113 protein-coding genes, 2 tRNA genes and 1 pseudogene (1 of these 116 only partly in view) are annotated in these 113,507 nt (G+C 70.8%); 61 read left to right on the top strand and 55 right to left on the bottom strand.

Annotated features, from left to right (window positions below):
* The first annotated feature begins 807 nt into the window (after positions 1-807).
* Together EV385_RS14775 and EV385_RS14770 are read left to right on the top strand one after the other, a co-directional pair.
* On the top strand, positions 808-2,376 hold the full coding sequence (locus tag EV385_RS14775; RefSeq protein WP_242624885.1) for a TrkH family potassium uptake protein: 1,569 nt from the start codon (positions 808-810) through the stop codon (positions 2,374-2,376).
* Positions 2,369-3,037: a potassium channel family protein gene (locus EV385_RS14770; protein ID WP_207229832.1), complete on the top strand. Its 669-nt coding sequence runs from the start codon at positions 2,369-2,371 to the stop codon at positions 3,035-3,037. The genes EV385_RS14775 and EV385_RS14770 overlap by 8 nt, the downstream gene beginning before the upstream one ends.
* A gap of 451 nt (positions 3,038-3,488) precedes the next feature.
* Here EV385_RS14770 and EV385_RS14765 read toward each other — a convergent pair whose 3' ends face one another.
* Complete coding sequence (locus EV385_RS14765; RefSeq protein ID WP_130513311.1) at positions 3,489-4,034, bottom strand: GerMN domain-containing protein; 546 nt, start codon at positions 4,032-4,034, stop codon at positions 3,489-3,491.
* 39 nt (positions 4,035-4,073) lie between these two features.
* Positions 4,074-4,274 (bottom strand): annotated as a pseudogene (locus EV385_RS14760) (ATP-binding protein); the annotation flags it as partial.
* A gap of 600 nt (positions 4,275-4,874) precedes the next feature.
* Here EV385_RS14760 and EV385_RS33915 point away from each other — a divergent pair.
* From EV385_RS33915 to EV385_RS33905, 4 genes are all read left to right on the top strand, one after another.
* Entirely contained in the window at positions 4,875-5,051 is a 177-nt protein-coding gene (locus tag EV385_RS33915; protein WP_165449482.1) for a hypothetical protein, read from the top strand.
* Between the two features lie 100 nt (positions 5,052-5,151).
* Entirely contained in the window at positions 5,152-5,571 is a 420-nt protein-coding gene (locus EV385_RS14755) for a MarR family winged helix-turn-helix transcriptional regulator (RefSeq protein WP_165449481.1), read from the top strand.
* Positions 5,572-5,634: 63 nt separating this feature from the next.
* Entirely contained in the window at positions 5,635-6,072 is a 438-nt protein-coding gene (locus tag EV385_RS33910) for a DUF6069 family protein (RefSeq protein WP_165449480.1), read from the top strand.
* Complete coding sequence (locus EV385_RS33905) at positions 6,069-6,947, top strand: SDR family NAD(P)-dependent oxidoreductase (protein ID WP_165449479.1); 879 nt, start codon at positions 6,069-6,071, stop codon at positions 6,945-6,947. Before EV385_RS33910 ends, EV385_RS33905 begins: the two co-directional genes overlap by 4 nt.
* Positions 6,948-7,052: 105 nt before the next feature.
* On the opposite strand, the gene EV385_RS14745 is transcribed toward EV385_RS33905, so the two are convergent.
* The gene (locus tag EV385_RS14745; protein WP_242624884.1) at positions 7,053-8,750 is read right to left on the bottom strand and encodes an NAD-dependent succinate-semialdehyde dehydrogenase; all 1,698 of its coding nucleotides are present in this window, start codon (positions 8,748-8,750) and stop codon (positions 7,053-7,055) included.
* Here EV385_RS14745 and EV385_RS14740 point away from each other — a divergent pair.
* From EV385_RS14740 to EV385_RS14710, 7 genes are all read left to right on the top strand, one after another.
* Positions 8,682-9,764 (top strand): PIN domain-containing protein, encoded by a 1,083-nt coding sequence (locus EV385_RS14740; protein ID WP_130509995.1) that lies wholly within the window; start codon positions 8,682-8,684, stop codon positions 9,762-9,764. The genes EV385_RS14745 and EV385_RS14740 overlap by 69 nt on opposite strands.
* Positions 9,765-9,973: 209 nt before the next feature.
* Positions 9,974-10,927, top strand: a complete 954-nt coding sequence (locus tag EV385_RS14735) for an ABC transporter ATP-binding protein (protein ID WP_207229831.1) — start codon at positions 9,974-9,976, stop codon at positions 10,925-10,927.
* Entirely contained in the window at positions 10,927-11,736 is an 810-nt protein-coding gene (locus tag EV385_RS14730) for a hypothetical protein (protein WP_130509994.1), read from the top strand. The genes EV385_RS14735 and EV385_RS14730 overlap by 1 nt, the downstream gene beginning before the upstream one ends.
* A 42-nt stretch (positions 11,737-11,778) precedes the next feature.
* Positions 11,779-12,411 (top strand): TetR/AcrR family transcriptional regulator, encoded by a 633-nt coding sequence (locus EV385_RS14725; protein WP_130509993.1) that lies wholly within the window; start codon positions 11,779-11,781, stop codon positions 12,409-12,411.
* Between the two features lie 130 nt (positions 12,412-12,541).
* The gene (locus EV385_RS14720; protein WP_130509992.1) at positions 12,542-12,967 is read left to right on the top strand and encodes an ATP-binding protein; all 426 of its coding nucleotides are present in this window, start codon (positions 12,542-12,544) and stop codon (positions 12,965-12,967) included.
* Positions 12,964-13,293: an STAS domain-containing protein gene (locus tag EV385_RS14715; protein ID WP_165449478.1), complete on the top strand. Its 330-nt coding sequence runs from the start codon at positions 12,964-12,966 to the stop codon at positions 13,291-13,293. Before EV385_RS14720 ends, EV385_RS14715 begins: the two co-directional genes overlap by 4 nt.
* A gap of 51 nt (positions 13,294-13,344) precedes the next feature.
* The gene (locus EV385_RS14710) at positions 13,345-14,283 is read left to right on the top strand and encodes a YhjD/YihY/BrkB family envelope integrity protein (protein WP_130509990.1); all 939 of its coding nucleotides are present in this window, start codon (positions 13,345-13,347) and stop codon (positions 14,281-14,283) included.
* A 282-nt stretch (positions 14,284-14,565) separates the two neighbouring features.
* Here the strand turns inward: EV385_RS14710 and EV385_RS14705 are convergent, their stop codons facing one another.
* Positions 14,566-16,167 carry a GGDEF domain-containing protein gene (locus EV385_RS14705; RefSeq protein WP_130509989.1) on the bottom strand — a complete coding sequence of 534 codons (1,602 nt, stop codon included), beginning with the start codon at positions 16,165-16,167 and terminating at the stop codon, positions 14,566-14,568.
* A gap of 262 nt (positions 16,168-16,429) precedes the next feature.
* A complete protein-coding gene (locus EV385_RS33900; RefSeq protein WP_165449477.1) occupies positions 16,430-16,597 on the bottom strand; it encodes a hypothetical protein in 168 nt (55 codons plus the stop codon).
* A 159-nt stretch (positions 16,598-16,756) separates the two neighbouring features.
* On the opposite strand from EV385_RS33900, the gene EV385_RS14700 reads away from it, so the two are divergent.
* Positions 16,757-17,815 (top strand): AI-2E family transporter, encoded by a 1,059-nt coding sequence (locus tag EV385_RS14700; protein ID WP_242624883.1) that lies wholly within the window; start codon positions 16,757-16,759, stop codon positions 17,813-17,815.
* A 121-nt stretch (positions 17,816-17,936) separates the two neighbouring features.
* Here EV385_RS14700 and EV385_RS14695 read toward each other — a convergent pair whose 3' ends face one another.
* Together EV385_RS14695 and EV385_RS14690 are read right to left on the bottom strand one after the other, a co-directional pair.
* Positions 17,937-18,407, bottom strand: coding sequence for a DUF1003 domain-containing protein (locus tag EV385_RS14695; protein WP_130509988.1), 471 nt, complete (start codon positions 18,405-18,407; stop codon positions 17,937-17,939).
* A complete protein-coding gene (locus EV385_RS14690; RefSeq protein WP_130509987.1) occupies positions 18,404-19,399 on the bottom strand; it encodes a diacylglycerol/lipid kinase family protein in 996 nt (331 codons plus the stop codon). The genes EV385_RS14695 and EV385_RS14690 overlap by 4 nt, the downstream gene beginning before the upstream one ends.
* Before the next feature lie 557 nt (positions 19,400-19,956).
* Between EV385_RS14690 and EV385_RS14685 the strand changes: the two genes are divergently transcribed.
* Together EV385_RS14685 and EV385_RS14680 are read left to right on the top strand one after the other, a co-directional pair.
* Positions 19,957-20,388, top strand: a complete 432-nt coding sequence (locus EV385_RS14685; RefSeq protein ID WP_130509986.1) for a hypothetical protein — start codon at positions 19,957-19,959, stop codon at positions 20,386-20,388.
* Positions 20,389-20,542: 154 nt separating this feature from the next.
* The gene (locus EV385_RS14680; RefSeq protein ID WP_242624882.1) at positions 20,543-21,121 is read left to right on the top strand and encodes an HdeD family acid-resistance protein; all 579 of its coding nucleotides are present in this window, start codon (positions 20,543-20,545) and stop codon (positions 21,119-21,121) included.
* A 72-nt stretch (positions 21,122-21,193) separates the two neighbouring features.
* On the opposite strand, the gene EV385_RS14675 is transcribed toward EV385_RS14680, so the two are convergent.
* From EV385_RS14675 to EV385_RS14610, 14 genes are all read right to left on the bottom strand, one after another.
* Entirely contained in the window at positions 21,194-21,757 is a 564-nt protein-coding gene (locus EV385_RS14675; protein WP_130509985.1) for a type 1 glutamine amidotransferase domain-containing protein, read from the bottom strand.
* Position 21,758: 1 nt separating this feature from the next.
* Positions 21,759-22,919: a glutathione-independent formaldehyde dehydrogenase gene (locus tag EV385_RS14670; RefSeq protein WP_130509984.1), complete on the bottom strand. Its 1,161-nt coding sequence runs from the start codon at positions 22,917-22,919 to the stop codon at positions 21,759-21,761.
* A 197-nt stretch (positions 22,920-23,116) separates the two neighbouring features.
* Positions 23,117-24,229, bottom strand: coding sequence for a hypothetical protein (locus tag EV385_RS14665; protein ID WP_130509983.1), 1,113 nt, complete (start codon positions 24,227-24,229; stop codon positions 23,117-23,119).
* Positions 24,226-24,660 (bottom strand): thioredoxin, encoded by a 435-nt coding sequence (gene trxA / locus EV385_RS14660; protein ID WP_130509982.1) that lies wholly within the window; start codon positions 24,658-24,660, stop codon positions 24,226-24,228. Before trxA ends, EV385_RS14665 begins: the two co-directional genes overlap by 4 nt.
* A gap of 1 nt (position 24,661) precedes the next feature.
* Positions 24,662-27,283, bottom strand: coding sequence for an ATP-dependent chaperone ClpB (clpB, locus tag EV385_RS14655; RefSeq protein WP_130509981.1), 2,622 nt, complete (start codon positions 27,281-27,283; stop codon positions 24,662-24,664).
* A complete protein-coding gene (locus EV385_RS14650; RefSeq protein WP_130509980.1) occupies positions 27,274-27,603 on the bottom strand; it encodes a chaperone modulator CbpM in 330 nt (109 codons plus the stop codon). The genes clpB and EV385_RS14650 overlap by 10 nt, the downstream gene beginning before the upstream one ends.
* Complete coding sequence (locus EV385_RS14645) at positions 27,600-28,574, bottom strand: DnaJ C-terminal domain-containing protein (protein WP_130509979.1); 975 nt, start codon at positions 28,572-28,574, stop codon at positions 27,600-27,602. Before EV385_RS14645 ends, EV385_RS14650 begins: the two co-directional genes overlap by 4 nt.
* A complete protein-coding gene (locus tag EV385_RS14640) occupies positions 28,574-29,167 on the bottom strand; it encodes a nucleotide exchange factor GrpE (RefSeq protein ID WP_130509978.1) in 594 nt (197 codons plus the stop codon). Before EV385_RS14640 ends, EV385_RS14645 begins: the two co-directional genes overlap by 1 nt.
* 7 nt (positions 29,168-29,174) lie before the next feature.
* The gene (gene dnaK, locus EV385_RS14635; RefSeq protein WP_130509977.1) at positions 29,175-31,073 is read right to left on the bottom strand and encodes a molecular chaperone DnaK; all 1,899 of its coding nucleotides are present in this window, start codon (positions 31,071-31,073) and stop codon (positions 29,175-29,177) included.
* A gap of 120 nt (positions 31,074-31,193) precedes the next feature.
* A complete protein-coding gene (locus tag EV385_RS14630; RefSeq protein ID WP_130509976.1) occupies positions 31,194-32,369 on the bottom strand; it encodes a zinc-dependent alcohol dehydrogenase in 1,176 nt (391 codons plus the stop codon).
* Positions 32,366-32,908: an SRPBCC family protein gene (locus EV385_RS14625; RefSeq protein WP_130509975.1), complete on the bottom strand. Its 543-nt coding sequence runs from the start codon at positions 32,906-32,908 to the stop codon at positions 32,366-32,368. Before EV385_RS14625 ends, EV385_RS14630 begins: the two co-directional genes overlap by 4 nt.
* 96 nt (positions 32,909-33,004) lie before the next feature.
* A complete protein-coding gene (locus EV385_RS14620) occupies positions 33,005-33,268 on the bottom strand; it encodes a UBP-type zinc finger domain-containing protein (protein ID WP_130509974.1) in 264 nt (87 codons plus the stop codon).
* Between the two features lie 11 nt (positions 33,269-33,279).
* Entirely contained in the window at positions 33,280-33,870 is a 591-nt protein-coding gene (locus tag EV385_RS14615; RefSeq protein ID WP_130509973.1) for an HdeD family acid-resistance protein, read from the bottom strand.
* 214 nt (positions 33,871-34,084) lie between these two features.
* Complete coding sequence (locus EV385_RS14610; protein ID WP_130509972.1) at positions 34,085-35,125, bottom strand: LuxR C-terminal-related transcriptional regulator; 1,041 nt, start codon at positions 35,123-35,125, stop codon at positions 34,085-34,087.
* 167 nt (positions 35,126-35,292) lie between these two features.
* Between EV385_RS14610 and EV385_RS14605 the strand changes: the two genes are divergently transcribed.
* Complete coding sequence (locus EV385_RS14605; RefSeq protein WP_130509971.1) at positions 35,293-36,966, top strand: FAD-dependent oxidoreductase; 1,674 nt, start codon at positions 35,293-35,295, stop codon at positions 36,964-36,966.
* Between the two features lie 30 nt (positions 36,967-36,996).
* Here EV385_RS14605 and EV385_RS14600 read toward each other — a convergent pair.
* Positions 36,997-37,087: transfer RNA gene (locus EV385_RS14600), tRNA-Ser, on the bottom strand.
* A 153-nt stretch (positions 37,088-37,240) separates the two neighbouring features.
* Here EV385_RS14600 and EV385_RS14595 point away from each other — a divergent pair.
* Positions 37,241-38,629: a hypothetical protein gene (locus tag EV385_RS14595; RefSeq protein WP_130509970.1), complete on the top strand. Its 1,389-nt coding sequence runs from the start codon at positions 37,241-37,243 to the stop codon at positions 38,627-38,629.
* A 49-nt stretch (positions 38,630-38,678) separates the two neighbouring features.
* Here EV385_RS14595 and EV385_RS14590 read toward each other — a convergent pair whose 3' ends face one another.
* Positions 38,679-39,434, bottom strand: coding sequence for a CPBP family intramembrane glutamic endopeptidase (locus tag EV385_RS14590; protein WP_130509969.1), 756 nt, complete (start codon positions 39,432-39,434; stop codon positions 38,679-38,681).
* A 131-nt stretch (positions 39,435-39,565) separates the two neighbouring features.
* Between EV385_RS14590 and EV385_RS14585 the strand changes: the two genes are divergently transcribed.
* Complete coding sequence (locus tag EV385_RS14585; RefSeq protein WP_130509968.1) at positions 39,566-40,681, top strand: globin domain-containing protein; 1,116 nt, start codon at positions 39,566-39,568, stop codon at positions 40,679-40,681.
* Here EV385_RS14585 and EV385_RS35070 read toward each other — a convergent pair.
* Positions 40,678-42,366, bottom strand: a complete 1,689-nt coding sequence (locus tag EV385_RS35070; RefSeq protein ID WP_242625294.1) for a peptide deformylase — start codon at positions 42,364-42,366, stop codon at positions 40,678-40,680. The two genes, EV385_RS14585 and EV385_RS35070, sit on opposite strands and share 4 nt — an antisense overlap.
* A 394-nt stretch (positions 42,367-42,760) precedes the next feature.
* Between EV385_RS35070 and EV385_RS14570 the strand changes: the two genes are divergently transcribed.
* Positions 42,761-43,477, top strand: a complete 717-nt coding sequence (locus tag EV385_RS14570; RefSeq protein WP_130513305.1) for an RNA-binding protein — start codon at positions 42,761-42,763, stop codon at positions 43,475-43,477.
* 10 nt (positions 43,478-43,487) lie between these two features.
* On the opposite strand, the gene EV385_RS14565 is transcribed toward EV385_RS14570, so the two are convergent.
* Positions 43,488-45,473, bottom strand: coding sequence for a DUF6311 domain-containing protein (locus EV385_RS14565; protein ID WP_130509967.1), 1,986 nt, complete (start codon positions 45,471-45,473; stop codon positions 43,488-43,490).
* Positions 45,474-45,728: 255 nt separating this feature from the next.
* On the opposite strand from EV385_RS14565, the gene EV385_RS14560 reads away from it, so the two are divergent.
* Positions 45,729-46,439, top strand: coding sequence for a class I SAM-dependent methyltransferase (locus tag EV385_RS14560; protein ID WP_130509966.1), 711 nt, complete (start codon positions 45,729-45,731; stop codon positions 46,437-46,439).
* A gap of 28 nt (positions 46,440-46,467) precedes the next feature.
* Here the strand turns inward: EV385_RS14560 and EV385_RS14555 are convergent, their stop codons facing one another.
* From EV385_RS14555 to EV385_RS14535, 5 genes are all read right to left on the bottom strand, one after another.
* Positions 46,468-46,998, bottom strand: coding sequence for a YbhB/YbcL family Raf kinase inhibitor-like protein (locus tag EV385_RS14555; RefSeq protein ID WP_130509965.1), 531 nt, complete (start codon positions 46,996-46,998; stop codon positions 46,468-46,470).
* A gap of 319 nt (positions 46,999-47,317) precedes the next feature.
* Positions 47,318-47,977 (bottom strand): GNAT family N-acetyltransferase, encoded by a 660-nt coding sequence (locus tag EV385_RS14550; protein ID WP_130509964.1) that lies wholly within the window; start codon positions 47,975-47,977, stop codon positions 47,318-47,320.
* Positions 47,978-48,037: 60 nt separating this feature from the next.
* The gene (locus EV385_RS35065) at positions 48,038-48,940 is read right to left on the bottom strand and encodes a C40 family peptidase (protein WP_242624880.1); all 903 of its coding nucleotides are present in this window, start codon (positions 48,938-48,940) and stop codon (positions 48,038-48,040) included.
* 307 nt (positions 48,941-49,247) lie between these two features.
* Complete coding sequence (locus EV385_RS14540) at positions 49,248-50,126, bottom strand: transketolase family protein (protein WP_130509963.1); 879 nt, start codon at positions 50,124-50,126, stop codon at positions 49,248-49,250.
* A gap of 2 nt (positions 50,127-50,128) precedes the next feature.
* Positions 50,129-50,815: a thiamine pyrophosphate-dependent enzyme gene (locus EV385_RS14535; protein WP_130509962.1), complete on the bottom strand. Its 687-nt coding sequence runs from the start codon at positions 50,813-50,815 to the stop codon at positions 50,129-50,131.
* 50 nt (positions 50,816-50,865) lie between these two features.
* Between EV385_RS14535 and soxR the strand changes: the two genes are divergently transcribed.
* Positions 50,866-51,303, top strand: coding sequence for a redox-sensitive transcriptional activator SoxR (soxR, locus tag EV385_RS14530; RefSeq protein ID WP_278044982.1), 438 nt, complete (start codon positions 50,866-50,868; stop codon positions 51,301-51,303).
* A 4-nt stretch (positions 51,304-51,307) separates the two neighbouring features.
* Here soxR and EV385_RS14525 read toward each other — a convergent pair whose 3' ends face one another.
* From EV385_RS14525 to EV385_RS14515, 3 genes are all read right to left on the bottom strand, one after another.
* Entirely contained in the window at positions 51,308-52,282 is a 975-nt protein-coding gene (locus EV385_RS14525; RefSeq protein WP_130509960.1) for an NAD(P)H-quinone oxidoreductase, read from the bottom strand.
* 66 nt (positions 52,283-52,348) lie between these two features.
* A complete protein-coding gene (locus EV385_RS34310) occupies positions 52,349-52,585 on the bottom strand; it encodes a hypothetical protein (protein WP_242624879.1) in 237 nt (78 codons plus the stop codon).
* Positions 52,582-54,423 (bottom strand): ricin-type beta-trefoil lectin domain protein, encoded by a 1,842-nt coding sequence (locus tag EV385_RS14515; protein WP_130509959.1) that lies wholly within the window; start codon positions 54,421-54,423, stop codon positions 52,582-52,584. The genes EV385_RS34310 and EV385_RS14515 overlap by 4 nt, the downstream gene beginning before the upstream one ends.
* A 243-nt stretch (positions 54,424-54,666) precedes the next feature.
* Here EV385_RS14515 and EV385_RS14510 point away from each other — a divergent pair.
* Positions 54,667-54,751: transfer RNA gene (locus EV385_RS14510), tRNA-Ser, on the top strand.
* A gap of 91 nt (positions 54,752-54,842) precedes the next feature.
* Here the strand turns inward: EV385_RS14510 and EV385_RS14505 are convergent.
* The 8 genes from EV385_RS14505 to EV385_RS14470 form a co-directional block, all read right to left on the bottom strand.
* Positions 54,843-56,096: a hypothetical protein gene (locus tag EV385_RS14505; RefSeq protein ID WP_130509958.1), complete on the bottom strand. Its 1,254-nt coding sequence runs from the start codon at positions 56,094-56,096 to the stop codon at positions 54,843-54,845.
* Positions 56,097-56,250: 154 nt separating this feature from the next.
* Positions 56,251-58,440: a PAS domain-containing sensor histidine kinase gene (locus EV385_RS14500; protein WP_130509957.1), complete on the bottom strand. Its 2,190-nt coding sequence runs from the start codon at positions 58,438-58,440 to the stop codon at positions 56,251-56,253.
* Between the two features lie 214 nt (positions 58,441-58,654).
* The gene (locus tag EV385_RS14495) at positions 58,655-59,665 is read right to left on the bottom strand and encodes a hypothetical protein (RefSeq protein ID WP_130509956.1); all 1,011 of its coding nucleotides are present in this window, start codon (positions 59,663-59,665) and stop codon (positions 58,655-58,657) included.
* Positions 59,662-60,153 (bottom strand): SigE family RNA polymerase sigma factor, encoded by a 492-nt coding sequence (locus EV385_RS14490; protein WP_130509955.1) that lies wholly within the window; start codon positions 60,151-60,153, stop codon positions 59,662-59,664. Before EV385_RS14490 ends, EV385_RS14495 begins: the two co-directional genes overlap by 4 nt.
* A gap of 158 nt (positions 60,154-60,311) precedes the next feature.
* Entirely contained in the window at positions 60,312-61,061 is a 750-nt protein-coding gene (locus EV385_RS14485) for a hypothetical protein (protein WP_130509954.1), read from the bottom strand.
* A gap of 212 nt (positions 61,062-61,273) precedes the next feature.
* Positions 61,274-63,022 (bottom strand): S8 family serine peptidase, encoded by a 1,749-nt coding sequence (locus EV385_RS14480; RefSeq protein ID WP_130509953.1) that lies wholly within the window; start codon positions 63,020-63,022, stop codon positions 61,274-61,276.
* 178 nt (positions 63,023-63,200) lie between these two features.
* Positions 63,201-63,671 (bottom strand): hypothetical protein, encoded by a 471-nt coding sequence (locus tag EV385_RS14475; RefSeq protein ID WP_130509952.1) that lies wholly within the window; start codon positions 63,669-63,671, stop codon positions 63,201-63,203.
* A 58-nt stretch (positions 63,672-63,729) separates the two neighbouring features.
* Positions 63,730-64,860 carry an acetyl-CoA C-acyltransferase gene (locus tag EV385_RS14470; RefSeq protein WP_130509951.1) on the bottom strand — a complete coding sequence of 377 codons (1,131 nt, stop codon included), beginning with the start codon at positions 64,858-64,860 and terminating at the stop codon, positions 63,730-63,732.
* A 36-nt stretch (positions 64,861-64,896) separates the two neighbouring features.
* Between EV385_RS14470 and EV385_RS14465 the strand changes: the two genes are divergently transcribed.
* Positions 64,897-65,337: a PH domain-containing protein gene (locus EV385_RS14465; protein ID WP_130509950.1), complete on the top strand. Its 441-nt coding sequence runs from the start codon at positions 64,897-64,899 to the stop codon at positions 65,335-65,337.
* On the opposite strand, the gene EV385_RS14460 is transcribed toward EV385_RS14465, so the two are convergent.
* Both EV385_RS14460 and EV385_RS14455 read right to left on the bottom strand, forming a co-directional pair.
* The gene (locus EV385_RS14460; RefSeq protein WP_130509949.1) at positions 65,313-66,224 is read right to left on the bottom strand and encodes a rhomboid family intramembrane serine protease; all 912 of its coding nucleotides are present in this window, start codon (positions 66,222-66,224) and stop codon (positions 65,313-65,315) included. The two genes, EV385_RS14465 and EV385_RS14460, sit on opposite strands and share 25 nt — an antisense overlap.
* 27 nt (positions 66,225-66,251) lie before the next feature.
* Complete coding sequence (locus EV385_RS14455) at positions 66,252-66,782, bottom strand: peptidylprolyl isomerase (protein WP_130509948.1); 531 nt, start codon at positions 66,780-66,782, stop codon at positions 66,252-66,254.
* Positions 66,783-66,909: 127 nt separating this feature from the next.
* Between EV385_RS14455 and EV385_RS14450 the strand changes: the two genes are divergently transcribed.
* Positions 66,910-67,557: a hypothetical protein gene (locus tag EV385_RS14450; RefSeq protein ID WP_207229829.1), complete on the top strand. Its 648-nt coding sequence runs from the start codon at positions 66,910-66,912 to the stop codon at positions 67,555-67,557.
* A 15-nt stretch (positions 67,558-67,572) separates the two neighbouring features.
* Here EV385_RS14450 and eccB read toward each other — a convergent pair whose 3' ends face one another.
* The 3 genes from eccB to EV385_RS14435 form a co-directional block, all read right to left on the bottom strand.
* A complete protein-coding gene (gene eccB, locus EV385_RS14445) occupies positions 67,573-68,991 on the bottom strand; it encodes a type VII secretion protein EccB (RefSeq protein WP_130509947.1) in 1,419 nt (472 codons plus the stop codon).
* Positions 68,992-69,089: 98 nt separating this feature from the next.
* A complete protein-coding gene (locus EV385_RS14440) occupies positions 69,090-70,235 on the bottom strand; it encodes a magnesium and cobalt transport protein CorA (protein ID WP_130509946.1) in 1,146 nt (381 codons plus the stop codon).
* 172 nt (positions 70,236-70,407) lie between these two features.
* The gene (locus tag EV385_RS14435) at positions 70,408-71,502 is read right to left on the bottom strand and encodes an aminotransferase-like domain-containing protein (RefSeq protein WP_130509945.1); all 1,095 of its coding nucleotides are present in this window, start codon (positions 71,500-71,502) and stop codon (positions 70,408-70,410) included.
* A gap of 38 nt (positions 71,503-71,540) precedes the next feature.
* Between EV385_RS14435 and EV385_RS14430 the strand changes: the two genes are divergently transcribed.
* Genes EV385_RS14430 through EV385_RS14415 form a run of 4 tightly spaced genes read left to right on the top strand, consistent with a single transcriptional unit; the run spans position 71,541 to position 74,309 of the window.
* Complete coding sequence (locus EV385_RS14430) at positions 71,541-71,759, top strand: hypothetical protein (protein WP_242624877.1); 219 nt, start codon at positions 71,541-71,543, stop codon at positions 71,757-71,759.
* 48 nt (positions 71,760-71,807) lie between these two features.
* Complete coding sequence (locus EV385_RS14425) at positions 71,808-72,539, top strand: phosphocholine cytidylyltransferase family protein (RefSeq protein ID WP_130509944.1); 732 nt, start codon at positions 71,808-71,810, stop codon at positions 72,537-72,539.
* Positions 72,527-73,588, top strand: coding sequence for an iron-containing alcohol dehydrogenase family protein (locus EV385_RS14420; RefSeq protein ID WP_130509943.1), 1,062 nt, complete (start codon positions 72,527-72,529; stop codon positions 73,586-73,588). The genes EV385_RS14425 and EV385_RS14420 overlap by 13 nt, the downstream gene beginning before the upstream one ends.
* Positions 73,563-74,309: a CDP-alcohol phosphatidyltransferase family protein gene (locus EV385_RS14415; protein ID WP_130509942.1), complete on the top strand. Its 747-nt coding sequence runs from the start codon at positions 73,563-73,565 to the stop codon at positions 74,307-74,309. Before EV385_RS14420 ends, EV385_RS14415 begins: the two co-directional genes overlap by 26 nt.
* 6 nt (positions 74,310-74,315) lie before the next feature.
* On the opposite strand, the gene EV385_RS14410 is transcribed toward EV385_RS14415, so the two are convergent.
* On the bottom strand, positions 74,316-75,506 hold the full coding sequence (locus EV385_RS14410; protein WP_130509941.1) for a glycosyltransferase family 4 protein: 1,191 nt from the start codon (positions 75,504-75,506) through the stop codon (positions 74,316-74,318).
* A gap of 25 nt (positions 75,507-75,531) precedes the next feature.
* On the opposite strand from EV385_RS14410, the gene EV385_RS14405 reads away from it, so the two are divergent.
* The 10 genes from EV385_RS14405 (at position 75,532) to EV385_RS35060 (ending at position 87,371) form a co-directional block, all read left to right on the top strand.
* Entirely contained in the window at positions 75,532-76,392 is an 861-nt protein-coding gene (locus EV385_RS14405; RefSeq protein WP_130509940.1) for an Fpg/Nei family DNA glycosylase, read from the top strand.
* Positions 76,393-76,749: 357 nt separating this feature from the next.
* Entirely contained in the window at positions 76,750-78,258 is a 1,509-nt protein-coding gene (locus tag EV385_RS14400; RefSeq protein WP_207230097.1) for a sugar transferase, read from the top strand.
* 173 nt (positions 78,259-78,431) lie between these two features.
* A complete protein-coding gene (locus tag EV385_RS14395; protein WP_130513303.1) occupies positions 78,432-79,652 on the top strand; it encodes a sensor histidine kinase in 1,221 nt (406 codons plus the stop codon).
* The gene (locus EV385_RS14390) at positions 79,649-80,395 is read left to right on the top strand and encodes a LytR/AlgR family response regulator transcription factor (RefSeq protein ID WP_130509938.1); all 747 of its coding nucleotides are present in this window, start codon (positions 79,649-79,651) and stop codon (positions 80,393-80,395) included. The genes EV385_RS14395 and EV385_RS14390 overlap by 4 nt, the downstream gene beginning before the upstream one ends.
* 264 nt (positions 80,396-80,659) lie before the next feature.
* Positions 80,660-81,349 (top strand): response regulator transcription factor, encoded by a 690-nt coding sequence (locus tag EV385_RS14385; RefSeq protein WP_242624876.1) that lies wholly within the window; start codon positions 80,660-80,662, stop codon positions 81,347-81,349.
* On the top strand, positions 81,346-82,386 hold the full coding sequence (locus tag EV385_RS14380) for a HAMP domain-containing sensor histidine kinase (RefSeq protein ID WP_130509937.1): 1,041 nt from the start codon (positions 81,346-81,348) through the stop codon (positions 82,384-82,386). The genes EV385_RS14385 and EV385_RS14380 overlap by 4 nt, the downstream gene beginning before the upstream one ends.
* 205 nt (positions 82,387-82,591) lie before the next feature.
* The gene (locus EV385_RS14375; RefSeq protein ID WP_130509936.1) at positions 82,592-84,139 is read left to right on the top strand and encodes a DUF4153 domain-containing protein; all 1,548 of its coding nucleotides are present in this window, start codon (positions 82,592-82,594) and stop codon (positions 84,137-84,139) included.
* 79 nt (positions 84,140-84,218) lie between these two features.
* On the top strand, positions 84,219-84,632 hold the full coding sequence (locus tag EV385_RS14370) for a DUF485 domain-containing protein (RefSeq protein WP_130509935.1): 414 nt from the start codon (positions 84,219-84,221) through the stop codon (positions 84,630-84,632).
* Positions 84,629-86,263: a sodium/solute symporter gene (locus EV385_RS14365; protein WP_130509934.1), complete on the top strand. Its 1,635-nt coding sequence runs from the start codon at positions 84,629-84,631 to the stop codon at positions 86,261-86,263. Before EV385_RS14370 ends, EV385_RS14365 begins: the two co-directional genes overlap by 4 nt.
* A 136-nt stretch (positions 86,264-86,399) precedes the next feature.
* A complete protein-coding gene (locus EV385_RS35060; protein WP_242624875.1) occupies positions 86,400-87,371 on the top strand; it encodes a septal ring lytic transglycosylase RlpA family protein in 972 nt (323 codons plus the stop codon).
* A 69-nt stretch (positions 87,372-87,440) separates the two neighbouring features.
* Here the strand turns inward: EV385_RS35060 and EV385_RS14355 are convergent, their stop codons facing one another.
* The 3 genes from EV385_RS14355 to EV385_RS14345 form a co-directional block, all read right to left on the bottom strand.
* Positions 87,441-88,949 carry a glycosyltransferase family 2 protein gene (locus EV385_RS14355; RefSeq protein ID WP_130509933.1) on the bottom strand — a complete coding sequence of 503 codons (1,509 nt, stop codon included), beginning with the start codon at positions 88,947-88,949 and terminating at the stop codon, positions 87,441-87,443.
* Positions 88,950-89,045: 96 nt separating this feature from the next.
* Positions 89,046-89,252, bottom strand: coding sequence for a hypothetical protein (locus tag EV385_RS14350; RefSeq protein WP_130509932.1), 207 nt, complete (start codon positions 89,250-89,252; stop codon positions 89,046-89,048).
* A 48-nt stretch (positions 89,253-89,300) separates the two neighbouring features.
* A complete protein-coding gene (locus EV385_RS14345) occupies positions 89,301-89,486 on the bottom strand; it encodes a hypothetical protein (RefSeq protein ID WP_130509931.1) in 186 nt (61 codons plus the stop codon).
* A gap of 242 nt (positions 89,487-89,728) precedes the next feature.
* Between EV385_RS14345 and EV385_RS14340 the strand changes: the two genes are divergently transcribed.
* The 11 genes from EV385_RS14340 (at position 89,729) to EV385_RS14290 (ending at position 100,125) form a co-directional block, all read left to right on the top strand.
* A complete protein-coding gene (locus tag EV385_RS14340; RefSeq protein ID WP_130509930.1) occupies positions 89,729-90,274 on the top strand; it encodes a UTRA domain-containing protein in 546 nt (181 codons plus the stop codon).
* The gene (locus tag EV385_RS14335) at positions 90,262-90,828 is read left to right on the top strand and encodes a flavin reductase family protein (protein ID WP_341273993.1); all 567 of its coding nucleotides are present in this window, start codon (positions 90,262-90,264) and stop codon (positions 90,826-90,828) included. Before EV385_RS14340 ends, EV385_RS14335 begins: the two co-directional genes overlap by 13 nt.
* A gap of 129 nt (positions 90,829-90,957) precedes the next feature.
* The gene (locus EV385_RS14330) at positions 90,958-91,311 is read left to right on the top strand and encodes a DUF485 domain-containing protein (protein WP_130513301.1); all 354 of its coding nucleotides are present in this window, start codon (positions 90,958-90,960) and stop codon (positions 91,309-91,311) included.
* Positions 91,311-92,984 (top strand): solute symporter family protein, encoded by a 1,674-nt coding sequence (locus EV385_RS14325; protein WP_130509928.1) that lies wholly within the window; start codon positions 91,311-91,313, stop codon positions 92,982-92,984. Before EV385_RS14330 ends, EV385_RS14325 begins: the two co-directional genes overlap by 1 nt.
* A 61-nt stretch (positions 92,985-93,045) precedes the next feature.
* Complete coding sequence (locus EV385_RS14320) at positions 93,046-94,011, top strand: NAD-dependent epimerase/dehydratase family protein (protein ID WP_130509927.1); 966 nt, start codon at positions 93,046-93,048, stop codon at positions 94,009-94,011.
* A gap of 110 nt (positions 94,012-94,121) precedes the next feature.
* Positions 94,122-95,363 carry an LCP family protein gene (locus EV385_RS14315; protein WP_130509926.1) on the top strand — a complete coding sequence of 414 codons (1,242 nt, stop codon included), beginning with the start codon at positions 94,122-94,124 and terminating at the stop codon, positions 95,361-95,363.
* A 185-nt stretch (positions 95,364-95,548) separates the two neighbouring features.
* Positions 95,549-96,724 carry an LCP family protein gene (locus EV385_RS14310; protein ID WP_130509925.1) on the top strand — a complete coding sequence of 392 codons (1,176 nt, stop codon included), beginning with the start codon at positions 95,549-95,551 and terminating at the stop codon, positions 96,722-96,724.
* Positions 96,725-96,740: 16 nt separating this feature from the next.
* Positions 96,741-97,076, top strand: a complete 336-nt coding sequence (locus EV385_RS14305) for a rhodanese-like domain-containing protein (protein WP_130509924.1) — start codon at positions 96,741-96,743, stop codon at positions 97,074-97,076.
* Complete coding sequence (locus tag EV385_RS14300) at positions 97,073-97,873, top strand: glycerophosphodiester phosphodiesterase (protein ID WP_130509923.1); 801 nt, start codon at positions 97,073-97,075, stop codon at positions 97,871-97,873. The genes EV385_RS14305 and EV385_RS14300 overlap by 4 nt, the downstream gene beginning before the upstream one ends.
* Before the next feature lie 89 nt (positions 97,874-97,962).
* A complete protein-coding gene (locus EV385_RS14295; protein ID WP_130509922.1) occupies positions 97,963-99,162 on the top strand; it encodes a sensor histidine kinase in 1,200 nt (399 codons plus the stop codon).
* 87 nt (positions 99,163-99,249) lie between these two features.
* On the top strand, positions 99,250-100,125 hold the full coding sequence (locus tag EV385_RS14290) for a DUF5926 family protein (protein WP_130509921.1): 876 nt from the start codon (positions 99,250-99,252) through the stop codon (positions 100,123-100,125).
* Positions 100,126-100,153: 28 nt separating this feature from the next.
* Here the strand turns inward: EV385_RS14290 and EV385_RS14285 are convergent, their stop codons facing one another.
* Positions 100,154-101,368 (bottom strand): arginine deiminase, encoded by a 1,215-nt coding sequence (locus EV385_RS14285; protein WP_130509920.1) that lies wholly within the window; start codon positions 101,366-101,368, stop codon positions 100,154-100,156.
* Between the two features lie 312 nt (positions 101,369-101,680).
* Between EV385_RS14285 and EV385_RS14280 the strand changes: the two genes are divergently transcribed.
* From EV385_RS14280 to pheA, 6 genes are all read left to right on the top strand, one after another.
* Positions 101,681-102,424, top strand: coding sequence for a hypothetical protein (locus EV385_RS14280; protein ID WP_130509919.1), 744 nt, complete (start codon positions 101,681-101,683; stop codon positions 102,422-102,424).
* Positions 102,425-102,474: 50 nt separating this feature from the next.
* Entirely contained in the window at positions 102,475-102,939 is a 465-nt protein-coding gene (locus EV385_RS14275) for a hypothetical protein (RefSeq protein ID WP_130509918.1), read from the top strand.
* A gap of 85 nt (positions 102,940-103,024) precedes the next feature.
* A complete protein-coding gene (locus EV385_RS14270) occupies positions 103,025-103,414 on the top strand; it encodes an ACT domain-containing protein (protein WP_130509917.1) in 390 nt (129 codons plus the stop codon).
* A gap of 32 nt (positions 103,415-103,446) precedes the next feature.
* Positions 103,447-104,031 carry a hypothetical protein gene (locus EV385_RS14265; protein WP_130509916.1) on the top strand — a complete coding sequence of 195 codons (585 nt, stop codon included), beginning with the start codon at positions 103,447-103,449 and terminating at the stop codon, positions 104,029-104,031.
* A gap of 188 nt (positions 104,032-104,219) precedes the next feature.
* Positions 104,220-106,052, top strand: coding sequence for a PAS domain S-box protein (locus tag EV385_RS14260; RefSeq protein WP_165449476.1), 1,833 nt, complete (start codon positions 104,220-104,222; stop codon positions 106,050-106,052).
* Positions 106,053-106,102: 50 nt separating this feature from the next.
* Complete coding sequence (gene pheA / locus EV385_RS14255; protein WP_130509914.1) at positions 106,103-107,059, top strand: prephenate dehydratase; 957 nt, start codon at positions 106,103-106,105, stop codon at positions 107,057-107,059.
* A gap of 94 nt (positions 107,060-107,153) precedes the next feature.
* Here pheA and EV385_RS14250 read toward each other — a convergent pair whose 3' ends face one another.
* The 3 genes from EV385_RS14250 to EV385_RS14240 form a co-directional block, all read right to left on the bottom strand.
* Positions 107,154-107,888: an AIM24 family protein gene (locus EV385_RS14250; RefSeq protein ID WP_130509913.1), complete on the bottom strand. Its 735-nt coding sequence runs from the start codon at positions 107,886-107,888 to the stop codon at positions 107,154-107,156.
* 67 nt (positions 107,889-107,955) lie between these two features.
* On the bottom strand, positions 107,956-108,318 hold the full coding sequence (locus EV385_RS14245; protein ID WP_130509912.1) for a metallopeptidase family protein: 363 nt from the start codon (positions 108,316-108,318) through the stop codon (positions 107,956-107,958).
* Between the two features lie 91 nt (positions 108,319-108,409).
* Entirely contained in the window at positions 108,410-108,838 is a 429-nt protein-coding gene (locus tag EV385_RS14240) for an OsmC family protein (protein ID WP_130509911.1), read from the bottom strand.
* Positions 108,839-108,892: 54 nt separating this feature from the next.
* Between EV385_RS14240 and EV385_RS14235 the strand changes: the two genes are divergently transcribed.
* The 4 genes from EV385_RS14235 to EV385_RS14220 all read left to right on the top strand — a co-directional run bounded on the left by EV385_RS14235 (position 108,893) and on the right by EV385_RS14220 (position 112,719).
* Positions 108,893-109,657: a hypothetical protein gene (locus EV385_RS14235; RefSeq protein WP_130509910.1), complete on the top strand. Its 765-nt coding sequence runs from the start codon at positions 108,893-108,895 to the stop codon at positions 109,655-109,657.
* A 61-nt stretch (positions 109,658-109,718) separates the two neighbouring features.
* The gene (serS, locus tag EV385_RS14230; RefSeq protein ID WP_130509909.1) at positions 109,719-110,978 is read left to right on the top strand and encodes a serine--tRNA ligase; all 1,260 of its coding nucleotides are present in this window, start codon (positions 109,719-109,721) and stop codon (positions 110,976-110,978) included.
* Positions 110,979-111,085: 107 nt separating this feature from the next.
* On the top strand, positions 111,086-111,907 hold the full coding sequence (locus EV385_RS14225; RefSeq protein ID WP_130509908.1) for an HAD family hydrolase: 822 nt from the start codon (positions 111,086-111,088) through the stop codon (positions 111,905-111,907).
* On the top strand, positions 111,907-112,719 hold the full coding sequence (locus EV385_RS14220; RefSeq protein ID WP_130509907.1) for a Cof-type HAD-IIB family hydrolase: 813 nt from the start codon (positions 111,907-111,909) through the stop codon (positions 112,717-112,719). The genes EV385_RS14225 and EV385_RS14220 overlap by 1 nt, the downstream gene beginning before the upstream one ends.
* A gap of 12 nt (positions 112,720-112,731) precedes the next feature.
* Here EV385_RS14220 and EV385_RS14215 read toward each other — a convergent pair whose 3' ends face one another.
* On the bottom strand, positions 112,732-113,307 hold the full coding sequence (locus EV385_RS14215) for a bacterial proteasome activator family protein (protein ID WP_130509906.1): 576 nt from the start codon (positions 113,305-113,307) through the stop codon (positions 112,732-112,734).
* Between the two features lie 101 nt (positions 113,308-113,408).
* On the opposite strand from EV385_RS14215, the gene EV385_RS14210 reads away from it, so the two are divergent.
* On the top strand, positions 113,409-113,507 hold the start of the coding sequence (locus EV385_RS14210) for a type II toxin-antitoxin system HicB family antitoxin (RefSeq protein ID WP_130509905.1). It continues 114 nt past the right edge of the window; 99 of the gene's 213 nt are visible here — the first part of the coding sequence; its start codon is at positions 113,409-113,411; its stop codon lies off the right edge, out of view.

Genomic DNA, 113,507 nt, shown 5'->3' with positions numbered 1-113,507 from the left:
GTGCCGGAGTTACGTCGCACACTGGACGACGCCGTGGCGCTTCGGCCCTGTGTCGTCGTGGACCTCAGCGCGGTGAGCTGCATCTCGCGCCCGCAGCGCTGGGAGTGCTGGTTCGTGCCCGCGCCGCCGCCCGACGGCAGGACGGTGAGTTGTTGCTCGCCGCACCGTCACGGTTCGTGCGGACGGTGCTGTGGACGATGCGCCTGCACACCGCCTTCCGCACGTTCGATACCGTGCCGCAGGCGATCACCGCAGCGTTGGCCGCGGATCGGACGGCGTCCGGCCGCGCCGGTCCATGACGGCGGTACGGCGTCGGTGCGGTGCGGTCCCGGGCGGCGTGCATGGCATGCGTGGCGGCTGTTCTCCGGCGCCCCGAAGGACACCCGGCCCGCGCGTCGGCCGCGGCGGCGACGTCGCTGACCGTGCGACCTTGATCCTGGGCCGACGTCTTACGACCTTGTGCGCAGTGGTTGACGTTGGGGGTCGGGTATTTACCAGTTAAGGCCGGCGAATCTATCTGAGACGCGGCCGGCGACCGCGTTGATGGTCTCGGGAAGCGACTCACGGCGGCCGGTGAAGGGCCGGCATGGACCAGGATTTGACTACGTGGCAAGCAGCCCGAATTGGGCCCCGGCAGGAGGCGCACCTGGTGGCGTTGCACGCAGGTGGCGAGCACACCAGCGCGGACTGGCGGAGCTATTCGGGGTGGCGCGCTCGACGGCGTACCGGGCGGTTCGGCGAGCGGCGCAGGTGTGAGCTCGCGGGCGCCGGTCGCGGCGGCTGCCACCTGCCGTGGATCATGAGCTGATGGAGTCGACTTGGGCGCAGCTGCTGGTGGGGCTGCTGGCGGTCGCGGGTGTCTTCGCCGCGGTGGTGCTGGGAGTGCTGCTGCTGGCGTGGGCTCCGCTGCGTGGCCGTGATCCGGCCCGGGCGCGGCGCTGGTGGAGCCCGCTTGCGCCTGCGCTGCGCGTCCTGGCCGAGACGCCGGTCGCGGTGTGGGCCCGCGTGCGGCGGTGGCGGCTGCCGCGGGCAGTGACGGCATGGCTGTCCGGGTCGCTGCGGCATCCGGCTCGGCTGGTGATGCTGGGCTTCGCCGCGGCGGTGCTAGTCGGCACGGGGCTGTTGTCGCTGCCATTCGCCACCGAGACCGGCCGCAGCGCCGGGCTGGTGACGGCGCTGTTCACCGCCACGTCGGCGGTGTGCGTGACGGGCCTGGTCGTCGTTGACACTGGCACATTCTTCTCCAGCTTCGGGGAGGCGGTGATCCTCGGGCTGATCCAGATCGGCGGATTCGGGATCATGACCCTTGCCTCCCTGCTCGGTCTGCTGGTCGCGCGGCGGCTACGGATGCGCCTGCAGCTCAGCGCGCAGACCGAAACCAAGGCGATCGGCGTGGGCGAGGTCCGCCGGGTCGTGCTAGGCGTCATGCGGATCAGCGTGATCGTTGAGGTGCTGGTCGCGGCCGTGCTGGCGTGGCGGTTCGCCGACGGCTACGGCTACAGCACCGGCCGGGCGGTGTACCTGGGTGTGTTCCACGCAGTTTCGGCGTTCAACAACGCCGGCTTCGGACTGTACGCCGACAGCCTCATGCAGTTCGTCGACGATCCTCTGGTCTGCCTGCCCATCACGGCCGCGGTGATCATCGGCGGGCTCGGCTTTCCGGTGCTGTTCGAGCTGCGCCGTGAGCTGCGCAGCCCTCGCACCTGGTCGGTCCACACCAAGATTACGGTGGGGATGACGGTGGTGCTGCTGGCCGGCGGCTGGCTGGCGATCAGCGTCGTCGAGTGGTCCAACCCCGGCACGCTCGGCGGCCTCGGTCCGGGCGGCAAGCTCCTCGCCGGGTTCACCACGGCGGTGATGACCCGTACCGCCGGCTTCAACAGCCTGAACGTGGCCGAGTTCAACGACGTCACCCTGCTGGTGCATGACGTGCTGATGTTCATCGGCGGGGGCAGCGCCGGCACCGCTGGCGGGATCAAGGTCACCACGTTCGCCCTGCTCGGTTTCGTCATCCTCGCCGAGATCCGCGGCGAGCCCAGCGTCCACGCCCTGGGCCGGCGTCTGCCCGCCGGCGTGCAACGTCAGGCGCTGACCATCGTGCTGCTCAGCGTCGCCGCGGTCGCCGCCGCCACCGTGGCGCTGCTGGCGCTGACGCCGTTCCGGCTCGACCAGGTGCTGTTTGAGGTGACCTCGGCGTTCGCCACCGTCGGACTGTCGACCGGGATCACCGCGCAGGTGGGCACCGCCGGACATGTCATCCTGATCCTGCTGATGTTCATCGGCCGGCTCGGGCCCATCACCGCAGCCGTCGCGCTGGCGCTGCGTGAGCGGACCCGCCGCTACGAACTACCCGAGGAGCGACCCATCGTTGGCTAGAAGACCCGCCACCGCCAACCGCATCGCCGTGCTCGGCCTGGGCCGTTTCGGCAGCTCACTGGCGTTGGAACTGATGCGCCAGGACTGGGAAGTCGTCGGCATCGACGCCGACGGCAGGGTGGTGCAGGAGTTCGCCGACCAGCTCAGCCACGCCGCGGTGGCGAACACCGCCGACGAGCTCGCGCTGCGCCAACTCGGTGTGCACGACATGCAGCACGCCGTCGTCGGCATCGGCACCAACCTGGAAGCCGGCATCCTCACCACCGGGCTGCTCGCCGACCTCGGCGTGCCGAACATCTGGGCGAAAGCCATCAACCGGCAGCACGCCCGCATCCTCGAACGCGTCGGCGCGCACCACGTGGTGCTGCCCGAGCACGAGATGGGCGAACGCGTCGCCCACCTCGTCACCGGTCACATCCTCAACTTCATCGAGTTCGAGGACGACTACGCCATCGTCAAGACCCGCGCTCCCGAGGAGTCGTGGGACAAGACCCTGGCCGATGCCTCGCTGCGCTCGAAGTACGGCGTCACCGTCGTGTCGATCAAACGTCCCGGGGAGGAATTCACCTACGCCACCTCCGAGACCACCGTCTACGCCGGCGACATCCTCATCGTCGCCGGCAAGACCCGCCAGGTCGAAACCTTCGCCAACCTCAGCTGACCGGCCCCGCAGCCCCGCAGCCCCGCAGCCCCGCGGCGCCGCCGGCGTGTCACCGCGGCATATCGGGCTGGGCGGAAATCTGGACGAGGGCGAGCCGCACGTCATCGCGGGCACCTATCTGAACTCGTACTATGAGCAGCGGCCGCTGCCGTACCCCGAGGGCGGTTACGGCTACCGCACGTTCAGCGTCATCTTTGCGCAGCAGGCAGGCGCACGCACCGCGCTGCAGGACGTTGACGACATGCCACAGTCCGCCGATGCCCAGCGTGGCGCTCCCCTACCAGCGTTACTGCCAGTGCCCGACCGGGTCCATGCGGTCGCTGATCCGGGCTGGCCGACTCATCACGACAGGCAGCGGTCGCCGCGCCCGGCGCACGCGAGTGTGCGACCAGGATCTGGCGGGCAGCGAGCCACCTCGTCATTGGGGGCGTCGCTGACCGGGTGGGCGTGGTTACGCGGGTGCGATGAGTTTGGCGAAATCTGCGGCTGTCAGGGCCGAATGGGTGAGCGACCCGTCGGCCCGGGGAACACCCACCGGTTGACCGGCGTGCGTGAAGGACACCGACGCGATGTCGGCGCGGGCGGTCAGGGTGCACACCACCTGTCCCAAGGCCAGGACCTCGTCGCGGGGCGAACCACCCTGGGGTGGGTCGCCGAGCTCGACAATCGCTCGGGTGCCCTCGACGCGAACGCCGGCGATGACCGCGTTGCCGGCAAGTGCGTTGAGCAGGCCGGTGCCAGCCTCCGCTGCGGTGGGGCCGCCTAGGAGTTGCTGGAGGTGGCCGTCGACGGTGGGTGGGTTCTTGACCCGCCGCACCACCGCGACCAGGGCGCCGCCCCGGACGAAGTAGAGCACCTGGGCGACCGTCCCGGCCTGCGGTGGCGCCGCCGGCGTGGTCGCCGCGGTGCCGGCGAAGGGCCCGCGTGGCGGCTCCACGGTGCGGGGCTGCCGCTCCACGGGTATGCCGCAGCCGGCCACCAGCCCGGCGACTGCCATCGCCAGCGCGCCGGCACAGACCCGCCGGCTCACGACAGGCCCGGAGAACTCGACTCGCAGTCGGGCGCCGCCGCCGGGCCGCGGCAGCGCCACGGCCCGGCCGCCGTGGGCTGCCGCGTGTTCGGCCACCAGCGCCAGCCCCAATCCGGTGCCTTATCCGGTGCCGCGTGCGTGGGCGCTGCGGCCCCGCACGAAGCGGTCGAAGATGATCTCGCGGTCCTCGACGGCCACTCCGGGTCCGCCCGCCGCGGCGTCGGGCCGGCAGCGCTGCGCGCGACCGGCGTCATGCAACTGTCATGCACCCGGGGGACGGACGCCATGCGGCCCGGCGACACTGGTGATGTCGGTTCGCGGTCGGTGCTCGCGCCGACGGCGGGCCCCAAGGTTGAGGGAGGGCGTCATGGGGCGGCCGGCCAGCGTCGGCGTGGGACTGGTGTCGGTCACCGTTCTGTTGCTGCTCAGCGCCCTGGTCGCGCGGACGCACGGCGTGTGGGGTGTAACCGCTCTGCTGCTGCTCAGCGGTGCGCTGGTCGCGGCCTATGCCGCGCGGCGGCGAGCACGGGAACAGCTCGCTTGGCTCGCCGCCGTCGTCACCGCACACCGCCTGCTTCTCACCATCCGGCGCTCACCCCGGACCCTGTCCGGCGACGGTCCCCCGTCGAAATCACGAACCGCCCGTGGTGGACCACCACACGACCGGCACCGTCGCAGGTGCGCCCCGCATATCCGGGGAGCCGCAGAACCGCGTGGCTAGACCGTGCGCCGAACAGGACGTGAGGAGGAAAGTTCGCCGCCAACGACCACCGTCATCTCTGGTACGACGCCAGAGGAGGTCCCGCCGTGATTGTCGACATTCTGCTCAGCACGCTGCTCATCATCAGCATGGTGATCACCCTCGCCGCCCTTTCTCCACCGCGTGGGCAAGGCCCAGCCCGCCGCCGGCGGACGACGTACCCGAACACCTGCGCACCCGACAACGCCAGCACCGACTCTGTCCGGTCGGATCTGCACCGATGATCTTCGAGTCGCCGCCCGCTCCCGGGTTGATCATGGCCTGATCCGGCCCCGTAGCGTGCCGTACTTGACAAGACGTATGTTCAGCACTGAACATTGCTTCATGACCATGCGACGGGAGAACGAGGCGATGCGGGTGTTCGCCGCTCTCGTCCGCGCCGTGCATGCGATCTCCCAAGACGGCGCACGGGAGCTACGTACCCACGGCTTCACGCCGGCGCAGTATCAGCTACTCGTCCTGGTTGGCGCGGATCCGGGCTGCCGGCAGCACCAACTCGGCGAGGCCCTCGGGGTGACGAAGAGCAACGTGTCGATGCTCATCACCAAGCTTGAGGCCGCCGGGCTGCTCGCAAGAGTGCCGGAAGGAGCCGCCTACGCGCTGCACCTGACACCCGAGGGGGCCGCGACAGTGGCCCGATTGAGGCCGGAGCACAGCCGCTTCATCGCCCGCCGTTTCGCCGACCTGGACGATGACGAGCTGGCATGCCTGAAACGCCTCGTGGACAAGCTCAGCGACGACTGATCAGCACTGTCATCTCAGGCCAACCACACCCCAATGTTCAGCACTTAACTCACGGAGGTCATCGTGGCATCCTCGACCCACGGCGTGACGCCGCACCCGACCCGACGCGTGCTGTTGCGCGCCACCGGCATGGCCGCCCTCGGCTCAGGCGCCGCAGTAGCCGTCGTCCACCTCACCGCCACGGCAGCAGGCGACTCGCTGGCGGTCACCGCGCCTGGTACGACCACTCCAGCGGGGGTGCCGCTCGCCGTCGCGGTGATCGCCGCGTTAATAGGAGCCGTCGCCGGCGGGGTCCTGGCGGCCCTGCTCGCGCGGACGCCACGGCCGCGGCCGCTTTTCGTCGCGCTCACCGCCATCGGCCTCGTGCTCTCGTTCGGCTCGCCGTTCGGCGCCGCGTCGACCACCGCGACAGCCCTCTGGCTGTGCGTCATGCACGGCGCTGTGGCCGCCGTGACCATCCCGGTGCTGGCCCGGGCGCTGCCGCTGGAGCGTGCGCGATGAGCGATCTCACCGGCGCGACGGCCGTCGTGACCGGCGGGACGGACGGGATCGGCGCCGCCACGGTGCGCCTGCTGCGAGACCGCGGCGCCGACGTCATCGCCATCGGCCGCTCCGCCGCGAAGGCCGAGGCGCTGCGCGCCCAGGAGGCCGCCGCCGGACGAGACCGGGGACGGCTCGACGTGCGGCTCGCCGACCTGGGGTCGATGGCCGCCGTCGTGCGGGCGGTCGCCGCCCTCGACATCGAACGCGTCGACGTCGTGGTGCAGGCGGTGGGCGTGCTCCTGACGCGGGCGGAGTACACCGAGGAAGGCCTGGAGAAGGACTTCGCCATCAGCTACCTCGGCCGATACCTGTTCCTGGAGGAAGCACATCGCACCGGCCTGATCGGTACCCAAACCCGACTGGTCAACCTTGCCGCCAGCGCACCGCGTATCCCGCGGATCGCCCAGGTCGAATTCCCCTCCGCGGACGAGGTCGCCGCCCGGACCGGCATGCGGGCCCACGGCCAGGCCCAACTCGCGAACGACCTCCTGACCGCCCTGGCACCGAGGCGGTACGGGATCTCCGCCGTCGGCTACGGGCCGGGAGCAGTGGACACGAACATCCGACGCGAGGTACCCGCCATCGCACGCGCGTTGTTGCGCCCCTTCTACGCTCTGGCCACCCGCCGCCCCGAGGAGGCCGCGGCCGACGTCGTCGCGGCCGCCACCGACCAACGGGTGGAGCCCGGCACGGCGTCCTTCCGCAATCGGCGCGGGGCCTTTCCCGCCCCTGCCTACGTGACGGACGAACGACGCCAGCATGAGCTGCTCGGTGTCAGCGCCGAACTCGTGCGCCGGGCACTGGACCGACCCACGGCACCGTCACCGAGATAGACCACCGGGATAGGCCGAGCGCCAGTACGCGCCCCGACGTGGGAGCGGGGATGTGACCGGCACCGCCAGCAGCGCGGTCTCGGCCATGCCGGTCGACCTCCCTGTTCAGCCGCCGGCGAAGCCGACCGCGACGGTTGTCGGGTAGGTCCGGATCAGCTTTCGGTTGACGAGTTCCCGGATTCCGAGGTCGGACAGTTCACGGCCGTATCCGGAGCGTTTGATGCCGCCGAAGGGAAGTTCGGGACGGCTGGAGGTGGGATGGTTTATCCACACCATGCCGACATCGAGCCGTTCGGCGAGCCGGCCGGCCCGGTCGAGGTCCCGGCAAAAGATCGCCGCGCCCAGGCCGTACGGGTTGTCGTTGGCCAATGCGACCGCCTCGTCCTCGTTCGTCACCCGGTACACCACGGCCACCGGGCCGAACAGTTCCTCGTAGTAGGCGCGCATGCCGGGCCGTACGTCGGTGAGCACGGTGGCCTGGACAAACGCGCCCGGTCGGTCGAGGCGCCCGCCGCCCGAGACGAGCCGGGCGCCCTGCGCCACGGTGTCCCGAACCTGGCTGACGAGGGTCTCGGCAGCTTGCTCCGAGGAGAGCGGCGAGAGCGTCGTGGCCGGGTCCATCGGGTCTCCGGGAATGAGCGCGGCGAATCGCTGCCGCACCCCCTCCACGAACCGGTCGAAGAACCCCGTCATGACAATGAACCGCTTCGGGCTCACGCAGCTTTGGCCCATGTTCGACAGCCGGGCGGTGACCGCGGCGTCAATGGTGCGGTCGAGGTCTTCGGCGTCGAGCACGATGAACGGATCGCTCCCGCCGAGTTCGAGCACGGCCTTGACGATGTTGCGCCCGGCCTGCTCCGCCACGCTGGCGCCGGCGCGGTCGCTGCCCGTGAGCGAGACGCCGCGCACCAACGAGTTTTCGATGATCCGCCGGACGTTCCCGCCTGAGACGAACACGTTGATGTATCCGTCGGGCGGCACGCCCGCGTCGCGGAACAACCGTTCCAGCGCGAGCGCCGACTGGGGGCAGTTGCTGGCGTGTTTGAGCAGGATGGTGTTGCCGGCCGCCAGGTTCGGCGCGGCGAACCTGGCCACCTGATAGCACGGGTAGTTCCACGGCATGATCCCGAGGAGCGCGCCGAGTGGCCGACTGGCCACCACCGCCTGCCCCTCGTCCGCGGGCAGCGGCCGGTCGGCCAGGAAGTCGGGGCCCCGCTCGCCGTAGTACCGCATGATGTCGGCGGCGAGCCGCACCTCGTCCCGGCTTTCCGTGATGCGTTTGCCCATCTCCAGCGTCACGAGTTGGGCGAACTCGTCGAGGCGTTGCAGCATCAGCTCACCGGCCCGCCCCACGATCGCGGCGCGATCGGCGGGCGTCATCCGGCGCCAGCCGAGGAACGCCGCATGCGCCGCCCCGACAGCGAAGTCGACCGCCTCGTCCGACATCGCCGCGAACTCGCCCAGCACCTGGTTGTTGTAAGGGTTGACGCTGACAACCGACGATCGGGTTGCGGTCATCGCGCGGCTCCGTCCCACTGCGAACCGTCGGCCCGCTCGCGTTCGGCGAACCGTTGACCCAGTTGGCCGGAGCGAACCATGTGCACCGTTGATCCGACCACGTATGGCGCGTCGTGGTCTATTGGCAGTACTACCGATCCGGGCGGGGGCCGCGGCGGAGCGCTGGCGGATGGCCGACCACCGGGACGGGTAAGTTGCGGGATTACGCTGACCTGTGTGGATCAAGAAGAGCGGATCGCCCTGTTCCTCGACTACGAGAATCTGGCTCTGGGCGCGCGCGACCACCTCGGCGGCATGACGTTCGAGCTGCGGCCCATCGCGGACGCGCTCGCCGAGCGGGGACGGGTGGTCGTGCGCCGGGCGTACGCCGACTGGTCGTACTTCGACGAGGACCGGCGGATGCTGACCCGGTCGCACGTCGAGCTCATCGACATCCCGCAGCGCATGGGGGCTTCGCGCAAGAACGCCGCCGACATCAAGATGGCCGTGGACGCGCTGGAACTGGCCTTCGAGCGCGACTACATCTCCACGTTCGTGTTCGGCACCGGCGACAGCGACTTCACCCCGTTGGTCCACAAGCTTCGTGAGCTCAACAAGCGCGTCATCGGCGTGGGGGTCGAAAAGACAACGTCGGCGCTGCTGCCGCCCGCCTGCGACGAGTTCCTCTATTACGACCGCTTGGAGGGCGTCGAGATCCCACCCACCCGCACCCGACGCGGTCGTCCGGCCAGATCCCCGGAGGCGGAACCGCAGCCGAGGGAGCAGGAGCCAGAACCGCAGCCGGGGGCGGACGCGTCCACACGCGATGTGGACACCCTCGCCGTCCTCGTCGCCCAGACCGTGGCCGGTCTGCAACGCAACGCCAGTGGCGCGGTCACCGCCTCGACGATCAAGCGCACCCTGCTCCGGAAGGACCCGACCTTCAACGAGGCCGATTACGGGTTCCGTGCCTTCGGCGAACTCCTTCGCCACCTCGCCGACAAGAACGTGGTCGAACTGACCGACGGCCCCGCGAAGGGTGACCCCGACGTGACACTCCCGGAGCACGGCGACCGGGAAGCGGCCTTCGGTCTACTGCGCTCGGTGGTTCACGACCTGGCGGGCAACGACAGAGCGGTGGCGCTGTCCGGTCTCAAGAACCAGCTGCGCAAGGTACGGCCCGACTTCAGCGAGAAGAAGTTGGGCTACCGCAGCTTCCTGCAGTTCTGCCGGGCCGCGGCGACCAGTGGAGCCGTCGACCTGAAATGGAGCCCCGACACCGACGACTACCTGCTCACCGACACGCCCGTAACCGCATGACGATCGTCTCCCTGTAGGCGCCATCGGTGCCCCTGGCAGCGCGTTCTTCCAGCACATTGCCGGGCGGTAACCGTACTGATCACCACATCTGTGGCGTAATGCACCGTTGCCGCTCCGCGACGACCAGCGCGGTTGCAGCCTGGGAAATTTCAGCAGGTGATTGGCCGTCCATGCTAATGTGAGTGAGCGCTCACCCGATTGGAGTTGGCATGGAGATGGTGACGACGGCGGGGCTGACCCGCCGATTCGGCAAGCTGACGGCGGTCAAGCCCCTCACCGTGGACCTGCCGGCCGGCAAGGTGATCGGCTTGGTCGGGCCGAATGGGTCGGGCAAGTCGACGCTGATCCGGATGCTGTTGGGCCTGATGAGGCCCAGCGCGGGTGACGCGACTGTGCTGGGCGCACCGATCAGTGCTCCCCAGCGGTATCTCGGCCGGGTCGGGGCGCTGGTCGAGAACCCCGCCTTCGTCCCGGGTCTCTCGGCGCGGGCGAACCTGATGTCGCTGGCCCGCCTGCGGGGGCTTCCGAATACGCGGGTCGACGCGGTGCTTCACACCGTCGGCCTGACCGGCCGTGATCGTGAGCCGGTCAAGCGCTACTCGCTGGGCATGAAACAGCGGTTGGGCATCGCCGCGGCGCTGCTGCCCGATCCGGCACTGCTGATCCTCGACGAGCCCACCAACGGGCTGGACCCCTCCGGCATCGTCGAGATCCGCTCCCTGCTGGCGCAGCTCGGCACGGCCGGCCGTACAGTGCTGGTTTCCTCGCATCTGCTCAGCGAGATTGAAGCGATCTGCGAGCATCTCGTCGTGATCAGGTTCGGGGAACTGCTGTACAGCGGCCCGATCACCGGCCTGCTGACCTCCGCCGGCCAGCACGTCGACCTCCGCGCGGAACACGACGCCGACACCCTCAGACTCGTGCAGACCTTGCAGGCGCAGGGCTGGCAGGTGGCCAGCAACACCGACGGCGAGGTACGGGTCTCGGCCGGCGCGCAGGACGCCGCCCCGATCAACCGGGCCGCCCACGCCGCCGGCATCACTCTGCGCAGCCTGAGCGTCGCGCGGGATTCCCTGGAGGACGTGTTCCTCGCCATGACCGGCGACACCGACCAGCAGCTCATGGCCGGCCGCGCCACCGAAGCCCGACAAGGAGCCCTGTGATGGTGACCGACCTCGTCAACGCCGTCCGCAGCGAACTGGTCCGGACCCGCCGCAAGGGCCTCATCCTCGGCTGGCTCGGTCTCACCGTCCTCGCCGCCATCCTGATCAATATCGTGATGTTCCAAGTGGTCAAGTCGGGAGGCGCCGTACCCGCCAACGGGCCCGGCGTGAACTTCCCGTCGGCTGCGGACCTGGCCCGGCCCGAGGGCCTGGTCGCCGGGCTCGGGGCCGCGGCCAGCATGTTCGGGGTCATCACCCTGTCGTTCTGGGCGCTGGTCACGGCCACCGACTACCAGACCGGGCTCATTCGGCTGCTCGTCTCCGCGCAGCCGCGCCGGTGGCTGCTGCTGACCAGCAAGATCCTCGCGCTGGCGCTGTGGACAGCCGTGGTAACGACCGTTGCCGTCCTCACCAATCTGGTCGTCGCTCCCGCGGTCGCCGGCGGTTCCGGCATCGACGTCTCCGCCTGGCGCGAGAATGTGCCGGCGACCCTGGCCGAAGGCTGGCTCAATCTGTTCTGCGCCCTGGTGGTGTGGGGAGTATTCGGACTTGCCGTGGCGGTCGTGGCCCGCTCGAGCGCCGTCGCCATCTCCGTCGGGGTGGGCTACGTCCTGGTCGTGGAGTCGGTCATCCGCGCCGCGGCGGAGAGCGTTGGCGACCGGCTGCCGGGAAGCACCCTGTCCGCCCTGGCGCAGGGCGGCGACATGACCCTCGGCTACGGCAGCGCTCTGGCCCTGGGCGCCGCCTACACTCTCGTCAGCATCGGCATCGCCCAGGCCGTCTTCCACCGGCGCGACATCACCGATTGACAGCCGGCACCCAGAAAGATCGATGAGAAGGAGAGTCGGGACGTGGCCTCTCGTGGCGACGCGACGCGTGACAGGCTGCTCGACGCAACCATCCAGCTCGTCCGGGACGTCGGCTACGCCCAGACGACCACCCGTGCCATCGCCCAAGCCGCGGGGGTCGCGGAAGGCACGCTCTACCGGCACTACCCCGACAAGGCCGGTCTGTTCGCCGCCGCGGTCGGCCGGCAGAGCGCCCCGGTCACCGCATGGGCCCGCGACCTGCCCGCCCGGGCCGGAGCCGGCACCGTCGCCGGCAACCTGACCGACTGCCTGACCCGGCTGGCCACGCTCCGAACCGACATTGTGCCGTTCGAGCTGGCCATGCTCACCGATCCGGATCTCGGCCGCGCGGCCGCCGCGGCGCGCACGGCCGAGCCCGGCCCGCCCGAGTTCCTCACGCAGTATCTACAGGCCGAGCAACACCTGGGCCGGATCCGCGCCGACCTCGACCCAGCCAAGATCGCCGTGGTGCTGCTCGCCACGCTCTTCGGCCTCGCCGTGCCGTCGCAGCGAACCACCGATGCGCTCGGCGGCAGCTGGCCCGACATCACCGACGCCGTCCACATCCTCATCGACGGCATCGGCACCCCCGCGCGCCCAGACGACACAGCCCGGCCAGCCGCCGATCATCGGTGACGGTCTCATCACCGGAGGAGATCTCCGCGCCGCCGGGTTTCGTCGCAGCCCTGTGATGGGTAACGTCGAGTGCCGCTCGGCCGATGAGGTCGAGCGGTGGATTGATTCGTACCCGAAGGACTGCCTGGCCATGAGTGAGCTGACCGCGCAGCTTGACCTGCCCCTCGGCGTGGACGCGCCGGCGGCCGCGCGACGTGTGGTCACCGCCGTGCTGACCAGCTGGGGCTTCCGGGAGGAACACTGGCTGGAGGCGACGCAGGTCGTGGTCAGCGAGCTGGTTACCAACGCGGTGCGGCACGGCGGCGGAGCGGTCGCGGTCAGCATCGAGACGCACCAAGAGCAGGTGACACTGGCCGTGGCCGACGGCTCGTCGGTGGTACCCCGCCGCCGCGACCCCGATGAGGCCGGCGGGCGCGGCGTGGCCGTGATCGAGGCGCTGTCCAGCGCCTGGGGCGTACGCGATCATCAAGGCGGAAAACAGGTATGGGTGCAGTTGAGAACGTATCCCGGGCCGTTGCCTGCCCACCCCGGAACCGATCGGACCGATGCCGCATGAACGTCAGCAGGCACGACGACGGCGCCGGCGCAGTCCGGTTGGCGCTGGCGGGCGAACTGGAGCTGAGCACCGTCGACCAGCTTCGCGAGCACGTCACGCGCGAGTTCGGCACCGTCCAGCGACCCCAACAGCTGGTGATCGACATGGCCGCGGTGACGTTCTGCGACTCCACCGGCCTGGCCGCCCTGATCGATGCCCGGGCTACCGCCGCGGACCACCACGCCGACTTCTCGGTGATCAACCCGAGCCGGATGACCCGGACGATCATGCAGGTGACGGGCCTGTTGGAGCTCTTGACGGGCGCCGACGAGCCCTGCCCGCTGTAGCTCAACGAGCGTGGCGGCATCGCGACAGCGGCGACGGGGTACAGAGGCGGTATGCGCAGGTGGGCGAGGGGCGTACGCCAGTTCGTGGCGGGCCCACTGCACGGCCGGGACCTGGCCCTGCACGCCGGCGCGGTGACGTTCTACGGCGGCATCGCGGTCGTGCCGGTCGCGTTGTTGGCGATCTGGCTCACCGGCCTCGCGGCCGGTGCCGGCCAGGTCCGGCGGCTCACCGGGCACACGATCGCCGCCCTGCCCGACGAGATCGGCGCGCCGCGGGCGCTGTCCGCGCTCGTCGACGCGGGCCTGCACCTGACCCCGCCGCTGGCCCTGGCCAGCCTGCTGCCCGCCACCCTGTACGGCGAGGGGCTGCGCCGCGCGTTCGTCTCGTTGCGCGCGCCCGGGGAGCCGCTGGTCGGCTGGCGTGGCCGTCTGCTCTGGCTGCCGCTGCTGGCCGCGACCCCGGCCCTGCTGCTGGCCATGTTGCTGGCCCTGCCAGTGACCAGTGGGCTGTGGCTGCGCGGCGGCTGGTACGCAGTCGTCGGGGTGGTGCTGTCCTTCCTCGCCGCCTGGCTCGTGCTGACCCCCGTGGTGATCTGGGTGTACCGCGGCATCGCGCCCGGACGGCCGCGGTGGCTCGCGACCGTACTGGTGGGCTCGTTTACGGCCGCGAACCTGTCCGGATTCCTGCACGGCTTCGTGCTCTTCTGTTCGCTGCCGCTGGACCTCGGCGTCCCGTTCGGCGGGTTCACCGGGATCGGTGCCGGGGTGGCCGTCGCCCTGTGGCTGTACCTCTTCCACGTCATCGTGCTGGCGGGTTACGCGGCGACGCAGAGCGCGAGCGCGTACCAGGGCTCTCGACACCAACGAAGGTCCGCCGCCGCGGGCGTCCGGTCCCGGACGCCCGGCCGGTGCCGTACCGGCGGCAGCGGCCGCATCGCAGGCCCCGAGCCCAGCAGTTCCCGCGGCCACGCAGCCGGAGAGGGCAGCTAGCCTCGGGGCCCTTCGGCGGCTACTGGGATCCCATTCAGGTGGTAACGGTCTTGCTCAGCCTGCGGCCCGATTGCTCGCAGACCTCTGCGGGCCCGGGAGATCGCGTGCAAGATGACGTGGATGGGGTTCCGCCGTGTCCAGCACACCCGGATCAAGGTGGAAACCGCGGGCAACCGCGTGAGCCTGCATCCGCCGCGCGACCTCCCCGGCCCGCGGGAATTCAGCAGAGAGAATTCTCGTGGCCGCGCAGCCGCCGGTGGCAGGCCCATCAAGGTGACGCGGTCAGGCCACATCGCGGTCGCGGTACGCGCGGGGAAGCCGCTCGCGCGGGGCGCCCGCGACGACGCGGTTGCGTCCTGCGCGCTTGGCCGCGTACAGATTGCGGTCGGCGACACCGAGCGTGGCGGACTGCGTAGGGGGCGAGACCTCGCCGGTTGCGGCCACGCCGATGCTGACGGTCACCGGCAGTGCGCCGGTGATGTCGTGCCAGTCGTGGGTCTCGATGGCCTGCCGGATGCCGTCGAGAGTGGTGGTCGCGGAAGGGACCGGAGTGGCGGGCAGCACGAGCAGGAACTCCTCCCCGCCGAGGCGGGCGACGAACCCGCCTGGCGCGGCGGCGGCCAGGCCGTCTTCCAGCAGCTTCGCGACCTGCACGAGCACCTGGTCTCCGGTGTCGTGCGACAGGGTGTCATTGATCCGTTTGAAGTAGTCGATGTCGGCGATCGCCAAGCTCAGACCGGAGTCACCGGCGATCAGGGCAGGTAGCTCCTCGTCGACGTAGCGCCGGTTGCGCAGCCCGGTCAGCGGGTCGCGGCGGGCCTGCTCGCGGAACCGTTCGGCCTCTTCGCGGGCTTCGCTGGTCTCGAACATCGCCTGCCGGGCCTGGGCCTGGGCCTCGCGTTCCCGCGACTGCAGGCTCTTCTGAGCGGCGACAAAGGTCTTGTGTATCGCAAACGCCTCGGCGAATTCGCCGCGGGCGGCGTGCAGGTCGGCCTGCTCCTCGTGCACCTGGACCAGGATGGCGTGCAGTCCGAGTTCGACGCACACCTCACGGCAGGCGTCCAGGCTCTGCTGGGCCCCGACGACATCACCAAGTCCGCGCCGGGCACGCGCCAGGGTCAGCCGGTAACTGGCCACGTCGGCGACGTGCTCGACGAAACCGGCCTCGTACCGGGCGATGCACGTCAGCATCGCCTGCTCGGCCGCAGCGTATTCACCGTTGGCCGCCTGGACTTCACCCACGGTGTGCAGCGTCGGCGGATCGAGCTCCAAGCCATGGACGTCGGCGTGCTGGAGCATCCGGCCGATGACCTCGCCGGCTCCGGCGAGGTCACCGCAATCGTGCTCGTAGTAGGCCCAGTTGTTCAGCAGGATCCGCAACAGCTCCCATTGCTGCGTCTTGCGGGCCAGGTCCTCGGCCTGCCGGTAGCGCAGCCGCGCCGCGTCGATGGCGCCGGTTTCGGCCAGGGCGTCGGCCAGCCTCACGCGATGCCAGATCTGCGTGAATACGGTGGCGGTTTCGTCCAGCAGTTCGACCGCGCTGAGCGAGTGTTCCAGGCGCTTGGCCGCGTCACCGGAGTACTGGTGAACCGACGCGCACGCCGCATGGGCGCGGGCCTCCAACAGGCGGTCGCCGCGCTCGGCGGCCCATCGCTGGACGTCGTACATCTCCCGGGCGACACCGGTGAGCTCGCCGGTCCGCAGGCCCATCCGCGCCCGGCACAGACGGGCACGCATGACCAGACTCTCGTCGCCCAACGCCGTGGCCTGCCGTTGAAGCTCCACCGCGTCAGCGAGGCCGGCCACGGCCTCCGAGACGAACTGCTCCTCCATCGCCAGCAGGGCAGCCGACAACGCCTCGGCAACCAGCGCGTCACCGTCCATCGGTCCCACCCCCTGTCTCCTACGCCTCGGCCCGGCACGGGCCGTTTCGTCTTCCTGTCCATCGGCCCCGGCCCGGGCAGCGCTGAGCCGCTGAACGGCTCCACCGGCGTCTTCTCAGGCAACATTCAGGCTTCGAGGCCCGGCCTCAGACCGCAGGCCCGGTGACCTTCGGCCACAGTCGTGGTGTGCACGCCCGGATCTTCGGCCACGCTCCAAGGGTCAGCACCAGGGCGTCCAGGCCAACGACCTGTCCCCCGGCCAGTCACATCAGCCTGACGTTTCCATGCCGACAACGGTGGCCGAGCATGCGTAGGGTGGCTTCGGCGAGCTGATCGACGGCTGTCTGGTCGATCGCTTCGGGATCGTCCTGGCGGACGCGGAGCAGTAGCAGGCCGCCGATCACGGCGCTGAGCGCGATGACATCGAACACTCGACCTCTGACGGCGAGGGCCCGCAGCTTCCTCGCGCAGACGCTTGTTTGCTGGCATGGTGATTCACCATGGCAGGCGTTGAGCCGTCCAGCGGTGAGCCGGCTGACCGCGGCGACCGGGCCGGGACGCCGGGGTTGATGGCTGAGCGGGTTCCACCTGTGCTGGTCTTTCGGTGGGCGATGGCCGGCGCGGCGGGTGTGCTCGTGGTGTTGGCGGCGGCGTACGGGCTGTATTCGGTCCGCGGCATCCTGATGTTGGTTGTCGTCGGCCTCTTCGTGGCGGTCAGTTTGGACCCGGCGGTGCGGTGGCTGGTGGCTCGCGGGCTTCGCCGCTCGTTCGCGGTGTCGATCGTGGTTCTCGGGCTGGTGGCGTTGTTTGGCCTGTTCGTCTGGTCGTTCGTGCCCCCGCTGGTGGAGCAGACCGGGCGCCTGTCGGCGGATCTGCCCGGCTATCTGACCCGGCTGTCGGAGCAGTCGCGCACGGTCCGGGAGGTGACCGATCGATTTCACCTGACCGACCGCTTAGCGGGCCTGATGGGCAATCTGCCGGCTCGGCTGGCCGGCGGCGCGGTCGGCTACGTGCAGAAGTCTCTCGGTGTACTGGCCTCGTCGTTGACGGTGCTGGTGCTGTCGGTGTACTTCATGGCCGACATGCCGCGTCTCCAGCAGGGCGTCGTGGGACTGTTCGCGGCCCGGCACCGTCCGGTGGTCGCCAGGATCGTCGATGTGGTCGTCGACAAGGTGGGCGGCTACATGACCGGAAACATCGCCATCTCGATGCTCGCCGGTGCGTCGGCGTTCGTCTGCTTGGAACTGGTCGGGGTGCCGTTCGCGTTGCCGTTGGCCGTGGCGGTGGCCATCGCCGATCTGATTCCGATGATCGGAGCCACGCTGGGCGCCGTGATCTGCCTGCTCGTCTCGGTGCTGACCGTGGGGATCTGGCCCCGCAGTGTGATCGTGCTGGCCTTCTTCGTCGTCTACCAGCAGGTGGAGAACTACCTGATCGCTCCTCGGGTGATGCGCAGCACGGTGAACATGTCGTCGGTCGCGGTGCTGCTGGCCGCGCTGACCGGCGGGGCGGTGCTCGGCGTGGTCGGCGCGATCATGGCAGTCCCGGTCGCGGCGACCATCAAGCTCGTCATGACGCCCCGGCTCGCCGCGATGCACGGGGAACAGCCGCGCGAAGCCGTGCAGCGACCGGACGCCGCCACGCCGTAGTGATCCGGCCCAGGCTTGCCGACGCGCTCCCGGCCCCGGATCCGCCCCCGCACGGCGGCGAGGGACCGACCTGGTCCAGCGGTGCAGGCCGTGCGACCCCGGCTCGGTCCGTGATGTTGAGTCACTGCGTAGCCGGATCGCTCACCTCGTGCTGTGCCTGGTCGGGGGTGCTGTGGTGTGAAGCGCTGCCTGACTGGGCCAAATTCATTGCATGGATCTCTGTGGTCAGCCGCAGGATCTGGTTCGAGAGGCGCAGCAGGTCCTCGTTCTGCTGCTCTTCCTGCCGTACGGTCTGCCACTGGGCGTCGGCCAGCACCTGCCGCTTCTCGTCGGCCCGGTTCTGGCTGATCATCACGAACGTGGAGAGGAAGATCGCCTCCAGGGACACGATCATGGTGAGCAGGCCGTACGGATATCCCTCGATCCGCAGGCCGATCCAGGCGGCGAACCAGATGACGTGCAGGTACACGAACTTCATCGAGCCGGCGAAGGCCGTGATGCGGTCCGCGACCCTGTTCTCCGCGCTCTGCCTGCGCTCCTGAGCGTGTAACAACAGAGCCGGGTGGGCCGGTAGCGCTGGTGGCCGTTTCACGGCTCTTCCGTTCGCGGGGCCTTGCCGCACGTACGCCCTGGGATGGGGGAGGTCTGAGACGCTCCTTCGGGTGCACCGGCTCCCGGCGGCAACAAGACCTGCCGTGCGTGCGGCCGGATCTCGCACACGATGGGCAGATCGAGCAGGACGGACTCGCCGTCGATGCCGGCGGGCAGCCGGTCGGCCGTTCCGTGCAGCGTGATGCGGGTGGCCGTCCAGGCGATCACGCCTTCCCCGGGCGGCCCGGCATGGCCTTGCCGGGCCAGTTCGCGCCGCAGGCGTGGCAACAGATCCGGCGGCGGTGCCCCGGCCGGTCGCTTGACCACGATGCCGCCGAGCTCACCGCCGTCCAGGGCGAAGCGGTACCCGAAATCGCGCAGGGCCGACACCTGGTACGGATTGTTGGAAACCAGAACGACCTGGGGGCACTCGACGGCGCCCTGCGGGGTGTCGACCGTGGCACTGACGTGCTGCTGCCCGGCCAGGTATCCGGGGACGACCTCGGCGAAGGTACGCGCCTTCGCCTGCCGGTAGTCGGGTGTCAGCAGGGCCTGCGCATACGGGCCGAACGAGACGTTGTTGACGAACACTCGGGAGCCGACCTGTCCCAGATCGACGCGGGCCAGATTCTGTGCCCGCAAGGCGCTCAGCGCCGATGCCGGGTTGCTGATGTCCAGGCCGAGATCCCGGGCGAAGTGGTTGCGGGTGCCGGCGGGGATCACCACCAGCGGCACCTGTGCCTGGCTGGCCACGGCGGCGACCGCCGAGACCGTGCCGTCGCCGCCGGCGACCCCCAGAACGGCGGCCCCGTCGGCGACGGCGGCCTCGGCCAGCGCCGCCGGGTCCTCGTCCGGGCTGGTCAGCCTCACCTGCGCGCCTGCCGCCGTGGCGCCTTCCACGAGCCGGAACCGTGCCACCTTTCCACCGCCCGAACGGGGATTCATCACCAGCACCGCCCGGCCGTCGGCCGGGGGCCTATCGGCGTCCGGCATGACGATCACCTCCGTCTGCGGAACTCGCGGCCGAACCATCGCGAGGTCGGCCGGTTCACCGGATCTGGGAACGCGTGCGATTGCGCGGTCACCTGACCGCCCCGCGTTTCAGATTCGGCACGCCGGGCGCACAAACAACAGGGACCTTGGACCCGGGAACGCACGTCCTTCGTACCGATCAGCGGTGCGCTGCCCGGCCCCCACCCGGACGGTTTGCGCGGGGGTCGGGTCGGTCGGCCGGGCCCGGCTTGCCGGGCCGCTCTGCAGCAGCACGTGGAAGACGGCGGTAGTGGACGATGCGCTCGCCTCCTCGACCGGTGACCTACGGCGGGGACCTCCGACAGCGAACGTCAGGCCGAAAGCCTCTGCCCGCGTACCACGCCGGAGTGCTGATTCTAAATAGGAGAGTCACCGGGTGAAAGGCGACCACTTGGCACGGGCTTCCGGGTGCAACGCCGACCCGGCAACGCGGTCGAACAATCCGGTCCAGCTTCAGGAGCACCCGGCGCCGGTCGGTCCTGTTCCGGTCGGCGGTCGGGGTCGACCAGGGAGGAATGATGGAGTTCTCGGAACGACTCGACGCGCTCCAGCAGCGCGTCGCGGCGGCGAAGGCCGACGTGCAGGCCGCTGCCACCGAGTCCCGTGCACAGATCGGGAAGCGAATCGACCAGGCTCAGGGGGATCTCGACCGGGCCGTGAAGGACGCACAGCAGCAGGCCGAACAGGCCGCGGACCAGGCACGGTCCAAGTGGGCACAGTTCCGAGCCGACGCTGCGACCAAGATGGAGGACACCAAGGCGAAGATCGACAAGCGGAACCGGCAGATGGACGCCAAGATGGCCGCCCGCGAGGCCGAGTGGGCCGGCGCGGACGCGGCCGACGCGATCGACTTCGCCGAATGGGCGGTGGACAACGCCGAGCTGGCAATCCTGGACGCGATCGACGCCCGGGCGTACGCCGACGAGCGCGCCAAGGCAGCCGGCAGCTGACCCTGCCTCCCGACCCGGGTGGGCCTGGGCGGATTACCCCACACCACAGACGAGGACGGACTTGAGCGGCCGCACGGCGGGCCCGCACGCAACGGACCGGGCCCCCGCGCGGCGGCAGGAGGTTGTGATGACAAGCGATGTGAAGACAGGCGACGTGGCCGCGCACGCCGCACGCACCGGCATCCGGGAGGTGACAGCCGCCTGGTGGTGGTTCCTGATCCTGGGGGTTCTGTGGACCGGCGTGGGCATGGTCGTGCTGTCCTACCGGCCGGGCAGCCTGACCGTCGTCGCGGTGCTGGTAGGCGCGGCCTTGCTGTTCGGTGGCGTTGCGCAACTGGTCGTCGCCAGCCGGGTCCGCAGTTGGCGCTGGCTGTACCTGGTGATGGGCACCATGGGCGTGCTCGCCGGCATCCTGACGCTGGCCTGGCCGGACATCACGCTGTACATCGTGTCGATCCTGGTGGCCTGGTACCTGGTCTTCTACGGTGTCTTCCATGTGATCAGCGCCCTGGCCGGCCCGAAGCTGCCATGGTGGTGGACCGGGCTGCTGCTGGGCATCGCCGAACTCGTGCTCGGCGTGTGGTCGGTCCACTCCTGGCAACGATCGCTGTTCACGCTGGTGACCCTGGTGGGAGCGTGGGCCATCGTTCATGGCGTCAACGAGATCTTCGCCGCGTTCACCCTGCGCCAGGCTGGCCACGACGCGCAGCGCGCCCTCGAGGGAGGACGCTGACGGCACGTATGCGGTCGGGGTGCCGGTCTTGGCGCCATAGCTGCCAAGACCGGCCTGCCTCACCCGATCCGCCTACGCCCCGGCGGGCTGTGGGGCTTTGGCGAACTCGTGCACGATGCGCTCGCAGAACGCTGGCAGGTCGTCGGGTGACCGGCTCGTGGTGATGTTGCCGTCGGTGACGACCGGCTCGTCGACCACCTCGGCCCCGGCGTTGCGCAGGTCGGTGCGCACGCTCGGCCACGAGGTCAGCCGGCGGCCGCGCGCGACATCGGCCTCGACGAAGTTCCATGGGCCGTGGCAGATCGAGGCGACCGGCTTGCCCGACTGGACGAAGTCCCGGACGAACCGCACCGCGGCCGGTTCCATCCGCAACTTGTCGGGATTCACCGTCCCGCCCGGCAGCAGCAGCGCCTCGTAATCGTCGACCGACACCGCGCCGACCAGCTGGTCGACCGGGAAGGTGCCCGCGTCCTCGAGGTCATGGTCGCGGGCCTGGATCTCACCGCTTCCGATGGAGACGACGACGGTGCGGGCACCGGCCTCCTCCAGCGCCTGCCGCGGCCGCTCCAGTTCGACTCGCTCCACCCCGTCGGCGGCGAGGATGGCGATCCGGCGCCCGTTCAGCTCTCCAGCCATGTCAGGCACCCGCCCCCGCCATCGCCGGGTGCAGGACGACCTTCGTCCAGCCGTCGTCGCGCTTGTCGAAGTGCTCGTAGGCCTCCGGCGCACGGTCGAGGGGCAGCTCGTGGCTGACGATGAACGACGGCTCGGCCTTGCCCGCGGCGATCAGGTCGCGCAGTTGCCGGTTGTACCTCTTGACCGGGGCCTGGCCGGTGCCGATGTGCTGGCCCTTGAACCAGAGCATGCCGTAGTCCAAGGCGAGCTTGCCCTGCTTGGCCAGCTCGTCGCTGGCCCCGGGGTCCTGGGGCACGAAGACGCCGACAACGCCGATCTGCCCGGTGAAGCGCACCGAGGCGACCAGCCGGTTCATCGTCAGGTTGGCCTGCTCATGGCCGTCGGGATCGTGCGCCTGGTAGCCGACGCACTCGCAGCCGTTGTCCGCGCCCAGCCCCATGGTCTCGTCCAGAACGGCCTGCACCGGATCCACCTTCGAGTCGTCGATGGCGAGCGCGCCGATCGACTCGGCCAGCCGCAGCCGGTCGGGGTGCCGGTCGACGACCATCACCTTGCTCGCCCCTCGGATGGTCGCCGAGAGGGCGGCCATCAGACCGACCGGGCCCGCGCCGTAGATGACCGTCTGGTCGCCGGGCTTGACGCCCGCCATTTCGGTGGCGTGGTAACCGGTCGGGAAGATGTCGGCCAGCATCACGTAGTCGGTCTGGCGCTGCTCGGCGTCCTCACCCAGCCGCAGGCAGTTGAAGTCGCCCCAGGGCACCCGCAGCAGCTCGGCCTGTCCGCCGCCGTACGGGCCCATGTCGGCAAAGCCGTACGCGGCACCGGCCATCTTCGGCTCCGGCTGGGCGGTCAGGCAGTAGTTCGTCAGCTGACGCTCGCAGTTCTTGCAGTGCCCGCACGAGATGTTGAACGGCAGGACGACCCAATCACCCACCTGCACCTTGTCGACCCCGTCGCCGATCTCGACCACCTGACCCATGTTCTCGTGACCGAACCAGCGGCCGGGCTCGAAGTCGGTCCGGCCCTCGTACATGTGCAGGTCCGAGCCGCAGATGTTCGCCGACGTGATCCGCACCAGGACGTCGGTCGGCCGCTCGATCCGCGCGTCCGGCACATCCTTGACACTGACCTGCCGCGGCCCCTCATAAACCACTGCCTTCACGGTTACCTCCTAGTCGCCGATACCTCCGTACCGGATCGCGCTTTCCGGACGCCGCCCGCTGGTCCCGGTACGCGGCCCCTCCAGGGCCGAATACCCGTGGGAAGACACCTGAACCCATAGCCGGCCGGTCCGCCCGCGACCGGTGTCCGTTCGGTCGCGCGTCGGCGCCCGCGACGCATACACCGCACGCGGTGGGGCTACCCGTCCCTCTCGTCCTTCCAGCCACCGGGTTCGGGGTGGTAGCCGTAGGCGGCGGCCCGCACGGTCTCCTCGTCCTCCAGCCCGGAGCCGATCGCTCCGCCGACGGTGGCCAGTGAGCTGATGATCCAGGCGAGGGTCAGGTAGTCGGTGAAATCGACCGGCCGCCGCAGTTCCTGTTCCAGCACGGATGTGTCGATCAGCAGCGCCTCGGCGAGCACCGTCCCGATAAACAGCACCACGTAGGACACCGCCGTGGCCAGGGAGAGGGTGAGGATCGTCCCCAGGTTGAACATCCGGGCCAGCTCAGCCGGTGTCTCCCGGTCCGGCTTCTCCCACAGGTCGTGCGCGACGATCAGCCAGGCCACCAACGCGGTCAGCCCGAGCACCATGATTACGGTGAGCCGGAGTCCACCGAGCGCATCGCCCACACTCCAGATGGTGGAGTTCGTGAGCGCGAACGCGGCCGTGCCGAATGCGCCGACCAGCAGCTTGGACAGCCCTAGCAGGGCGCGCCCTGGGCGGTTGGCCTTGACCATGCCGGTCAACAGCCGCACCCGGCCGATCAGCCGCGAGGCGACGTAGCGCAGTTCCCCGGCGTCGCCCTTACCGACCGTCCGGCGGATGGCGGCAACCCGCCTTGCCAGCTCGGCCGGTGCCCGGCCGGCCGGTGGCAGCCGCTCGTCGGAGGCGTCAGCGAGCAGCCGGCCCACGAGATCCGGGACGACCGCGCGCACCGCGCGTAGCTGGCGCAGTCCCAGCGCGGGCAGGGACACCATCGCGACTCGGCGCCGGGCGGAGGTCTGCGCGACCAACGGCACCCGCTCGGTGTGCAGCGGCAGGTCGGTCAGGCAGATCGCGACGTCCCACCGTTCGTCGGTGCGCCGTCGGGCGAGATCGTCGAGTAGCGCCTCAGCGCCGCCGTCGCGGCGCGGCGCCACCTCACCCCAGCCGTTTCGGACGGTCCACCGCACGTCCGCGTGCACCCGCTCCGCGAGCCGGCCCGCCAACTCGGCCGTGAGTCGCACGGCCACCAGCGCCGGGTAGTCCGGCGGGGTTGCCACCAGTCCGACGACGATCTCCGGGGTCTCGGTGGGCCGCTCGTCACTCATGGGTCGTTCCGGAGCGCCTGGTCCACCCATTGACGCAGCACCCGTGCCGGCGCCGCCCCGCTCTGCCGGGCCTTGATCTGACCGTCTCTCATCAGCAGCAGCGTGGGCACGGCCTGCACGGAGAACCGCTCGGACAGCTTCGGCGCCTTGTCCACGTCGACCTTGACCAGCTTGACCTTCCCGGCCAGCTCTCGCGCCACCTGCTCCAGCGCCGGGCTCACCTGGCGGCACGGGCCGCACCACGTCGCCCACAGGTCCACCAGGACCATCACCTGCGCCCGCTCGGCCACATCACCGAAGTCGTCGTCGCCGGCGTCGACCACCCAGGGCAACGGCTGGTGGCAGTTGCCGCAGCGCGGCGTCCCGTCGGCCACGGCCGGGACACGGTTCCTGCGGTGGCAGTTGGGGCACTCGACGACACGGTTCTGCACGTCACTCCTCCGGCCGGTCCTGGTATGTGACGACCAGCTCGTCGTCGACGGCGTCCACCCGGATGACAGCGCCGTCGCCGGCATCGCCTGACAGCAGTGCCCGGGCGATGCGGGTCTCCACCTCACGGGCGATGAAGCGGCGCAGTGGCCGCGCCCCGTACACCGGGTCGAAGCCCTGCCGCGCGATGAACCGCCGTGCCTCTTCGCTGACGTCCAGCGTCATCCGCCGCTCGGCCAGCCGCTCGCGCAACTCGCTGAACATGAGGTCGACGATGCGTTCGATCTGGGGCTGGGTCAGTGGCATGAACAGCACGATGTCGTCGACCCGGTTGAGGAACTCGGGGCGGAAGTGCCGTCGCAACTCCCCCATCACCAGCTCGCGGCCCTCGGGCTTGATCTCGCCGGAGTCGGTGACGCCCTCCAGCAGATAGGCGGAGCCGATGTTCGACGTCATGATGATCACGGTGTTGCGGAAGTCGACGGTGCGGCCCTGCGCGTCGGTGAGCCGGCCGTCGTCCAGCACCTGCAGCAGCGTGTTGAACACATCAGTGTGTGCCTTCTCGATCTCGTCGAAGAGCACCACGGAGTACGGCTTGCGCCGGACCGCCTCGGTCAGCTGGCCACCCTCCTCGTACCCGACGTATCCGGGCGGCGCGCCGACCAGCCGGCTCACCGTGTGCCGCTCCTGGTACTCGCTCATGTCGATGCGGACCATGTTCTCGTCGGTGTCGAACAGAGCGGAGGCCAGCGACCGCGCCAGTTCGGTCTTCCCCACCCCGGTGGGGCCGAGGAAGATGAACGACCCGATCGGCCGCCGCGGACTCTTGATGCCCGAGCGGGCTCGGATGATCGCGTCGGTGACCAGCTGGACCGCCTCGTCCTGCCCGATCACCCGCTCGTGCAGGATCTGGTCCAGGCGCAGCAGCTTCTCTCGTTCGCCCTCGGTCAGCCGGCTGACCGGGATACCGGTCCAGCGCGACACGATGGACGCGATCTCCGCCTCGGTAACGACCTCCCGGAGCAACCGCTTGCCGCCCTGCTTCGCGGCGAGCCGCTGCTCCTCGGCCTGCAGTCGGCGCTCCAGCTCGGGCAACCTGCCGTGGCGCAGCTCGGCGGCGCGGTTGAGTTCATAGTTTCGCTCCGCCTGTTCCGCCTCCAGTCGGATCTGCTCCAGCTCACGACGCAGCTCCTGCACCCGTTTCAGCGCCTGCCGTTCGGCGTCCCACTGGGCGCGCAGCGCGTCCACCTCGGCCCGCCGGTCGGCGAGTTCCTTGCGGAGCTGCTCGAGGCGGGCCACGCCGGCCGGGTCGTCCTCCTTCGACAGCGCCGCCTCCTCGATCTCGAGACGGGTCAGTTTCCGGGTCAGTTCGTCCAGCTCGGCCGGCATCGAGTCGATCTCCGTCCGGAGCATCGCGCACGCCTCGTCGACCAGGTCGATGGCCTTGTCGGGCAGGAACCGGTCGGAGATGTACCGGTGGCTGAGGACCACCGCGGCGACCAGCGCCGCGTCCTGGATCTTCACGCCGTGGAAGACCTCCAGCCGTTCCCGCAGCCCGCGCAGGATCGAGATGGCGTCCTCCTCGGAGGGTTCCTCGACGAGCACCGGCTGGAAGCGGCGTTCCAGCGCCGCGTCCTTCTCGATGTGCTTGCGGTACTCGTCCAGCGTCGTCGCGCCGATCAGGTGCAGCTCACCGCGGGCGAGCATCGGCTTGAGCATGTTGCCGGCGTCCATCGCACCCTCGGCTCCGCCGGCGCCGACGACGGTGTGCAACTCGTCGATGAACAGCAGGATCCGGCCCTCCGCCGCCTTCACCTCGGACAGCACGGCCTTGAGACGTTCCTCGAACTCGCCGCGGTACTTCGCGCCGGCGACCAGAGAGCCCATGTCGAGGGCGAAGACCTGCTTGTCGCGAAGTCCCTCCGGGACGTCGCCGTTGGTGATCCGCTGAGCGAGTCCCTCCACGATGGCCGTCTTGCCCACCCCCGGATCGCCGATCAGCACCGGGTTGTTCTTCGTCTTGCGGGACAGGATCTGGATGACGCGGCGGATCTCGCCGTCCCTGCCGATGACCGGGTCCAGCTTGCCGGCAGCCGCGTCCGCAACCAGGTCCCGGCCGTACTTGGCCAGCGCCTCGTATGCGACCTCCGGCATCGCCGACGTCACGCGCTGGTTGCCGCGGATGCTCGTCAGAGCCTGCAGGAAACTGTCACGGGTGAGTCCCGCCTCGCCCAGCAACCGGCCGGCGGCGGTCGCCGAACCCTCGTCGAGCAGCGCGATCACCAGATGCTCGACCGAGACGTACTCGTCCTTGAGCCGTTTGGCCTCACGTTCCGCTGCGTCGAAGAGCCGGGACAGTCGCTGGGTCACGTGGACCTGGCCGGGCGCGGCGCCTGGACCGCTGGCGCGGGGTCGCCGGTTCAGCTCCGCCTCCACCTTTGCCCGCACCGTGTCCGGGTCGGCCTCGGCCGCGTCGAGCAGCCGGGGCACCAGACCGTCGGGCTGATCCAGCAGAGCCAGTAGCAGGTGCTCGCCGTCGACCTCCGTATGGCCGTACCGGAGCGCCTTGGTCTGTGCGTCGTGCAGGGCCTCCTGCGATTTCTGGGTCAGGCGGTTCAGATCCACGGTGTTCCTCCGATACGTCGAGAGGACGCCACGCGCAGCTGGCGCTCGAGTCCGGCAACCCGGTCGAGCAGGTCGACGACGAGCCCGAGCGAGGAGTAGTTGAGGCCCAGACTCATGCGCAGGCGCCGGATCCGGGCCACGGCGAGCAACTGGTCGCGGCCGAACCACAGCTCGCCGGCGGAGTCGCGGACCGGTTCGAGAAGTCCCAGAGCGACGAGCCGATGGACCATCTCCGGATGGATCCCGGCGAGACGGCTGAACGTGGCCAGATCCAGCCGTACGGTGGACGGTCCTGGCCTTCGAACAAGGGGGTAGGTCACGGCTGCCGCCTAGGGTTGAAGGTGGATGTCGCGGCGAGCTGCTCGAAGAGCCGCCGTTCCTCGTCGCCGAGCTCGGGCGGCACCACGATCTGGGCCACGGCGTACAGGTCACCGTTGCGGCCACGCGGGTTGGGTAGCCCGCGGCCGGCCAGCCGGAGCCGCCGGCCGCTGGAGGTGCCGGCCGGCACCTTGACCTTCGCCTCGCCACCGGGCGTGTCGACCGCGACCGAGGTGCCGAGCGCGGCCTCCCAGGGAGCGAGCGGCAGGTTCACGCTGATGTCCCGGCCGTCCACCCGGTAGCGCGGGTGCGGTGCCAGCCGGATCCGCAGGTACAGGTCGCCCGGCGCCGCGCCGTCGCTGCCCCGACCGCCCTGACCGGCCAGGCGGATCCGCTGCCCGTCGGTCACCCCGGCCGGGATGGTGACCTCCAGGGTCCGGGTGCCGCCCGGACCGGACAGCGTCACACCGCGACGCACGCCGGAATAGGCCTCCTCCACCGACAACTCGAGTTCGGCCTCCTGGTCGGCGCCGGCCACCGGTCCCCAGCCGTCCCCTCGTCGGCCACCGAACAGGCCGCCGAGCAGGTCCTCGAGATCGATGTCCTGGGCGCCCCCGGACTGGAACCAGACATCCTCCGCGGCGGCGCCGCCGCCCCGGCGTGGCCCTCCTCGACCGCGGCGGGCACCGCTCGAGCCCGCGGCAGCTCTGGCGCGGGCCCAAGCCTGCGGATCCGTGTCCGGCGGCACCTGCCGGAAGTCCGGTCCGAAGGCGTCGTAACGCCGCCGCTGGTCCGGATCCGAGAGCACGTCGTACGCCTCGGAGACATCCTTGAACCGCTCTTCGGCACCCGGATCCTTGTTGATGTCCGGGTGATAGGTGCGAGCGAGTTTGCGGTACGCCCGCTGCAGCTCCTCCGCGCTGACGTCCCTCGGCACGCCGAGCGTCTCGTAGAAGTCGCGGGACGGCGCCATCAGGTGCCCTTCGCCACGATCACCGCGGCCGGCCGGAGCGGTCGTTCGTCACTGCCGTACCCGGGCCGGACGACGTGCAGCACCGTGCCCGGTTCCGCCCCGGCGCCCGGCGCCGTCGCCACCGCCTCGTGCCGGCTCGGGTCGAAGGGCTCGTTCACGTCCGAGCGGCGAGGGAATCCCAGGTCGGCGAGGACGTTGAGGGCCTGTTCGTGGACGGCCTGGACCCCGGAGACGATCGACGCCGGATCGGCAGCGGCATGTTGCAGGGCCAACTCCAGATTGTCGAGTACGGGCAGCCACCGCGCGGCCACCGCGGCCCGCTCGTCGTCCCGCTGCTGAGCGGACTCCCGAGCCACCCGCTTGCGCAGGTTGTCGAAGTCGGCCAACGCGCGCCGCCAGCGGTCCTCCATCTGGGCGAGCTCGGCACGCAGTTCCTCGGTCTCGTCGGCGCCACCGGGGGTCACGTCGTTGTCGGTCGCCGCCGCATCGGTCTGGCCGGTCGCGTCGAGAGGGCCTGGGTCGCCGGATGGCGGCCTCGCAGCGGGTCGCGAGGTGTCATCGACCGCCGTCCGGCTCTGCTCCTGCTCACTCATCGCCAGGTCACCCGGCCGTGAACTCGGCATCGATGACGTCGTCGTCCTGGCTGCTCCGGCTGCCCTGATCGTTCGGACCGCGCTGCGACGGAGCTGGGCCGGCACCGTCGCTACCGCCGCCCACGCCGAGGCTCTGGTAGACCTGCTGAAGCTCGGCGGTCAGGGTCCGCAGCCGATCCAGCGGCGCCTCGTCCTTGATCGCCTGCCGCGCGTCACTGATCAGCATCTCGGCGCGGCCCTTCTCGTGGACCGGCACCGCGTCGCCCAGCTCGGCCAGCCGCCGCTCCACCTGATGTGCGGCCGAGTCCAGCGAGTTGCGGGCGTCGATGATCTCCCGGATCCGGGCGTCCTCGTCGCGGTGGCGCTCGGCGTCCTGGACCATCCGTTCGATCTCGGAAGTGTCCAGGTTCGAGCTTTGGCTGATCGTGATGCGCTGTTCGGCGCCGGTGTCCTTGTCTCTCGCCGAGACGTTGAGAATGCCGTTCGCGTCGATGTCGAAGGTGACCTCGATCTGCGGCTCGCCGCGCGGAGCGGGCCGGATGTTCTCCAGCCGGAACCGCCCGAGCACCCGGTTGTCCGCAGCGCGTTCCCGCTCCCCCTGCAACACCACGACATCGACGGCGGGCTGGTCGTCGGCCGCGGTGCTGAAGGTTTCGGTACGGCGGGCCGGGATGGTGGTGTTCCGCTCGATGATCTTGGTCATCAGGCCGCCCATGGTCTCGATGCCGAGCGACAGCGGAGTGACGTCGAGCAGCAGGACGTCCTTGACCTCACCCTTGATGATCGCCGCCTGCAGCGCGGCACCGAGCGCGACGACCTCGTCGGGGTTGACCGTCATGTTCGGGTCCTTGCCCCCGGTGAGCCGCTGGACCAGCTTCTGCACGGCCGGGATGCGGGTCGACCCGCCGACGAGAATGACCTCGTCGATGTCGTTTGCGGTGACCTTCGCGTCGGCCATGGCCCGCTCGACCGGGCCGAGGCAGCGGTCGACGAGATCCGCCGTGAGCTGCTCGAAGGTCGCCCGGGTGAGAGTCACGTTGAGGTGCTTGGGGCCGTTGGCGTCCGCAGTGACGAACGGCAGGTTGATCGTGGTCTGGGTGACCGAGGACAGCTCGACCTTGGCACGCTCGGCGGCCTCGAAGAGCCGCTGGAGGGCCTGCGGATCCCGGCGCAGATCGATGCCGTCACTGCGCTGGAACTCATCGGCCAGGTGGTCCACGATGCGCCGGTCGAAGTCGTCGCCGCCGAGGTGAGTGTCGCCCGCGGTGGAGCGCACCTCCACCACGCCGTCGCCGACGTCGAGCAGGCTGACGTCGAAGGTGCCGCCACCCAGGTCGAAGACCAGCACCGTCTCGTGCTCGCGCTTGTCCAGTCCGTAGGCCAGCGCCGCCGCCGTGGGCTCGTTGATGATCCGCAGCACCTCTAGGCCGGCGATGCGCCCGGCGTCCTTGGTCGCCTGCCGCTGGGCGTCGTTGAAGTAGGCCGGCACGGTGATGACCGCCTCCGTGACCCGCTCGCCCAGGAACTTCGAGGCGTCCTCGACCAGCTTGCGCAGGACCAGCGCGGAGACCTCCTCGGGGGCGTACAGCTTGTCGCGCACCTTGAACCGCACCGCGTTGTCCGGGCCCGCCACGACGTCGAACGTCACCGCGGTCAGCTCGCTGGACACCTCGTCGAAGCGGCGTCCGATGAAGCGTTTCGCCGAGTAGATGGTGCCCTTCGGGTTGAGGATGGCTTGGCGGCGGGCGAGCTGACCGACCAGTCGCTCGCCCTGTTCGGTGAAGGCCACCACCGAAGGCGTGGTGCGTGCTCCCTCCGCGTTCGGGATCACCGTGGGGTGACCGCCCTCCACCGCCGCGATCACCGAGTTGGTGGTGCCGAGGTCAATTCCCACTGCCCGTGCCATAGCGTCGTCCTCCACACTTGTGTCGGCGGCAGTACCGTCGCTTGCGCCCAGTTCGATCGCAACAGCGCCGATACCCGATGTCCATTGGCAGGACTGCCAATCAGGAGCCGGCCGTGGCCGTCAGGGTTTGAGCACGACCTTCTCGCAGTTGTCCTGCTTGTTCTTGAAGATCTCGAAGCCGCGTTCCGCCTCGTCGAGCGCCAGGGTGTGGGTGATGATCCGGGTGGGGTCGATCTCTCCGCGTTCGATGCGTTGCAGTAGCGGCTTCATGTAGCGCTGCACGTGGCATTGCCCGGTCCGCAGAGTCAGCGCCCGGTTCATCCACGCGCCGGCGGGGAACTTGTCCAGCAGGCCGCCGTACACGCCGACGACGGAGACGACGCCGCCGCTGCGGCACGACAGGATGGCCTGGCGCAGCGCGTGCGGCCGTTCGGTCTCCGACCGGACGGCCTGCTTGATCCGGTCGTACGCGGCGATGTGCGCGCTGCCGTGGGTGGCCTCCATGCCGACCGCGTCGATGCACTTGTCCGGTCCCCGCCCGCCGGTCAGTTCCAGCAGCCGCGACCGCACGTCGACCTCGTCGAAGTTCACCGGCGTGTGGCCCGCCCGTTCCGCCATCTGCAGCCGGTACGGCTCCTTGTCGATGGCGATGACCCGCGCGGCACCCAGCAGCCGGGCGCTGTCCATGGCGAACTGGCCGACCGGGCCGGCGCCCCACACCGCCACCACGTCGGACGGCTGGATGTCGCACATCTCGGCACCCATGTAGCCGGTGGGCAAGATGTCGGACAGGAACAACACCTGCTCGTCGCTCAGCTCAGACTCGATCTTCAATGGACCGACGTCGGCGAACGGCACCCGCGCGTACTGGGCCTGACCGCCCGCGAAACCGCCGGTCAGATGTGAATAGCCGAAGATCCCGGCGACCGGGTGACCGAACATCTTCTCCGCGATCCCGGCGTTGGGGTTGGAGTTCTCGCAGCAGGAGTACAGCTCGGCGGCGCAGGCGGCGCACCCGCCGCAGGCGATCGGGAACGGCACGACGACCCGGTCCCCGACGCGCAGACGACCGGGGTCGACGCCCGGGCCGACCTCGATCACCTCGCCCATGAACTCGTGGCCCATGACGTCGCCGTCCTGCATCGTGGGCACGTACCCGTCGACCAGGTGCAGGTCCGAGCCGCAGATCGCGGTGGAGGTGATCCGTACGATGGCATCGCGCTTGTTCAGGATCCTCGGATCCGGCACGTCACGGACCTCGACCTTGTTGCGCCCCGCCCAGGTGTTGGCCCTCATGCGTCCGTCCCCTTCGCGAGTTCGGCGTCGGACAGCGGCTGCGCCGGACGCTGCGGGAACTCCTTACGGGCTCGCTTGCCCCAGGGGGCGCCGTCGGAGCGGACCACTTCGCCGGTCTCCAGCACCTGCTTGAGCCGGCGCAGATCGTCGTCGAGCTGCTGATGTGGTTCCTCGCCGAAGTACTTGGCGACCGCCTTGCCGATCGTGCCGCCCGGAATGTCGTACACCAGCACGACGTGCACCTCAGTGCTCACACCGTCGGGGGCGGGCAGGAACCGGACCGTGCCGGCGTTCGGCACGTCGGCGTTGCCGGTCGAACGCCACGCGATCTTCTCACCGGGCTGCTCCTCGGTGATCTCCGCGTCCCACCCGACGTCCTTGCCGAACGGGGCGTCGGCGGTCCAACGACTGGTCCGGTCACCGGTGGTGCGGACCTGCTCGAGATGCGCCATGAACGTCGGGAGGTTTTCCAGGTCGCGCCAGAACCCGTACACCTCCAGTGCGGGTTTGCGAATGGTTGTCGCTGCCTTCAACTCCATGCATCCTCCTTCGCGTACGCCCCGCACCGCCGGCACGGAGCCGATGTCCTTCGCACACCTGAACCCGCCAATCGACCGCGCGCCTGCCCTGCCCGGTCAGACGAACGCCGCGTCCACGTAGCACCATCGCCAGTCCTCGCCGGGCTCGAACGTTTGGACGATCGGATGGGCTTGGGTGTGGGCGTGCTGCCGCGCGTGCTTCATCGGTGACGAGTCGCAGCAGCCGACGTGCCCGCAGGTGAGGCACAACCGCAGGTGGACCCACGGCGTGCCCAGGCGCAGGCACTCTCCGCAGCCCCGGGGGGTCTGCGGCACCACCGGTCTGATCATGACTACGTGCGGGTCGATGACTGTGGTCATGGATTCTCACCTCACGCCGTGGCCGGCCGGTTCCGGGTACCGGTCACGGCCCGCGCATCGGGGCGGTTCCGGTGCAGCCGCACACCAAACACCGCCAGGGCGGTACCGAACAGGATCGCGTACGCACCGATCAGAGTCAGGACGGCCAGCGCCCCGGCCGCCGGCCAGACGATGAGCAGGATGCCGAACGCAACCGACAGCACGCCACTGAGCGCGAGCAGCCACTCGTGCCGCATCTCGCGACGCAACCGTACCGCCGCGACGACCTGTAGCACGCCGGTGATCAGCGCCCAGGCCGCGATCAGCCACAGCAGCACAAGCGTGGTAGCACCCGGCCACACGAATGTCAGGATGCCTATGAGGACAGCGGCGATGCCCTGCACGATCAGCCAGCCACGGCTGCCGGTTCGCACACCGTCGCGGTTGCGCCCGAGCACCGAGGCCAGCGTGAATACGCCGTCGACAAGCACATACGCCCCGAACAACAACACCAGTGCGAACACCGTCGGCCCCGGCCACACCAGCGCCACCACTCCGAACAGGATGGCGGCGATGCCGCGCAATACGACCGCCCACCAGTACCGGGACAGCATCTCCACCATGGTCGGTTCCTTCCGGGCGTCGTCAGACTGCCTTTCGGCAGTTTCTCGTCATGGACGGAGAGCCAATTGGACGAGCATGCGACTGTCCTCCCTGAGCGCCGCACGCCTGGGCGTCTCCTCTCAGAACTACCCCCGTGGTCGGCCGCCGTCGATTGGCAGAGTTGCCAATGCCGGGCGTGCCCGGCGCAGTCGAGGTGGGGAACCGGATCACGATTCACGGCCGTCCGGTCCGGCCGTCGATGAGCCGGTACGGGATGTACAGGCCGTGGCGGGTCGCCAGCACCGCGGCGGCGGTACGGGTCGGGGCGTGGAGCTTCGCGCGGATGTGTTCGAGGTGTGCCGCGGCGGTCCGCGTGGTGATGTACAGCCGGGCGGCGATGTCTCGGTTGGCGTGTCCCTCGATGACCAGGCCGAGAACGACCAGTTCCCGGTGGGTGAGCGCGTAAAGGTTCCCGGGGGGTGAGATCAGGACGATCCCGATGAGGTCCTCGGGTGTGCTGGGTGGGCAGGCGAGGCCGGTGACCTGGACGTAGCGCTGCGGGGCGTCGTCCGCGTGGAGCGGGCAGAGGAACGTGGTGTGCCGGATCCGGTCGGTCAGCGCGTTGATCGCTGTGGGCGCGACGGTGGGGAATCTGGTGAGCACGGAATCGGTGGCCATCCCGGGCAGTGGGGTGAGGGTGCCTCGGCGGTCGACGACGACGGCGGCGGTGGCGCCCTGGACCAGCTGCGCCAGCCCGGCGAACAGGTTCATCGGATCCAGGACGGCGGTGATGGCGGGCGCGATCGCGCCGATCATGTCGCGGGCCTCGGTGGTCGGTTGGGTGGCCGTGTTGGTGTGGAGTGCGAGTACGCCCAGGTGGCGGCCGTCGGGCGTGATGAGCGGGACGTCGAGGACTGCGCGGAATCCGGCCGGCCACCAGTGTCTGGACCAGCACGGCAGCTCGGCGGTGTGTGGTGGTGCGTGCCGTCGGCGCATGGGCCGGTGTCGCTGTAGCAGGCCGCCGGTCTTCCTCAGCTCGGTGAGTTCTTCGGATTCCATGTACGCGAGGCTGTCCCGATCATGGCCGATGGAGGTGACCGTGGTGTAGCGGCGCTGGTCTTCGTCGAGTGTGCCGATCCATCCCGCGGTGAACGGAACGATCCGCTTCATCGGGTCCCACATGAACGCCAGGTCCTCTGCCAGGTCGTCGCTGGCCGGTGACACCCGGTTGATCTCTGCTGTCAGCTCCAGCGCTACCGCTAGGGACTCGGTCACGGCCTGCACCTCCTCACGATCGGACAGGTGCACTTGAAGCGCCTACCCCCAGCCAGCAGCGGCAAACTTCGCAAGTCGAAGCGATTGGTAAATCTGCCAATCGACACCCCGCCGCAGTGGCTGTTGCGATGGAGGGGTGCTGACGACGACGGGCTGCGGGGCGACACGTGACTGCTGAGCACCTCGAGGAAACACCGGACATCGGGGGCGCGTATCCGCGACTGCCCAGCCGGTACCTGACCCTGCTGCGCCGGCACGGCGAGACCCGCACCGTTCAACCCGACGACGTGCTCGTTGCCGAAGGACAGCGGGACCGCGACTTCTTCGTTGTCCTGTCGGGCCGCGTCGCCGTCATCGAGGGACACGGCACTCCGCACGCCCGGATCGTCCGGGTGCACGGGCCGCACCGCTTCCTCGACGAACTGAGCCTGCTCACCGGCCAGCCGTCGTTCGTCTCGATGGTGGCGGCCACCCCGGGAGAGGTGCTCGCGGTCGCGCTGCCGGTCTTGTACGGCCTGGTCCGGCAGGAACCGGAACTCGGTGACCTCATCCTGCGCTGTTATCTGACGCGCCGCGAACTGCTGGTGGGAAGCATCGCCGGCATCAAGATCATCGGCTCCCGGTTCGATCCGGACACCAGGCGGCTACGCGAACTCGCCGCCCGCAATCGGGTGCCACACCTCTGGATCGATCTGGAGAACGACCCGGCGGCCGAGGATCTTCTCCGCCGACTGTCCGTCCCGCCGCAGGAAACCCCGGTGGTGATCTGGCGGGATACCGTGCTGCGCAACCCCACCAATGCCGAGCTGGCTCGATTGGCCGGACTGAAGGCGCCGGATTCCGGCGAGGCGACGTGCGACCTCGTCGTCGTGGGCGCCGGACCGGCCGGCCTTGCCGCCGCCGTCTACGGCGCCTCCGAAGGGCTGTCCACCATCGTCGTTGACGCCGTGGCGGCCGGCGGGCAGGCCGGAACGTCGTCGCGCATCGAGAACTACCTCGGTTTCCCGGCCGGCATCTCCGGTGCCGACCTCGCGGACCGCGCCGTCATCCAGGCGAAGAAGTTCGGCGCGACCTTGACCGTCCCGGCCGAAGCGACCCGACTCGAGGCGTGCGACGGCCACCACGTCGTGGCCATCGACGACGGTACGCGGCTGCGGACCCGAACGGTCGTGATCGCCACCGGCGCGCGGTACCGCAAGCTCAATGTCCCTCGCCTCGCAGAGTTCGAGGGCACCAGCATCTACTACGCCGCAACCTTCATGGAGGCGACATTCTGCACGCGCCAGCCGGTGTGCGTAGTCGGCGGCGGAAACTCCGCCGGGCAAGCGACCATCTTCCTCGCCCGGTACGCGAGCACGGTGCGGCTGCTGATCCGGCACGACGACCTGGGCCGGGACATGTCCCGATACCTCGTCGACCAGATCGAGCGACTGCCGAACGTAGAGGTCCTGCGGCACACCGAGGTGAGCGAACTGCACGGCGAGGAGGGGCGACTACGCACGGTCGTGGTCACCGACAAGGCGACCGGCGACCGGCGCGAGATCCCCACCAGCGTGCTGTTCGTCTTCATCGGTGCGCAACCGTGCACCGGCTGGCTAGCCCAATGTGTCGCCATGGACGATCGCGGCTACGTACTCACCGGCGGAGCCGCCGCGGCGCCCACCCCGGCCAGCCTGCTCGAAACCAGCCGTCCCGGCGTCCTCGCCGTGGGAGACGTCCGCAGCGGATCGATCAAGCGGGTCGCGTCCGCCGTCGGCGAGGGCGCCATGGCGGTACGCCTCATCCATGAGCATCTCGCCCGGCTGAGTGAGGCAACCGCACGGCCGCCGCACCCCGCCTGAACGGCGGGCCGAGCTGGCCTGGGGGAAGTGCGGAGACTCCGGGATTCGAACCCGGGAGGGGCTTTAAAACCCCAACCGCATTAGCAGTGCGGCGCCATAGACCAGACTAGGCGAAGTCTCCTCCGGCAGCCCACGGGCCACCGACCGTCGAGGATACCGGACCGCCTCGGCACCGGGCAAAGAGGCTGCCATTTGGCCACGCCGATCACGAATCGACGGACCACCGGGTTTTTCACCGGGAGAATCCGCTGCGCCGGGGCTAGGCTGCGACGGCATGGAGGAGAACCAGCCCACGCAGCGCCGGGAGCCGTCGCGCGCGCGTAGCCCCCGGGCCGCGTTCAGCACCCCGGATGAGAACGCGCCGCAGGACCAGCCGGCCGAGCGCGCCGCGAAGCCCGCCCCTCCGGTGACGTTCCAGCCGCCGTCCGGAGAGCCGGACGCCCGGCCACCGTCGCGTGCGGGGTCCGAGCGCGAGCGGCCAGGCCGTCGTTCCGCTGCCCCCGGTACGCCGACCCCGGCGCCGTCACCAGGCACGCCCGACCAGGCACAGGCCGGCACCGCATCCGGGGATCCCGCGAACGCCGGTCCCAAGGACGGCGTGACCGACGAGCAGGCCCAGGGACCCGAGCAGGCCCAGGGACCCGAGCAGGCCCAGGGACCCGAGCAGGCCCAGGGACCCGAGCAGGCCCGGGGGCCCGAGTCGGCTGCCCGGCCGGCCGGGAAGACCCGCACTCCGGCCGGCGGCGGCGCATCAACCCGGCGTGCCCGCGAGGCCAAGCGGGCCGCAAGCGCCCCGGCGGAACCCACCCCGGATGCCACTGGGCCGGGCGCCCGGCCCGCCAAGAAGGCAGCCCCGGCGAAGAAGCCAGCAGCTCGCAAGTCCACGGCTGCCCGGCGAACACCGCCACCTGCGGCCACACCCACGACACCTGCCGCGCCGCCGAAGGCACCCGCCTCCCCCACGAAACCTGCCCCGGGATCCCCTCCCACGGGCGTCCGCACGACGACGGCCGCGGCGTCCATCGAAGCCTGGACCAAGATCCTCGCCGACCCCGGCTACGCCCCCGAACTGCTGGCGGTCGCCGCCGTGCAGGCCATCGGCCCGCGCGCCCGGGACTGGGCGCAGCGGATCCGGGCGGCCTATCCGAGCGCCGGCCCGGACGCGGTGGCCCGCCTGGCGGCGGCACAGTTCACCCGCGTGGGCAGCGTGACCGGTGTCGTCGGTGCGGTGGCCGGCTCCCGTTCGCCGGCCGCTCTGCTGGCCACGAACGCGCTGACGCATGCCGAGCTGACCTTGCACATCGCCGCCGCGTACGGACTGGATCCGACCGATCCGGCGCGCGCGGCCGACCTGCTCGTGCTCACGCAGGTGCACGCGAACCGGGAGGCGGCCGAGCTGGCGCTGGTCGCGGCGCGGCAGCCGGCCCATGAGCGCGACGCGGTGGCCGGGGCCTTCGGCGGGGCGGAGGGCGACCGGCCGCGCGGGTGGTGGCGGGCCGGCCGGATGGCGGGCCTGCAGGCGGGCGCGTGGGCGCTGCTGCGCACCGCGAACCGCTACTTCCCGGGTACGAGCCTGCTGGCCGCCGCGCTGACGGGCCAGTCGTCGGCGCGCAACATGGCGGCCAAGGCGACGCTGTTCTACCGTGGGGCGGCCCGGCGCTGAGGCCCACCGCACCATGACGGACCCGGTTGGACGCGGGGCAGCCGATCACTCAGAGCCAGCGAAGCCAGGACGCCGGTAGCAGGGAGTAGCCGACGAAGGCGGCGATGTCGAGGATGCTGTGCGCCACGATCAGCGGCATCACCCGCCGGGTTCGCACGAAGAACAGCGCGAAGACGACTCCCATGATCGCGTTGCCGAGGAACGCGCCGAAGCCCTGGTACAGGTGGTAGGAGCCGCGCAGCACCGCGGACGCCGCCACGACGAGTGGAAGCTGCCAGCCGATCTCGCGTAGCCGGGTCATCAGGTACCCGACGACGATGACCTCCTCCAGCACCGCGTTCTTGATGGCGGCCAGGATGAGCACGGGCGTCGCCCACCAGACGGGTTGCAGCGCGGCGGGCACGATCTGCGCGTTGACGCCGAGCTGCGCCGCGGCGTACACGAGTAGCAGGCCGGGGATGCCGATGGCCGCGGCCAACCCGAAGCCCCAGCCCACGTCGAACCGGGGGCGGTTGAGGGTGAGGCCCAACGTCTCGGTCGGCCGGTTCAACAGATAGAGGACCAACAGTACGGGCGCCAGCGCGAAGGAGATCTCCAGCAGCTGGTACGTCAGGTCCAGGTATGGCCGCGGCGACTGTGACGCGTTCAGCGTGGCGGCCTGCTGGGAGAGCGGCTTGCCCGCGGTGAGCTTCGCGACGATGGACACCACGGAGTAGACAGCGGACTGGCCGAGCGACAGCAGCAGGACGATGGCCACTTCCTGGCCGAGCCGGGTGCGGCTGGCGGGCCGTGAGTCGGAGGTCACCGGATCACTCTATGGGGCGCATGATCAGTTCAATCGCTAAGCACAAACAGGCCGAAAAGGTGCTGGCGACTCGCCGACGTCGCACTTTGGGTGCGTCGGGTACCCGACTCTCGTATCCCACCCTGAAGGGCATGGGAGACCTCGCACGCTTGCTCAAGGAGAGCTGGAGCCTGGTCGAGGAGAACCGGGACAAGGTCGCCGGTTATTTCTACGCACGCATCTTCCTGGCCCACCCGAACGTGCGTGACCTATTTCCGGTGCACATGGACGTGCAGCGCGCCCGCCTGCTCGGCGCGATCGTCACGGCCGTGCAGACCCTCGAGGATCCCGAGCGGTTCGACCAGTACCTGCGCGGGCTGGGCCGCGATCACCGGAAGTTCCATGTGGAACCGGGGCACTACGAGGTGGTGGGTGGAGCGTTGATCGAGGCGTTGCGGCATTTCGCGGGCGACCAGTGGGCCATCGAGTACGAGCAGGCGTGGGCGGACGCGTACGCGGTCATCGCCGCGAAGATGCTGGCGGGGGCGGAGGCGGACACCAATCCCCCGTACTGGCATGCGGAGGTGGTCGCGCACGAGCGCCGCTCCAGCGACATCGCGGTCTTCACCGTGCTGCCGCTGCAGCCGCTGGAGTTCCGCGCGGGGCAGTACCTGAGCATGGAATGCCCGCGCTATCAGCCACGGCTGTGGCGCACGTACTCACCGGCGAACGCGCCGCGGCGCGACAACACGCTGGAGTTCCACGCTCGCGCGGTGGGTGCGGGCTGGGTGTCCAGCGCCCTGGTGCGCCGCCTGAAGGTGGGTGACATGGTCCGGCTGGCCGCGCCCATGGGCACGATGACCCTGGACCGCCGTTCCACCCGGGACACGGTGTTCGTGGCGGGCGGCACGGGCCTGGCCCCGATCAAATCGTTACTGGAGGAGCTCACCCGGTACAACCGGACCCGGTGGGTGCACGTCTTCTTCGGCGCCCGCAACCGCGACGACCTGTACGACCTGGCCGAGCTGAACCGGCTGGCCGCCCGCTATCCGTGGCTGTCGGTGGTGACGGCGTGCAGTGACGACCCGACCTTCGGCGGCGAACAGGGCAACATCTGCGACGTCGTCGCCCGGTTCGGCCCGTGGAACGAGCACGACTTCTTCGTCTCCGGCTCCGGCCCGATGGTCAAGGCCACGCTGAAGACCCTGGCCGAGTTACAGGTCCCGCCGATACGCATCAAGTACGACAGCTTCTCCGAGATGAGCTAGTACGCCCACGGCCGCCCGGTCTGCTGGTACTCCTCCACGGGCAGCAGGCTGTCGTCGGGCATGCGGTCCACGTACAGGCGGCCTTCCAGGTGGTCTATCTCGTGGCTGACCAGCCGCGCCATCGCCTGCTCGAAGGAGGTGATCACGCGGGTGCCGTCGAAGCGGGCGTGTTCCACCTCCACCCGTAACGGGCGGCGGACCAGGCCGCGGTAGTCGAAGAAGGACAGGCATCCCTCGTACCGGTCGTCGGTGTCGGGGGATTCCCCGACCAGCCGGGGGTTGAGCAGCACGACCGGGTTGCTGCCGCGCTCGGGTGGCCGGATGACCGCGGCGGCGACGGCGCGACCGATCTGCGGGGCGGCCAGCCCGACGCCTTTGCGGAAGTCGTGTGCCCGTTCGAGGCGGTCCAGTGTGGCCAGCAGCCCGGTCACGGCGTCGCGGGCGGCGGCCTCCTCGCGGGGCAGCTGGAAGTGCCGGGCGCGCTGGCGCAGCAGGTCGGAACCGCGCTGCACGATGCCGATGTCGCGCATCCGCTGGCTGGCCCGTTCCTCGTCGCACGGCTGTCCGGTACCGGGGCGTCCCGAAACCGCCGCGCGCGGCGGCGGGACCCGCTTCCCGGCGGACTCGACGGGTTCACCCGCGCCCGGGGGCGCGGGCGGATCATTCCCCGTGCCCGAGGGCACGGCTCGATCACCTCCCGCACCTGGGGAGCGGTTCGGCTCCGGGTCCGAGGGCTCCTCCACGGTCGGGGCGCCCGGGGCGCGGAACCGCCATTCCAGCCGGTAACGGGCGTTGAGCAGGGGGGCGTCGGTCGACCATTCGAAGATCGCCCGGTCGCCGTCGTTGTGCCGCCCCAGCGGCGTCCGTACGGGCACCTCGGCCGCCAGCGACGTCTCCACACCCCACACCTGCGGGTCGAACTCCACCGGGAAGTCGAGGCGCACGGTGAGGCTGCGGGTGGGCAGCCGGACCGCCCGCTGGAACCACTGTCCCCACTTCTGTTCGCCGACCGTGTACGCGTACTCGATCGTGGTGCGCTCGCCGGGGTAGAGGGGGAACCGCCCGTGCTCGTTGGCGAACAGCAGCCAGATCTCCTTGGCGGCGTCCCGGTCGAGCTTGACGTACCAGTCCATGGGCTCCACGGCGGCGCCCTCGCCGGCGTGCGCGGCCAGGCTCATCTCCTCGACGGTCAGCGGATGCGCGCGGTGGTGCCGGTTGGACCCGGCGGGGTCGTGCGGGAACCGGTCGACGGCGATCTTCACCAGGTACCGGGTCACCGGCTCGCCGCCGGGGTTGTACAGGTCCCGCCGGACCCGGCACCGGTACGCGCCGCCGGTGTAGCGGAGCTCGGCGATCTCCCGTTCCACGATCAGCCCGGTGCCGGGCGGCATCCACTGGACGGGCACCGGTGGATCCCGGTGCAGCGCGGCGCCCCGGGCGTGCCGCAGTTCGTCGTACTCCCGGAACCGCTGCCAGATCGCACCACCCGCGGCGAGCACCGCCTCGGCCCGGCGGGCGAAGTCCTCCGTGGGTTTGTGCCGGCGGCTCTCGACATGGCTGACGTACGAGGGATCGAAGCCCATGCGCGCGGCGAGCTGCTTCTTGGTCATGCCCCGCTCGTTACGCCACTGGGCCAGCGCCGCGACGAACTTGTCCGCGGCTCGCTCGACGGGTGAGGTGGTCAACACGGTGTCCCCTTCGCCACGAGAGCTTCAGTGTCACGGCCACGCCTGTCCGTAAGGGGCTAGTAGCACGTTGCCGACAGATGCCTTGACGGGCGCGGCGAGCGGGCGGGGACGCTTGATCAGGAACACAAAGCCGTCTGACCAGAGGTTTCAACCAGCCTGGTTAGGTTAGCCTTAACAAGGTATGGTGGGCGTCGCCGCGGAGGTGGACTCCCGGTCGACTCGTACGCGTGTGTGAGGTGACATCGGTGGTCCGGCCGTCGAAGCGCTCCGGGGGGCTTTCCCGCCCCCGGATCGGCGTGGTTCGGTGACCACCGCCATCGACCGGGCCGCGCTCACCGGAGCCCCGTTCGCCGAGCAGCCGCTGGCGCCGGTGACCGCGACGTTGCGCGCCATGTTCGGCACCAGCACCGAGCTGCCCGGGCTCGCCCCCGACCTGCTGGTCGACAACCCGTCGGGCTGGCAGCCCACCACCCTGTTGACCAATGACCGGCTGGACACCCTGCTCGACGGGGCCGCCCGCCGCTGGCACGCCGAGCCGCACGCCGCCGCCGCGCTGGCCTGGAAGGCGTACACCTACTGGCTGGCCCTGCCCGCGGTGCTGGGCTGGGCCTCCGCCCGCCGGGTGCCGCTGCTGCGCGCCAGCGACGTACTCATGCACTTCGACGACCCGCGGCCGCTGGTCACGCTGGGCATGCGGGCCGACATCGAGGTCGCGGTGCTGCCGTCGGATCCGCTGGCCGTCGGCGGGCTGCCCCAGATCCGCGTCGTCGCCGACGAGGCGGCCTTGCTGGCGGCGCTGCGCACCACGCTGCTCGACGAGCATCTGACGCCGCTGCTGGACGCCATTCACCGCCGGGTGCGGCTGGGCAAGCGCACCCTCATGGGTTCGCTGTCGTCCGGCATCGCGTACGCGGTGCTGCGCTCCGCCGACGTCCTGCCCGGCTCGTCCGCCGAGACGATCGACACCCTGCTCACCACGCTGGGTGTCGCGGACCTCATCGAGCTGGTGCCCGGGCCCGCCGGCAAGCTGGACGTGCAGCGCAAGACCTGCTGCCTCGCGTTCACGCTGCCCGAGGCCAAGGTCTGCCAGGGCTGCTGCATCAAGTAGCGCGCGGCGGTCAGCGGGCGTTCGCGGCCGTCAGCGCGGCGCTCGGGTCGTCCACCAGGCTGCGGACGTTCCACACCCACGCGCCGCCGGTCCACGTCGGCTGGAAGCCGAGCAGGTCGGTCATCACCAGCAGCATCTCGTCGTCGCGATCCTGCGGGGCCAACACAACCACCCCGGCCTTCCAGAAGCGCAGGTCGGCGAGGGCCATCTCGCGCCGCGTGTCGGTGATCTCCGGGATCGGGTTGCCCTGCTTGATCGAGGCCATCAGCCCGCTGGTCGGCCGCCAGGGCGGCGAGAACAGCGCCGTACGGTCGGTCGGGTCGAGCGGGTTCTGGCTGGGCAGCAGCGCGTACGCACCCGCGATCCGCATGTCCTGCTGGGTGTACGCGCTCCAGCGCAGCGGGTCCGGGTAGCTGGAGTCCGGCAGCGGCAGGGCGACCACGGTGTGGTTGTCGTCGACGTACTCCCGCCAGGCGCCGGAGGTGACGAAGTCGGGGACCGGCTCCATGGGCTTGGTGGTCAGCGGCGTCGGGACGAGCGGCACGAGCGCCATCACCACCGCGGTGATCATCGCGACGCGTACCGGGCCGCGGGTGGTCGGCTGGGTCCGAACCAGGTCGATCCCGCGCTGGACGCCCAGCGCCAGCACGATGCCGATCACCGGGGCGATGGCCATCGCCCACCGGGTGGGCACGGCCGAGTTGAGCACCGGGACGTTGTGCAGCACGGACCAGACGCCGGGTATGCCGGTGTTGATCCCGCGCAGGTAGATCCGCGGCCCGAGCGACATGGCGGCGAACAGCACCGCGATGCCGCCGAGGGCGACCACGGCGGCGGTACGGCGCATCCAGAAGAGCAGCCCGAAGAACAGGATCACCAGGCCCCAGCCGAAGAAGGCGTTCTCCTCGGAGGGGTTCTGCGCGAGCCCGGGCGTGGCCTGCCCCTGTGCGGCGATCGAGCGCTGGGCGTAGGCGGTGAAGGACGCCAGGTCCGCGCCGAAGTGCCGGACGAACGGGGCGAGCCCCTCGTAGCTCTGCGGCCCGAAGAACTGCACGGAGAGCGGGTACGCCAGGACGGCGAGGGTGACCGAGCCCGCCACGCCGAGCCCGCGCAGGAAGGTGCGGATCTCGCCCGGATGGGCGCGGCGCCGCGCGACCGCCATGATCGCGCAGAACACGCCGAGGCCCACGGCGGCCATGAAGAGGACCTCGAGGTTGATGAACGCCTGCCAGACGAGCAGGCCCGCGAGGATGAGGCCGCCGCGAACGGCGCGGCCGGGCGTCCGCAGTGCCAGGGTGCGCCAGATGATCAGCGGGACGAGGAACTGCGAGACGATGTTCGGGTGTCCGCCCGCGTGCGAGACCATGCTCGGCGCGAACGTGCAGAACAGCGCGCCGACCCAGGCGGCCAGTCGCGAGGCGACGAACTGGCGGGACAGCACCAAATACCATGACGCGCCGGTGCATGCCAACGCCATCGTGAGAAATACGTTGAAGGCCACATGTGGACCGAACATCAGAGTGATCGGTGTCATCGGCAGAGAAACGGCCAGCACCGAGGTGTTGGCCATCATGTTCACCCCATCGGGGTAATTCATGCGATCGGAGAAGAACGGATAGGCGCCATCCGTGAGCACTCGTGCACCGTGCGCCAGCATCCACTCAAAGAAAGCTTGATCTTGCGGATCGTCGCGCAAGTCATGATCAAGGTTGAGCCACAACGGCGCGGTGAGGAACAGCGCGATGGCGACGAAACTCAGAATCACTAGTGCGTCTCGCCATTTGAGAGCCCGCCACCAGCGCGTGGGACCGCGCTCCTCGGCCGCCCGGTCGGGTACGGCGCGAGCAGCGGGTTTAACGGCGACCGGCGTCGCCGCGACCTCGCTTTCCAGGGCGATAAGCTCTGCGTCCAGGTCCTCTGCGCCGGCCTCACGGTTTGGCAGGGCCGCATGCCCACCAGCCGACTGGCCTGTCGAGTCAATACCCGTAATCGTCATAGCGTCGGCGAGCCTAACCGAGGTTGGTAACGTTGCAGTGACGAGTGACCGATGCGTGATCGAGACGATATGTAGGGGCGTTTTAGGTCACGCGTCGGACGCGATGCACCACCCCGGGCCACCCCGGGCCACCCCGGGGCAATGTCTCAATCAGGAAAACAATGGGCGGTCACCCCCCGCTCAACTTTCGGTCGCAGGCAGCGTCTGGTTAACTCTTCCGGTCCCGCTGTCCAGCAAGACGAGGGAACCCGACTTATGGCAGACATCACTGGAGACCAGCGGATCCAGTCCGAGGTACTCGAAGGCCTGGCGACGGCCGTGAACCACCGTCGCTGGTTCGTCGAGCTCGCGCTTCCGTACCTGGGGGACAACCCCATCGAGATCGGCAGCGGCCTCGGGGACTACGCGCTCGAGTGGTCGGCACACCTGCCCCGCTTCACCGCCACCGAGGCGGACCCCGACCGGCTGGTGCAGCTCAAGGAGCGCCTGGCCGATCACCCCAGCATCGACGTGCGCCAGATGCTGCTGCCCAGCACCGAGGGCGGTGACTACAGCGCCGCGGTGTCGTACAACGTGCTGGAGCACATCGAGGACCACGTGGGCGCGCTGCGCAGCATGGCCGACCTCGTCCGCCCAGGCGGCCGGGTCATCATCATCGTCCCGGCGTTCATGTTCGCCATGAGCCAGGTCGACATCGCGACCGGTCACGTGCGCCGCTACACCAAGAAGACGATGCGGGCCGCCATGACCGAGGCCGGTCTGACCATCGAGAAGATGCACTACGCGAACGCGCTCGGCCTGATCGGCTACTACGGCGCGACCAGCATCTTCAAGATGGCCCCCAAGGAGGGCCCGATGGTGAAGGTGTACGACTCACTGGTGCTGCCCGTCACCAAGGCCGCGGAGCGCCTGGTCAAGCCCCCGTTCGGCCAGTCCGTCTTCGCGGTGGCGCGCACCCCGCTCTGACCCGCGCGGGCGCCAGGTCCGGGGCCCGTCAGCCGCGGACCTGAAAGGTCGGGCGGATCGCGGCCCGGGCCAGGGTGTGAAACGCCAGATTGAACCCGACCGTCGCGGGCGTCGCATCGGCACCCACGTCGAGTGAGTCCACGTCGATGGCGTGCACGGCGAAGACGTACCGGTGCGGTCGGTCCCCGGGCGGCGGGGCCGCCCCTCCGTACCCGGTGTCGCCGTAGTCGTTGCGGACGCAGAACGCGCCGTCAGGCAGCGGGTCGGCCCCGCGCTCCAGCTCGGTCACCGAGGCCGGCAGGTTGACCAGGACCCAGTGCCAGAATCCGCTGCCCGTGGGCGCGTCCGGGTCGAAGCAGGTCACCACGAAGCCGCGGGTCTCCGACGGGAAACCGGACCAGGCGAGCTGCGGGGACAGGTTCTTGCCACCCACGCCGGGATGCGCGTACAGCTCGTCGAGCGGCTGGCCGTCGGTCAGGTCCGTGCTGGTGACCGCGAAGGACGGCACCGGCGGGAGCAGGTCGTACGGGTCCGGGGCGGTGGGGCGGTCGAGACTCATGGCGGTGTCCTTCCTCAAGGCGGCGCGAGAGACCGGGCGGCCGCGGGGACCACGGTGGGGATTCCCCACGACCGGCCGAGCGTAACCAGAGCACGTGTCGGCCGTCTTTCTGACCGGTTGCCGGTCCCCCGTCACCCGTGCGGGGTTTTGCCAGGAAACGCACAGCCGGTGCGCTTGACTTCGGGCGTCCGCGGCAATACTTCAGTCGGACATCCGACCGGGTGCGAGTGGCTGAGATCCCCGCGCTCGGTGGCGATAGGTCGCCTGCGGCGGCCAGCAAGTCGGCACCCGCCCACCGGGGACGGGTGCCGACTGCTGCCTACGGCTCGTCCCCGGGTGGGAGGCCGAACATCGGCAGGCACGGCGCGAGCCCCTCGATGCTGACCGGAACCGTACGGGCGGCCGCCCATCCCGCCCGGTCCAGGCGCAGCCGCCGGCTCACCACCACCGCGCCCCGCACCAGATGCCGGTCGACGCCGTCGTCGGCGTATCCGAGTTTGCGCGACACCCCGTACGAGGCGTCGTTGTCGGCGAACGCCGCCGAGGTCGCGTACTCGGCGCCCAGCCCCTCGAACGCGAGGTGCAGCACGGCCGCGCGCATCTCGGTGCCGTACCCCCGGCCGTGGTGGGCCCGGCCGAGCCACGATCCGGTGCCGACCTCGCGCAGCGCGGCGAAGGTGCGGGCGCGGACGTCCTGGGTGCCGACCACGACACCATCAGCGACCGCCACCAGGTTCAACGACCAGTCGTCCGGTTGCCACCGGCCCAACATCGACCAGTGCCATTGCATCGTGGCGCGCGCCCGCTGGTCGGGCTCCGCATCGGTCCACGCGGTCGTGAACGGCTGGGTGTCCGGGTCGTGCACTCCCTCGGCGGCACGGTCGGCCAGGGCCGCCAGGTCGTCGGGGCCGGGGAGCCGCAGTTCCAGCCGGGGCGTGCGCAGGCGCAGGCCGTACAGCGGCCAATGGTCGTTGATCACGTCAGCGATTGTTCACCGGAACGCGGCGCACGGATTGTGCGCCGCAGCGGACCGTCCATGTCAGAGCCGTTTGATGTAGAGCCCGGCGTAGAGCTTGCGGTACACCACCCCGGTGCGGGGGTTGCCCGCGTCGATCATCATTCCGCCACCCATGTACACGCCGACGTGGCCGCGCCCGACGACGAGATCACCGGGGCGTGCCGCGGCGCGGGACACGGTCCGCGCCAGCGCCGCCTGGGCACCCGAGGAGTGCGGCAGCGAGATGCCGATCCGCGCGTACGCCTGCTTGGTGAACCCGGAGCAGTCGAACGTGTACGGCCCTTCCCCGCCGAGGCGGTACCGCTTGCCGAGCTGGGCCCTCGCGAACGCCAGCACCGGCCCCATGCCGCGCGCCGGTGGCAGCGAGACGTACTCGGCCCGGACGAAATGCTGCACGGCGCGGCCGAGACGGTACGTGCCGTTGCCGACGCCGCGGGCGTGCGCGGCGTGCGAGGGCACCCGGTGCGCCCGGCGGGCGTCGGCCGCCCGCCGAAGCACCATGATGCGGGTGCTGACCCGGACGACCGCCCGCCCGGCCGCACCGCGCACGATGGTGACGACCGGCCGCACCGTCGCCGAGCGCACCGCGGAGCGGGACACCCGGTCGGCGCGCCGGGCCGGGGCCCCCGCGACGGAGTCCAACTCGGCGGCCTGGGCCCGCTTGGCGGGCGAGACCTGCGGCGGGGTCACAGCCTCGGCGGGCCGTTCCATGGGGTCCACGGCCGGGGCGAGCACCGCGAGCGCCAGCGCGCTCGCGGTGAGCACCCGCCGGGTGTACGGATGCGGCGGCGCCGGCCTGCGGTGCCGGCCCGGGGCACTCACGCGAATCCCGGCGGTGAGCAGCACCTGGCGGGTGTACAGCTGAGGCAGGGACTGCCTGCGGTGTCGGCCGGGTGCACTGGTGGGAGCGCCGGCGACCAGCATCCGGCGGCTGTACGGATGGGACAGAGTCTGCCTCCGGTGCCGGCCCGGGGCACTCATGCGAATCCCGGCGGGCGCGGCCGTCGGCCGCGCGGTTGTCGCGCCGTCGAGCGGCGACAATGGGAACCCGGACTGATCTAACATTTCGTCCACCAGCCGAACACACAATGTGGTTTGTGATGGGCGGAATTCCGCGAATTACTCTCTCCGGGCGGTACCCAATTCGCGTGACAGACACACAAAACCGCAGGTCAGAACGCTTTCGTCGGGTGCGGACAGTGCCGCGCGATCCGCGCCCCGACGACCGGCCTCAGCCCAGGAACGCCGTGATCGAGGCGCGCAGTCCGGCCGGATCCAGCCCGTGGGAGCGGGCCTGATCGGCCACGCTGCCGTAGTGCCGGGTCTCGGCGCGTCGCACGCCCAGGTGAAGTTCCCGATGCGGCAGGTCGGCCAGCGCCGCGGCCGCCATCCGGCTCGTTGTACCAGCCAGATAGGGCTCCACCACGACGATCTCCGCCGTGGCCAGCGCCCGCAGCCCCGCCGTGTCCAGCGGCCGGGGAGTCGACGTGTACGCCACGGTCACGCCGAGGTCCGCGGTCGCGGCCAGCACGGGATCCAGCATCGGACCCACCGCCAGCACCAGCGGCGCACCGGCCGGCCCCCGCCGCACGACCTGCAGGCGCGGCGAAACCGGCCGTGGGGCACGGTTCTCCTGGGTGGACAGTCGCACGTAGACCCGGTCGTCGACGCGGGCGGCGGCGCGCAGCAGCGCCGGCACCTCGTCGCGGTGTCCCGGCACGTGGACCGTCCATCCCTCCAGGGTGTCCAGCAGTGCCACGTCGCCCGGCGAATGGTGGGTGTAGCCGACGTCCGACGCGTCGTACGAGGCGCCGATGCTGACCAGCACCGCTCCGACGTCCTGGTGACCCAGATCCAGCTTGATCTGCTCGTACGCCCGGTCGACGAGGAACGGCGCGTACGAGTGCACGTACGGACGCAGCCCCGTGAGCGCGAGCCCACCGGCGACCCCGGCCATGAGCTGTTCCCGGATGCCGACGTTGAGCACCCGGTCGGGGTGGCGGCGCAGCGCGGGCGCGAACGCGTCCACGGAGATGTCGGCGAGTACCAGCGCGGTGCGCGGATCCTCGTCCAGCAGCGCCGTCGTGGTGGCGACAAAGGTTTCCCGCATGGTCAGCGTCCCTTCGGGGCGACGGTGGCGACCACGACGTGCGGCCGCGACCCGTCGTGGCTGGTGAGCGCGTGGGCGATGGCGTCGTGGTCGTAGCCGTCCACTACGGAGGCCGACCAGCCGACGAACCGGCCCGCGATGCCGCCGGGCCAGCCGTGCGTGGCGGACTGGTTGTCGATGACGATCGCGGTGAGCCCGCCCAGGCGCGCCGCGTACGCGTACGCGATGGCCTCGTGGTTGGCGCCCTCGTCCAGCTCGGCGTCGCCCAGCAGCACGTACGTGTGGCTGTCGAGGAAGCCCTGGGCGCGCAGGCCGAGCGCGGTGCCGACGGCCAGCCCGAGGCCGTGCCCGAGAGAGCCGGAGCCGATCTCCACGCCCGGGATCAGCGTCCGGTCCGGGTGCAGACCCAACCGGCTGTTCCGGCCACCCAGGTCGTCGAGCCAGCTCTCCGGGATGAATCCGGTGGCTGCCAGGACCGCGTAGTACGCGGCCGGGCCGTGCCCCTTGGAGAGCAGGAACCGGTCCCGGTCCGGCTCGTCGACCGTGGCCGGGGTCACCCGCAGGACCCGGTCGTAGAGCACCCAGAGGACCTCGAGGGTGGAGTAGGCGCTGGGCGCGTGTTTCTCGTCCCCCGCGAGGCGGGTCACGAGCTGTCGTGCGGGGTTGCCCCGCTCCGCGATGACGGTCATGCCGGTAGCCTGCAAGTTGAAGTTCACTTCAACTCAAGGGGATGCCCGGCGTGGAGTTGCTCACCATCGGCGACATGGCGGCCCGCAGCGGCCTGGCTCCCTCCGCGCTGCGCTTCTACGAGCGCGAGGGACTGATCCGGTCCACCCGCACCGGCGGCAACCAGCGCCGGTACGACCGCGCCGAGCTGCGGCGGGTGGCGTTCATCCGGATCGCCCAGCAGGTCGGCGTCTCCCTGGACGAGATCCGGACGGCGCTGGCGTCGTTGCCGCAGAACCGCACCCCCACCAAGACCGACTGGGCACGGCTGTCCGCCCGCTGGCGCCGGGGCCTCGACGACCGCATCGCGCTCATGGAGCGGCTGCGCGACGAACTGTCCGGGTGCATCGGCTGCGGCTGCCTGTCGCTGCAGCGCTGCAAGCTGGTCAACCCCGGCGACCTGCTGAGCGCCCAGGGCACCGGACCGCGCAAGCTGCTGGCCGCCGACTAGCCGCTCAGGGCAGCAGCAGGATCTTGCCCAGATGCTCACTGGCCTCCATCAGCCGGTGCGCCTCGGCGGCGTCGCTCATCGGCAGCGTCCGGTCGATGACCGGGCGGATCGCCCCCGCGTCGACCAGCGGCCACACCTGTTCGCGCACCCCACGGACGATCCGGGCCTTGTCCGCGACCGTACGGGCCCGCAGGGTCGTGGCGGCGACCGTGCCCCGCTTCGCCATGAGCGCGCCGAGATCCAGCTCGCCGGTGCGGCCGCCCTGCAGCCCGATCACCGCGATCCGCCCGCCCGGCGCCAGCACGTCGATGTTTCGGCCCAGATACGCGCCGCCGACGATGTCCAGCACCACGTCCGCGCCCCGGCCGTCGGTGACCTCGCGGACGGCCGCGACGAAGTCCGTGCCGGTGTAGTCGATCGCGAGGTCCGCCCCGAGAGCGCGGAGCCGGTCGTGCTTGGCGGCCCGGGCGGTGACCATGACCCGGGCTCCGAGGGCCACGCCGAGCTGAACCGCGAACGTCCCGATGCCGCCGCCACCACCGTGCACGAGCAGCGTGTCACCCTTGCGGAGCCGGGCGACGTCCACGACGTTCGACCACACCGTGCACGCCACCTCGGGCAGCGCCGCCGACTCCTGCACGGACAGGCCCGCCGGCACCGGCAGGAGCTGACCCTCGGGCACGGCGACCCGCTGCGCGTAGCCGCCGCCGGCCAGCAGGGCGCAGACCCGCTCACCTACCCGGTGGTCAGCCACCCCGGGGCCGGTCGCGGTGATCACGCCGGAGCATTCCAGCCCCGGGTACGGCGAAGCGCCCGGCGGCGGTGGATAGTGGCCGCGCCGCTGCAGGACGTCGGCCCGGTTGACCGCCGCGGCGGTGACCTCCACGACGACCTCGCCCGGCCCCGGCTCGGGATCGGGGACCTCGGTCCATTGGAGTGCCTCGGGGCCACCCGGCGTCTGGATCACGATGGCGTGCATGGCTCTACTCTGCCCGATCGGATCGGCGCGGGCTCGACGGATGCCGACGGCCCGCGCCGGTCGCGCTCAGATCATGCAGAGCCTGTTGGGCATGCGCTCGCGGCCCTCGCTGCGCCCGGTGCACTCGCTCATGCAGAGCCTGCCGGGCATGCGCTCGCGGCCCTCGCTGCGCTCGGTGCACTCGCTCATGCAGAGCCTGCCGGGCATGCGCTCGCGGCCCTCGCTGCGCTCGGTGCACTCGCTCATGCAGAGCCTGCCGGGCATGCGCTCGCGGCCCTCGCTGCGCTCGGTGCACTCGCTCATGCCGGGAGCTGCCAGTGCTGGTTCGGGGCGCCGGTGCAGGCCCAGATCTGCAGCCGTGTCCCGTTGGCTGAGCTGACGTCCGTGGCGTCGAGGCAGGTCCCCGACCCGGTGTTGACCAGGGCACCGTTCGAGGCGGTCCACTTCTGGGCGTTCGTGCCGTTGCAGTCGTACAGCTGGATCTTCGTGCCGTTGGTCGTGGCGCCGCCGGTGACGTCCAGGCACTTGCCGAGCGCCTGGACCGTGTCGCCCGCGGCCAGGGTCCAGCTCTGCGCGGGCGTGCCGTTGCAGTCGTACAACTGCACCGGCGTGCCGTTCGCCGGGTTCGCGCCGGCCACGTCGACGCACTTGCCGCCGAGGCCGACGACCTGCCCGGTCCGGCCGGAGCCACCGCCGGACTGCGCGCCGGTCCAGGTGAAGGTCGCCGACGTACGGGCGGGCAGCGCGTACGTGAAGCTTTGCCCGCCCCAGTTGACCTTGACGGTCTGCGCGCCACCGGTGGTGTTGTACGCGATCAGCGCCTTGGACCCGTCCGGGTTCCGGAAGGCGACGTTGGGCACGGCGCCGTTCGCGGTGGAGTCGATCCGGACCGCGCCGGGCCGGACGAACTTGGTCAGGTGCCCCATCGTGTAGTACTCGATGGTGTAGTCGACCTGGCCGCGCCGGGCGTCGTTGCGGTGCACCGTGACCAGGCCCGTACAGGTGCCGCAGCCGCCATTGTGCGGTCCCATGGCCTCGTCCACGGCGAGGCTCCACTTCGTCCAGCTACGGCCCCAGTGGCGGAAGTAGTCGACCAGATCACCCATGTCCTCGGCATGCTGGTCGCTCACCCAAGTGCCACCGGAGTGCTCGGTGTTGTACTGATTCACGCCGGGAAACAGTCCGTGCACTGTGGACGCGGTCGCCGGGTTGCCGCCGTAGTCGTGCCAGGCGATGCCGCCGAAGTTCGGGTGGGTGCGGATCGCGCTGTCGTTGATCAGGGGCGCCACCCACGCGTCGTACGTGTCGAAGTTCCAGTCTCCGATGAGCAGTTTCGTGTCCAGGCCCGCGTTCTGCAGCGCCGGGAGCAGGTTCGTTTTCGCGAAGTAGCCGAGCCCTGAGGTGTTCCACTGCATCGACGGATAGCCGGGGCAGCAGCCGGGTTCGTTCTGCTCGGTCACGTACCGGATCGGGATGCCCTGGCCCTGGTAGCCCTGGATGTACTTGACGAAGTACTGCGCATAGATGCCGTAGTACTCGGCACGGAGCCAGCCCTGGCTGTACGCGTTGTTGTCCTTCATCCAGGGCGGTGCCGACCACGGCGAAGCCATCACGAACAGCGCCGGATTCAGGGCCCGCGCCTGCTTGGTCAACGCCATGATGTCGGCGTCGCGGCTCAGCGAGAAGTCGTTGAGGTCGCAGCATGTCGTGTCGTACGAATAGCTGTTCTGGGCCAGGTCGGACGAGCCGATGACGTTGCGCAGGGCGCTGACGCCGATGCCCGCGGCCGGGTCGAACAGCTTGGTCATGACCTCGTTCTGGGTGGCCGGGGAGAGGGCGCCGCTGCCGCGGATGTCGAAGGCCGCGGTGTCGGTGATGGAGGCGCCCGCGCCCTCGAACTGCTGGTACGTCGCGTTCTCGTTGACCGTGATGGTCTGGTTGGCGGCGCCGCCGCCGCTGGTGAAGGTGATGGACGGCTGGGGTTGCAGACCGCGGGTGACCGTACGGCCGGCGCTGTCGCTCGTGGTCGTGAGGTAGACGTGGACCTGCTCGTTCGCGGCCAGCGCTGGCGGTGTGCTCAGGATGGTGGCCGAGGCGGCCAGGACGGTGGCGACGAGGAGCCGCCTGCTTCTGGGGGACATGGTTGGGACTCCCTTGCCGGAGGTTGGGGGACCTGACCGGATAGGTACGCAGCGAGAATTAACATCGTTATCAATGTCATGTCAACCGCTGCATCGCGCCCTGGGATGGCATTTGCGCTGTTCAAGCATCTTTTCAGGGGCTTAAAATAAGTTTCGGCGAATGCGCGGACGGGGCGGGGTGGCAGGGCAGGAGGCCGTGCGGGTCGACGGTGGCCGTCTGGCAAACTGGGGAAGCGTCGCTCGGGAGGGCTCGCCTAGTGGCCGATGGCGCCGGTCTTGAAAACCGGTATGGGGAAACTCATCGTGGGTTCGAATCCCACGCCCTCCGCACTATGTCATCACGGCATAGGCCGCGCTGACCACAGGAAGACGAACCGCCGCCGACCAATCGGTCGGCGGCGGTTCGGAACGAACGCTCGTCAGGCCTCGAAGCGGGTACGGCGACGACGCACAAGGAGCAGACCGCCGACAAGCGCCGCCAGTCCGACGGCGGCCAGGATCCCGGTCGCGGGACCGGTGAGCGGCAGGGTCGGCTCGTCATCCGCGTCGCCAGCGCCCGCGCCGCCAGCGGGGGCGGCAGGACTACCCGGCACGCCGCCAACTGCGGTCGCAGGACCACTGGGCGCACCGCCGGCGGAGGGCGCCGGGCTCGCCGTGCCGGACGGCTGCGGAGTTCCGGTCGACGGGCGCCCGCTGATGTCCAGCGGCAGGGAAAGGGAGTGCCAATTCCCGGTGATTCGCTGCTCGGCGCCCGGCTTCGCGGCCGGCGCCGCCGACGAACCAGCGAGCTCGCGAATCAGAAGCGGACCCTCCGTTCCCGGTGTGCCGTCGAGAGTCTTCCGCTCAACCTTCAAGTCCGCCTCGGTGTACCAGCCCAAGTTGAAGTAGACCTTGCCGTACGGGGACTCGGGTATCCCGGTGAACACGAGCGGCAGGTCGACCCGATACGCCTTCTTCGCCATCAGCTGCTGTTCGAAGGTGCACGAGAGGAGGATCCGCCCGTCGTACCGGCAGTTGGAGTACCGCTTGGTGGATTCGATCGCGGGGTTACGCGGCAATACCAGGATCGGACGCCGGAGCGGGAGGTCGGAGTGGTTCGACGCGCCGACGGTCAGGGTGAGCGGCGTTCCGACGGTGGCGCGCAGAGTCGTCATGCTCTCCGGAATCGGTGAGGTGGTGAGGTTGACCGATTCCTGGATGGTGACCGACTGACTAGCGCTGATCGTCATATCGTCGTTCCACACCGTGAGGGTGAAGGTGGCTTTCCCGGGCTTCGCGTCCGGTCCGGTGTAGATGCTGGTTCGGTAGAACCCATAGGAGATGTCGCCGGTCGACAACGGCTGGCCGGCCTTGAGGGTTAGCCTCCCCGTGGTGCCCTCTCCGGCGGGACAGGTGACGTCACCATCGCCCCAGTCGCAGCCGGGGACGATCCCCCGGTTCCTAGCGAGGTAGAGGCCGCCGTCCACGGTCATGCGCACCTTGAAGCCCGTGCCGGAGAAGTCCTCGCTGGACCGAAGGTTGGCCTGGATTCCCACCCCGTCTCGTTGTCCGACCGTCCCCAGCGGCAACGGCGTGATCGGCGCGATCTCCAGCGCGAATCTCGGGTCCGCGGCTTGAGCCGGAGCTGGCCCGGCCGCGACCAGGGCACTGGCGACGGCCAACGCCGCCAACACCCGACGGCATAGTGCAGAAACCATTACAGGTACCGATCCTCCCCGCGCCACGGCCATGATCATGACCAGCGGACGAGTATACGGTCATGAATTTGACGCGGACGTTGAGGCGGGATCGGCGCCGCACAGGCGACTCGGCACACCTCGAGCCGGTCTAGCTGGGACGCGCAGCCGTGGCTTCGAGTGCCTCGCCGACATTGCCGAGCAGCTCGGCGGCCGTGAAAGGCTTGTACAGGATTCGGGTCGTCTCGTCGCCTGCCGACGGCACCAGGGGATCGGCGTGGCCGGTCATGAACAGCACCGGTAGGCCCGGGTGCTGGGCATGCATCTCTTTGGCGACCGCCGCGCCGGAGCGATCGAGCAGGACCATGTCGGCGATCAGCAGGTCCACGTCGTCGAGATTCATGCGCAGCGCGGCGTCCGCGTCGCGGACCGCGGTGGTGCGGTAGCCGTTGCGGTTCAGGATGCGGACCACCACGTCGCGTACGGTGTTGTCGTCTTCGATGACAAGGACCCGTGCACCGTTTCCGGGCCCAGAAAGCGGTGTGCTGTCGGTCTCGGCTGTCGCCGCGACGATGGGCAGCAGGATCCGGAACGTGGTCCCGATGCCGGGCGTGGAGTCCACGGTGATGGTGCCTTCGGCGTCGATGACGATGCCGTAGACCGTGGCCAGGCCGAGGCCGGTTCCCTTCTGCGCGGACTTGGTGGTGAAGAACGGCTCGAAGAGTCGGTTCCTGACCTCGGCGCTCATGCCGACGCCGTTGTCGCTGACGGTCAGCTCGGCGTAGCTTCCGGGCGGCAGCGGCAGGATCGAGCCCTCGGGCACCTCGACGAGGTCGGTACCGACATCGATGATGCCGCCGCCGGGCATCGCGTCGCGGGCGTTGATCACGAGGTTGAGCAGCACCTGGTCGAGCCGGCCGCGACCGGTCCGTACGGGCAGCGCAGCACCGTACGTCGTGCAGCGCAGGGTGATGCTGGCGCCGATCGTCCGGCCGAGCAGGTCGTTGGCGTCCGTGACGGCCGAGTTCAAATCGACGTTCTCGACCCGGGCTGGTTCCCGCTTGGCGAACAGCAGCAGCTGGCTGGTGAGCGCCTGACCCCGCTGGGCGGCATCGCGGATCCTCGCCAGGTCCTCCGCCTTCTGCTCGCCGGGCTCCTCGGCGATGAACTCGGCGCAGTTGACGATGATCGCCAGCAGGTTGTTGAAGTCGTGCGCGACACCACCGGCGAGCTGGCCGAGGCTCTCCAGCCGGGCGGCCCGCGCCGTTTGATCATTGGCGAGCTGCTCTTTGGCCTCGCGCCGCATGCGCGCGGTGACGTCGCGTTCGGTGGCCGCGGCGCCGATGACCACACCGGTCTCGTCCCGGATCGGCCAGAGGGTGGTCGACACCTTGACGATGCTGCCGTCCTTGCGGAGGCGAGGCGCTCCCTCGGTGTGGAAGTGGCGGCCCGCCGCCAGATCGGCAAGCACGGTGCGGAGCGTGGCCCTCCGGCTCGGTAGCAGGACCATCGTCGCGGGGCGGCCGATGGCCTCGGCGGCGGTGTAGCCGTAGATGCGCTCGGCGCCGGTGTTCCAGGCGGTGATGATGCCACCGAGGTCGAGGGCGACCGTCGCGTCGGCGGACTGTTCGACGATGGCGGCCAGCATCGCCTTGTGCCGTGCCGTGTTGGCGACCGTACGGGTGGCCAGCACGCCCAGCGCGACGGCGAACAGGAGGCACGCCACGCCGACGACGACCATCATCGTCAGCGCCCGGGAACTCGTGCGCTGGGCCACGGCGGCGTCCGCGTCGACCCGGGCCTGTGCGAGTTCGGCGAGTTGACTGACCGCGCCAGCGGCCCGGTCGAACCAGTCCAGCGCTTCACCGGCGACCAGATCGTTGGCGACCGCGATGCGATTGGGCGCGCCGGACCGGTATCCGGCCAGGATCTGCGCGTCGAGGTCCATGAAGTGGTCGAAGGCGTCCTCGGCGATGGCCAGTTGCTGCTTCTGCGCCGCGCTGAGTGGATGGGTGGCGATCCGGGCCAGATCCTGCCGGAACGCCGTCGCCGAGGCCAGGAACAGGCTGCGCTGGGCCCCGCGGTCGGCGGCGGCGCCGGGCACTCCGCGGATCGTGTCGAACGCGTACGCGGTCTGCCAGCCGTTGAAGTCCGCGGCGCGGAACTTGGCCGTGAGCGCGTCGCGCTGCAGCGCGGCGGACTCAGCAACCTGCCGCTCCGCCCTGCGCTGCGCGAGGGTGTTGTTCACGGCGACGCCGATCAAAATGATCAACAACAGCCCCGCGAGCCCGAAGGCACCGCCGAGCCGCGCGCCGCCATGCATCCGACGCAACGTGTGCATGTCTCGGTCTTCCCACGGGACGTTTCAGCCGTTCAGCCGAGCTCGCCCGCCGCCTCGGTACGGCGTCGCGGGCCGGTCCGCGTGCCTTCAACCGTAGCGGGCACTCACGATCCGGTCGGACGTATGTCACAGATTGTCGCGGAAGGCGGGAGATGAGGGGAAAGGCCCCACCGACCGATGGTCAGCGGAGCCTCTCCTCACGCGCGCCGAGGCGTCACATCGGCTCCTGGATCGCCACGGCCCAGTCGCCGGTCATCCGTTCCGGCTTGACGGTGAGCACGACGCCCGATCCCTGCTCGGGTTTCTCCCAGGTGGCCTGACGGTTCCGCGGCGGCGACCAGGTCTTGTCCGTGCCGCCGTCGATCAGCATCTGCTGGTAGTCCCACCATTCTCCGTGCGCGATCGCCACCCCGTCGACCGTGACCGTCAGCGCGCCGGGCGTCTGCGAGAGCAGCGTCAGGTGCGCACCCTTACCCCAGGCGAAGGGGAGGTCGACTGGCCGGTTCGGGTCGGCCGGGTCGGCGCGTACCACCATCGTGGTCTGGTAGCTCACGCCTGAGTCGTAGCCGAGCTTCATGTTGCCCGACTCGGTGTCGAGCGGCTGGAGTTGGGACGGCCGGGTAGGGAAGACGTACCGTCCAGGGCCGACCTTCTCGCCGACCGCCACGGCGAAGTCGGCTGGCGGGCCGTCCGGGAACGTGACCGTCACGGTGTTGGGCATGCCGACCCGCACGCCGTACGACGACCGCAACATCTCCGCGTCCGAACTGACGGTGCCGCCGCAACCGGTGCCCGACGAGACCGCCTTGCCGTTGAGGGAGATCTGATGCACCTTGCCGGCTTCGTGAGCACAGCGCGTGAAGAACACCAGATCGGCGGAGGTCGGCGTGAAGGTCACCCGCAGGGTCTTCGCGCCCGGGGCCAGCGGCGCTGAGCTCGCGATCACGCGGGCACCGTCGGCGTACTCCCGGAAACCATTGACCATGGGTACGGGCGCGGTGGCCGCCGGCGCGGGGTGGTCCGGGGCCGGCCGGGCGACGGCCTGTGTGACGGCACCGACGGCCAGCACCGCTACCGCGGTCGCGGCGAACGCGGTGATCTGCCGGTTGCGGCGCCGGACCACGAGCCGTCCCTGCACACCCGCCAGCAGCAGGTGCGGCCGCGCATCGACGTGGTCGGTGGTGGATCGCTCGTCGAGAACCTCGCGGAGGTCGGTCAGATTCATGGCAGCGCTCCTTCGAGGGTCAGCGAGTCGTCGAGTCGCAACTTGGCCAGCGCGCGGCTGGCCTGGCTCTTTACGGTGCCGAGCGAGCAATCCATCGCCTCGGCGATCTCCGCCTCGGACAGGTTTTCGAAGTAGCGCAGCACGAGCACGGTCCGCTGCCGGGTGGGCAGCCGGCGCAACGCCTGCCAGAGCTGGTCCCGATCGTCGACGCGGTCCGCGTGGCCCGGCTGGCCCACCTCGGGAAGTTCGGCGCTGGGCAGTTCGGCGCGCCAGCGCCGGCGCCACCAGCTCGCCTGGGTGTTCACCAGGATGCGCCGGACGTACGGCTCCGGGTCGCCCTCGATGCGTGACCACGCCGACCAGGCCTTGACCAGCGACGATTGCAGCAGATCCTCGGCGGCCGCCCATTCACCGGTGAGTAGATACGCGCACCGCAGCAGCCGGGTCGACCGGCTCACCACGAATTCGTTGAAACCTTCTGACGTCACTACCGGGCCTCTCCGTCAAGGTCTGTCGGAGAGTATTACCGGCCAGGCGCCCGGTGAGGTTGCCTCGATTCCGAGGGAAACGCGGGCCGGGCGGTGCATGGCGAAGGCCCCGCCGTCCCGCGTGGAATGCGGGCTGACGGGGCCTTCGCCGGGAGCGGTCAGGCGGCGGCGTTGAGCAGGATTTTGCCGTCCTGCTTGGCGCAGCTGCCCCAGCCGTTCGCGGTGGTCACCTTCAGCACGTACGCCCGCTTGGCGTCCAGACCGGTGAAGATCTTGGAGTACTTCGCCGTGGTCCAGCCGGTCTGCGTGGCGGTCGCCGTGGAGATCACCTTGTTGTCCGCGATCCGGACCAGCTGCATCTGCAGGTTGACCGCGATGGTCGGCTTCGACAGGTTGTCCGCCTTGGCACCGCCACCCGCCGCAACCAGGTAGCCCTTCCACTGCGGCACGGCCATCTCGAACGTCGCCCGGGTCCGGTCGGTACCCCGGAACGCCCGCGCCTTGGTCACGATCGTCGGCGCCAGCGACTTCTCCGTCACCGCGACCTCCGCGCCCTGACCCAGCGCGTCCTCCGCCCGCACCGTGATCTTGTACGCGGAGCACTTGTTCGGCGTCGACACCGTCACGTGGTGCTGGCCGCTGGCGTTGACCGCCTGCGTCGCCGGCACCAGGTAGGACGCGACCGTGGTGGTCCCGTCGACAACCTTGACCCGGTAGCGGGTGGCGAACGTGGCCGGCTTCCAGAACACCTCGGTCTGGGTGGCACTGGTCGCGGAGCGCAGCTGCTGCACACCCATCGGGGCACCCGGCACCTGAGCGGCCGTGGCCGCCGAGGCCGCCTGCGGCGCGGCGAGGAGGGCGCCGGCCAGGGCCACACCCGCGGTGGCGATCAGGCGCGACAGCTTCATGATTTGGTTTCCCTTCAACGTTCCCGCTTGCTTGACACGGGAAACGATGCCGGGTCTGGGTCAACTGAACCTCAAGCAGCACTCTGCGTTACCGCCGGTTCAGGGCGCCGCGCGGGGCGCCGCGACGCTCCGAGCCCAAATCATCACGCTACGGAGTAGCCGTTCGACCCAAGGAGAGCGGGACCTCACTGACAGTGAGGGCCCGCCGGACCTCAGCGCTTCCAGGTACGCGTACTGCTGGATCGGAGGTTGCCGACCTTGTCGCGCGCCCGCAGCTGCACCTTGATCTTCTTGCCATACTTGGCGGTGTTGACCACGAACGAGTAGCCCGCCTTGGCATCCGACTTGGCGAGCTTGCCGTTGATCCACAGCTCCACCCGCAGGATGCCGCTGCCGGCGTCGCTGGCGCTGGCCTTGACGGTGACCTTGCCCCTGACCTTCTTGTTGTTCGCCGGCCCCGACTTCCACTTCAGGGTCGGCGCCAGGTTGTCGGCGACCAGGTTGCGGTTGTAGGTGGCCGCGTTCCCGGCCCGGTCGAAGACCTTCCACTGCAGCTTGACCGTGCCGTTGCGGCTGCCGCTGCGGTACTTCACCGAGAACGGCGCGCTGTAGTCGGCACCCACGAACTTGCCGTCGGCGTACAGCGAGGCGTGGTCCACGCCTGAACCGCCGGCGTTGTCGGACACGGACGTCGCGGAGACGGTGACGGTGCCCCGGAACTTGGTCTTGTTGGCGGGGGTGGCGCCGCCGACGGTGGGCGCGGTGTGGTCGACCGGCAGCCGGACGGCCCGGTCGGCGCGGACTTCGCCGTACCTGAGCCAGTTGTCGGACAGCGGCTGCGCCGTGCTGGTCAGCGCGCGCTCCACCGACCACAGGTTGGCCGCCGGGTCGTGCGACTTCACGAGCGCGGCGACACCGGACACCAGCGGGGTCGAGGCCGAGGTGCCACAGAACGTGTCGTACCCGCCGGTCCGGGTCTGCGCGGTCGTACAGAACGGCGCGGCCACGTCGACCCAGCTCGCACCGTAGTTGGAGCCGACGTCGCCGGCCTCGGGGACATTGACCACGAACCGGTTCCCGGCCGCGTCGGTGCCGCCGACCGCGAGCACCCCGGCGTTACCCGCCGGATAGTTGATCTCCGGGAGCGCGTCGTTGCCCGCCGCGGCGATCACCACGGCGCCCTTCGCGCGGGCGTAGTCGGTGGCCATCTGCAGCAGCCTGCTGGCGCCGCCCGGGGCACCCAGCGACAGGTTGATCACCTTCGCGCCGTGGTCCGCGGCGTACACGATGCCGTCGGCGATGTTGTCGTCGAAGCCCTCGCCCTTGTGGTCCAGCACCTTGACCGGCAGAATCCGGCACTGCCAGCAGACACCGGCGATCCCGGCGCCGTTGTTCCCGCGTGCCGCGATGACGGAGGCGACCTCGCTGCCGTGCCCCTCGTCGTCGGACGGGTCGGCGTCGTTGTTCGCGAAGTCCCAGCCCGGCAGCGTCGCGCCGGCGAGGTCACCGACGGGGGTGACACCGGTGTCGACGACCGCGACCACGGTGCCCGCGGCGCCCGTCGTGGTCTCCCACGCGGCGGGTACGTGAATCTGCCCGAGCTCGCTCTGCCCGGTGAAACGGGGGTCGTCGGGGGTCACGTCGAGCTTGGAGAACTTGCGGCTCACCTCGACGAACGCCACGTTGCCGTCCGCCTGGAGCCTCGCCTTGATCCGGGCCGCGTCGCCGGCCGGCACGGTGAGGGTGCGGGCCCGCAACTTCGCCGCCAGCCGCTGCGTGCCCTTGAGCCGGAGCCCGGCCGCGGCGAGGCGGTGGGCGGACCCCTCGAGGCCGTCGCCGGAACGGAACCCGACGACGAGGCGCACCGCGCCCGGGTCGGCGCTCGCCGCGGGCGCCGCTGCGCCGATTCCCCACGCCAGCGCCGAAACCAGCAGCGCCGTCCCCGTCCGATAAATCCGCATCGTCGCCCTTTATCCCCGTACGCACGGCACGCTGAGCCGTGCCGACCTGGAGCCCCGCCAGGCCGACGGTGCGCGGGCACTCTATCGGGAATGGGCGATCGTTGTGATCGACGGTGACGGAAGCGATATCTGTCCAGCTCGGACAGGCGCCTTTTCGCACCGCACGTGGAACGACTGACTACGCGCCGACAGCGGCGGCGACCGGGCGGTCACCGCCCGGTTGCGCGGCGCGTTCCCGGAACACGTGTCGCAGCAGGGACTCCACCCGCCACACGTGGTCCGGCTCGGCCACCCGGACGCGGAAGCGTTCCCGTACGCCGTCGACCGCGGTGGCCGCGAGGTCGACCGCGTGTCGGCGCAGATCGATGTTCCAGGTGACGTTGCTGAGATGGCGCAGGTTCGCGTTGAGGTGCAGGCGCAGCCGGCGCAGCACCCAGGTCTCCTGCGTGACCACCAGCCGGCGGTACGTGAGCAGCAGCAGGAAGTCGCCGGACATGGCGTGCTCGGGGCGCAGGCAGCGGGAGACCAGGACCGTGGCGTCGTCGGATTCGACGCAGCGGCGAAGGATCGGCATGTGCCGGCTCACGGTGGGGATGGCGACACCGGCTTCCGCGGCGGCGGGAAGGAACGTTCGGGAGAACACGTCCATGTGGCGTCTAACGGCGTCCCCCGGGCAAAGCTGCGGCCACCTGCCAATGAATACCGAATTACAGAATCTCGACGATAGTGGCGTTTGCCATTCCGCCGCCCTCGCACATCGTCTGCAGGCCGTACCGGATCTCGGACTGTCGCATGTGGTGCAGCATGGTGGTCATGATCCGGGCACCGGACGCGCCGAGCGGGTGCCCGAGGGCGATCGCCCCGCCGCGCGGGTTGAGCCGCGACGCGTCGGCGCCCGTCTCCGCCAGCCACGCCAGCGGCACCGGCGCGAACGCCTCGTTCACCTCGTACACCCCGATGTCGGCCAGGGTGAGTCCCGCCCGCTCCAACGCCTTCGCGGTGGCCGGGATGGGCGCGGTCAGCATGATCACCGGGTCGTCGGCGGCGACCACCGCGGTGTGGATGCGGGCCAGCGGGCGCAGGCCGTGCGCGGCCGCCCAGCGCGAGGTCGTCACCGCCAGCGCCGCCGCACCGTCGGAGATCTGCGAGGCGGACCCGGCGGTCACCACCCCGTCGGCGCGGAACGGGGTCTTCAGACCCGCCAGCTTCTCCAGCGTCGTGTCGCGGCGGATCCCCTCGTCCCGGGTCACCTCGCCGACCGGCACCACTTCGACGTCGAACTCCCCCGCGTCCTGCGCCTTCGCGGCGGCGGCGTGGCTGGCCAGCGCGTACTCGTCGAGCTGGGTCCGGGTGAAGCCCCACCGCGAGGCCATCAGCTCGGCGCCGACGCCCTGGTTGAAGCCGTCCACCCCGTAGCGGGCGCGGACCGCGGGGCCGTACGGATCGCGATCCAGGGCGCTGGAGCCCATCGGCACCCGGCTCATGGACTCCACGCCGCCCGCCACGACCAGGTCCGCCTGGCCGCTGAGCACCGTCGCGGCCGCGAAGTGGACCGCCTGCTGGCTGGAGCCGCACTGGCGGTCCAGGGTCGTGCCGGGCACCGACTCCGGCCATCCGGCGGCCAGCACCGCGTTGCGGGCCACGTTCCACGACTGCTCGCCGACCTGCGAGACGCAGCCCCAGACCACATCCTCGACGTCGGCCGGGTTGAAGCCGCCGCGCTCGGCCAGGGCCCGCAGGACATGGGCCGACAGGTCGACCGGGTGGATCTCCGACAGCCCGCCGTTCCGCCGGCCGACCGGGGTCCGCACCGCCCCGACGATCACCGCATCACGCATACCGCCGACGGTACGCCGGGCTGTCATAGTGGGACCATGCCCCAGCACTGGCATGTGAAGCCCGTCCTACCGGTCACTAAGGTGCTCGGCGCGGTCGCCGTGTGCGTGCTGGTCCTGGCGTTCGGCCGCGACGACCCGGTGCGGTGGGTGCTGGCCGGGGCCACGGCGGCGGGCCTGTGCGGCTGGGCCCTGTCCGACCTGATCGCCCCGGCACGGCTGGCAGCCGACGCGGACGGCGTCACCGTGGTCACCGGCTTCGCGCGCCGTCGCCGCCTGGAGTGGGCGGCGATCGAACGGGTCCGGGTGGACCGCCGCCAGCGCCTCGGCCTGCGCAGCGAACTGCTGGAGGTGGACGCCGGGGACGCGCTGTACCTGTTCAGCGAGCACCAGTTGGGCGCGCCGCCGGACGAGGTGGCGCAGGCGCTGGCCGCGCTGCGTACCGGCGCGGCGGGTCAGAGCAGCACGGCGGTCCGGTAGAGGGCCAGGGCGAGCAGCGCCAGCACCACCAGCGAGCAGCCGACCACCTGGATCATCGTGCGCCGGTCCCGTGGCGCGTACGCCAAGATCGCGGCCACGACCGCACCGGTCGCGAGGCCGCCGAGATGGCCCGCGACCGAGACGTCGGCCACCGCGAACGTGAAGACCACGTTGATGACGATGACCGGCAGGATCGGCGCGACGCTCAGATTCAGCCGTCTGAGGATGACGAAGAAGGCCGACATGAGGCCGAACACCGCCGTCGAGGCGCCCGCCGTCATCTGGCCCGGCTCGGAGAACGCGTACGCCGCGACGTTGCCGCCGAGCCCCGAGATCAGGTACAGCGCCGCGAAGCGGCCCGAGCCGAGCAGCCGTTCCAGCTCCCGCCCGAGGATCCACAGGGCGTACATGTTCATCAGCAGGTGCAGCACGCCGTAGTGCAGGAACATCGCGGTGATCAGGCGATACCACTCCCCGGCCGCGACGCCGTGCTCGGCGAGGTCGCCGGCCGGGCCGTACACCGCGTAGCCGAGCACTGCGCCCCACTCGGTGAGCGGAGTGCCGCCGCCGAACAGGCCGCCCATGCCACCGCCGGCCACGGCGCCGGCGCCGCCGGTCGCGATGGACAGGACCATGACGGCGGCGTTGATGCCGATCAGGGTCCGGGTGACCACCCAGGAGCCGCGGTTGACGCGGCCGCCGAAAGCGGTGCGGGCGGACCGTTGACTGCGCCTGCCCTGTGCGACGCAGTCCGGGCACTGGTGGCCGACCGACGCCTCGTTCATGCAATCGGGGCAGATCGGCCGCTCACACCGCGTGCACCGGACGTACGTCTCCCGCGACGGGTGGCGGTAGCAGACCGGGACCGTCGTGGGCACGTCACTCATGCCCACAACGGTACCCGGACGGGGTAATCAGCCCTCGACGCGCTCGATCTCGACGCGCTCGATCACGACGTCCTCGCGGGGCCGGTCGCCCGGGCCCGTCGCGGTGGTCGCGATGGAGTCGACGACCTTGGCGGACTGCTCGTCGGCCACCTGGCCGAAGATCGTGTGCCGCCGGTTCAGGTGCGGGGTCGGCGAGACCGTGATGAAGAACTGCGAGCCGTTGGTGCCCGGCCCCGCGTTCGCCATCGCCAGCAGGTACGGCCGGTCGAAGTGCAGCTCGGGGTGGAACTCGTCCCCGAACTGGTAGCCCGGGCCGCCCCGGCCGGTGCCGGTCGGGTCACCCATCTGGATCATGAAATTGGCGATGACCCGGTGCGAGATCGTGCCGTCGTAGTACGGCCCGCTGCCCTTCTGGCCGGTGCGCGGGTCGGTGTACTCCTTGGTGCCCTCCGCGAGCTCCACGAAGTTGCGCACGGTCGCCGGCGCGTGATCCGGGAACAGCTGCAGCCGGATCGGGCCGTGGTTGGTGTGCAGAGTGGCGTAAAGCATCTGGGCCACGGGTACTCCCCTTTGTAGGACAGTTCGTTTCGTAATTCGGATCCTGCCCCATGTGTCAGATCCGGATGCGCGGGGGTACCTGGGAAGGCAACATGGCCTAGAGATAACCCTCAGGAGGTGGGCACTGGTGTTCGCAACGATGCGCCGCAAGCGCCGGAACGCGACGATGAAGCAGGAACTCGGCCTGGGTGTCGAGCACTTCAAGCGCGCGGCCGCCCTTGCCGCGCAGGAGACCAGCGCGACCATGGGACCGAAGCTCTCCGCCGCCAAGGACCGGGTCCAGCCCGCCGCGTCCAGGGCGCGCGACACCGCCACGACCAGCTGGGAGAGCACCGTGGCGACCCTGACGCCGCTGGTCGCGGCCGCGGGCGAGAGCCTGTGGCAGACCGGTAGGGACGGCTCGAAGAAGGCCCGTAAGAGCGGGCGCGACGTGCGCAAGCGCGCCGGGCGGATGACCCGCAAGCCCAAGAACCGTCGGTCGAAGCTGATGGGGCTGGCGATGGCGGGCGTGGCCGTGGGGGCGGGCGCCGCCTACCTGGCCCGTCGGCGCAAGGCCGCGCAATGGGACGAATACGACCCGGACCTTACGATGGCCGCCGCGGTGGAATCGATCGGCGGGGCGGACGACGCCGCGTTCGAGCCGGCCGAACCCGTGACCGGCCCGGTCACCCCGGACCGGACCCCGACGGCCGACCAGAAGAGCGACACAGCGGGACAGAACGGCACGTTGCCGCAGGGCCCGGAGGTGGCCCGCAGCGGCAAGCAGAAGTCGTGACCCCAGGGTCTGCGGCTACCCGCCCTGGGCGTCACCCGATCCGGTCTGCCGGGCGCGGGTGACGTCCAGCGCCGGGCCTTGCGGCAGCAGCGCCACCAGCTGGGCCGGCACGGACTGCGGCGAGACCCCGCCGTAGCCGAGTTTGCCCAGCACCTCACGGTTCGTGACCGGGTACCGGCGCCCGGTGTCGGTCACGATGCTCACCGTCCCGGAGCCCGCGGGCGCCGTGGGGGATGCCTGCGACATCACGACCGCGCCCCGGCCGCGGGCCACGTGCACCCAGTCGGCCTGGACGCCGCCCGACACGGCCGCGGGGCCGTTGGCCGGGCTGCCCGCGGGGAAACTCGGATCGATCCGCAGGCCCGTGCCGTCGCCGCCCAGCGGTAGCGTCATGCAGGCACTGCGTGCCGGGTCGGTGAGGGCGGGCAGCGTGGACGGCAGCGCGTTCGGGTCACCGGCGTCGATGAGCCGGGTGCCGGACGGCGGCAGGTTGATCAACGCCGGCCCGTCCAGGGTCGTCTGGGTCGTGCCCTCGACGGTCAGCAGCAGCTTGGCCTGCACCTCGGTGATCGGGGCCGCGCCGTCGGCCAGCGCCACCTTCCACTGCTTGCCGTCGGTTAACAGCCGGCCGATCTCGGCATCCGGCACGCCGGAGCGTTCGCCGCGGCCGTCGATCGACAGCGGCCGCATGTCGGCGCCGAGCGGGATCGAGTTGATCCACGCCGGGGCCACCGGCCACCGCTGCCGGGCGCTCCATTCGAACGCGCCGAGGGTGACGTCGACCCGGTCGCGCGGGATGCGGAAACGCCGGTTGCCGGACACCAGGAACAGGCGGTCGTCCGGGTCGCGTACCAGCAGGCCCTGCGCCGGCCCGCCCGCGCCGGGCGACGCGGCGACCGTGCCGCCGGTCAGCCGGTCGCCGACCAGCAGGGTGCTGCGCGGGCCCTTGTCGGCGGCGTCGGGCGGCTGGGTGCAGATCGACCACGGCTGCACGAGCAGGTCGCCCGCGTCGGGCAGGGAATCCGGGGCATCCGGAATGCCCAGCGGGGCGCCCAGCGGCACCGCTGCCAGCCGCTTCCGCGTGGTGGTCCTCAGCTCGGGCGCGGACGAGTTCGCGATGAGCAGGCCGGAGGCGTAGTTCAGCACCGGATGCAGCTGGTCGTCCGCCTTGAGGTAGACGTACCGGGCCCCGGAGCCCTTCTCCAGGAAGACGACCGCCTCGTTGCGTGGGTTCTCGTTGCTGCGGCCGGTGATCAGGCCGTAGACCGCCGCCGCGCCGACAGCCACCGCGGCGATGACGAGGCTGACCAGCGCGGTCGTGCCGGCCCGGCGCAGCGGGGAGCGGTGCGGGTCAGGGTCGTGCGTGACCAGCGCGGCAACGACCCGTTGCAGCGAGTACTGGTACGAGTGCAGCTGATCCTGACGCGACGGCACCCGGCCACTCTAGGGGGCCGCGGCGTCCCGTGGGGGGCCGCATGACCGAGCGCACCGAGCGCAGCGAGGGCCACGAGGGCATGCCCGGACAGCCCCGATCACAGCCAGCCGTTGCGGCGGAACGCCCGGTACAGCAGCACCGAGATGAGCAACATGATCGAGACCACGACCGGGTAGCCGTACAGCCACTGGGTCTCGGGCATGTGTTCGAAGTTCATGCCGTACACGCCGGCGACGGCGGTCCACACGGTCGCGATGCCGGCCCACGCGGCGATCTTGCGCATGTCGTTGTTCTGGTCGACGGTCACCTGGGCGAGCCGGGCCTGCAGGATCGAGTTCAGCAGGTCGTCGTACGACGTGACCTGCTCGACCGTACGGGTCAGGTGGTCGTGCACGTCCCGGAAGTAGCGGCGGATCTCCTTGGGCACCACCCGGCTCTGCGGTGCGGTGATCGTGGCCAGCGGCCGTTGCAGCGGCACCACGGCCCGGCGGAACTCCACCAGCTCCCGCTTCATCTGGTAGATCTGCTGGATCGGGCTGCCGCTGCCGCGGGCGAACACCCGCTCCTCCAGGATGTCGAGGTCCGCCTCGACCTGGTCGGCGACCTCCAGGTACAGGTCGACGACCCGGTCGGTGACCGCGTACGCGACCGCCCAGGGGCCGTGCTGCATCAGCCCGGCGCGCTCGGTCTCCAGCCCGGCCCGGACCGAGACCAGTTCGGAGGCGTCGCCGTGGCGCACGGTGATCACGAACTGCGCGCCGACGAAGACCATCATCTGACCGGTCTCGACGATCTGGGAGTTCTCGGTCAGCTCGCTGTGCGGTACGTACCGCGCCGTGCGCAGCACCAGGACGTGCACGTCGCCGAACTGCTCCAGCTTCGGGCGCTGCTCGGCCTGGACAGCGTCCTCGACCGCCAGCTCGTGGAGTCCGTACGTGCGGGCGATCGCGGACATCTCGGAGTCCGAGGGCTGGTGCAGGCCGAGCCAGACGAACGCGTCGTCGCGGGCGCGCGCCAACCGCAGTGCCGCGCTCGGGGTGAACTCGCCGGGCTCGCGCTTGCCGTCGACGTACACGCCGCAGTCGACCACCGCACTGTCGTCCGGGCACTGCTCGGCGCCGCGGTCCGGGGAGTCGGTGCTGCCGAGGAAGCGGTTCATCGCCCGCACCGGGGCGGCCCAGGCTCTCGACAGTGACCGGTTGTTGCCGGTCTGCCTGACCCGGCGCACGCTGCCCTCGCTCATGAGCCTCCCCCTCCGCGCATGACGGCCCGCCTGAGGCTACGCCAGCCCGGTGACGGGAACGGGACGCGCCGGTGGAAGCCGGGCGGGCCGCGCGCCGCTCACGCGGCGGCGCGGCCGCTCAGTTGGTCCGTGCCCCGGGAGGATCGAACCCAACCCGGTGCCGGAGGGGATTTCAGCCGCGGACTTCGGCGATCGCCGCGGCCAGGCGGCGTACGCCCTCGTCGATCTGGTCCACCGTGACCGCCGAGAATGCCAGGCGCACGGAGTTCCGGCCGCCGTCGAGCAGGAAGTCGCTGCCCTTGACGATCGCCACGCCCTTCGCGTTGGCCACCGGGAACAGCTTGTCCACGTCGACGTCGGCGGGCAGGTCCACCCAGAGGAAGTAGCCGCCGTCGGGCTCGGTGAAGGTGGCGCCCGGGATGTGCGTACGGATCGACTCGGCCAGCACCCGGGCCCGCTCGCCCAGCGCCGCGCTGACGGTCGCGATGGAGCGCTGGATGTCACCGGACACGCAGAACTGGTGCACGATCGCCTCGGACACCATGCCGGGCGAGATATACAGGTTGGTGGCCTTCTTGGCGATCGCGCCGATCACCTCGGCCGGGCCGACCAGGTAACCGACCCGCACGCCGGGGCACACCGTCTTGGTGAAGCTGCAGGCGTGCACGACGACCCCGCGGGTGTCCAGCGACAGCATCGACGGCAGCGCCTCGCCACGGAACCGGATGTCCGCGTACGGGTCGTCCTCGAAGATCGTGAAGCCGTACTCGGCGGCCAGCTCCAGCAGCGCGTGGCGCTTCGCCAGCGACAGCGTCACCCCGGCCGGGTTCTGGTAGTTCGGGATGATGTGGGCGAGCTTGGGGCGCACCCCCGACTCCAGCAGGCGGCGCAGCTCGTCGACGTCGATGCCGTCCGGCTCGATCGTCACCTGGTGCACCTTGGCACCCAGGTTCTGCAGGTTCAGCAGCGTCCGGTCGTACGTCGGCTTCTCCACCACGACCTCGTCGCCGGAGGTGACCAGGTGGTTGAAGAGGAATGCGTCCGCCTGCAGCGAACCGTTGGTGACGATCACCTGCTCCGGGGCGACACCGTGCTTGTCCGCGATCCACTTTCGCAGCGGCAGGTAGCCGACCGACGTGCCGTACGCGGTCACCCCGGCCGGATCGGCGTCGAACGCGCGGACGGCCGCGGCTTTGAGCCCCTCGACATCGACGATGTCCAAGGAGGGGGCGCCACGGGCAAAGGAGATCAGCTGCTCAGCGGTCATACCGCTCAGCTTACGAGGCCGCTCTATACAATTTTCCCGTGCCCGGACCCCACCGCTTCGTGTCGCCGGTGCTGTCGTCGTGGGCAACGACGGCCGATTTTTCTTTCCGAAAAGGTCCCCGCAGCGAAAGCTTTTCCCGAAGCCGGTCGGGGCCTGGCGAACTCGCCGTTCTCGACGAGAATCGGCAGGTGGACGACGGAATGGTCAGGCGTATCGCCGAGGACGGATTCGCGGTGCTGGCTACGCTCGGTAGCTGACACGCCGCTATCCTCGTCGTTCGACACCCCTGCTGTGGAAGGAACCCCATGATCGGTCTGGTACTCGCCGCCGGCGCCGGGCGCAGGCTGCGCCCGTACACCGACACGCTGCCGAAGGCGCTCGTCCCCGTGGACGGGGAGACCACGATCATGGACATCTCGCTGCGCAACCTCGCGGCGGCGGGCCTGACCGACGTCACGGTCGTGGTCGGCTACTGCGCGAACGCGGTCGAGGAGCGCAAGGACGCCTTCGAGCAGAAGTACGGCGTGAAGCTCACCCTCGTGCACAACGACAAGGCCGAGGAGTGGAACAACGCATACTCGCTGTGGCTGGCCCGCGACCAGTTCGCCCAGGGCGCGCTGCTGGTCAACGGCGACACGGTGCACCCGGTCAGCGTCGAGCAGACCCTGCTGGCCAACCGCGGGCCGGGCATCCTGCTGGCGATCGACAACGTCAAGAAGCTGGCCGACGAGGAGATGAAGACCGTCTTCTCGCCCGAGGGTCAGCTCACCAGGATCACCAAGCTGATGGACCCGGCCGAGGCGTTCGGCGAGTACATCGGCGCCACGATCATCGAGGCCGAGGCCGCCGGGGCCCTGGCCGACGCGCTCAAGGCCACCTGGGAGCGCAACCCCGACCTCTACTACGAGGACGGCTACCAGGAGTACGCCAACCGCGGTGGCGAGGTGCGCGCGGCCACCATCGGCGAGGTCGAGTGGGTCGAGGTCGACAACCACGATGACCTGGCCCGGGCGCGGGAGATCGCATGCCGCTACTAGCCCGCAGTGTGCAGACCCCACTGCACATCCACGTACGCCGTGGCGCCGTCGCCGACCTCGGCCACATCCTGGCCGACGGGCGGATCTCGGCGGGCGGCGACGTGGCGGTGGTGGTCGGCCCCGGCCAGGGCGAAGGCATCGCGGACCTGATCCGCCCGTCGCTGGGCTCCGCGGACGTCTACACCACCGCGGGCGGCACGGTGGACGCCGCGCTGGAGCTGGCCGCGAAGCTGCGCACCCGCTCGTACGACGCGGTGGTCGGCATCGGCGGCGGCAAGACCATCGACGCGGCCAAGTACGCCGCCAACCGGTGGGGCATGCCGATGGTGTCCGTGGCCACCAGCCTCGCCAACGACGGCATCGCCTCCCCCGTCGCCAGCCTCGTCCACGACGGCATCAAGGGCTCGTACGGCGTGCACATCCCGTACGCGGTGATCGTCGACCTGGACTTCGTGGAGAACGGCCAGGAACGGGTCAACCGGGCCGGCATCGGCGACGTGATCAGCAACATCAGCGCCCTCGCGGACTGGGACCTGGGCCGCGAGGTGCGCGGCGAACCGTTCGACGGGCTGGCCGCCTCGCTGGCCCGGATGGGCGCCGAGGCGGTGCTCACCCATCCGGGGGACATGAACGACGACGGGTTCGTCACCGTCCTCGCCGAGTCGCTGATCTCCAGCGGCCTGGCCATGGCGGTGTGCGGCAGCAGCCGCCCCTGCAGTGGCGGCTGCCACGAGATCGTGCACGCCACGGACACGCTGTTCCCGGGCACCGGCTCACACGGGGAACTGGCCGGGCTGGGCGCGCTGTTCTGCACGTTCCTGCGCGGCGACGAGCGGCGCTTCGCCCAGATGGCGCAGTGCCTGGCCCGGCACGGGCTGCCCCGTACCCCCTCGGACGTGGGTCTGGAGGCGGACCGCTTCGTGGAGGTCGTCGAGTTCGCCCCGCGGACCCGCCCCGACCGGTACACGATCCTGGAACACCTGGCACTGTCGACCGACGAGATCCGCCGGAAGCTGGCCGATTATGACGACGCCCTCGCACAGCGCTGACCCCACGCGCACCCCCCCGGCCACGGCACCCACCGTGGCGGACTACTACGCGGTCAACCGGGGCGGCGGGCTGTTCAGCGAGGCGGTCAGCCAGCGGCTGGGCGCGCACATCGCGGTGGCCGCGCACAAGCGCCGCCTCGCCCCGACCGTGCTCACGGCCGGGAACCTGGGGCTGAGCTGCCTGGTGTCGTTCGTGGTGGTCGCCGCGGCACACCGGGTCGCCACCGACCAGGTGTGGGCGTGGCCCATCGGCCTGCTCGCCCTGCTCGGCTGGCAGGCCGCGTACGCATTGGACTGTGCGGACGGGCAGCTCGCCCGGGTGACCGGGCAGACCAGCGCGGCCGGGGCGCGGGTCGACGTCCTGTGCGACGTCGCCGCGCAGATCGCCCTGGTCTCCGCGCTCGCCGCGACCGCCGCGGCGCAGGTCCCCGAGACGCCCGCCTGGCTGCTGGCCGCGTTCGCGGGCACCTGGATGGTCAACCTGGTCACCTCGGTCATGCAGTCCGGCCCGCAGGCGGCCAGCATGGTGACCAGCACGTCGCTGCCGGTCCGGGTGGTCAAGCTGGTCCGCGACTTCGGCGCCGTGATCGCCCTGGCGGGCGTGGTGCTCACCGTGGCGCCGCAGTGGACGGTCTGGCTGATCGCCGCGTTCACCCTGATCAACGGCGCGTTCCTGGCCGCCAGCATCGCGTTCAGCGGCCGGGCCGCCCTGCGCGGCTGACTCCGCTCACTCCCGGGCCCGGCCGGAGCTCGCCGCCACGTCGCGGTAGATCTCGATCAGCCGGGGGGTCAGCACGTCCGGATGGAACTCCTGGACGTAGCGCTTACGGGCGTCCGCAGCCAGGGCCGCCGCCTGCGCGCGGGCGGTCGGCAACGCGGCCGCCAGCGCGGCCGCCTCCGGCGCCACCGCCCAACCCGCCGCCGGTCCCGGCTGCCCGGCCCCCAACAGGTACGGGATCCCGCCCACGGTCGTGCCCAGCACCGGCCGGCCCGCCGCCATGGCCTCCAGGATCACGGTCGGCAGCACGTCGTTCCAGGTCGGGACCGCCACGATCACCGCGGCCGCACGCCGGGCCGCGACCATCCCGGCCCGGTCCAGCACCCCCAGGTACGTGACGTCGCCGCGCTCCGTGGCGGCCCGCTCGGCCAGTGGCCGCAGCTCCCCGTCGCCCGCGATGCGCAGCTCGCCCAGCGCCCCGTCCGGATGCCGCCGCCAGGCGTCCAGCAGCAGCCCGAGTCCCTTCTCCGGGGACAGCCGGGCGGCGTACAGAAAACCGTCGCCCAGCGGATCGGGCTCGCCCGGGTCCGGCAGGCCGTTGGGTTTCACCACGATCTGCCGCTCGGCGATGCCGTAGTCGCGCAGGTGGTCGGCGATCCGGTCGGTCAGGGCGATGTAGCGGTCCACGGAACGCCACGTCGGGCGGTGCACCGCCAGCGCGGTGGCCAGGATGGCGCTCTGCGCCGCCGAGCCCCGGTAGCAGCGGTGCCGGACGGCGGGCCAGCCGATCACCTTGCCCCGGCAGTCGGTGCAGTTGTGCCCGTCCCGGAAGTACAGCCCCGACGAGCACACCTGGCGGTAGTTGTGGACCGTCTGCACCACCGGCACGCCGTGCGCGTGCGCGGTCCGCACCACCCACGGCGACAGCAACGGGTACGGGTTGTGCAGGTGCAGCACGTCCGGGTGGTGCTCGGCCAGCAGCGCGGCCAGGTCCCGCTGCGCGGCCCGCCCGTAGATCGGCGACACCGGCAGCAGCGCCTTCTGTGCGGCGGGCAGCGCCCCGATCGAGTCGGAGCTGCGCTGGAACGGCAGCACCTGCACCCCGGCCGCGCTGAGCTGCGCCATCTCCGTGTCGACGATGACGTTCTCGCCCGACGGGATCGCTTCCCGGTACCGGTTGTGCGCTACCACGACCTTCACGGGGGTAGACGCTACATTCGGAGGCGTGCCGGAACTTCCCGAGGTGGAGGCGCTTGCGGCGTACCTGCGCGAGCGCGCGGTCGGCCACGCCGTGCAGCGCTTCGAGGTGGCCTCGTTCAGTGCCCTGAAGACCTACGATCCCGCGCCGAGCGCGGTGGCGGGCCTGACCCTGACCGGGGCCGGGCGGCACGGCAAGTTCCTCGACGTGCACCTCGGCGAGCAACTGCACCTGATCGTGCACCTGGCCCGGGCGGGCTGGCTGCACTACCGCGACGCGTTCAAGTCGGCGGCGCCGCTCAAGCCGGGCAGCGGACCCATCGCGATCCGGGTACGCCTCGACGACGGCTCCGGCTTCGACCTGACCGAGGCGGGCACCCAGAAGTCCCTCGCCGCCTACCTGGTCCGCGACCCGAACGAGGTACCCGGCGTGTCGCGGCTCGGCCCGGACGCCCTCGCGGTCACCGCCGAGGAGTTCGCGCAGCGGCTGCGCGGCCGCAACGGGCAGGTCAAAGGGGTGCTCACCGACCAGGAGGTGCTGGCCGGGATCGGCAACGCGTACTCCGACGAGATCCTGCACGTGGCGAAGCTGTCGCCGTTCGCGCTGACCGGCAAGCTCACCGACGAGCAGATCACCACCCTGTACGAGGCGATGCGCGCGGTGGAGACCGACGCCGTCACCCGATCGGTGGGTCAGCGCGCCGCCGAGCTCAAGGGCGAGAAGCGCGCCGGGCTGCGGGTGCACGCCCGGACCGGGCTGCCCTGCCCCGAGTGCGGCGACACCGTACGCGAGGTGTCCTTTGCCGACAAGAGCCTGCAGTACTGCCCCACGTGCCAGACCGGCGGCAAGCCGCTCGCCGATCGGCGCCTTTCCAAGCTCATCCGATAGCACGCCCGCCCTCACGCAGCGTGGCTATCGCCCGAAGTTGGTCTCCGCGAGAGAAAGCGGGCACAACGTCCCCTTCTCCAGGCCCGATCCATCGGTATAGTGGCCCGGTCCCACGCGTTGTCCGCGGCGCGGCGGGGGTCGGCAACCGGCCGGCACCCGACTGCTCGTGGCGGTGCGTAATGTTCTCCGGGGTCGCCGGTCACGTCGCCGGCCCGCCGGGAGGCCCGTACGGCGCCTTCCGGTCCCCGAAACGTCGGCGGGCGGTATGAGTTGCGGGAGGACGTAGGCGAGGTGACTGCGAGCCTCCATCGCCCGGCGCCCGAGCGCAGCCCGGCGCCCAAGAGCAGCCGGAGCGGCATGCCGTACGACAGCTTCGAGTGGCAGCAGGACCCACATCCGACCAACGGCGTGCCCCGGTCGGCGTGGACCCGTTCACACCGGCGGCTGTCACGCTGGCACCGGCCGTACACGATGATCCTGGTCCTGCTCGACTTCGCCTGCGCCGTGCTGGCCAGCTATCTGGCGGGCACGTTCATCGAGGCTGAGAAGGTCACCGCCGGCTTCCAGGACGATCCGGGTACCTTCACCTTCTTCGCCTACATCCTGCTGCCCCTGGGTTGGGTGGTCATCCTCTGGGGCAACGGCAGCTACGACCGGCGCTACCTGGGGCTGGGCAGCGAGGAGTTCAAACGGGTCGTCCGGGCCTTCGTCACGGTCGTGGCCGGGGTCTCGCTGCTCGCGTTCGGTACCAAGACCGAGCTGTCGCGTGGCTCGGTCGCCACGGTCAGCGTCTCGGCCCTGGTGCTCATCCTGATCTGCCGGTACACCGCGCGGCAGGTGCTGCACGTCGCCCGGCGGCGTACCGGCCACGGCGCGCACCGGATGATCCTGGTGGGCACGCTGCCCGAGGCGCTGGAGGTCTACACCGCCGTCACCCGCAGCCCCGCCGCCGGTCTCATCCCGGTCGCCATCCACCTCACCGACGGGTACGCCGCCGCGCGCGGCATCGAAACCCCCGTCCCGGTGTACGCGGGCCGCGACGTGCTGTCGCTGGTCCGCGAGGTCGGCGCGGACACGATCGCGGTCTGCGGCTCGGCCAGCGCCGAACCCGGCGAACTGCGCCGCCTCGCCTGGCAGTTGGAGGGCACCGGTGTCGACCTGGTGGTCGCGCCGCAGCTCACCGACATCGCCGGTCCCCGGGTGCACATCCGGCCGATCGAGGGCCTGCCGCTGCTGCACGTCGAGGAGCCGACGCTGTCCGGCCCCGGCTGGCTGGCGAAGAACCTGCTCGACCGGGTGGCCGCCGCGTTCGGCCTGCTGCTGCTCAGCCCGGTGCTGCTGGCCATCGCGCTCGGCATCCGGCTCTCCGACCCCGGCCCGGTGTTCTTCCGCCAGCCCCGGGTCGGCCACGAGGGCCGCACGTTCCGGGTGTGGAAGTTCCGGACCATGTACGTCGACGCCGAGGAGCGCAAGGCCAGCCTCAAGGAGCTGGAGCTCAACGAGTCCGACGGCATGCTGTTCAAGATGAAGGAGGACCCCCGGGTCTTCTCCTTCGGGCAGAAGCTGCGGGCCAGTTCGCTGGACGAGCTGCCGCAGCTGATCAACGTTCTCAAGGGCGAGATGTCGCTGGTCGGGCCGCGACCGCTGCCCGCCGACGACGGCGACTACCTGGGTGACGTGCGGCGGCGGCTGCTGGTGCGCCCCGGCATCACCGGCCTGTGGCAGGTCTCCGGCCGTTCCGACCTGTCGTGGGACGAGGCGGTCCGGCTCGACCTGTACTACGTCGACAACTGGTCGCTGACCTACGACCTGGCCATCATGTGGCGCACCATCTGGGTGGTGCTGCGCCGCAAGGGCGCCTACTAACCGCCTCGCCGCGTCGTTGTTGCGGCTAAGCCGCCGATCTTGAGGACTGCTGGTCAGCTCCGCGCCACGACTCATCAGGTTTCCGCGCGCGGGCGAGCGGCGGAGGTTGGGCGTCGGCGGACGCCTGGCGTTTTTCGGCGACGGCCGACAGGATCTGTCGCGTGGGTGCGCGGATGGGCACGGTGGCGGCGGTCCTGGTCGTCGTCGCCGGGCTGCTGGGCGCGGTGCTGGCCGTGGTTCGGCTGCGCGCCCGGCGCGGCGTGGCCACGGCGTTGCAGCGGGCCACCTACGAGGTGCTGCACACCGCCGCACTGGCGGCCGAGCCGCTGCGTACGGCGCTCAGTGCCGAGCACCCGGGGCTGACCCCGGCGGCTGCGGGCAAGGCGGCGCGGCATCTGCGTACGCTGATCGGCGCGGTCGGCCTGGCCATCACGGACGCGCAGCAGTGCCTCGCGTTCGACGGGAGCGGCGAGCACCACGGCGATCAACTCACCGCCGCCGCCCGTCGTGCCATCGGGTCGGGCCGGTCCATCGTGCTGTCCGGCACCGACCTGCCCTGTGACCGGGTGGACTGCGTGGTGCGCGGCGCGGTCGTCGCCCCGCTGGCCGGGCCGGACGGGCGGGCCACGGACGCGCTGGTGGCGGTCGCCGACGACCAGCCGGCGCCGGGGTTCGTCCAGGCCACGCTGGAGGTGGCGCGCTGGGCGGGGTCGCAACTGGCGCTGGCCGAGCTGGAGTCGTCGCGGGAACGCCTGGCCCGGGCCGAGGTGCGGGCGCTGCGGGCGCAGATCAGCCCGCACTTCATCTACAACGCGCTGACCGCGATCGCCTCGTTCGTGCGTACCGATCCGGAGCGGGCGCGGGAGCTGATCCTGGAATTCGCCGAGTTCACCCGGTACTCGTTCCGGGCGCACGGGGAGTTCACCACGCTGGCCGAGGAGCTGCGCTCGATCGACCGTTACCTGACGATCGAGCGGGCCCGCTTCGGTGACCGGTTGCAGGTACGGCTGCAGATCGCGCCCGAGGTGCTGCCGGTAGGTCTGCCGTTCCTGTGCCTGCAGCCGCTGGTGGAGAACGCGGTCCGGCACGGGCTGTCCCGCAAGCCGGGCGTCGGCATGGTGAGCATCGAGGCCCGCGACGCCGGGGCGGAGTGCCACATCACGGTCGAGGACGACGGCGTGGGAATGGATCCGGCCACGCTGACGGGCGATGCCGCCGCGGGGGCGGAGGGCGGGGCCGACGACGCCGGGCAGCACGTCGGGCTCTCCAATGTCGACGAGCGGCTGCGGTCGGTGTTCGGCGACCACTTCGGGCTGGTGGTGGAGACCGCCCCGGGGGCGGGGACGAAGGTGAGCATGCGCGTGCCGAAATTCCACCCGCAGGTGCGGGCATGAGCCGCCTCGTGGTGCTCGCGGTCGACGACGAGCCCCCGGCGCTGGACGAGCTGGCGTACCTGCTCAACGCGGACGGGCGGGTGGCGCAGGTACACCGGGCGGGGGACGCGACCGAGGCGTTGCGGGTGCTGCGCGACACCGAGGTGGACGCGGTGTTCCTGGACATCCGGATGCCGGGGCTGGACGGCATGGAGCTGGCGCGGCTGCTGCACCGGTTCGCCCGGCCCCCGGCGATCGTCTTCGTCACCGCCTACGACGACGGCGCGGTGGACGCCTTCGACCTCGGGGTCACGGACTACGTCCGCAAACCGGTACGCGCCGAACGGCTGGCCGAGTCGTTGCGCCGGGTCGCCGGGCTGCGCGCCACGCCCGTCGCGCCGACGGCGGCCCGGTCGGACGAGCCGAGCATCCCGGTCGAGCTGGCGGGCACGACGCGGATGCTGCCGCGTTCGGCGGTGCGGTGGGTGGAGGCGCAGGGTGACTACGCCCGCCTGCACACCGCGGACGCCTCCCACCTGGTCCGGGTGCCGCTGGCGACGCTCGCGGAGCGCTGGGCGGCGGCGGGCTTCGTCCGGATCCACCGCTCGTATCTGGTGCAGTTGCGCCTGGTCACCGAGCTGCGCCTGACCCAGTCGGGGTACGTGGTGTCGCTGGACTCGGTGGAGTTGCCGGTGAGCCGGCGGCACACCCGGGACCTGAAGGACCGCCTGATCCGGGCCGCCAAACACGATTGGACCCGCTGATCCGGGCGGACCCACGCGGCCGGGCCAGCCGCTTCCACAGGGTTTTCCACACCCTCGGGCAGGTTTTCCCCAGGGTTATCCACAGGCTCGACGTCCTGGCCATCAGGTACGCGCCGCGCGGCGGCCGATCTCCACCATTCGTTCACAACGCCACCCCCCTGCCTGCACGGATGATCAATAGGCTCCTCATCCGGGGTCGGTGGCCACGGGGGTGCACCGGTCTTGCGCCGCTCGCGCACGATGCGGGGCGGAACGGAGGGCGACGTGGAGACTACGGTGCAGCGACGGATCCTCGTGGTCGAGGACGAGCGGACCATCGCCGATTCGGTCGCGGCCCGGCTGCGCGCCGAGGGGTACGCGGTGGAGGTGGCCGGGGACGGCCCCGCGGCGGTGGCGGCGGCGCGGCATACCCCGCCGGACGCGATCGTCCTCGACGTGATGCTGCCCGGCTTCGACGGCCTGGAGGTGTGCCGCCGGGTCCAGGCCGAGCGGCCGGTGCCCGTCCTGATGCTGACCGCCCGCGACGACGAGACCGACCTGCTGGTCGGGCTCGCGGTCGGCGCGGACGACTACCTGACCAAGCCGTTCTCGATGCGGGAGCTGGCCGCGCGGGTGCACGCCCTGCTGCGCCGTGCCCAGCGCAACGCCGACCGGGTGGGCGCCGCGCCGCTGCGCCTCGGCGACCTGGAGATCAACCTGGCGGAGCGGCGGGTCTCCCGCGCCGGGGTCGAGGCGCACCTGACCCCGACCGAGTTCGACCTGCTGGCCCACCTCGCCCAGCATCCCCGGGCGGTGCTGCCCCGGGAGCGGCTGCTGACCGACGTGTGGGGCTGGGCCGACACCTCCGGCACCCGTACGGTCGACAGCCACGTCAAGGCGCTGCGCCGCAAGCTCGGCGCCGACCTGATCCGTACGGTGCACGGCGTCGGCTACGCCCTCGAGGTGACCCGGTGAGGCTGTGGCGGCCGCTCGACCCCGTACGGTCGATCAAGGCGAAGTTGTCCCTGGCGCTCGGCTTCGCGGGCGGGGTCGGGCTGCTGGTGTTCTGGTGGAGCATCGACTTCATGCGCGTGGAGCTGTCCTGGCTCGCGATCGCGGTGGCGCTGGCGCTGGTGACGCTGCAGGTGATGGCGCACGGGGCGACCGTGCCGCTGCGCGAGATGACCGTGGCGGCCCGCGCGATGGCGCGCGGCGACTACACCCGCCGGGTCCGTACCCGGTCCCGGGACGAGGTCGGCGAACTGGCCGCCGCGTTCAACCAGATGGCCGCGGACCTGGCGGCCGCGGACCAGCACCGGCGCGAGCTGATCGCCAACGTCTCGCACGAGCTGCGTACGCCGATCACGGCGCTGCAGGGCCTGCTGGAGAACATCGTGGATGGGGTGGCCGAGGCCGAGCCGGAGACGATGCAGACCGCGCTGTCGCAGACCCAGCGCCTCGGTCGCCTGGTCGCCGAGCTGCTGGATCTGTCCCGGCTGGACGCGGGCGTGGTCCCGCTGGCCCGGGACCCGATCGACGTGGCGGATCTGCTCTCCGACGTGGTCCGCGAGGCGACGGTCAACGCGACAGGAGCGGGCCGTGACGTCCGTTTCGCAGTATCCGCGCCGAACGTCGTGATCTGCGGCGACCGCGAGCGGCTGCACCAGGTCTTCGCGAACCTGCTGGACAACGCCGCCCGGCACAGCCCGCCCGGCGGCACGGTGACCGTCCGCGCCGAGCACCACCCGTCGACCACCGAACGCCTGCTCGTCGCCGTGACGGACGAGGGCGACGGCATCCCGCCCGGGGAACGGGAACGGGTCTTCGAACGGTTCACCCGCGGCGAGCGCGCCGCCGGTGGCGGCACCGGCCTCGGCCTCGCGATCGCCCGTTGGGTGGTGCACCTGCACCAGGGGACGATCGCGGTCGTCGACCCGGCCGGGCAACCCACGGCCGGGCGGGCACGGCCCGGCTGCCACATCCACGTGACGCTGCCGCTGCAGCCCGCCTGACCGGGAGGTCAATGTGCCCGAATCACCCAAGCCACCGCCCTCGGCCGTGAGCGCGACCGGCCCGGAAGGTATGTCCGGTCAAACCACCGACGCACCGGCCGCCTCGGCTCCGGGATCGTCTGCGCCGGTGGTCGCGGGCTCGACGACGGTCGCGCCGCGCCAGACAACGCCCAGTCAGACCACGCCGAACTGGGGCACACCGACCATGACGCCGCTGCACGGGCCCTGGGTCCCGGTGTCGCCGTGGGGACGCGACTGGGCCGGACCGGGACGACCCGCCTCGCCCGCGACCCTGCTGGCCGTCGCGGTGGCCGCCACCGTCGCCGCGCTGAGCCTGCCGCTCGACCGGGGCGGTGCGGGCTGGATGGTCACCGCGGCGATCGGGGTCGTGGCGCTGGTGGTGGCGCGGCTCGCGCCGTACCCGCAGCCGCCGGGCGCCCCGGTGCCGCTGGTGTCGTGGCGCGGACCCGCGCTGTCACCGGCCCGGTACTTCTGGTCGGCGGCGACGGTGCTGCTGCTCTCCGCCGGGACGCTGCGGGCCGCGGGCTGGCTGTTCGCGCTGTGCGTACTGACCGCCGCGGTGACCGGCGCGCTGGCCGTGGCGGGCGGCCGTTCGCTACGCGGCATGGTGGTGGCGACTGTGCTGGCGGCGTTCTCGGTGCTGCGGGCGCTGCCGTGGGTGGCCCGGGGGCTGGCCCGGATCCGGCGCGGCGGCACGGGCGGCTCCGGCACCCGGGTCGTGGCGACGGCGGCCGTGTCGGTCGCTCTGCTGGTGGTCTTCGGCGCGTTGTTCGCCTCGGCGGACGCGGCCTTCTCGCGGATGCTGGACTCGATCGTGCCGGACATGCGCGTGGACACGGTGGTGCGCTGGTGCTTCATTTTCGCGGTGACGGCGGGGCTGCTGTCCGGGGCGGCCTACCTGCGCGCCGCGCCGCCCGATCTGTCCGGGTGGGACCGGCGCGGCACGCGCACCGTCCGTCGCCTCGAATGGGCCGTCCCGCTCTGCCTGCTGGTCGCGATGTTCGCGGTCTTCGTCGGCGTGCAGCTCACGGTGCTGTTCGGTAGCCAGGCACACGTGCTGAGAACCGAAGGCCTCACGTACGCGGAGTACGCCCGCAGCGGCTTCTGGCAGCTGCTCGTGGTTACCGGGCTGACCCTGCTGGTGCTGACGGGCGCGGCCCGGTGGGCACCGCGCGAGAGCCGCACCGACCGGGTGCTGGTCCGTGCCGTGCTGGGCGCGCTGGCGGGGCTGACCCTGGTGATCGTGGCCTCTGCGCTGCACCGGATGAATCTGTACGCGGACACGTACGGCCTGACCCGGCTGCGGGTGCTCGTCGCGCTCTGCGAGCTGTGGCTGGGTGTGGTGTTCGTGCTGGTGCTCGTCGCCGGGGTGCGGCTGCGGGCCACCTGGCTGCCCCGGGTGGCGGTCGGTGCCGGGGTGTTCGCGCTGCTCGCCCTGGTCGCGGTGAATCCGGACGGGCTGATCGCGGACCGCAATGTGGACCGGTTCGTCCGTACGCACAAGATCGACACCTGGTATCTGTCGACGCTGTCGCCGGACGCGGTGCCCGCGCTGGACCGGCTGCCCCAGCCGGAACGCGACTGTGCGCTGGGCCCGATCGCGCTGGGCCTGAACGCCGACCCGGACGATTGGCGCGGCGCCAACTACGGCCGCTCCCGCGCGCGCGATCTACTGGCCTCCCGCCCAACAACATCCGACCAACCCTGCCCGATTCCGTACGGTTCGGACTGATTGGAATGGCAGATAGGGCGAGCAACCTAGGGCTCTGGACGGGCTTGACAATGCTCGGGTCGCCGTCAGACTGCCCGACATGGCCACTGACGAGGTGCCTCCCTGTGACGGCATCGGCGGGGGCGGGTCGCGGCGTACCCGCGTCGTGTTGGCGCAGGTGGCGGCGCGCCGGGCTCCGGCCGACCGGGCGCGTGCCGATCTCACCGAGCAGACCCCGGTCGGGGAGGCACTGGTCAAGGGACTGATGCGGGCACAGCTCGCGCTGGCCCTGCGGCTGTCGCTGGTGGTGTTGGCCGGCCTGGGTTCGCTGCCGCTGCTGTTCGCGGTGGCCCCGGCGGTCGGCACGGCGAAGGTGCTCGGCATCAACCTGCCCTGGCTGCTACTGGGATTCGGCTCGTTCCCGTTCCTGGTCGCGGTGGGCTGGGCGTACGTGCGCTTCGCCGAACGCAACGAGCAGGACTTCACCGCCGTGATCCGCAGGCCCGAGCCGTGAACCCGTACGTCGTCCCCGGCCTGGTCCTGGTCGTGCTGGTCACGATCGCCATCGGCGCGTACGGCCTGCGCGTCTCCAGAACCACCTCGGATTTCCTGGTGGCGTCGCGGTCGGTCAGCCCGAGCTGGAACGCGGCCGCGATCGGTGGCGAGTACCTCTCCGCCGCCTCCTTTCTGGGCGTCGCCGGGCTGATCCTGCGCTACGGCGTGGACGTGCTCTGGTATCCGGTCGGGTTCGCGGCGGGCTACCTGGCGTTGCTGCTGTTCGTGGCGGCCCCGCTGCGTCGCTCGGGTGCCTTCACGCTGCCGGATTTCTGCGAGGTACGGCTGCGGTCGCCGATGCTGCGCCGCCTCGCCACGGTCTTCGTCATCTTCATCGGCTGCCTGTATCTGGTGCCGCAGTTGCAGGGCGCCGGGCTGACCTTCACGACGGTCACCGGCGGCACGTACACCTGGGGTGCGGTCGTCGTCGGTCTGGTGGTGACGGCCAATGTGGCGCTAGGCGGGATGCGGGCGATCACCTTCGTGCAGGCGTTCCAGTACTGGTTGAAGCTGACCGCACTGGCCGTACCGGTGATCTTTCTGGTGTTGCAGTGGCAGGCGGACGGACGGCCGGCGGTCACTTCGCCGAACGGACCGGTGTTCCCCGCCGCGACGACTGTCGAGATTCACCACGACGCGGTGTTGCGTGTGGACGGTGCGGTCAGGACGGTCCACAGTGGGGACTCCGTGACATTCGCGGCCGGGGATCCGGTGCCGGAAGTGAGCACCGTGGATGTACACCGGGGCGCCGACTGGCTGCTGCCCGCGCGGGAGGGTGGGCTGTTCGTCACGTACTCCCTGATCCTGGCCACCTTCCTGGGCACGATGGGGCTGCCGCACGTACTTGTCCGGTTCTACACCAACCCCGACGGCGCCTCGGCCCGGCGCACGACGCTGGTGGTGCTCGGTCTGGTCGGTGTCTTCTATCTGCTTCCCACGCTGTACGGGGTGCTGGGACGGATCTACGCCCCGCAGTTGTTGATGACCGGCCGCACGGACGCGGTGGTGCTGGTGCTGCCGGAAGCGGCCCTGGGATCCGGAACGCTCGGCAGGTTGCTGGGCGCGCTGGTGACCGCCGGGGCGCTGGCGGCGTTCCTGTCGACCTCGTCGGGCCTGCTCACCAGCGTCGCCGGGGTGGTTTACACGGACGTGCTGCATGCCGACCGGGGTGGCTCGGTTCGGGACTTCCGGCTGGCCACCCTCCTGTCCGCGGCGCTGCCGCTGACCCTGTCGGTGTACGTGGCGGACCTGGACGTCTCCCGCGTGGTTGGTCTCGCGTTCGCGGTGGCGGCGTCCAGCTTCTGCCCACTGCTGGTGCTGGGCATCTGGTGGCGGCGGCTCACGGATGTGGGTGCGGCCGCGGGGATCCTGGTCGGCGGCGGCGCTGCGATGGTGGCGGTGCTGGTGACCGTGCTGGGGCCGCCGCTGTCCGGATGGCCGGCGCGGTTCGTGGGACAGCCGGCGGCGTGGACGGTGCCGCTGGCGTTCGCGGTGATGGTCGTGGGGTCGCTGCTGACGGCTCGGCGGGTGCCGCGAGACGTGGGCGCGACCATGCTCCGCCTGCACGCTCCGGAGTCGCTGCGGCTCTGACCAGCGCTCGGACCTGCACCTTAAATAACTTTAAGTAATCTGAACTGAACCCCGCGACCCCGCCCTCCCGTAGTCATCGGTGCTGCAACGGGCAGTGCTCATGACGCGAAGGAGCGGGTGCATGTATCGACGCGGGATGACGGGGCGAGCACGCAAGCTGATGATCGGGGCGGCCGCCGCGACGCTGGTCGGTGGCGCGTTCGCCATCAGTACGGGCATCAGCAGCGCCGGGGAGAACTGCGGCGGACTGGACCAGGCCCTACAGAACAACCTGAACTTCATCGCCGGCCAGAAGGCGAACCCGGACGCCCAGTCGGACGCCCGCATCGCCAACCGCCAGGCGGTCGTCGACCTCATCCAGCAGCGTCGCGCCGCCGCCGGCTGCACCGCCGACGTGGCCGCGAACAACGGCAACGCGGGCCAGGGCAACGGCAACGCCGGTAACGGCAACGCCGGTCAGGGCAGGGGCTCCGGTGAGAGCTGCGCGGGCCTGGACAAGGCCCTGCAGAACAACCTGAACTTCATCGCCGGCCAGAAGGCGAACCCGGACGCCCAGTCGGACGCCCGTATCGCCAACCGCCAGGCGGTCGTCGACCTCATCCAGCAGCGTCGCGCCGCCGCCGGCTGCAACGGCAACGCCGGAGCGGGCAACGGCAACGCGGGCCAAGGCAACGGCAACGCCGGTAACGGCAATAACGGCAACGCGGGCCAGGGCAACAACGGCAACGCGGGCCAAGGGAACAACGGCAACGCCGGTCAGGGCAACAACGGCAACGCCGGTCAAGGGAACAACGGCAACGCCGGTCAGGGCAACAACGGCAACGCGGGCCAGGGCAACAACGGCAACGCCGGGAACGGCGCGGGCGAGGTCGTCTGCGCGAACCAGCAGGTGACGACGACCGGCTCGGGCGGCAGCACCGCGCTCAGTGGCACGTTCCCGGTCGGCACCAAGTTGAAGGTCACCAACCAGGCCAACAACAAGTCCGTCACCGTCGAGGTCGAGGGTCCGTCGGGCAGCTGTGTCCTGCTCAACGAGGGCGCGTTCGCCCAGATCCGCGAGCCGGGCAAGCAGCTGGTCCGGCAGGCCGTGGTCGAACGGGTGGGATGAACGGGGGCTCACCCGTCGCGGCCCGGACCAGCCCCTGAGGGTTGGTCCGGGCCGCCCCGTTGCGGGACGTCAGCTCGTCAGCGCACCGATGATCAGCGACGGAATCCACATCAGCGCGTACGGCACGAGCACCAGCAACAGCATCGGCCCCGCCCCGCCCTGACCGGCGGCGACGCTCGCGCCGACCACGGCCACCAGCGTCGCGACGTTCAGGGCCCGGATCCGGCGCGCGGGCGCCACCCGTACGTTCTGCTTCTGGCGGTTGGTCTTCGGGGTGACGAACCAGGACTGCGCCACGTTGCGGAAGCCCTTGATGTTCGCGATCGCGTAGGTGTGCACCACGGACAGCGCGATCCAGCACGCGGCGGGGATGTAGAGCAGGTTGACCCACTCGCGCTTCTTGATGGCGTGCACGACCAGCGGCGGGACGCCGCTGAACAGGGCGATCAGGGCGCCGATGGCCAGCGGGACCCCGACCGGGCGCAGCACCTCGTCCGGCGCCGGGACGGCCCAGCCGAGGGCCGAGCCCGCGACCGCGACCAGCGCGGTCAACACGCTCCACAGCAGCGCGAGCTCAATGCCGAGGGCGACCGTGTAGTACGCGTTCTGCCGCAGCAGGCTGAGCTTGGTGACCAGGCCCAGCGAGGAGCGCAGCACCGGGCGGAAGTACTCCCTGAACGTACGGGCGGAACCGGTGGCCCAGCGCTGCTGCTGGCGGCGGAAGGCCTTGTAGTTCGGCGGCACCTCGCCGATGTTCGTCACGTCCTCCAGGAAGACGCCGCGGAATCCGGCCAGGTAGAAGCGGTTCGACAGGTCGATGTCCTCGGTCAGGTGGCCCGCCCGGAACCCGCCAACCCGTGAGAGCGCTCTCAAATTGAACAGCGCACAACAACCCGTGAACAGGATCATGTGGTCCAGCCGCTGCCGCCCCGGCAGATCGACGAGGTAACAGGCCTCTTCGCTGATCGCGAGGCAGCGCTGGAAGTGTTCGCCCCGCCCGTGGTGGTAGAGGCGGGTCGTCTGCACGTACGCGATGTCCGGGGCGGCCTCGATGACGCTGAGGCAGCGTTCGACCGCGTCGGCCTGGGGTCGCCAGTCGGCGTCCAGCAGGTACATGTAGTCGAAGCCGCGCTCGTGCAGGTAGCCCTCCAGGGCCTTGAGGTTGCCCGCCTTGAAGCCGGTGTTCTCGGCCCGGTGGAAAAGGACGAACCCGTCGGACTCCCACAGTTCGACGTCGTTGCCGTTGTAGCGCACCGGGGTCGGGCCCGCGCACCCGTGCGCGGTGGCCAGCCCGCGCAACAGCGCGATGGTTTCCGGGTCGGTGGAGTCGTCACCGACGATGACGGTCTTGTTCGGGAAGGTCAACTGCGCGCAGGCGGCGACGGTGTCCGCGATGACGGCGCGCTCATTGAACGAGACGATGACGACGGCCACGCGGGCGTCCGGCCGCGGCGCGACGGTCGGAATCGGCTTCTTGAAGAATGCGGCCACGCTGTATGCGTACGTATGCACCGCGAAGAATCCGAAGTAGACGATCAGCAGGAGCGGAACTGACAGCAGGAGGGTGGAGATCACCATGGCGACCCACCGTACGCGAGCAATTTTCACGGGAATTGAACGGAGAAGTGTCCGTTGTGTAGCGCGCCAGTGAGCCTGGCCGCACCCGCGCCGGGCTCATCGACCGAGTGTCACGCCCACGCTACTCGCCGACCGCGAGGTATCGAACTCCGAGCGGATCCGCGCCTGCCCGGTCCGGGCGGCCAGGTCCAGGGTCAGCGCGGTGTCGGGGCGGCGGTCCGTGCCGCCAGGCGGCGGATCGCCGGTGACTCCGAACAGGATGTCCAAGCCGATGGTGAGCCGGTCCGGCGCCGGATCGGGCAACGTGATCCGCAGATGCAGGAAGCTCTCGTCGTAGGTGGCCGTCGGCCGTCACCGGCATCGGCGCCCATGAGGTGCCTGCGGGGGTGGTGAGAGCGCGTTGAGGCCCGCGATCGCGTTCTCGTCGGTGGCGGGCTCGGAGCGGTTACAGGAGGATCCGGTCAGCATGAGCATCATCAGGACGGCGCAGACACCGGCCATCAGCCGACCGCCCGGGGTGCCCACACCGTCTGCCACGGGTACTCCCCATCACCAGATCAGTGACTTCTCCGCCGCACCTCCTCATCCATCGGATTCGTTCCAAAGTGGGGTGATTAGCTCAGGGTCAATCGGTACGGCAACCCGGGTCGTGGCGGAGGCGGCGCGGCGCCGGTCCGCGGGGTGATGGCTCGCTGCCCCTCAAGTTCGACGCTGGCCGCAGCGCAACAGATTCCGATCGGGCAGCATGGCTCGGAGCGGCGTAGCGGGAGGCGATCGGAATGACGGACCAGCGCGGCGAAACGACGTCCGATCCATACGTACGCGCGGGCGCGGGCGACGCGTGGTCGGCGGACGCCGCCGCCCGAGGCAAGTCAGGCAGTCAGCGCCTGCTCGATGTGTCCGTCACGGCGGAGGTCCCCGCCTCTGTCCGAACCGCCCTGCGTCTGAACGACACCGACCGTGTGGTTCGCCGGCGCCGCCTGATGCTGCTGGACGACCGTCCGGTGGAGATTGCGACGTCCTACTACCCGGCCTCCATCGCGGCCGATTCTGATCTCGCCAGCCCAGGAAAGATTCGGGGTGGTGCGGTAGCCGCACTCGCCGCAATCGGCCACGCTCCCGCCGACGTCGTCGAGCAGATCATCGCTCGCCACCCGGAGGCGGACGAGGCGGAATTGCTGGATGTGGAGTGGCACGAGCCGATCCTCGTCCTGACCCGTACGAACGTCGATGCCGCGGGCCAAGCCGTTGAGCACGCGGTCAACTGCATGGTCGCGCGGCTGTGCGGACCCCTCACCTACCGGATGCGACGATCGGCTACGTGAGTTCTCCGGAGGGCGAGAATGATCCTGTGAATCCGATCGAGCCCGGCGCGCAGATCCACTCCACGGACCCGTTCGCCACCCCTGACCAGGAGCGCTCACCGCTACGTAGGCTGCGCGGCCGCCTCGCCGCCGCGGTCACCCTGTGGACCGCCCCCGGCCCGGCCGGCCTCACCGTCTCCTCCGTGGTCGTCGCGGACGGCGACCCCGGCCGGATCGCGGGCCTGGTGGACGAGGAAAGCGACTTCTGGGACGCCGCCTCGGTGGCGGGCCGCTTCGCGGTCATCCTCCTCGACGTGGACGACCAGCAGCTCGCCGACCGCTTCGCGGGCCTGATGCCCGCACCGGGCGGCCTGTTCGCGCAGGGCGCCTGGGAGCAGACCGAATACGGCCCGGTGCCCGCCGGGGCCCGCACCTGGGCGGGCTGCCGCCTCGACGGGTCACGCCCGTTCGGCTGGTCGCTGCTGGTGGAGGCGACCATCGAGACGGTACGGCTGGACGCCGCCCCGGATCCGCTGGCGCACTTCCGCGGCCGCTACCGTCGCCTGGCCGACTGACCGATCGGCGCAGTGGGACGCCCGTTCGGCGCACGTCCCGACCAGCCTCCCCCACCTGGCCCGAACTCCTTCGTACGGTGCGCGAAAGACCCGCCCCCACGAAGGTGGTGAGCCACGTTGACCACGGAACTGACCCCCGATGACCCGGGACCCGGGACCCGGGACGTCACGACGGCGGACCGGTACGTCGCCGTCCAGCAGTCCGCGGAGTTCGGCGAGCTGCGGCACAAGCTTCGCCGGTTCATCTTCCCGACCACGATCGCGTTCTTTCTCTGGTACGCGCTGTACGTGCTGCTCTCGGCGTACGCGCGGGACTTCATGAGTATCAAGATCATCGGCAACATCAACGTCGCGCTGGTCTTCGGCCTGCTCCAGTTCGTCTCGACGTTCCTCATCGCCTGGTACTACGCCCGGTACGCCGCCAAGGAGCTGGACCCCCTGGCCGACAAGATCCACGCTGAGATCGAGAGCGGGGAGGCGTGATGGAACCGCATCTGTTCGCCGCGGAGGCGGCCACCTCGACCTCCCGTACGCTGACGATCACGCTCTTTCTGGTCTTCGTCGCCTTTACCTTGGGGATCACGGTCTGGGCCAGCCGGCAGACCAAGACCGCGACGGACTTCTACGCGGGCGGCCGGTCGTTCTCCGGCTTCCAGAACGGCATGGCCATCGGCGGGGACTACATGTCGGCCGCGTCGTTCCTGGGCATCGCCGGCCTGATCGCCCTGTACGGCTACGACGGCTTCCTCTACTCCATCGGCTTCCTGGTCGCCTGGCTCGTCGCGTTGCTGCTGGTCGCGGAGTTCCTGCGCAACTCGGGCCGGTACACGATGGCCGACGTGCTGGCGTTCCGGATGCGCCAGCGTCCGGTGCGCACCGCGGCGTCGGTCTCCACTATCGCCGTGTCGATCTTCTACCTGATCGCCCAGATGGTCGGCGCGGGGGCGCTGGTCAGCCTGCTGCTGGGCATCAAGGCGGACACCACCTTCCTGGGCATGGACGCGGACACCGCCAAGGTCGCCACGATCATCCTGGTCGGGGCCCTGATGATCATTTACGTGGTGGTCGGCGGCATGAAGGGCACCACGTACGTGCAGATCGTCAAGGCGTTCATGCTGATGGGCGGCGCCCTGGTGATGACGCTGCTGGTGCTGGCGCACTACAAGTTCAACCTGTCCACCCTGCTGGGCGACGCCGCCAAGGCGTCCGGCAAGGGCGACGCGTTCCTCGAACCGGGCCTGCGGTACGGCGTCGAGAAGCCCACCGCGCTGGAGACCTTCTACAGCAAGATGGACCTGTTCTCGCTCGGCATCGCCCTGGTGCTGGGCACGGCCGGGCTGCCGCACATCCTGACCCGGTTTTATACGGTCCCGACGAGCCGGACCGCCCGCAAGAGCGTGCTCTGGGCGATCGGCATCATCGGCACCTTCTACCTGTTCACCCTGGCCCTCGGGTTCGGGGCGGCGGCCCTGGTCGGCGGCACGGCGATCACCGCCCAGGACAAGGCCGGTAACACCGCGGCCCCGCAGCTCGCCCAAGCGCTCGGCATCGACTACTTCGGCGGGGAGACCGGCGGGGCGGTGTTGCTGGCGATCATCGCGGCGGTCGCGTTCGCCACGATCCTCGCCGTGGTCGCGGGCCTGACGCTGGCGTCGTCGTCGAGCGTGGCGCACGACTTCTACGCCAGCGTGATCCGCCGCGGGCAGGCGTCCGAGCGCGACGAGGTCCGGGTGGCCCGGATCGCGGCGCTGGTCATCGGCGCGATCGCGATCGGGTTGTCGATCTACGCGCAGAGCCTGAACGTGGCGTTCCTGGTGGCGCTGGCGTTCGCGGTGGCGGCCTCGGCGAACCTGCCCGCGATCCTGTACAGCCTGTTCTGGGGCCGGTTCAACACCTCCGGCGCGCTGTGGGCGATCTACGGCGGCCTGACGTCCGCGATCGTGCTGGTGTTCTTCTCACCCGTGGTGTCCGGCTCGCCGACCGCCATGTTCCCGGACCAGGACTGGCACTGGTTCCCGCTGAACAACCCCGGGATCATCTCCATCCCGATCGGCTTCTTCTGCGGCTGGCTCGGCACGGTGATCTCCAAGGAGCAGGACAGCGTCAAGTACGCCGAGCTGGAGGTCCGGTCGCTGACCGGGCACGGGGCGCACTGATCCGCGCGTGACCGGGGCCGGTGCGCGATTCGCACCGGCCCCGGTCGCTATCGTGTCCCGCATGGCAGTCACGCAGAGGTACGGCCCCGGGCATCGGATTCTGGTCAGCGGGGGCGGCGGCTTCGTGCCTTCGCACGTGGTGGACGCGCTGCTGGCGCGGGGGTGCACCGTCGTGGCGCTGGACAACTTCGTCACCGGCTCCCGGGACAACCTGGCCCACCTCGCCACCGAGCCCCGCTTCACGCTGGTCGAGGCGGACGTGACCGAGGGACTGCCGGCCCACCCGGCGCTGGCGGACCGGTTCGACGCGATCCTGCACATGGCGTCACCGGCCAGCCCGACCGACTTCGCCAAGCTGCCGATGGAGATCCTCAAGGTCGGCTCGATCGGCACCATGGCGCTGCTGGACCGCGCGGTGGCCGACGCGGCCCGCTTCCTGATGGCCTCCACCTCCGAGGCGTACGGCGACCCGCTGGTGCACCCGCAGCCCGAGTCGTACTGGGGCAACGTCAACCCGATCGGCGTGCGGGCGGTCTACGACGAGTCGAAGCGCTTCTCCGAGGCCGCCACGATGGCGTACCACCGCTACCACGGCCTGGACACGGCCATCGTGCGGATCTTCAACACGTACGGGCCGCGCATGCGCCCGGACGACGGCCGCGCGATCCCCACGTTCATCAGCCAGGCGCTGCGCGGGGCCGCCCTGACCGTGCAGGGCACCGGCACCCAGACCCGCTCGATCACGTACGTGGACGACCTGGTCCGCGGGATCCTGCTGCTGCTCGACTCGACCGAGACCGGGCCGATCAACTGCGGCACCGAGCACGAGATGACGATGCTCGACCTGGCCCGGCTCATCGTCGAGCTGTCCGGCAGCAGCTCGACGATCGAGCTGGTGCCGCGCGCCGCGGACGACCCGGAGAAGCGCCGTCCCGACCTCACTCTGGCCCGCACCCTGCTGGGCTACGAGCCGCAGGTCGGGCCCGAGGAGGGGCTGCGCCGGACGATCGAGTTCTTCAGGAACTGATCAATTCGGGCGGGTAGTGAACTTCTCACGAAGCGTAATTGTCTCCTCCCTTCGTGCCGACCCAGTGTCGATGCACGAAATGCCTGGATGCGCTTACGTAACCTGAAAGCATGTCACCGACCACGTCCTCCTACGGCACCGGCCGCGCCTCCGTTCCGGGCTCCGGCTACCCCGGCTCCGGCCGCACCTCGGGTCGCGCGGGCGTGCCCGGCGCCTACCGCGAGCGCGTCTCCCGTTCCGGGGGGCGTGACGGGTGGGCCGGTGGCCCCGCAGGGCCGGGCGGCCCGCCGCCGCGCGGTCCCGGCCGTGGCGACGGCCCGCAGCGGCCGTACCGGGGGCGGCCGAAGCCGCGCTGGGGGCGGATCGGGCTGGTCGGCGGCATCGCGGTGATCGTCATCGGCGTGGTCGCGGCGGTCACGCTGATGGGCTACGCCAACGGCCTGGACAACGACCTGAAGCGGACGAACGCGTTCGACTCGATCACCAACGGCCGCCCGGCCAAGACGGTCGAGGGCGCGCTGAACATCCTGCTGGTCGGCAGCGACTCGCGGGACCCGGACGCGGTCAAGGACGCCAGCACCGGCTGGCGCGCGGACACCCTGATCCTCATGCACATCCCGGCCGACCACGGCTCCGCGCAGCTCGTGTCGATCCCCCGCGACCTGTACGTGCCGATCCCGTCAGCGGACAACGCGCCGTGCAGCAGCGGCAGCCGCAACAAGATCAACGCGGCGTTCGCGTTCGGTGGTCTGCCCCGCGCGGTCCGCACGGTCGAGTGCTTCACGGACGTACACATCGACCATGTCATGGCCATCGACTTCGGCGGCTTCAAGGAGGTCACGGACGCCCTCGGCGGGGTCGACCTGAAGGTCGAGCAGACCATCACCTCGATCCACAAGCCGTACCGGGTGTTCAAGAAGGGCACCATGCACATGAACGGCGCCGAGGCCCTGGACTGGATCCGTCAGCGCAAGCAGTTCGCCCGCGGCGACTTCGCCCGGATGCAGCACCAGCAGGAGTTCCTCAAGGCGCTGATGGACAAGGCCGCGAGCACCGGCACGCTGACCAACCCCGGCAAGCTGAACGACTTCCTCAAGGCCGTCACCGCGGCCGTCACGGTCGACCAGGACTTCTCGCTCACCGACATGGCGGTGCAGTTCCGCAACATCCGTGGCGACAAGCTCACGTTCATCACCAGCCCCAACGTGGGCAGCCAGACCATTGCCGGACAGAGCGTCGTGGTCAGCGACCGGGAGAAGGCGCTGGCTTTGTACAAGGCGGTTTCTGCCGACAAGATGACCGAGTGGATGGCGACGAACCAGCCCAGCGCCGCGGCGAAGGCGGGTAAGTAGCCACTGTGTGTCGCCGCACAAAGGCGGCACACAGGTCGGGCATTCGGCGCGGGCCGGTGGAAAACACCAGCCCGCGCCGCACGTAACCACTCTGTGTCACGGGGTTGAAACGCAGGAGGACTCCCGCGACATCGAAGTTGAACGTACAGTGGTTCGGCCCCCTTCCCGATCTTCTGGAGCCATGAATGACGGTCGCCCCACCTCGACCCCCCCAGTCGCAGGATCGGGCCGCCGCCGTCCGTCAGGACGGGCTGGTCCCGCCGCCGCTCAAGAAGCGCCGCAGCCCGCTCTGGGCGCGCCTGACCGTCGTGCTGGGCACCCTGCTGATGCTGGGCAGCGCGGCGGGCCTCGTCGGCAGCAAGATGGTGATCGCGAGCGCCACCGGTGCGATCACCACGGACGACCTGATCGGCGACTCCAAGAAGTCGAGCGCGGGGAAGGGCGGCGACCCGCTCAAGGGGCCGATCGACCTGCTACTGCTGGGCGTCGACGCGCGGAAGCGCTGGGCCGTCGACGATCTGCGCGCCGACACGATCATCGTGCTGCACATCCCGGCCAGCCACGACCAGGCGTACCTGGTGTCCATCCCGCGTGACACCCATATGCAGATTCCCCCGTTCGCCAGGAGCAACTACGCGGGTGGCGCCAACAAGGCCAATGCGGCGTTCTTCTTCGGCGCGCAGAACGGCGGCGGCTGGGCGGGCGGCGCACAGCTGATGGCGCAGACCATCAAGGCCAACACCGGGATGAGCTTCGACGGCGCCGCGATCATCGACTTCGCCGGCTTCAAGAGCGTCATCGAGGCGCTGGGCGGCGTACGCATGTGCGTGAAGCAGCGGGTCAAGTCCCGCCACATGGTCTGGGTCGACGGAAAGGCGCTGTTCCTCGCGGAGGCCCGCAAGACCGGCAAGCCGACCAAGCCCGTCGTGCACGAGGTCGGCTGCAAGAACATGGAGGGCTGGGAGGCGCTCGACTACTCCCGCCAGCGGTACGGGCTCAAGAACGGCGACTACGACCGGCAGGACAACCAGCGGCAGCTCATCAAGGCGATGGCCAAGAAGGCCAGCAGCAGCGGGGCGCTGACCAACCCGCTCAAGGCCACCCAGCTGATCAAGGCGGCGGGCAAGGCGTTCGTACTCGACACCGGCGGGGTGCCGGTCCAGGACTTCATCTTCGGACTCAAGGGCATCGCCGCCAACGACCTGGTGATGCTGCGCACGAACAAGGGCACGTTCGCGGGCAACGGCGCGGGCCAGGAGACCATCACCCCCGAAAGCATGGAGATGTTCAAGGCGGTCCAGGAGGACAAGGTGGGCGAGTTCATCGTCAACCACCCGGATGTCATCTCGAGCGAGAAATAGCCCTAGGCTGAGAGCCGTGTTCGGACCACAGGTACCCAGCGTGGGCGCGGCCGAGGTCGGCCCCGACGCATACCTCATCGACGTACGGGAGCCCGACGAGTGGGCGGCCGGGCACGCGCCCGGGGCTCACCACGTACCGATGATGGAGATCCCGGCGCGGATGGCCGAGGTGCCGCAGGACGCCGACGTGGTGGTGGTGTGCCGCTCCGGCGGCCGCTCCGGCCAGGTGGTGTCGTACCTGTCCGGCAACGGCTGGGACAACGTGCGCAACCTCGACGGCGGCATGCAGTCCTGGGCCGCGGTCGGCCGCGACATGGTCAGCGAGAACGGTCAGCCGGCCCACGTCCTGTGAGCGCCGACCGCCCGCTCGTGTTCGCGCACCGCGGCTCCTCTGAGGCGCTGCCCGAGCACACGCTCGCGGCGTACCTGCGCGCCCTCGACGAGGGGGCGGACGGCCTGGAATGCGACGTGCGGCTCACCCGCGACGGGCATCTGGTCTGCGTGCACGACCGGCGGCTGGACCGGACCAGCAACGGGCGCGGCCTGGTCAGCGGCAAGACCCTCGCGGAGCTGGACGCGCTGGACTTCGGCTCCTGGCACCCGTCGGCCGGCGACGACCCGCTGGACGACCCGCCGAACCCCGACCGCACCCGGCTGCTCACGCTCGACCGGCTGCTCGGCGCCGTGCGCGACAGCGGGCGCGAGGTCCGCCTGCTCATCGAGACGAAACACCCCTCCCGGTACGGCGCCGACGTGGAGCGCCGCCTCGTCGAGCTGCTGGGCCGCCACGGCCTCGCCGCCCCCCGCCCGGACGACCCCGTCCGGGTGACCGTGATGTCGTTCGCCGCGCTCGCGCTGCGCCGCGTCCGGACCCTGGCCCCCGGCGTCCCCACGGTGTACCTGCTGGAGCTCCTTCCCCCGGGGGTGAGCCGGGGCCGCCTGCCGTTCGGGGCGCGCATCGCCGGTCCGGGCATCGGCCTGCTGCGCACCCGGCCCCAGCTGGTCGCGGCGCTGCGGGCGGCCGGGCACGGCACGTACGTGTGGACCGTCAACACCGAGGCCGAGCTCGACCTGGCGCTCGCGCAGGGGGTCGACGGGGTGATCACCGACCGGCCGCGGTTCGTGCTGGACCGGCTCGGCGTCGGCTGAGCGAAGGGGTCGGCCGTGCGAGTGACATGATGGCCAAGATCCACCACTCGCCCTGCCGAAAATTACAGAAGCGAGGCAGACTCGCAGACATGCCCCAGCGACCCGACTACACCGCGCTGACCCGGGGACAACTCGCCGTCCTCGACCGGATCAACGCCGGTGCCCCGGGTGTGGCCCTCCTCGAGGACGTCGTGCGGCTGGCCCGGGAGGTGCTCGGCGGCGCGGGCGCCGGCTTCGCCGAGTACGGCCCCGGCCACGGCCGGATCATCGCCGCCTGCGGCAGCTGTGCCTGCGCGCTGGGCCGCCGGGTGCACCGCGCCGACGACGAGCTGGCCCGGCACCGCAGCCTGCTCGTCACCCCCAACGCGCTGAACGACGAATTCACCGGCCCGCTCGGGGCCGAGGACGTACCCCGGGTGCTGGCGGCACGCGCGGACGCCGGGGGCACGATCGTCGGCGCGCTGTACGTGTACTTCACCGACGCCGCCGAGCCACCCGGCCCCGAGCAGCACAGCGTGGTGGAGCTGCTGGCGACGGTCGCCGGACGCCTGTACACCCACCCCAACGGCCTGCCCGCGTACGGCGACGACGCCGAGCTGGCCCGCCGCCAGGAGGACCGGGACCTGTTCGTCGCCGTGACCAGCCACGAACTGCGCACCCCGGTCACCGTGATCAAGGGGTACGCGGACACCCTGACGAACCACTGGGACTCCCTCGACGAGTGCGGGCGCCAGGAAGCGGTCCGGGTGATCGAGGCCCGCGCCGGTGAGCTGGCCCGGCTGGTGGACCGGCTGCTCGCCGCGACCAGCGAGGAGGGTGAGGTCGGCGGCACCCCGCCCGGCCCGTTCGACCTGGTCGAGGCGCTGCGGCAGGCCGTCGAGGAGCTGCCCGCCGACCTGCGTCGCCGGCTCGTGCTCGACGCGCTGCCCGCCGACCTGCCCAAGGCGTACGGCGACCGCGCCTCCCTGGCCACCATCCTGACCGAGCTGGCCACGAACGCGGACAAGTACTCGCCCGCGAACACGCCCGTGGAGTTGCATGCCGAGGCCGACGAGCTGACCGTGACGTTCCGGGTCTGCGACCGCGGCGCCGGGATCCGCCCCGAGCACGTGGAACGGGCCTTCGAACGGTACTGGCAGGGCGAGTCCGGCGATCGGCGCCGGCACCCCGGCGCGGGCCTGGGCCTCTACCTGGTGCGCCGGATCGTGGAGCGGCAGCGCGGCTGGGTCGCGCTGCGCCCCCGCGAGGGCGGCGGCACCCTGGCGGAGGTCCGGCTGCCCCGGGGGTAGCGGGCGCCCACATTGGCGGGGCGCGCTCGGCCGACACGGTGGGCCGCGTCGGGGTGCAGCCGGGCGCAGCGCCTAGGCTGATGCGCCATGAGCAAGCGTCGAAAGGGCCCGCAGACCGAGCCCAAGCGCCAGAAGGTGCGCGACATCTTCGTCGCCCGGCCGTTCGAGGGGCTCGCCGACGAGCCGGAGTGGATCGCGCTGCGCGAGCTGGTCCCGGCCGCCTCGGCGCCACTGCGCCTCAAGCCCGAGATCGCCGCGGAGTACGGCGACCGCCCGGTCACCCTCTCCACCGTGCTGCCGATGGCGTGGCCCGCGATGATCCGCCGCGACGGCGAGGTCTTCGTCGGGCTGCAGCGGCACGTGCAGTCCGGCGACGTCTCCCGCGACCTGGCGGTGGCGATCCTGTGCGCGCTGCGTACCGAACCGGGCGAGACCGTAGCGGTGCCCGCCCTGCCCGGGCCGGGCCCACGCCTGCAGGACATCCTCGACGACGGTCCGCTGGACGTCACCCTGCACCTGGGCTTCGAGTACTGGCTGGACGCCGAGCAGGCCGAGGACCCGAGCGTGACGGCCTCGCTGGAACGGGCCAACGCCTCCATCTACCCCACGGAACGGCTGGCGGCCGCGCCCGCCGCGTACTGGTGCCGGGTGCCGGACAAGGCACACGTGCGCTGGGTCATGGCCGAGCCGGAGGACACCGCGCTGGACGCGCTGGCCCGGCTGTCGGCGGCCGGGGAACTGGTCCTGGGCGAGGCGACCCGGTTCGCGGGGATGTTCCGGGCCCACGGGCTGCTCGTACCCGTCTGGGACGTGCCCCGCGAGCTGGAGGCGGCCGACTGGGAGGCGCCGCTGGCCGACTTCGCGAAGCGCTACCGGGACACGCTGGGCCAGACGGCTCCGCTGGACGCGGCCGCCCGGCGCGCCAAGCAGGGACTCGTCGGCCGCCAGCTCACCCTCCGGTAGGGGCCCGGCTCGCCGGTGGCGGCCGTGGTCACCCGGTGGCGTCGAGTGGGGTGCGGGAGATCGGGCAGCTCATGCAGCGCGGCCCGCCACGCCCGGAGCCCAGCTCCGAGCCGCTGATCGCGATGACCTCGATGCCCGCGCGCTCCAGCTGGGCGTTCGTTTCCACGTTGCGCTCGTACGCGACGCAGAGCCGGGGCGCCAGGGCGAGGGTGTTGTTGCCGTCGTCCCACTGTTCCCGCTCGGCGGTGACCGGGTCCAGGCCGGTGTCGATGACCCGCAGCCGGTCGATGCCCATGGCGGCGGCCGCCGCGGCCAGGAACGGCTGCGGCCCGGCGGCCTCCGGCGCCCCGTCCGGCCCGGCCGTGACCAGGTACGCCCGCAGGGTGTCCGCGACGTTCGGGTACATCACGACCGCGTCGACGTCGACCATCGTGCACACCGTGTCGAGGTGCATCGTGGCCCGCTCCTGCGCGATCGGCACCGCGAGGATGGTGTGCGCCAGCCCGGCGGCGAAGACGCGGCGGGCCAGCCGTTCCGCACCGGCCGGGGTGGTCCGCTCGCCGACCCCGACGGCCAGGATCCCCGGCGCCAGCAGCAGCACGTCGCCGCCCTCGACGTGTTCCAGCTCGGGGGTGTAGAGCAGCTCGGTGCCCGCGAACCGGGGATGGTGCCGGTAGATCGCCCCGGTCAGGGTGGTCTCCCGGCGGCGGGCCGGCATGGCGAGGCTGGTGACCGCCACCCGGTCGGAGATCCAGACCGAGGAGTCGCGGGTGAACAGCAGGTTGGGCAACGGGTCGATGACGAAGTCGTGGGAGTCCATGAGTTGGTAGACCAGCCCGCCGGGGCGGCCGGGGCCGGGCTTGACCTCCTCGTGGGCGAGCCCGGCCATGAGCACCCGGGCCAGCTCGGGCGGGCCCAGGTCGGCCAGGTGGGCGGCGACCCGTTCGCGCAGGGTGTCGCCCAGCCGGGGGGTGTCCAGCACGTCGGCGGTGAGCAGGGCCCGCGCCTCGGGCACGGCCAGCGTCTCGGCGAGTAGCTGGCCGAGGTAGAGCACCTCGACGCCGCGCCCGCGCAGCGCCGCGGCGAACGCGTCGTGCTCCTCCTGCGCGCGGCCCACCCAGGGGATCGCGTCGAAGAGCAGCGAGTCGTTGTTCCGCGGCGTCAGCCGCGCCAGTTCCGGCCCCGGCCGGTGCAGCAGGACCGTACGCAGTGGGCTGACCTCGCTGTCGACATGGCCGGTCACAGGCCCGAGCCTAGGCCACCGCCGACCCCGGGTTTGGGTACGCGCCGCGCTCGCCAGGTGACGTTGTGCGGCGGAATCGTGGGACAGGGCTGCGCTCGGGAGGTAGGTGAGGCTAACTTGGTGACGACTACCGAGTCCTGTGGGGAGACCGAGGCGCGGAATGCATCATGAGCAAGAAGGGGCTGGGCATGAATGTGGCATTCATCCCCACTCACTCCGCTTTCAGTCCCGTCGGACGTCTTGCTTCCGTGTGGGGTTGAACACCTACCGTAGTGACAAGAGAGCCCGATGGACCTTTTGCCGGAGGTCGCAGTGACTGTCTTCTCCGCCCGCCCCGCCACCCTGCCCGTTCCCAGCAAAGCCCTCACCCCCGTCCGGGGCCCGCACCGCGACGCGCCACCCGCCGCGCTGGAGGTGCCCCGCCTCAGCCCGTTCGACTGGGCCCGCCGCCGCCGCGCCGAGCGGGAGGCCCGCCGCGTGGAGGCCGCCGGTGCCCGCGCGCTCACCCGCCTGGACCGGCTCGGTCCCGCCTGGCACATCGTCGACTGGCCGCGCACCGACTCCGTCGGCATGTACGAACCCGACCCGGTCGACGACCGCGCGGGCTTCCTCGCGATCGGCCCGGGCGGCGTGTACGCGGTCACGGTCGCCGACCACGGCCGCGCCCGCGTGCTCATCGCCGGTGACGTCGTGCAGATCAACGGCAAGCGTCCCGCGTACGTCACCGAGGCGCGCCGGGACGCGAAGCGCGCCGCCCGCGCGATGTCCGCCGCGGTCGGGCTCTCCGTGCCGGTGAGTCCCGTGCTGGCGTTCGTCGGTTCCGGCGTGATCAGCGTGCACGGCCTGCCCAAGGACTGCCTCGTGGCCACCCACAAGGAGCTGGACCGGCTGCTCATCGCGGGCGGGGCGCGCATCTCCTCGGCCACCGCCGGGAAGCTCTCCGCCGTCGCCCGCCGCCCCGACACCTGGTCGAACGCGCCGTACCGCCCGGGTGGCGACTATCGCTGGCACGGCACCGGACAAACGGCCGCTGACAAGCGTTCGGCCCGCCGGTAACGTTCGGAGTCAGTGCACGAACCCGTGCGCGGACTTACAGGGAGGTGCGGGTGGCGCACGTCGAACTCTCACTCTCGGGCGCGTTCGTGCCGCAGGCGCGGACCCCGGCGGAGGCCGAGTTCGTCGGCGGCATCGACCGATGGACGTCGACGGTGACGGCTGCGGCCGAGCCGTGCCTGGTCATCGACGTGACCTCCCGGATCCTCGCGATCTCGCCGTCGGGCAGCGAGCTGCTCGGCCTCGGTGCCCCCGCCGACGCGGTGGGCCAGCCCCTGCTGGGCGGCGTGCTGCGGCTCATCGACTTCACCGCGGGCGCGGGCGAGTTGTCCGAGCCCGAGGTGGAGAAGATCCCGCCGCTGCTGGCCATCCGCAGCCAGCGGCTCGCCCGCGGCCTCATGCGGCTGCAGCCGGCCACCGACCCGGCGCACCTGACCGTCGACGCGATCGCCACCCCGCTCTGGCAGGGCGGCCACGTCGTCGCCTCACTGACGTTCCTCTCCGCAGTCCGGTACTGACCGGCCGTGGCCGGATGTCTGGTTGTGGCGATCAACGCACCCGCGAGGCATTGGGCGAAGCACGCGGGGAACGTAGTCTTCCCTCATGTTGGATCTGGAGCTGCTGCCGGAGGAGTACGCGGTGTGCCGGCTCCCAGCCGGATCCGCCCTGCCCGCCTCGTTGAGCAGCGGGCCGGACGACAAGGGGGTCATCTCGGTGACCTGGGCCCCCGACGAGCTGTCCGTCATCTGCCCGGCCGACCGGGCGCCCGCCGACGCGGTCGCGGAGACGCCGTGGCGCGCCCTGCGCGTGGTCGGCCCGCTCGACCTCGCCCTGACCGGTGTGCTGGCCTCGCTCATCGGGCCGCTGGCCGAGGCGCGGGTCAACATCGTCACCTTCTCCACGTACGACACGGACTATCTGCTGGTCCCGACGGTGCGGCTGCGCGAGGCGATGGACACCCTCGCCGCGGCGGGGCACCGTATCGCCGACTGACATCGACCGTCGTGAGGCCCTACCATGGGCCCGTGGCACGCCCGCGCGCACGCCGTACCGCCGCCCGCCTGCTGGTGTGCGGCACGCTGGCCGCGCTCGCCGGTTGCGGTGGGGCGCCTCCGCAACCCCTGCCCACGGCGCCGCCCGGCGCCCCCAGCGCGCCGCCGGCATCGGCGTACCCGTCGGTGGGGATGCCCGGGGTGCCAAGCGTGAGCGTGCCGGGTGTGCCGGCCGGAGGGCTGCCGACCGGGGTGGCGCCGACTTTCCCGACGCCGCCGAGGACGACCGCCGCCCCCACGACCACTCCGCCGCCGTCACCGGCCGGTCCGTGCGCGAAGGGGCCCACCGGGCAGCAGGTGCTGGCCCTGATCAACGGGAAGCCGGGTATCCCGGACGCACCCCTGAAGGTGGCCGAGGGCCCGTTCTGCGCGGAGTCGTGGCAGTTCACCACGGTGCGGCTGGCCGCCGAGAACGCGGAGCAGGACGAACCGTTATTTGTCGTCAGCCGGGGTAAACCCAGTGCGTTACGGCTGGTCGAGGCCGGCGCGGACGTGTGCAGCGACCAGGTTCAGGCCGACGCACCACCCGGCATACGGGTCCGGGCCTGCGGCTTCTGACCGGCACACCGTCCGGAAGGCCGGTCGGCGCTCGCGCATCGTCGATAGACGCCCGTTACACCCGATATGAGCGTAATGTTGGGCCTGGTCCAAGCATGGTGCGCCTCCGAAGGGACATCGTGATGAGCAGGGGAACCCGGGCCACGTCAGGCGGCGGCCCCGGTTCCCGTCGTCTCAACCCTTGGATCATGCCGATGGTGGCGACCAGCGGCCTGGCCATCTTCAGCCTGAGCGCCGAGCCGCACCTGCTGTCGTTCGGCTTCATCGCGCTCGGCCCCTGCTTCGCGGCGGTGTCCGGCAGCCCGACCGTGGTGGCCCTGATCGGCACGTACGCCACGACGCTCGTCATCGTCGTCTCGTCCTACCAGGGCCTGTGGGGCACGCCGGACCAGGTCCTGCGCATCGCGGTCACGCTCGTGGCCACGGCCATCTGCGTCGTCATCGCCAGCCATCGCCGCCTGCTCGAATTCAACTCCGCCGAGGCCGTCAAGGATCAGGTGATGCTGGCCGCGGTCCTGGAAGCCTCCAGCGACGCGGTCTACACCGCGACCCCCGAAGGAACGATCACCACCTGGAACCGGGGCGCCGAGGAGATCTACGGCTACACCAGGGCCGCGGCGATCGGGTCCAGCATCCAGATGCTCGCGCCGCCCGACGACGGCACGGCACTGCTGGCGATGTTCGCCGAGGCGGCCCAGGGGCGGCGCAGCGACCAGATCGAGGTCACCCGGGTACGCCACGACGGCACGCCGTTCGACGTCTCGGTCATGCTCGCCCCGGTCCGCGACCCGGCCGGGAACGTGACGGCCGTGGCCTCGATCGAGCACGACATCACCGCCCGCAAGCGGGCCGGCGCCAAGGAGCGGGCCGCGCTGGAGCGTACGCAGACCGCGCAGCGCCTGGAGAGCCTCGGCCAGCTCGCCGGCGGCATCGCGCACGACTTCAACAACCTGCTGGCGATCATCCTCAACTACAGCCAGTTCGCCGCCGAGCAGATCCCGACCGACAGCGAGGCCCGCGACGACCTGGCCCGGGTGCTGCGGGCCGCCGAACGGGCCCGCCGGCTCACCCACCAGCTGCTCGTCTTCGCCCGCAGTGAACGCACCGAGCCCGCCATCATCGACCTCAACGACGTCGTCGCCGAGGCCAACGACCTGTTCTCCCGCACGCTGGGTGGGCACATTCAGCTCGTCACCCGCACCGGCGAGCAGCCGACCACGATCATCGCCGACCGCAGCAGCATCGACCAGGTCCTGTTCAACCTCGTCATCAACGCCCGCGACGCCATGCCCGACGGCGGCGTGCTGGTGATGGAGGTGGATCACGTCGAGATCAGCTCCGACGAGGTCGGCTACGCGCCACCACCGCTGTCGGGCCGCTACATCCGGCTGACCGTCAACGACACCGGGACCGGCATGGCGCCCGAGGTGGTCAACCGGGTCTTCGAACCGTTCTTCACCACGAAGGCGAAACACGAGGGTACGGGGCTCGGGCTGGCCACCGTCTACGGCATCGTCACCGACGCCGGCGGCAGCATCCGGATCGCCTCCGAACTGCACGTCGGCACCACCTTCTCCGTGCTGTTCCCGGCCGCGGAGGTGTCCGACCAGCCCACCGCCACCGTGGCGGACCGCCCCACCGCCCACGGCAACGGCGAACGGGTGCTGGTGGTCGACGACGACGAGACCGTCCGCGAACTCATGGTGCGCATCCTCGACCGCAACGGGTACAAGCCCGTACCGGCCGCGGATCCGGAGGGGGCGTTGAAACTCGCCGACGAACCGTTCGACCTGCTGCTGACGGACGTGCTCATGCCGCAGATGTCCGGGCCGGAACTGGCGCAGCGGATCAAGGACCGCCAGCCGGACATCCCGGTGCTGTTCGTGTCCGGCTACACCGACGGCAACGCCGGGGTGGGGCGGGCCACCGGCGGGATTCTGCTGCACAAGCCGTTCACCACCGACAGCCTGCTCGACAGCGTGCAGGAGGCGCTGGCCGGGACCGGCGTGCCGAGCCGGTGACGGCACCCGGGCGGCGGACCGTGGCCGGCGCGCGTCATTAAGCTGGGCCCATGCCGGGAACCCCGCCGACCCGATTCGTCTACCTCGGTCCCGAAGGGACCTTCACGGAGCAGGCGCTGCGCACCATCCCCGCCGCCGAGCGCGGCAGCCGTACTCCCGCCCGCAGCGTGCCGGAGGCGCTCGACGCGGTGCGCTCCGGCGAGGCCGACGCCGCGCTCGTGCCGCTGGAGAACTCGGTGGGCGGTGCCGTACCGGTCACCCTCGACGAGCTGGCCACCGGCAGCCCGTTGGTGATCACGCGGGAGGTCGTGCTGCCGGTCGAGTTCCAGCTGGCGGCGCCGCGGCTGATCCCGCTGCACGAGATCCGTACGGTCGCGGCGCATCCGCAGGCGTCCGCCCAGTGCCGCGCCTTCCTGCGTACGCATCTGCCCGATGCCGTGGTCGTCGACGTGCTGTCCAACGCGGCCGCCGCGATCGCCGCCGGGGCGGGGGAGTACGACGCCGCGATCTGCGCGCCGATCGGCGTGCCCCGCAACAAGCTGAGCGTGCTCGCCGACAAGATCGCCGACCGCCCGGACGCGGTCACCCGGTTCGCGCTGCTGTCGCGGCCCGCGCCCCCGGCCGCCCCGACCGGCGACGACATCACGTCGCTGGCGGTCTCGATCGCCCACGACCGCGTCGGTGCGCTGCTGGCGGTGCTGACCGAGCTCGCCGTCCGGGGCATCAACCTGAGCCGCATCGAGTCCCGCCCCACGGGCGAGCAGCTCGGCATCTACGTGTTCTTCCTCGACTGCACCGGGCACGTCGCCGAGCCCCGGCTGGGCGAGGCGCTGCAGGGACTGCGCCGGATCTGCGCCGACGTGCGCTTCCTCGGCAGCTATCCGCGCCACCGATGGTCGGCCGCCGAGGCAGTCCGGCCGGCGGAACCGCCGACCGGACTGTCCAATCGCGACTTCGCCGACAGCGCGGCGTGGCTGGCTCGCCTACGCGCAGGCGAGCCAGCCTGAAATCGACGGGGAACGTTGAAGAGTTCGGGTCAGTTCCGCACCCGAGCTCTTCAAGATCCGGCCGCAGGAGCGCACGCCGCGAGTACGGCGGCGGTCAGCCGAGCAGGCCGCCGAGGAGTCCGCCCTGTTGCTGCTGCTGGCCCGCGCCGGCACCCGCCAGGCCGCCCGGAGGCTCCTCGGAGGGCTGCACCACGACAAAGCCCTGGCCCGCGAAGCTCATCGTGAACCGCTCACCGGTGGTGCGGCCCATCAGCGTGCCGAGGCCGAGCTGCTCCGCGCGGTGGTAGCCGGTCTGCAGGTTCGCCGACCAGCAGATCGCGGCCTGCGGGTCCACGTACGTGGGCTGGTCCACCGTCAGCACCACGGGGGTGCCCTTGGTGGTGACCGCGATCCGGCCGTATCCGGTGAAGACGCAGTTGAACAGGCCGGCGTTGGACATCATGCCCGCGCCCTGGACCATCTTGATGTCGTACTGCAGCGTCGAGTCGAACGCCAGCACGTTGGCGCCGTTGATCGACAGGGCGTCGCCCTGCTCCAGGTCGATGAGGTGGATGTCGGCGGCCGCCTCGGCCAGGAAGACGTCACCGCGGCCGCTCACCCGCATCAGCGGTACGCCCTCGCCGGTCAGCTTCTGCTTGAGGAACTTGCCGAGCCCGCCGGAGCCGAGCGCCTCGAACTGGACCTGTCCCTGGTACGCGACCATCGAGCCGGTCCGCGCCATGAACTCGCCGTTCAGCTCCGCCTTGAGCAGCTTGGAGTTCTGCAGCCGCAGGCCGGGCTGGGCCGACTCCTTCTCGAGGTTTTCCGCCGAGAACAGGTCACTGCGCATTGGGGGACCCTTCCGTGTTGGTGTGCGACCAAGCGTAGAAGCAGGTCACAACACCGTCACCGGCCGTTCAGCCCCAACCCAGCTCATGCAGGCGGTGATCATCGATGCCGAAATGGTGGGCGATCTCGTGCACGACCGTGATCGCCACCTCCTCGATGACGTCGGCCTCCGTGTCGCAGACGTTCAGGGTCGGCCGGCGGTAGATCGTGATCCGGTCCGGCAGCACCCCGGCGTAGTCCCAGCCGCGCTCGGTGAGCGCGTGCCCCTCGTACAGGCCGAGTAGCTCTTCCTCGCCGTCCGGGGGCGCGTCCTCGACCAGGATCACGACGTTGTCCATGAGGTTGAGCAGCTCGACCGGTACGTCGTCGAGGGCCTGACCCACCAGCTCCTCGAAGCGCTCACGGCTCATCTCGACCGGCACAACGCCCATTGTGCGCCACCGGCGCACACCGGGGGACGATCGGCGCGGCCGGTGCGGTCGGGTGTCGGACAGACACGCGAGCACACCGGCCGCGTGTGGATCAGGCCAGCGAGGCGTTCAGGCTGATCTCGGCGCCGGGGGAGAGCAGGCGCGAGATCGGGCAGTTCTCCTTGGCGCCGAGGGCGATCTTCTGGAACGTGCCGTCGTCGATGCCCGGCACGTCGCCGACCGTCTCCAGCTCGATGCGGGTGACGGTCATCCCGGCGTCGGTCTTGTCCAGGTGGACCTTCGCGGTGGTGTCGACCGAGGTGGGGGTGAAACCCGCGTCGGCGAGGCCCTTGGAGAAGGCCATCGAGAAGCAGCCGGCGTGCGCGGCGCCGATGAGCTCCTCGGGGTTCGTCCCCTGGCCCTCCTCGAACCGCGACGCGAAGGAGTAGTTCCCGGACAGGCCACCCTTGCCGGTCTTGATCGTTCCGGTGCCTTCGGTGAGGTTGCCGGACCAGCGGGCTGATGCAGTGCGAATAGGCATGTACCAGACGCTAGTCCATTCGTGGTGTGCTGGCCGCCGAGGCCGGACCGGGCCATGATGGATCTCATGCCGGCCGGGGAACAGCCATCGGTGGTCGAGTTCGGCCACGACGACGAGTCGGGTCCGGAGCGGCCGCGACGGCGCCTCGCCGACTGGGCCGGCGGGCTGGCCGCGGACCGGCGACTCGTGCCGCTGGCCGCCGCGCTGGGCGGCGTCGCGCTGGGCGCGTCGCTGATCTCCGAATGGCAGGTCACCGCGGTGGACGCCACCGTCTTCGGCGACGGCCAGGTCGGCACCAAGCCGCTGTCCGCCACGGTCGCCGACCTGGGCGCGTGGGGTGGCGGCTATCTCGTGGGGCTGTTCCCGCTGGTCACGGCCGTGGTGCTGGTGCTGTTCGGCCCGCGTACCGGCCGCCGGTACGCCCGGCTGGTCGGGCTCAGCACCGCCGGGGTCCTGCTCGCCCTGCTGGCCGCCGCGACGGCCCACCTGCGCCACGCCAGCGGGGTACTGGGCAGCGTCTTCACCGTCCAGCTCGGCGACGACCAGTTGAAGCTGACGTACGGGCGGGGAATCTGGTGTGCGCTGTTCGGGGTCGCGGCCGTCATGCTGGCGCTGTACCTGGCGGGCCGGCACCTCGAACCCGGCGCGGAGCGCGAGCCCGCCGACGGCGCTGACGAGGCGGCCGCACCCACGGTGTGGTCGTGGCGGCGGCCCCGCGACACCGACGACGAGGGGCCCCCGGAGGCGCCGTACGGCCTCACCGTCACCTCGGCCCAGCCGTTGCCGCCCGAGTCGGCGGAACGCGACGAGTCGGCCTGATCGGGACGGCAGGCGATATCAGGCTGAACGAGGGCCGGGGGCGCCGGTAGGCTCAACTACCGTGATTGACCTGCGTCTGCTCCGCGAGGACCCCGAGCCGATCCGTGCCAGCCAGCGCCTGCGCGGCGAACCGACCACGGTGGTCGACGACCTGCTGCGCGCCGACGAGGAGCGCCGGGCCGCCACCCAGCGCTTCGAGGCTGTACGGGCGGAGCAGAAGTCCCTGGGCAAGCAGGTGCCGAAGGCCACCGGCGACGAACGGGCCGCGCTGCTGGCGCGTACCAAAGAACTGGCTGCCGAGGTGAAGGCGGCCGAGGCCGCCGCGACCGACGCCGACCAGGCACTGCGCCGGGCGCATCTGGCCGTGCCCAACCTGGTCCAGGACGGGGTGCCACCCGGCGGCGAGGACGACTTCGTGGTGCTGCGCGAGGTCGGGCAGATCCCGGACATCCCCGAGCCCAAGGACCACCTGGAGCTGGGTGAGGGGCTGCGGGCGATCGACACCGAGCGCGGCGCGAAGGTGTCGGGCTCGCGGTTCTACTACCTGACCGGGGTGGGCGCGCTGCTGCAGCTCGCGCTGCTGCAGATGGCGATCCAGCAGGCGGTCGAGCACGGCTTCACGCCGTCGATCACGCCGGTGCTGGTCAAGCCCGAGTCGATGGAGGGTACGGGCTTCCTCGGCGCACACGCCAGCGAGATCTACCGGCTGGAGGCCGACGACCTCTACCTCGTCGGCACCTCGGAGGTGGCGCTGGCGGCGTACCACTCGAACGAGATCTTGGAGCTCGACGGCCCGCAGCGGTACGCGGGCTGGTCGTCGTGTTTCCGGCGGGAGGCCGGGTCGCACGGCCGGGACGTGCGCGGGATCCTGCGGGTGCACCAGTTCGACAAGGTGGAGATGTTCTCGTTCTGCCGCCCGGAGGACGCCCAGGCGGAGCACCTGAAGCTGCTGGCCATGGAGGAGGAGATGCTGGCCAAGGTCGAGATCCCGTACCGGGTGATCGACGTGGCCGCGGGCGACCTCGGCACCAGCGCGGCCCGCAAGTACGACTGCGAGGCGTGGGTGCCGTCGCAGCAGCGCTACCGGGAGGTCACCTCGACCTCGAACTGCACCACCTTCCAGGCGCGGCGGCTCAACATCCGCTACCGCGACGAAGACGGCAAACCGCAGACCGCGGCCACGCTGAACGGCACCCTCGCCACCACCCGCTGGCTCATCCCGATCCTGGAGAACCACCAGCTGCCGGACGGCTCGGTGCGGGTGCCCAAGGCGCTGCAGCCGTTCCTGGGCGGGCGCGACGTGCTGGAACCCGTCCGCTAACGGGATCGAAATACGGCGGCCACCAAACGTAATGGTCGCAGGTGGCAGGCCGGGTGTAGCCTTCTCCTTCCGCCCTCCGCGGGGGTATCCGACCCTCGGAGGTAGAGATGGTCAAGCCCGGCTTGCCGAAGCTCATCGCCACCGATCTCGACGGCACGCTGGTGCGCAGCGACGACACCGTGTCCCCGTACACCCATGAGGTCCTCGATCGGGTCCGGGCCGCCGGGATCCGGGTGGTCGGCGCCACCGGCCGGGGTCCCCGGCTGACCGGGCTGACCCGCTCCGACATCCGCGCCGCGGAGTTCCTCGTCCTAGCCCAGGGCGGCTGGGTGGTCGACCACAGCCACCCGGACGAACCGGTCACCCTGCACACCCGGCGGCTGTCCGGGCGCGCCCTCGCCGGCATCCTGGCCGACCTGGAGGCCGCCGTCGGGCCGCTGTCCGTGCTGGTGGAGGCGCTCGAGCACGACGACGCCCCGCTGTGGGGCGACCGCGACCCCACCTGGCGCTATCCGGTGGTGATCGAGGAACGTCCGCGCGAGGCGTGCGTCGCCGTGGACGTGATCAAGGCGTTCGCCCGCTGCGCCGACTGCGACGTCGACGACCTGCTGGCCACCGCGCAGCGGATCGTGCCGCCCGAGGTGGCGTCGGTCACCCAGGCCGGCATGAACTTCGTCGAGATCTGCCCGCCCGGGGTGGACAAGGCTTCGGGCCTGGCGGTGGTGGCGCAGTCGGTCGGCATCGATCCCGGTGACGTGCTGGTGTTCGGGGACATGCCGAACGACCTGCCGATGTTCGGCTGGGCGGGCTGGGGCCGGGTGGCGGTAGCCAACGCCCACCCGTCGATCCTCGCCGCCGCGGACGAGGTGACCCTGACCAACGACGCCGACGGAGTGGCCGTGTTCCTGGACAAGCTACTGTCGAGGTGATGTCAGCTCCGCCGCCGGTCCGCCTCGTCGCCTCCGACATTGATGGCACCCTGATCCGCACCGACGGCTCGCTCAGCCCGCGTACCGCTGAGGTGCTCGACCGGCTGGTTCGGCAGGGGGTGCCGACCGTGCTGGTCACCGGGCGGCCGCTGCGCTGGCTCCGGCAGCTCTACGACCAGTTGGCCGAGCCGCTGCCCGCGATCTGCGCGAACGGGGCGATCGTCTACGACCCCGACACCGATCACGTGCTGCGCGCCGCCCCGCTCGAGGTCGAGCTGCTGCTGGAGGTGACCAAGCGGCTGCGCGAGGCCATCCCGGACGTCGCGCTGGCCGTCGAGGTCGAGGACGGCCGCAAGTTCTGGTACGAGGAACGGTGGCCGATGACCTGGGAGGCCGAGCACCGCAACGTACGGGTGCTCGCCACGCCCGAGGAGCTGACCACCGTTCCGGCGGTGAAGCTGCTGGCCCGGTCGGTCGCCCACGAACCGGACGACTTCTACACGCTCGTCGGGCACACCCTGGCCGGGCTGGCCGAGGCCACGCACTCCTCGTCGGCCGCGCTGGTGGAGATCTCCGCGGCGGGGGTGACCAAGGCGGCCGGGCTGGCGTGGCTGTGCGAGCGGGAGGGGTTCACGGCGGCGGACGTCGTGGCGTTCGGCGACATGCCCAACGACGTACCGATGCTGAGCTGGGCGGGCCGGTCCGTCGCGATGGGCAACGCCCACCCCGCCGTCCGTGAGGTCGCCGACGAGGTGACGCTCACGAACGACGAGGACGGGGTGGCGGCGTACCTGGAGCGGCTCTTCTCTTAGAGGTACTGGCTTTTAGAGGTACTGGCCGGTGCTGTGCGACGGGCCCTCGCCGCCGGGGCCGGGCGCGCCCGGCATGCCGGGGACGATGCCGTTCGGGCCGACCGGCAGCGCCGGGCGTCCCGAGCGCATCTGCTCCAGCTGCAGGCGGGCCGCCATCTGCTGGGCGACCAGCGCCGCCTGGATGCCGTGGAACAGGCCCTCCAGCCAGCCCACCAGCTGAGCCTGGGCGATGCGCAGCTCGCCCTCGCTGGGCGGGGTGTCGCCGGTGAACGGCAGGGACAGGCGCTCCAGCTCGTCCTGCAGTTCCGGCGCGAGGCCGTCCTCCAGCTCCTTGATCGAGCGCTGGTGGATCTCCCGCAGGCGGCCCCGGCTGGCCTCGTCGAGCGGCGCGGCGCGGACCTCCTCCAGCAGCTGCTTGATCATGCTGCCGATGCGCATGACCTTGGCCGGCTGCTCGATCAGGTTGCCGGGGTCCTCCGGGCTGACGTCGCCGTTGGAGTCGACCGTGCCCATCGGGCGGCCATCGGGACCCACGACGATGACGGAGCCGTCGTCACTCTTCTCAGGGGTGGGGGTGTCGTCGGTCATGCGTTCCATCTTCCCGCACGGCCGCGAGCTATTCGCCACGGGCGTCACCCTGCGACTACCTCCAGGACCGTACGATGAGACCCGCAGGCTGAGGGGGGTCGATGGTACGGACATTCACCGCGGCGGTGCACCAAGAGGACGACTGGTACGTCGCCCGTTGTCTGGAGTTGGACGTAGCCAGTCAGGGCGAAACGCTGGAC

This window comes from Krasilnikovia cinnamomea (assembly GCF_004217545.1).
GTDB lineage: Bacteria > Actinomycetota > Actinomycetes > Mycobacteriales > Micromonosporaceae > Actinoplanes > Actinoplanes cinnamomeus.
This window is presented reverse-complemented; position numbering and strand designations above follow the sequence as displayed.

Coding starts and splice junctions, on each gene's coding strand:
- EV385_RS14435 (WP_130509945.1), bottom strand. CDS start 71,502: ATGACCGCTGAGCAGCTGATCTCCTTTGCCCGTGGCGCCCCCTCCTTG.
- EV385_RS14240 (WP_130509911.1), bottom strand. CDS start 108,838: ATGCCTATTCGCACTGCATCAGCCCGCTGGTCCGGCAACCTCACCGAA.
- EV385_RS14295 (WP_130509922.1), top strand. CDS start 97,963: ATGCCCCAGCGACCCGACTACACCGCGCTGACCCGGGGACAACTCGCC.
- EV385_RS14560 (WP_130509966.1), top strand. CDS start 45,729: ATGGCAGACATCACTGGAGACCAGCGGATCCAGTCCGAGGTACTCGAA.
- EV385_RS14470 (WP_130509951.1), bottom strand. CDS start 64,860: ATGCGTGATGCGGTGATCGTCGGGGCGGTGCGGACCCCGGTCGGCCGG.
- EV385_RS14290 (WP_130509921.1), top strand. CDS start 99,250: ATGAGCAAGCGTCGAAAGGGCCCGCAGACCGAGCCCAAGCGCCAGAAG.
- EV385_RS14595 (WP_130509970.1), top strand. CDS start 37,241: ATGGAGGAGAACCAGCCCACGCAGCGCCGGGAGCCGTCGCGCGCGCGT.
- EV385_RS14735 (WP_207229831.1), top strand. CDS start 9,974: ATGGAGATGGTGACGACGGCGGGGCTGACCCGCCGATTCGGCAAGCTG.
- EV385_RS14765 (WP_130513311.1), bottom strand. CDS start 4,034: ATGGCAGTCGCCGGGCTGGTGGCCGGCTGCGGCATACCCGTGGAGCGG.
- EV385_RS14630 (WP_130509976.1), bottom strand. CDS start 32,369: ATGAGGGCCAACACCTGGGCGGGGCGCAACAAGGTCGAGGTCCGTGAC.
- EV385_RS14400 (WP_207230097.1), top strand. CDS start 76,750: ATGCCGTACGACAGCTTCGAGTGGCAGCAGGACCCACATCCGACCAAC.
- EV385_RS14250 (WP_130509913.1), bottom strand. CDS start 107,888: ATGCGCAGTGACCTGTTCTCGGCGGAAAACCTCGAGAAGGAGTCGGCC.
- EV385_RS14495 (WP_130509956.1), bottom strand. CDS start 59,665: ATGAATCTGACCGACCTCCGCGAGGTTCTCGACGAGCGATCCACCACC.
- EV385_RS14375 (WP_130509936.1), top strand. CDS start 82,592: ATGACGCCGCTGCACGGGCCCTGGGTCCCGGTGTCGCCGTGGGGACGC.
- EV385_RS33905 (WP_165449479.1), top strand. CDS start 6,069: ATGAGCGATCTCACCGGCGCGACGGCCGTCGTGACCGGCGGGACGGAC.
- EV385_RS14355 (WP_130509933.1), bottom strand. CDS start 88,949: ATGGTGATCTCCACCCTCCTGCTGTCAGTTCCGCTCCTGCTGATCGTC.
- EV385_RS14775 (WP_242624885.1), top strand. CDS start 808: ATGGAGTCGACTTGGGCGCAGCTGCTGGTGGGGCTGCTGGCGGTCGCG.
- EV385_RS14500 (WP_130509957.1), bottom strand. CDS start 58,440: ATGCACACGTTGCGTCGGATGCATGGCGGCGCGCGGCTCGGCGGTGCC.
- EV385_RS14340 (WP_130509930.1), top strand. CDS start 89,729: ATGACGGACCAGCGCGGCGAAACGACGTCCGATCCATACGTACGCGCG.
- EV385_RS14480 (WP_130509953.1), bottom strand. CDS start 63,022: ATGCGGATTTATCGGACGGGGACGGCGCTGCTGGTTTCGGCGCTGGCG.
- EV385_RS14675 (WP_130509985.1), bottom strand. CDS start 21,757: ATGGCTGGAGAGCTGAACGGGCGCCGGATCGCCATCCTCGCCGCCGAC.
- EV385_RS14315 (WP_130509926.1), top strand. CDS start 94,122: ATGTCACCGACCACGTCCTCCTACGGCACCGGCCGCGCCTCCGTTCCG.
- EV385_RS14730 (WP_130509994.1), top strand. CDS start 10,927: ATGGTGACCGACCTCGTCAACGCCGTCCGCAGCGAACTGGTCCGGACC.
- EV385_RS14485 (WP_130509954.1), bottom strand. CDS start 61,061: ATGAAGCTGTCGCGCCTGATCGCCACCGCGGGTGTGGCCCTGGCCGGC.
- EV385_RS14665 (WP_130509983.1), bottom strand. CDS start 24,229: ATGAGTGACGAGCGGCCCACCGAGACCCCGGAGATCGTCGTCGGACTG.
- EV385_RS14620 (WP_130509974.1), bottom strand. CDS start 33,268: ATGACCACAGTCATCGACCCGCACGTAGTCATGATCAGACCGGTGGTG.
- EV385_RS14710 (WP_130509990.1), top strand. CDS start 13,345: ATGCGCAGGTGGGCGAGGGGCGTACGCCAGTTCGTGGCGGGCCCACTG.
- EV385_RS14705 (WP_130509989.1), bottom strand. CDS start 16,167: ATGGACGGTGACGCGCTGGTTGCCGAGGCGTTGTCGGCTGCCCTGCTG.
- EV385_RS14640 (WP_130509978.1), bottom strand. CDS start 29,167: ATGAGTGAGCAGGAGCAGAGCCGGACGGCGGTCGATGACACCTCGCGA.
- EV385_RS14515 (WP_130509959.1), bottom strand. CDS start 54,423: ATGTCCCCCAGAAGCAGGCGGCTCCTCGTCGCCACCGTCCTGGCCGCC.
- EV385_RS14585 (WP_130509968.1), top strand. CDS start 39,566: ATGGGAGACCTCGCACGCTTGCTCAAGGAGAGCTGGAGCCTGGTCGAG.
- EV385_RS14755 (WP_165449481.1), top strand. CDS start 5,152: ATGACCATGCGACGGGAGAACGAGGCGATGCGGGTGTTCGCCGCTCTC.
- EV385_RS14325 (WP_130509928.1), top strand. CDS start 91,311: ATGGAACCGCATCTGTTCGCCGCGGAGGCGGCCACCTCGACCTCCCGT.
- EV385_RS34310 (WP_242624879.1), bottom strand. CDS start 52,585: ATGAGCGAGTGCACCGAGCGCAGCGAGGGCCGCGAGCGCATGCCCGGC.
- EV385_RS14235 (WP_130509910.1), top strand. CDS start 108,893: ATGATGGATCTCATGCCGGCCGGGGAACAGCCATCGGTGGTCGAGTTC.
- EV385_RS14415 (WP_130509942.1), top strand. CDS start 73,563: ATGACGACGCCCTCGCACAGCGCTGACCCCACGCGCACCCCCCCGGCC.
- EV385_RS14615 (WP_130509973.1), bottom strand. CDS start 33,870: ATGGTGGAGATGCTGTCCCGGTACTGGTGGGCGGTCGTATTGCGCGGC.
- EV385_RS14245 (WP_130509912.1), bottom strand. CDS start 108,318: ATGGGCGTTGTGCCGGTCGAGATGAGCCGTGAGCGCTTCGAGGAGCTG.
- EV385_RS14310 (WP_130509925.1), top strand. CDS start 95,549: ATGACGGTCGCCCCACCTCGACCCCCCCAGTCGCAGGATCGGGCCGCC.
- EV385_RS14390 (WP_130509938.1), top strand. CDS start 79,649: ATGAGCCGCCTCGTGGTGCTCGCGGTCGACGACGAGCCCCCGGCGCTG.
- EV385_RS14535 (WP_130509962.1), bottom strand. CDS start 50,815: ATGACCGTCATCGCGGAGCGGGGCAACCCCGCACGACAGCTCGTGACC.
- EV385_RS14215 (WP_130509906.1), bottom strand. CDS start 113,307: ATGACCGACGACACCCCCACCCCTGAGAAGAGTGACGACGGCTCCGTC.
- EV385_RS14685 (WP_130509986.1), top strand. CDS start 19,957: ATGGAGTTCTCGGAACGACTCGACGCGCTCCAGCAGCGCGTCGCGGCG.
- pheA (WP_130509914.1), top strand. CDS start 106,103: ATGCCGGGAACCCCGCCGACCCGATTCGTCTACCTCGGTCCCGAAGGG.
- EV385_RS14625 (WP_130509975.1), bottom strand. CDS start 32,908: ATGGAGTTGAAGGCAGCGACAACCATTCGCAAACCCGCACTGGAGGTG.
- EV385_RS14440 (WP_130509946.1), bottom strand. CDS start 70,235: ATGAGCGAGGGCAGCGTGCGCCGGGTCAGGCAGACCGGCAACAACCGG.
- EV385_RS14420 (WP_130509943.1), top strand. CDS start 72,527: ATGCCGCTACTAGCCCGCAGTGTGCAGACCCCACTGCACATCCACGTA.
- EV385_RS35060 (WP_242624875.1), top strand. CDS start 86,400: ATGACGGGGCGAGCACGCAAGCTGATGATCGGGGCGGCCGCCGCGACG.
- EV385_RS14395 (WP_130513303.1), top strand. CDS start 78,432: ATGGGCACGGTGGCGGCGGTCCTGGTCGTCGTCGCCGGGCTGCTGGGC.
- EV385_RS14720 (WP_130509992.1), top strand. CDS start 12,542: ATGAGTGAGCTGACCGCGCAGCTTGACCTGCCCCTCGGCGTGGACGCG.
- EV385_RS14475 (WP_130509952.1), bottom strand. CDS start 63,671: ATGGACGTGTTCTCCCGAACGTTCCTTCCCGCCGCCGCGGAAGCCGGT.
- dnaK (WP_130509977.1), bottom strand. CDS start 31,073: ATGGCACGGGCAGTGGGAATTGACCTCGGCACCACCAACTCGGTGATC.
- EV385_RS14320 (WP_130509927.1), top strand. CDS start 93,046: ATGGCAGTCACGCAGAGGTACGGCCCCGGGCATCGGATTCTGGTCAGC.
- EV385_RS14225 (WP_130509908.1), top strand. CDS start 111,086: ATGGTCAAGCCCGGCTTGCCGAAGCTCATCGCCACCGATCTCGACGGC.
- EV385_RS14570 (WP_130513305.1), top strand. CDS start 42,761: ATGTTCGGCACCAGCACCGAGCTGCCCGGGCTCGCCCCCGACCTGCTG.
- EV385_RS14220 (WP_130509907.1), top strand. CDS start 111,907: ATGTCAGCTCCGCCGCCGGTCCGCCTCGTCGCCTCCGACATTGATGGC.
- EV385_RS14715 (WP_165449478.1), top strand. CDS start 12,964: ATGAACGTCAGCAGGCACGACGACGGCGCCGGCGCAGTCCGGTTGGCG.
- EV385_RS14425 (WP_130509944.1), top strand. CDS start 71,808: ATGATCGGTCTGGTACTCGCCGCCGGCGCCGGGCGCAGGCTGCGCCCG.
- EV385_RS14645 (WP_130509979.1), bottom strand. CDS start 28,574: ATGGCGCCGTCCCGCGACTTCTACGAGACGCTCGGCGTGCCGAGGGAC.
- EV385_RS14555 (WP_130509965.1), bottom strand. CDS start 46,998: ATGAGTCTCGACCGCCCCACCGCCCCGGACCCGTACGACCTGCTCCCG.
- EV385_RS35065 (WP_242624880.1), bottom strand. CDS start 48,940: ATGCTGGTCGCCGGCGCTCCCACCAGTGCACCCGGCCGACACCGCAGG.
- EV385_RS14460 (WP_130509949.1), bottom strand. CDS start 66,224: ATGAGTGACGTGCCCACGACGGTCCCGGTCTGCTACCGCCACCCGTCG.
- EV385_RS14260 (WP_165449476.1), top strand. CDS start 104,220: ATGCCGATGGTGGCGACCAGCGGCCTGGCCATCTTCAGCCTGAGCGCC.
- EV385_RS14370 (WP_130509935.1), top strand. CDS start 84,219: ATGGCCACTGACGAGGTGCCTCCCTGTGACGGCATCGGCGGGGGCGGG.
- EV385_RS14565 (WP_130509967.1), bottom strand. CDS start 45,473: ATGACGATTACGGGTATTGACTCGACAGGCCAGTCGGCTGGTGGGCAT.
- EV385_RS14270 (WP_130509917.1), top strand. CDS start 103,025: ATGTTGGATCTGGAGCTGCTGCCGGAGGAGTACGCGGTGTGCCGGCTC.
- EV385_RS14525 (WP_130509960.1), bottom strand. CDS start 52,282: ATGCACGCCATCGTGATCCAGACGCCGGGTGGCCCCGAGGCACTCCAA.
- EV385_RS14465 (WP_130509950.1), top strand. CDS start 64,897: ATGCCCCAGCACTGGCATGTGAAGCCCGTCCTACCGGTCACTAAGGTG.
- EV385_RS14690 (WP_130509987.1), bottom strand. CDS start 19,399: ATGCCGGACGCCGATAGGCCCCCGGCCGACGGCCGGGCGGTGCTGGTG.
- EV385_RS14540 (WP_130509963.1), bottom strand. CDS start 50,126: ATGCGGGAAACCTTTGTCGCCACCACGACGGCGCTGCTGGACGAGGAT.